At 60.8% G+C, this 104,599-nt stretch carries 102 protein-coding genes and 1 tRNA gene (1 of these 103 only partly in view); 76 read left to right on the top strand and 27 right to left on the bottom strand.

The genetic code is table 11. From position 1 onward, the window contains the following. Both AC07RZ_RS18145 and AC07RZ_RS18140 read left to right on the top strand, forming a co-directional pair. Positions 1-153: ExbD/TolR family protein (locus AC07RZ_RS18145; RefSeq protein WP_494668990.1), on the top strand; the 153-nt coding region annotated here is incomplete at its 5' end. 82 nt (positions 154-235) lie between these two features. Next, complete coding sequence (locus tag AC07RZ_RS18140) at positions 236-1,513, top strand: tetratricopeptide repeat protein (RefSeq protein ID WP_494668985.1); 1,278 nt, start codon at positions 236-238, stop codon at positions 1,511-1,513. Between the two features lie 122 nt (positions 1,514-1,635). On the opposite strand, the gene AC07RZ_RS18135 is transcribed toward AC07RZ_RS18140, so the two are convergent. After that, complete coding sequence (locus tag AC07RZ_RS18135) at positions 1,636-1,854, bottom strand: hypothetical protein (RefSeq protein WP_144741461.1); 219 nt, start codon at positions 1,852-1,854, stop codon at positions 1,636-1,638. Positions 1,855-2,103: 249 nt separating this feature from the next. Between AC07RZ_RS18135 and AC07RZ_RS18130 the strand changes: the two genes are divergently transcribed. Further along, a complete protein-coding gene (locus tag AC07RZ_RS18130) occupies positions 2,104-4,290 on the top strand; it encodes a prolyl oligopeptidase family serine peptidase (protein ID WP_494668984.1) in 2,187 nt (728 codons plus the stop codon). Between the two features lie 66 nt (positions 4,291-4,356). On the opposite strand, the gene AC07RZ_RS18125 is transcribed toward AC07RZ_RS18130, so the two are convergent. After that, entirely contained in the window at positions 4,357-5,223 is an 867-nt protein-coding gene (locus tag AC07RZ_RS18125) for a Crp/Fnr family transcriptional regulator (RefSeq protein WP_494668983.1), read from the bottom strand. A 568-nt stretch (positions 5,224-5,791) separates the two neighbouring features. On the opposite strand from AC07RZ_RS18125, the gene AC07RZ_RS18120 reads away from it, so the two are divergent. Continuing rightward, complete coding sequence (locus AC07RZ_RS18120; protein ID WP_494668982.1) at positions 5,792-6,229, top strand: hypothetical protein; 438 nt, start codon at positions 5,792-5,794, stop codon at positions 6,227-6,229. Between the two features lie 45 nt (positions 6,230-6,274). Here the strand turns inward: AC07RZ_RS18120 and AC07RZ_RS18115 are convergent, their stop codons facing one another. Continuing rightward, positions 6,275-6,973 carry an aspartate/glutamate racemase family protein gene (locus AC07RZ_RS18115; protein WP_494668981.1) on the bottom strand — a complete coding sequence of 233 codons (699 nt, stop codon included), beginning with the start codon at positions 6,971-6,973 and terminating at the stop codon, positions 6,275-6,277. A gap of 115 nt (positions 6,974-7,088) precedes the next feature. Between AC07RZ_RS18115 and AC07RZ_RS18110 the strand changes: the two genes are divergently transcribed. Together AC07RZ_RS18110 and AC07RZ_RS18105 are read left to right on the top strand one after the other, a co-directional pair. Then, positions 7,089-7,814 carry an AzlC family ABC transporter permease gene (locus AC07RZ_RS18110; RefSeq protein ID WP_494668980.1) on the top strand — a complete coding sequence of 242 codons (726 nt, stop codon included), beginning with the start codon at positions 7,089-7,091 and terminating at the stop codon, positions 7,812-7,814. Beyond that, entirely contained in the window at positions 7,814-8,140 is a 327-nt protein-coding gene (locus tag AC07RZ_RS18105; RefSeq protein ID WP_092398295.1) for an AzlD domain-containing protein, read from the top strand. The genes AC07RZ_RS18110 and AC07RZ_RS18105 overlap by 1 nt, the downstream gene beginning before the upstream one ends. Here AC07RZ_RS18105 and AC07RZ_RS18100 read toward each other — a convergent pair. Continuing rightward, positions 8,085-9,080 carry a LysR family transcriptional regulator gene (locus AC07RZ_RS18100; protein WP_494668979.1) on the bottom strand — a complete coding sequence of 332 codons (996 nt, stop codon included), beginning with the start codon at positions 9,078-9,080 and terminating at the stop codon, positions 8,085-8,087. The genes AC07RZ_RS18105 and AC07RZ_RS18100 overlap by 56 nt on opposite strands. Before the next feature lie 144 nt (positions 9,081-9,224). Here AC07RZ_RS18100 and AC07RZ_RS18095 point away from each other — a divergent pair, with 144 nt between their 5' ends. Then, positions 9,225-10,241 (top strand): zinc-dependent alcohol dehydrogenase family protein, encoded by a 1,017-nt coding sequence (locus tag AC07RZ_RS18095; RefSeq protein ID WP_494668978.1) that lies wholly within the window; start codon positions 9,225-9,227, stop codon positions 10,239-10,241. A gap of 7 nt (positions 10,242-10,248) precedes the next feature. Here AC07RZ_RS18095 and AC07RZ_RS18090 read toward each other — a convergent pair whose 3' ends face one another. Next, on the bottom strand, positions 10,249-11,010 hold the full coding sequence (locus AC07RZ_RS18090) for a metallophosphoesterase (RefSeq protein ID WP_494668977.1): 762 nt from the start codon (positions 11,008-11,010) through the stop codon (positions 10,249-10,251). 371 nt (positions 11,011-11,381) lie between these two features. Here AC07RZ_RS18090 and AC07RZ_RS18085 point away from each other — a divergent pair, with 371 nt between their 5' ends. Beyond that, entirely contained in the window at positions 11,382-13,565 is a 2,184-nt protein-coding gene (locus AC07RZ_RS18085) for a phosphocholine-specific phospholipase C (RefSeq protein ID WP_494668976.1), read from the top strand. A gap of 130 nt (positions 13,566-13,695) precedes the next feature. On the opposite strand, the gene AC07RZ_RS18080 is transcribed toward AC07RZ_RS18085, so the two are convergent. From AC07RZ_RS18080 to AC07RZ_RS18070, 3 genes are all read right to left on the bottom strand, one after another. Further along, positions 13,696-13,929: a hypothetical protein gene (locus tag AC07RZ_RS18080; protein ID WP_494668975.1), complete on the bottom strand. Its 234-nt coding sequence runs from the start codon at positions 13,927-13,929 to the stop codon at positions 13,696-13,698. Positions 13,930-14,030: 101 nt separating this feature from the next. Beyond that, a complete protein-coding gene (locus AC07RZ_RS18075) occupies positions 14,031-15,098 on the bottom strand; it encodes an aldose epimerase family protein (protein ID WP_494668974.1) in 1,068 nt (355 codons plus the stop codon). Between the two features lie 15 nt (positions 15,099-15,113). Further along, positions 15,114-16,322, bottom strand: a complete 1,209-nt coding sequence (locus AC07RZ_RS18070; protein WP_144741432.1) for a DNA-binding transcriptional regulator — start codon at positions 16,320-16,322, stop codon at positions 15,114-15,116. A gap of 245 nt (positions 16,323-16,567) precedes the next feature. Between AC07RZ_RS18070 and xylA the strand changes: the two genes are divergently transcribed. The 17 genes from xylA (at position 16,568) to AC07RZ_RS17985 (ending at position 33,456) form a co-directional block, all read left to right on the top strand. Then, positions 16,568-17,884: a xylose isomerase gene (gene xylA, locus AC07RZ_RS18065; RefSeq protein WP_494668973.1), complete on the top strand. Its 1,317-nt coding sequence runs from the start codon at positions 16,568-16,570 to the stop codon at positions 17,882-17,884. A 144-nt stretch (positions 17,885-18,028) separates the two neighbouring features. After that, positions 18,029-19,009 (top strand): D-xylose ABC transporter substrate-binding protein, encoded by a 981-nt coding sequence (gene xylF / locus AC07RZ_RS18060; RefSeq protein ID WP_494668989.1) that lies wholly within the window; start codon positions 18,029-18,031, stop codon positions 19,007-19,009. 81 nt (positions 19,010-19,090) lie between these two features. After that, positions 19,091-20,683, top strand: coding sequence for a D-xylose ABC transporter ATP-binding protein (gene xylG / locus AC07RZ_RS18055; RefSeq protein WP_494668972.1), 1,593 nt, complete (start codon positions 19,091-19,093; stop codon positions 20,681-20,683). Beyond that, positions 20,680-21,819 (top strand): sugar ABC transporter permease, encoded by a 1,140-nt coding sequence (locus tag AC07RZ_RS18050; RefSeq protein ID WP_494668971.1) that lies wholly within the window; start codon positions 20,680-20,682, stop codon positions 21,817-21,819. The genes xylG and AC07RZ_RS18050 overlap by 4 nt, the downstream gene beginning before the upstream one ends. A gap of 783 nt (positions 21,820-22,602) precedes the next feature. Continuing rightward, positions 22,603-23,187, top strand: coding sequence for an A24 family peptidase (locus AC07RZ_RS18045; RefSeq protein ID WP_494668970.1), 585 nt, complete (start codon positions 22,603-22,605; stop codon positions 23,185-23,187). 30 nt (positions 23,188-23,217) lie between these two features. After that, positions 23,218-24,063: a Flp pilus assembly protein CpaB gene (gene cpaB / locus AC07RZ_RS18040; RefSeq protein WP_494668969.1), complete on the top strand. Its 846-nt coding sequence runs from the start codon at positions 23,218-23,220 to the stop codon at positions 24,061-24,063. A 26-nt stretch (positions 24,064-24,089) separates the two neighbouring features. After that, entirely contained in the window at positions 24,090-25,784 is a 1,695-nt protein-coding gene (locus tag AC07RZ_RS18035) for a type II and III secretion system protein family protein (RefSeq protein WP_494668968.1), read from the top strand. 11 nt (positions 25,785-25,795) lie between these two features. Continuing rightward, positions 25,796-26,068 carry a hypothetical protein gene (locus AC07RZ_RS18030; RefSeq protein WP_092398060.1) on the top strand — a complete coding sequence of 91 codons (273 nt, stop codon included), beginning with the start codon at positions 25,796-25,798 and terminating at the stop codon, positions 26,066-26,068. Between the two features lie 161 nt (positions 26,069-26,229). Beyond that, the gene (locus tag AC07RZ_RS18025; RefSeq protein WP_092398062.1) at positions 26,230-26,442 is read left to right on the top strand and encodes a Flp family type IVb pilin; all 213 of its coding nucleotides are present in this window, start codon (positions 26,230-26,232) and stop codon (positions 26,440-26,442) included. A 65-nt stretch (positions 26,443-26,507) separates the two neighbouring features. Next, positions 26,508-26,687 (top strand): Flp family type IVb pilin, encoded by a 180-nt coding sequence (locus AC07RZ_RS18020; protein WP_092398064.1) that lies wholly within the window; start codon positions 26,508-26,510, stop codon positions 26,685-26,687. Further along, positions 26,657-28,033: a pilus assembly protein TadG-related protein gene (locus AC07RZ_RS18015; protein WP_494668967.1), complete on the top strand. Its 1,377-nt coding sequence runs from the start codon at positions 26,657-26,659 to the stop codon at positions 28,031-28,033. Before AC07RZ_RS18020 ends, AC07RZ_RS18015 begins: the two co-directional genes overlap by 31 nt. Before the next feature lie 10 nt (positions 28,034-28,043). Then, complete coding sequence (locus AC07RZ_RS18010; RefSeq protein ID WP_494668966.1) at positions 28,044-28,484, top strand: TadE/TadG family type IV pilus assembly protein; 441 nt, start codon at positions 28,044-28,046, stop codon at positions 28,482-28,484. 2 nt (positions 28,485-28,486) lie between these two features. Then, a complete protein-coding gene (locus tag AC07RZ_RS18005) occupies positions 28,487-28,921 on the top strand; it encodes a TadE/TadG family type IV pilus assembly protein (RefSeq protein ID WP_494668988.1) in 435 nt (144 codons plus the stop codon). 17 nt (positions 28,922-28,938) lie between these two features. Continuing rightward, on the top strand, positions 28,939-30,090 hold the full coding sequence (locus AC07RZ_RS18000) for a CpaE/TadZ family protein (RefSeq protein ID WP_494668965.1): 1,152 nt from the start codon (positions 28,939-28,941) through the stop codon (positions 30,088-30,090). 87 nt (positions 30,091-30,177) lie between these two features. Beyond that, a complete protein-coding gene (locus AC07RZ_RS17995; RefSeq protein ID WP_494668964.1) occupies positions 30,178-31,524 on the top strand; it encodes a TadA family conjugal transfer-associated ATPase in 1,347 nt (448 codons plus the stop codon). A gap of 13 nt (positions 31,525-31,537) precedes the next feature. Continuing rightward, positions 31,538-32,530, top strand: a complete 993-nt coding sequence (locus AC07RZ_RS17990) for a type II secretion system F family protein (protein WP_494668963.1) — start codon at positions 31,538-31,540, stop codon at positions 32,528-32,530. A gap of 11 nt (positions 32,531-32,541) precedes the next feature. After that, on the top strand, positions 32,542-33,456 hold the full coding sequence (locus AC07RZ_RS17985; protein ID WP_494668962.1) for a type II secretion system F family protein: 915 nt from the start codon (positions 32,542-32,544) through the stop codon (positions 33,454-33,456). A gap of 7 nt (positions 33,457-33,463) precedes the next feature. Here the strand turns inward: AC07RZ_RS17985 and AC07RZ_RS17980 are convergent, their stop codons facing one another. Next, positions 33,464-34,150, bottom strand: coding sequence for a response regulator (locus AC07RZ_RS17980; RefSeq protein WP_494668961.1), 687 nt, complete (start codon positions 34,148-34,150; stop codon positions 33,464-33,466). Positions 34,151-34,162: 12 nt separating this feature from the next. Next, on the bottom strand, positions 34,163-35,869 hold the full coding sequence (locus AC07RZ_RS17975; RefSeq protein ID WP_494668960.1) for a sensor histidine kinase: 1,707 nt from the start codon (positions 35,867-35,869) through the stop codon (positions 34,163-34,165). Between the two features lie 452 nt (positions 35,870-36,321). Here AC07RZ_RS17975 and AC07RZ_RS17970 point away from each other — a divergent pair, with 452 nt between their 5' ends. The 4 genes from AC07RZ_RS17970 (at position 36,322) to AC07RZ_RS17955 (ending at position 38,040) form a co-directional block, all read left to right on the top strand. After that, positions 36,322-36,963 carry a LysE family translocator gene (locus tag AC07RZ_RS17970; protein ID WP_494668959.1) on the top strand — a complete coding sequence of 214 codons (642 nt, stop codon included), beginning with the start codon at positions 36,322-36,324 and terminating at the stop codon, positions 36,961-36,963. A 120-nt stretch (positions 36,964-37,083) separates the two neighbouring features. Beyond that, on the top strand, positions 37,084-37,407 hold the full coding sequence (locus AC07RZ_RS17965; RefSeq protein WP_494668958.1) for a hypothetical protein: 324 nt from the start codon (positions 37,084-37,086) through the stop codon (positions 37,405-37,407). 91 nt (positions 37,408-37,498) lie between these two features. Next, a complete protein-coding gene (locus AC07RZ_RS17960) occupies positions 37,499-37,693 on the top strand; it encodes a hypothetical protein (protein WP_144741375.1) in 195 nt (64 codons plus the stop codon). Between the two features lie 134 nt (positions 37,694-37,827). Further along, positions 37,828-38,040 (top strand): hypothetical protein, encoded by a 213-nt coding sequence (locus AC07RZ_RS17955; protein ID WP_092398084.1) that lies wholly within the window; start codon positions 37,828-37,830, stop codon positions 38,038-38,040. A gap of 131 nt (positions 38,041-38,171) precedes the next feature. Here the strand turns inward: AC07RZ_RS17955 and AC07RZ_RS17950 are convergent, their stop codons facing one another. Further along, positions 38,172-38,951, bottom strand: coding sequence for a sulfite exporter TauE/SafE family protein (locus AC07RZ_RS17950; protein ID WP_494668957.1), 780 nt, complete (start codon positions 38,949-38,951; stop codon positions 38,172-38,174). A gap of 284 nt (positions 38,952-39,235) precedes the next feature. On the opposite strand from AC07RZ_RS17950, the gene AC07RZ_RS17945 reads away from it, so the two are divergent. The 7 genes from AC07RZ_RS17945 to AC07RZ_RS17915 all read left to right on the top strand — a co-directional run bounded on the left by AC07RZ_RS17945 (position 39,236) and on the right by AC07RZ_RS17915 (position 42,980). Next, entirely contained in the window at positions 39,236-39,688 is a 453-nt protein-coding gene (locus tag AC07RZ_RS17945) for a MarR family winged helix-turn-helix transcriptional regulator (RefSeq protein ID WP_494668956.1), read from the top strand. Between the two features lie 16 nt (positions 39,689-39,704). Beyond that, complete coding sequence (locus AC07RZ_RS17940; protein WP_494668955.1) at positions 39,705-40,268, top strand: isochorismatase family protein; 564 nt, start codon at positions 39,705-39,707, stop codon at positions 40,266-40,268. Between the two features lie 2 nt (positions 40,269-40,270). After that, a complete protein-coding gene (locus tag AC07RZ_RS17935; RefSeq protein WP_494668954.1) occupies positions 40,271-40,600 on the top strand; it encodes a hypothetical protein in 330 nt (109 codons plus the stop codon). After that, positions 40,597-41,919: an MFS transporter gene (locus AC07RZ_RS17930; RefSeq protein ID WP_494668953.1), complete on the top strand. Its 1,323-nt coding sequence runs from the start codon at positions 40,597-40,599 to the stop codon at positions 41,917-41,919. The genes AC07RZ_RS17935 and AC07RZ_RS17930 overlap by 4 nt, the downstream gene beginning before the upstream one ends. Positions 41,920-42,051: 132 nt before the next feature. Then, positions 42,052-42,390 (top strand): hypothetical protein, encoded by a 339-nt coding sequence (locus tag AC07RZ_RS17925; RefSeq protein ID WP_144741355.1) that lies wholly within the window; start codon positions 42,052-42,054, stop codon positions 42,388-42,390. Between the two features lie 71 nt (positions 42,391-42,461). Next, positions 42,462-42,605 (top strand): hypothetical protein, encoded by a 144-nt coding sequence (locus tag AC07RZ_RS17920; protein WP_494668952.1) that lies wholly within the window; start codon positions 42,462-42,464, stop codon positions 42,603-42,605. A 30-nt stretch (positions 42,606-42,635) separates the two neighbouring features. Then, entirely contained in the window at positions 42,636-42,980 is a 345-nt protein-coding gene (locus AC07RZ_RS17915) for a hypothetical protein (protein WP_144741352.1), read from the top strand. A gap of 386 nt (positions 42,981-43,366) precedes the next feature. Here the strand turns inward: AC07RZ_RS17915 and AC07RZ_RS17910 are convergent, their stop codons facing one another. Continuing rightward, positions 43,367-43,831, bottom strand: a complete 465-nt coding sequence (locus AC07RZ_RS17910; RefSeq protein WP_494668951.1) for an RDD family protein — start codon at positions 43,829-43,831, stop codon at positions 43,367-43,369. Positions 43,832-44,035: 204 nt separating this feature from the next. On the opposite strand from AC07RZ_RS17910, the gene AC07RZ_RS17905 reads away from it, so the two are divergent. From AC07RZ_RS17905 to AC07RZ_RS17895, 3 genes are all read left to right on the top strand, one after another. After that, complete coding sequence (locus AC07RZ_RS17905) at positions 44,036-44,713, top strand: HAD-IA family hydrolase (protein WP_494668950.1); 678 nt, start codon at positions 44,036-44,038, stop codon at positions 44,711-44,713. Positions 44,714-44,878: 165 nt separating this feature from the next. Continuing rightward, positions 44,879-45,457: a nucleotidyltransferase domain-containing protein gene (locus AC07RZ_RS17900; RefSeq protein ID WP_494668949.1), complete on the top strand. Its 579-nt coding sequence runs from the start codon at positions 44,879-44,881 to the stop codon at positions 45,455-45,457. After that, entirely contained in the window at positions 45,447-45,677 is a 231-nt protein-coding gene (locus tag AC07RZ_RS17895) for a hypothetical protein (protein ID WP_494668948.1), read from the top strand. The genes AC07RZ_RS17900 and AC07RZ_RS17895 overlap by 11 nt, the downstream gene beginning before the upstream one ends. A gap of 19 nt (positions 45,678-45,696) precedes the next feature. Here AC07RZ_RS17895 and AC07RZ_RS17890 read toward each other — a convergent pair whose 3' ends face one another. From AC07RZ_RS17890 to AC07RZ_RS17875, 4 genes are all read right to left on the bottom strand, one after another. Further along, positions 45,697-46,056, bottom strand: a complete 360-nt coding sequence (locus AC07RZ_RS17890) for a nuclear transport factor 2 family protein (protein WP_494668947.1) — start codon at positions 46,054-46,056, stop codon at positions 45,697-45,699. Positions 46,057-46,076: 20 nt separating this feature from the next. Then, positions 46,077-46,946, bottom strand: a complete 870-nt coding sequence (locus AC07RZ_RS17885; protein WP_494668946.1) for a helix-turn-helix domain-containing protein — start codon at positions 46,944-46,946, stop codon at positions 46,077-46,079. 155 nt (positions 46,947-47,101) lie between these two features. After that, positions 47,102-47,177 (bottom strand) — tRNA-Asn (locus tag AC07RZ_RS17880). Between the two features lie 106 nt (positions 47,178-47,283). Beyond that, entirely contained in the window at positions 47,284-48,501 is a 1,218-nt protein-coding gene (locus AC07RZ_RS17875) for an amino acid aminotransferase (protein WP_494668945.1), read from the bottom strand. Between the two features lie 127 nt (positions 48,502-48,628). Between AC07RZ_RS17875 and uvrB the strand changes: the two genes are divergently transcribed. Together uvrB and AC07RZ_RS17865 are read left to right on the top strand one after the other, a co-directional pair. Beyond that, the gene (uvrB, locus tag AC07RZ_RS17870) at positions 48,629-50,710 is read left to right on the top strand and encodes an excinuclease ABC subunit UvrB (protein ID WP_144741325.1); all 2,082 of its coding nucleotides are present in this window, start codon (positions 48,629-48,631) and stop codon (positions 50,708-50,710) included. A gap of 78 nt (positions 50,711-50,788) precedes the next feature. Next, a complete protein-coding gene (locus AC07RZ_RS17865; RefSeq protein ID WP_494668944.1) occupies positions 50,789-51,577 on the top strand; it encodes a uracil-DNA glycosylase family protein in 789 nt (262 codons plus the stop codon). Here AC07RZ_RS17865 and AC07RZ_RS17860 read toward each other — a convergent pair. Then, on the bottom strand, positions 51,574-52,350 hold the full coding sequence (locus tag AC07RZ_RS17860) for a TetR/AcrR family transcriptional regulator (protein ID WP_494668943.1): 777 nt from the start codon (positions 52,348-52,350) through the stop codon (positions 51,574-51,576). The genes AC07RZ_RS17865 and AC07RZ_RS17860 overlap by 4 nt on opposite strands. A gap of 332 nt (positions 52,351-52,682) precedes the next feature. Between AC07RZ_RS17860 and iscR the strand changes: the two genes are divergently transcribed. The 9 genes from iscR to iscX all read left to right on the top strand — a co-directional run bounded on the left by iscR (position 52,683) and on the right by iscX (position 59,081). Then, positions 52,683-53,177 carry a Fe-S cluster assembly transcriptional regulator IscR gene (gene iscR, locus AC07RZ_RS17855; protein WP_092398125.1) on the top strand — a complete coding sequence of 165 codons (495 nt, stop codon included), beginning with the start codon at positions 52,683-52,685 and terminating at the stop codon, positions 53,175-53,177. A 17-nt stretch (positions 53,178-53,194) separates the two neighbouring features. After that, complete coding sequence (locus tag AC07RZ_RS17850; protein WP_494668942.1) at positions 53,195-54,448, top strand: IscS subfamily cysteine desulfurase; 1,254 nt, start codon at positions 53,195-53,197, stop codon at positions 54,446-54,448. A 118-nt stretch (positions 54,449-54,566) separates the two neighbouring features. Further along, positions 54,567-54,965 (top strand): Fe-S cluster assembly scaffold IscU, encoded by a 399-nt coding sequence (gene iscU, locus AC07RZ_RS17845; RefSeq protein WP_092357272.1) that lies wholly within the window; start codon positions 54,567-54,569, stop codon positions 54,963-54,965. Positions 54,966-54,997: 32 nt separating this feature from the next. Continuing rightward, complete coding sequence (iscA, locus tag AC07RZ_RS17840; RefSeq protein ID WP_014007106.1) at positions 54,998-55,321, top strand: iron-sulfur cluster assembly protein IscA; 324 nt, start codon at positions 54,998-55,000, stop codon at positions 55,319-55,321. Positions 55,322-55,410: 89 nt separating this feature from the next. Further along, complete coding sequence (hscB, locus tag AC07RZ_RS17835; RefSeq protein ID WP_494668941.1) at positions 55,411-55,926, top strand: Fe-S protein assembly co-chaperone HscB; 516 nt, start codon at positions 55,411-55,413, stop codon at positions 55,924-55,926. A 41-nt stretch (positions 55,927-55,967) separates the two neighbouring features. Next, positions 55,968-56,582 (top strand): LysE family translocator, encoded by a 615-nt coding sequence (locus AC07RZ_RS17830; RefSeq protein ID WP_494668940.1) that lies wholly within the window; start codon positions 55,968-55,970, stop codon positions 56,580-56,582. A 21-nt stretch (positions 56,583-56,603) separates the two neighbouring features. Beyond that, on the top strand, positions 56,604-58,469 hold the full coding sequence (gene hscA / locus AC07RZ_RS17825) for a Fe-S protein assembly chaperone HscA (protein ID WP_144741308.1): 1,866 nt from the start codon (positions 56,604-56,606) through the stop codon (positions 58,467-58,469). Between the two features lie 49 nt (positions 58,470-58,518). Then, positions 58,519-58,857 (top strand): ISC system 2Fe-2S type ferredoxin, encoded by a 339-nt coding sequence (fdx, locus tag AC07RZ_RS17820; protein ID WP_494668939.1) that lies wholly within the window; start codon positions 58,519-58,521, stop codon positions 58,855-58,857. A 29-nt stretch (positions 58,858-58,886) separates the two neighbouring features. After that, on the top strand, positions 58,887-59,081 hold the full coding sequence (gene iscX / locus AC07RZ_RS17815) for a Fe-S cluster assembly protein IscX (RefSeq protein WP_041743587.1): 195 nt from the start codon (positions 58,887-58,889) through the stop codon (positions 59,079-59,081). A gap of 84 nt (positions 59,082-59,165) precedes the next feature. On the opposite strand, the gene AC07RZ_RS17810 is transcribed toward iscX, so the two are convergent. The 3 genes from AC07RZ_RS17810 to prfB all read right to left on the bottom strand — a co-directional run bounded on the left by AC07RZ_RS17810 (position 59,166) and on the right by prfB (position 62,877). Then, the gene (locus tag AC07RZ_RS17810; RefSeq protein WP_494668987.1) at positions 59,166-59,837 is read right to left on the bottom strand and encodes an outer membrane lipoprotein; all 672 of its coding nucleotides are present in this window, start codon (positions 59,835-59,837) and stop codon (positions 59,166-59,168) included. 290 nt (positions 59,838-60,127) lie between these two features. Beyond that, positions 60,128-61,654: a lysine--tRNA ligase gene (lysS, locus tag AC07RZ_RS17805; protein WP_144741296.1), complete on the bottom strand. Its 1,527-nt coding sequence runs from the start codon at positions 61,652-61,654 to the stop codon at positions 60,128-60,130. Positions 61,655-61,772: 118 nt separating this feature from the next. Continuing rightward, a protein-coding gene (prfB, locus tag AC07RZ_RS17800; protein WP_144741293.1) for a peptide chain release factor 2 occupies positions 61,773-62,877 on the bottom strand; the annotation gives its coding sequence in 2 pieces (ribosomal slippage) (positions 61,773-62,795 and positions 62,797-62,877; 1,104 coding nt in all). A gap of 204 nt (positions 62,878-63,081) precedes the next feature. On the opposite strand from prfB, the gene AC07RZ_RS17795 reads away from it, so the two are divergent. The 3 genes from AC07RZ_RS17795 to AC07RZ_RS17785 all read left to right on the top strand — a co-directional run bounded on the left by AC07RZ_RS17795 (position 63,082) and on the right by AC07RZ_RS17785 (position 65,580). After that, on the top strand, positions 63,082-63,846 hold the full coding sequence (locus AC07RZ_RS17795) for a hypothetical protein (protein WP_494668938.1): 765 nt from the start codon (positions 63,082-63,084) through the stop codon (positions 63,844-63,846). Positions 63,847-63,982: 136 nt separating this feature from the next. Next, entirely contained in the window at positions 63,983-64,585 is a 603-nt protein-coding gene (locus tag AC07RZ_RS17790) for a DJ-1/PfpI family protein (protein ID WP_144741287.1), read from the top strand. Further along, entirely contained in the window at positions 64,573-65,580 is a 1,008-nt protein-coding gene (locus AC07RZ_RS17785; RefSeq protein WP_494668937.1) for a GlxA family transcriptional regulator, read from the top strand. The genes AC07RZ_RS17790 and AC07RZ_RS17785 overlap by 13 nt, the downstream gene beginning before the upstream one ends. 120 nt (positions 65,581-65,700) lie before the next feature. Here the strand turns inward: AC07RZ_RS17785 and recJ are convergent, their stop codons facing one another. Together recJ and AC07RZ_RS17775 are read right to left on the bottom strand one after the other, a co-directional pair. Then, complete coding sequence (recJ, locus tag AC07RZ_RS17780; protein ID WP_144741281.1) at positions 65,701-67,395, bottom strand: single-stranded-DNA-specific exonuclease RecJ; 1,695 nt, start codon at positions 67,393-67,395, stop codon at positions 65,701-65,703. Further along, on the bottom strand, positions 67,392-68,471 hold the full coding sequence (locus AC07RZ_RS17775; protein ID WP_494668936.1) for a hypothetical protein: 1,080 nt from the start codon (positions 68,469-68,471) through the stop codon (positions 67,392-67,394). Before AC07RZ_RS17775 ends, recJ begins: the two co-directional genes overlap by 4 nt. Positions 68,472-68,620: 149 nt before the next feature. Here AC07RZ_RS17775 and AC07RZ_RS17770 point away from each other — a divergent pair, with 149 nt between their 5' ends. Beyond that, positions 68,621-69,130 carry a DinB family protein gene (locus AC07RZ_RS17770; protein WP_494668935.1) on the top strand — a complete coding sequence of 170 codons (510 nt, stop codon included), beginning with the start codon at positions 68,621-68,623 and terminating at the stop codon, positions 69,128-69,130. 39 nt (positions 69,131-69,169) lie between these two features. On the opposite strand, the gene AC07RZ_RS17765 is transcribed toward AC07RZ_RS17770, so the two are convergent. After that, on the bottom strand, positions 69,170-71,101 hold the full coding sequence (locus AC07RZ_RS17765; protein WP_494668934.1) for a PstS family phosphate ABC transporter substrate-binding protein: 1,932 nt from the start codon (positions 71,099-71,101) through the stop codon (positions 69,170-69,172). Positions 71,102-71,112: 11 nt separating this feature from the next. Beyond that, a complete protein-coding gene (locus AC07RZ_RS17760; RefSeq protein WP_494668933.1) occupies positions 71,113-73,266 on the bottom strand; it encodes a TonB-dependent siderophore receptor in 2,154 nt (717 codons plus the stop codon). 242 nt (positions 73,267-73,508) lie between these two features. Between AC07RZ_RS17760 and mgrA the strand changes: the two genes are divergently transcribed. Next, positions 73,509-74,552 carry an L-glyceraldehyde 3-phosphate reductase gene (gene mgrA, locus AC07RZ_RS17755; RefSeq protein ID WP_494668932.1) on the top strand — a complete coding sequence of 348 codons (1,044 nt, stop codon included), beginning with the start codon at positions 73,509-73,511 and terminating at the stop codon, positions 74,550-74,552. A gap of 95 nt (positions 74,553-74,647) precedes the next feature. On the opposite strand, the gene AC07RZ_RS17750 is transcribed toward mgrA, so the two are convergent. Further along, positions 74,648-75,661 carry a GlxA family transcriptional regulator gene (locus tag AC07RZ_RS17750; RefSeq protein ID WP_494668931.1) on the bottom strand — a complete coding sequence of 338 codons (1,014 nt, stop codon included), beginning with the start codon at positions 75,659-75,661 and terminating at the stop codon, positions 74,648-74,650. A gap of 452 nt (positions 75,662-76,113) precedes the next feature. On the opposite strand from AC07RZ_RS17750, the gene AC07RZ_RS17745 reads away from it, so the two are divergent. The 11 genes from AC07RZ_RS17745 (at position 76,114) to AC07RZ_RS17695 (ending at position 89,760) form a co-directional block, all read left to right on the top strand. After that, positions 76,114-77,382: a serine hydroxymethyltransferase gene (locus AC07RZ_RS17745; protein ID WP_494668930.1), complete on the top strand. Its 1,269-nt coding sequence runs from the start codon at positions 76,114-76,116 to the stop codon at positions 77,380-77,382. Between the two features lie 10 nt (positions 77,383-77,392). Next, a complete protein-coding gene (locus AC07RZ_RS17740; protein WP_494668929.1) occupies positions 77,393-78,364 on the top strand; it encodes a dipeptidase in 972 nt (323 codons plus the stop codon). 28 nt (positions 78,365-78,392) lie between these two features. After that, positions 78,393-78,923, top strand: coding sequence for a DUF5943 domain-containing protein (locus tag AC07RZ_RS17735; RefSeq protein WP_494668928.1), 531 nt, complete (start codon positions 78,393-78,395; stop codon positions 78,921-78,923). Positions 78,924-78,932: 9 nt separating this feature from the next. Continuing rightward, positions 78,933-80,996 (top strand): oxidoreductase, encoded by a 2,064-nt coding sequence (locus AC07RZ_RS17730; protein WP_494668927.1) that lies wholly within the window; start codon positions 78,933-78,935, stop codon positions 80,994-80,996. A gap of 2 nt (positions 80,997-80,998) precedes the next feature. Next, positions 80,999-82,921, top strand: coding sequence for a (Fe-S)-binding protein (locus tag AC07RZ_RS17725; RefSeq protein WP_494668926.1), 1,923 nt, complete (start codon positions 80,999-81,001; stop codon positions 82,919-82,921). A 2-nt stretch (positions 82,922-82,923) separates the two neighbouring features. After that, entirely contained in the window at positions 82,924-84,090 is a 1,167-nt protein-coding gene (locus AC07RZ_RS17720) for an electron transfer flavoprotein subunit alpha/FixB family protein (protein ID WP_494668925.1), read from the top strand. Then, entirely contained in the window at positions 84,087-84,905 is an 819-nt protein-coding gene (locus AC07RZ_RS17715) for an electron transfer flavoprotein subunit beta/FixA family protein (protein WP_494668924.1), read from the top strand. The genes AC07RZ_RS17720 and AC07RZ_RS17715 overlap by 4 nt, the downstream gene beginning before the upstream one ends. Positions 84,906-84,953: 48 nt before the next feature. Continuing rightward, entirely contained in the window at positions 84,954-86,267 is a 1,314-nt protein-coding gene (locus tag AC07RZ_RS17710) for an aromatic ring-hydroxylating oxygenase subunit alpha (protein WP_494668923.1), read from the top strand. 30 nt (positions 86,268-86,297) lie between these two features. Next, positions 86,298-87,398, top strand: coding sequence for an FAD-binding oxidoreductase (locus tag AC07RZ_RS17705; RefSeq protein WP_494668986.1), 1,101 nt, complete (start codon positions 86,298-86,300; stop codon positions 87,396-87,398). 93 nt (positions 87,399-87,491) lie between these two features. Beyond that, positions 87,492-88,349 carry a glycine betaine ABC transporter substrate-binding protein gene (locus AC07RZ_RS17700; RefSeq protein WP_494668922.1) on the top strand — a complete coding sequence of 286 codons (858 nt, stop codon included), beginning with the start codon at positions 87,492-87,494 and terminating at the stop codon, positions 88,347-88,349. 133 nt (positions 88,350-88,482) lie between these two features. Next, positions 88,483-89,760 carry an amidohydrolase family protein gene (locus AC07RZ_RS17695; RefSeq protein ID WP_494668921.1) on the top strand — a complete coding sequence of 426 codons (1,278 nt, stop codon included), beginning with the start codon at positions 88,483-88,485 and terminating at the stop codon, positions 89,758-89,760. A 127-nt stretch (positions 89,761-89,887) separates the two neighbouring features. On the opposite strand, the gene AC07RZ_RS17690 is transcribed toward AC07RZ_RS17695, so the two are convergent. Further along, positions 89,888-90,751: a TorF family putative porin gene (locus AC07RZ_RS17690; RefSeq protein ID WP_494668920.1), complete on the bottom strand. Its 864-nt coding sequence runs from the start codon at positions 90,749-90,751 to the stop codon at positions 89,888-89,890. A gap of 555 nt (positions 90,752-91,306) precedes the next feature. Here AC07RZ_RS17690 and AC07RZ_RS17685 point away from each other — a divergent pair. The 5 genes from AC07RZ_RS17685 to fdhA all read left to right on the top strand — a co-directional run bounded on the left by AC07RZ_RS17685 (position 91,307) and on the right by fdhA (position 96,979). Further along, positions 91,307-92,497 (top strand): quaternary amine ABC transporter ATP-binding protein, encoded by a 1,191-nt coding sequence (locus tag AC07RZ_RS17685; RefSeq protein ID WP_494668919.1) that lies wholly within the window; start codon positions 91,307-91,309, stop codon positions 92,495-92,497. Further along, the gene (gene choW / locus AC07RZ_RS17680) at positions 92,490-93,386 is read left to right on the top strand and encodes a choline ABC transporter permease subunit (RefSeq protein ID WP_494668918.1); all 897 of its coding nucleotides are present in this window, start codon (positions 92,490-92,492) and stop codon (positions 93,384-93,386) included. Before AC07RZ_RS17685 ends, choW begins: the two co-directional genes overlap by 8 nt. A 173-nt stretch (positions 93,387-93,559) precedes the next feature. Next, positions 93,560-94,615, top strand: a complete 1,056-nt coding sequence (locus tag AC07RZ_RS17675; RefSeq protein ID WP_342830231.1) for a GlxA family transcriptional regulator — start codon at positions 93,560-93,562, stop codon at positions 94,613-94,615. Positions 94,616-94,777: 162 nt separating this feature from the next. Beyond that, the gene (locus AC07RZ_RS17670; protein ID WP_494668917.1) at positions 94,778-95,722 is read left to right on the top strand and encodes a choline ABC transporter substrate-binding protein; all 945 of its coding nucleotides are present in this window, start codon (positions 94,778-94,780) and stop codon (positions 95,720-95,722) included. A gap of 54 nt (positions 95,723-95,776) precedes the next feature. Next, on the top strand, positions 95,777-96,979 hold the full coding sequence (gene fdhA, locus AC07RZ_RS17665) for a formaldehyde dehydrogenase, glutathione-independent (RefSeq protein ID WP_494668916.1): 1,203 nt from the start codon (positions 95,777-95,779) through the stop codon (positions 96,977-96,979). Between the two features lie 55 nt (positions 96,980-97,034). Here fdhA and AC07RZ_RS17660 read toward each other — a convergent pair whose 3' ends face one another. Next, positions 97,035-98,123 (bottom strand): threonine aldolase family protein, encoded by a 1,089-nt coding sequence (locus AC07RZ_RS17660; RefSeq protein ID WP_494668915.1) that lies wholly within the window; start codon positions 98,121-98,123, stop codon positions 97,035-97,037. Between the two features lie 463 nt (positions 98,124-98,586). Here AC07RZ_RS17660 and AC07RZ_RS17655 point away from each other — a divergent pair, with 463 nt between their 5' ends. The 5 genes in view from AC07RZ_RS17655 to AC07RZ_RS17635 are tightly spaced (at most 45 nt apart) and all read left to right on the top strand, a layout consistent with a single transcriptional unit that may run on beyond the window. Continuing rightward, positions 98,587-99,978, top strand: a complete 1,392-nt coding sequence (locus AC07RZ_RS17655; RefSeq protein WP_092398194.1) for an L-serine ammonia-lyase — start codon at positions 98,587-98,589, stop codon at positions 99,976-99,978. Between the two features lie 45 nt (positions 99,979-100,023). Next, positions 100,024-101,268 carry a sarcosine oxidase subunit beta family protein gene (locus AC07RZ_RS17650; RefSeq protein WP_342830215.1) on the top strand — a complete coding sequence of 415 codons (1,245 nt, stop codon included), beginning with the start codon at positions 100,024-100,026 and terminating at the stop codon, positions 101,266-101,268. Between the two features lie 27 nt (positions 101,269-101,295). Then, positions 101,296-101,580: a sarcosine oxidase subunit delta gene (locus tag AC07RZ_RS17645; protein WP_144741201.1), complete on the top strand. Its 285-nt coding sequence runs from the start codon at positions 101,296-101,298 to the stop codon at positions 101,578-101,580. Next, on the top strand, positions 101,577-104,582 hold the full coding sequence (locus AC07RZ_RS17640; protein WP_494668914.1) for a sarcosine oxidase subunit alpha family protein: 3,006 nt from the start codon (positions 101,577-101,579) through the stop codon (positions 104,580-104,582). Before AC07RZ_RS17645 ends, AC07RZ_RS17640 begins: the two co-directional genes overlap by 4 nt. Beyond that, on the top strand, positions 104,572-104,599 hold the 5' end (the start) of the coding sequence (locus AC07RZ_RS17635; protein WP_494668913.1) for a sarcosine oxidase subunit gamma. It continues 581 nt past the right edge of the window; the window shows 28 of its 609 coding nt (coding positions 1-28); its start codon is at positions 104,572-104,574; its stop codon lies beyond the right edge, outside the window. Before AC07RZ_RS17640 ends, AC07RZ_RS17635 begins: the two co-directional genes overlap by 11 nt.

Raw genomic sequence — 104,599 nt, 5'->3', positions numbered from 1 at the left:
AAGACGGTGGTCGCGGGCGGCAATATCGATGAAGTGCACCTGCGGCCGAACAAGCTGGTGGAGTACAAGTCGGTGGCTGCCGTGATGGCGTCGGCGCAGCGGCTGGGCGTCACCAAGATCGGCATCGTCGGCAATGAGCAGTTCATGGAGTAATCAATAGCATTTGTTTTTGCACCGGAAAATAGGCAGGGTCATACCCCTGCCTATTTTCGTTTTTTCGATTGAAAGAATAGCTATGTCCAAATTACCAAAACTACGGTTTGCACCAATTTTCGTGTTGCTGGCAGCCGTGGGCCTGACCGCCGCGCTGCCAATGGCTGGCGTGGCTCCGCTGGCTCATGCCGCGGACGACAGCGCCAAGGCAGAGACGGTGCGCCCGGAAATCGGCACGCCGCTGCAAGCAGCACAGGCACTGCTCAAGGAAGAAAAATTCAAGGAAGCATTGGCCAAGATCGCTGAAACCGATGCTGTCGCCGACAAGACACCGTATGAAATCTACGCCATCGACCGCCTGCGCGGGGCAGCTGCCGCGCGCGCCGGCGATACCGACCTGGCAGGCAAATCGTTCGAAGCGGTGATTGCGTCCGGACGCCTGGCGCCGGCGGAAAAAGCCAAGATCGTGCAGGCGTTGGGCAGTTTGTACTACGACGCGGAAAAATATCCCAAAGCCATCGAATGGCTATCGCGTTCGCTGAAGGAAAACGGCAACGATCCGCAAACCCGCACCTTGCTGATCCAGTCCTATTACCTGAGCAACGACATTCCGCGCGCCACCAGCGAGCTGCAGAAAGATATCGCGGCCGATGAAAGCGCGGGCCGCACGCCGACCGAGACCACCTTGAAACTGCTGGTCAGCTGCGCGCTCAAGAGCAACGACAAGCCGGCATACCTGGGGTCGCTGGAAAAGCTCAACACCTACTATCCGAAGAAAGAATACTGGATCGACATACTCGGCCGTATCCAGGCCAAGCCGGGCTTCTCTGACCACCTGACGCTGGACGTGTACCGTTTGAAAGCCGCGACAGCGCAGCTGCAGACCAGCGCCGAATTCACCGATGTGGCGCAACTGTCGCTGCTGGCGGGATTCCCGGCGGAAGCGAAGAAAACGCTGGACCAGGGTTTCCAGTCCGGCGTATTGGGCAGCGGCCCTGACGCGGCCAAGCAAAAGCGCCTGCGCGACCAGGCCAGCAAAGGCATGGCAGACGACCAGCGGACCATGGCGCAAAGCGAGGCTTCGGTAAACAGCAGCAAGGAAGGCACCGGCCAGCTCAACCTCGGTTATGCGCTGGTTACCGCCGGCCAGTTTGACAAAGGCCTGGCGCTGATGGAAAACGGCTTGAAGAAGGGCGGCCTCAAGCGTCCGGAAGATGCCAAGCTGCACCTGGGTATTGCTTACCAGCTGGCCGGGCAGAAGGACAAGGCGATCCAGGCGTTCAAGTCGGTGCAAGGATCTGACGGCGTAGCCGACCTGGCGCGCTTGTGGATCATGCAAGTGAACCACCCGCTCAATTGATCCCGAGCGGGACCAGGCCATAAAAAAAGAGCCGTCTGCGATCACTCGCAGACGGCTCTTTTTCCTTGAAGGATGCAGCAGCAGCCGGATCCTCCCTTTGCCGGATTTCAGGCCTGGGCCATTTAGCCCTTCGGACCTCTGGGCGCCACGGGCGGGATCATGTCCTTGGCTTGCTCCGGCGAGAGCGTCTGCACATTCGACTTCTTGTTTTGCCTGGAGGGCAGGTTGCTGCCGGTGGTGTAAACGTTTTCCTGGTTGTCGGCGACGTTCTGGTTGCCGGCGTCGACTGCGCATGCAGACAGAACGGGCAAGATAAATGCGCAAGCAAATAGTGTTTTCATGGCGGTTTTCTTTGTCTCTGGATGTTGGAATTGGTAGCCCGTTCAACGCGATGGCTGCGCGCTACATGGTGTTACATTTAAGAAATGCACGATAGCATATTTACTTTCGGAAAAGCAACAAGTGACGTGACAAACAGACATCGTATGCAATCGATGATATGGTGTTTCCCTTGCGCCGCAGCCACCAGCCACCGGCGTATTTTTTCAGCTTTGCTCACCTGATTTCACCCAAATCACAACGGACAAAACATGTACCTCAAACACGCATTGGCCCTATCCGCCATCCTCACCAGCGGCGGCAGCATCGCCCAGCAATGCCCTGCGGGCAAGCAGGCCCTGACTTATCCTGCCAGCAAAAAAATCGACCAGGTAGACGACTATCACGGCGTCAAGGTAGCCGACCCTTACCGTTGGCTGGAAAACGGCAACAGCGACGACACCAAGGCGTGGATAGAAGCGCAAAACACACTGACGCAAGGCTTCCTTGAAAAAATTCCTGCACGCGCGGCGATCCGCGAACGGCTGACCAAGCTGTGGAATTTCGAACGCTTCAGCGTGCCCTTCAAGGAAGGCGGCCGTTATTTCTACAGCCGTAACGACGGCCTGCAAAACCAGGCGGTGTTATACACCGTCAAGCAACTCGACGAAGAGCCGCGCCTGCTGCTCGATCCCAACAAGCTGGCGGCGGACGGCACGGTGGCGCTGGCCGGCATTGCGGTCAGCCCGAACGGCAAATACCTGGCCTACGGCACCGCTGCCTCCGGTTCCGACTGGAACGAATGGAAGGTGCGCGACATCGAAAGCGGCAACGACACCGCCGATCATTTGCAGTGGGTGAAATTTTCGGGCGCATCCTGGGCCCACGACAGCTCGGGCTTTTTCTACAGCCGCTACGATGCGCCGAAAGAAGCGACCAAGCTGGCTGACGTGAACTATTTCCAGAAGCTGTATTTCCATAAAATCGGCACTTCCCAGGACAACGATGTCCTGGTCTACGACCGGCCGGATCAAAAGGAATGGGGTTTCGCCGGCCACGTCACCGATGACGGCAAATACCTGATCGTCAGCATTTCGCAGGGCACGGAACAAAAGAATCGCGTGTACTACAAGGAGCTGGGCAAAAAAGACGCAAAGATGCTGCCGCTGCTTGACGATTTCGATGCTTCTTACGATTTCATCGACAACGATGGCCCGGTGTTCCTGTTCAACTCCAACAAGGACGCGCCAAAGGGCCGCATTATCGCGATCGACACGCGCCGCCCCGAGGTTGAAAAATGGCAGGTGATCGTGCCGGAGGCCGAGCAAACCTTGCAAGGAGCGAACGTGGTCGGCCAGCGCCTGGTGCTGGACTACCTGAAAGATGCGCGCAGCCAGGTCAAGGTATTCACGCTGGACGGCAAGCTGGTGCGGGAAGTGGCTTTGCCAGGAATAGGTTCTGCCAGCGGTTTCGGCGGCAAGCGCCATGACAAGGAAACCTTCTATTCGTTTACCGGCTTTACCACGCCAGCCGCCATTTACCGTTATGACCTGGCGAGCGGCAAGAGCAGCCTGTACCGGCAGCCGAAGGTCGATTTCGATCCGAGCGCGTTCGAGACGCGCCAGGTTTTCTACAGCAGCAAGGATGGCACCCGGGTGCCGATGTTCATCGTATCGAAAAAGGGCCTGAAGCTCGATGGCAGCAACCCGACTTATCTGTACGGTTACGGCGGCTTCAACATTTCACTGACGCCGGCGTTCTCGGTGCCCAACCTGGCCTGGATGGAAATGGGCGGCGTGTACGCCGTGCCGAACCTGCGCGGCGGCGGCGAGTACGGCAAGGCATGGCATGAAGCCGGCACCAAGCTGCAGAAGCAAAACGTGTTCGACGATTTCATCGGCGCGGCGCAGTGGCTGATCGCCAATAAATATACTTCGCCGCGGAAACTGGCGATCGGCGGCGGCAGCAACGGCGGGCTGCTGGTCGGCGCCACCATGGTGCAACGGCCGGAGCTGTTTGCCGCGGCGATCCCCGCAGTCGGCGTGATGGACATGCTGCGCTTCCATAAATTCACCATCGGCTGGGGCTGGACTTCGGATTACGGCTCGTCCGACAACGCCGATGAATTCAAAGCCTTGTATGCCTATTCGCCGCTGCACAACCTGAAGCCAGGCACCTGCTACCCGGCCACGCTGGTGACCACCGCCGACCATGACGACCGCGTGGTGCCGGCGCACAGCTTCAAGTTTGCGGCCACCGAACAGGCTGACCAGGCGGGCGCGGCGCCGGTGCTGATACGCATCGACACCAAGGCCGGGCATGGCGCCGGCAAGCCGACTTCGAAGCAGATTGAAGAGGTGGCCGATCGTTGGGGCTTTTTGACCAAGGTGCTGGACATGCGCCCGGCGCCGGACGCCGGCGCGGTGGCGGGCAATCCGCCAGAGCCGTCGGCCGACTGACGGCATCCCGACAGCAGCGGCTGGCTGTCCACCGCAGCCGCTGCGGACTGAACGCAGGGCGATACCCTATGAGGCTTTTTTCTCGCTGAGCGTATCGTGATAATCGTGCTTCAGGTCCGCGTAGCATTCGCAAGCCCTTGCTTCCAGGCCATCCCGGTCCAGCACTGTCAGGTGCCCACGCGCATATTGGATCAAGCCTTCTTCCTGCAGCTTGCCGGCTGCCTCGGCGATCGATTCGCGCCGCACGCCCAGCATCGCGGCAATCGCGCTTTGCGTGACGCTGATTTCGTTGCCAGGCAAGCGGTCTAGCGTCAGCAGCAGGCAACGGCACAATTGCTGCGGCACACTGTGATGACGGTTGCACACGGCGGTTTGCGATATTTGCGCAAGCAGCGTCTGCGTATAGCGCAGCAACAGTTGCTGCAAGGCGCCGCCGCGGGCGAACTCTTCCGCCAGGATGCTGGCCTTCAGGCGGAATCCATAACCCGCGCTTTTCACGGTGGCCCGGTTCAGGCTCTTGCCGCCGCCCATGAACAGGGTGACTCCCAGCACTCCCTCGTTGCCGATCACCGCAGTCTCGGCCGAACTGCCGTCTTTCATGTCGTGGACCAGGGAAATGATGCTGCTGGTGAGAAAATAAATATGCCGTATCTGGCTGTCCGCTTCGCATACCGTCATGCCGAACGGCATCGCGACAAATTCCAGGTGCGGCAGCAGGCGCCGGAAATCTTCTGGCGGCAAGGCGTCAAGTATGTGGTTCTGCAAAGGATTGTGGCCGTACAGGCCGGCAATGCGGAGCGAGGTGAGGTGTTGCGTGCCGGGCTGGATCAGCTCGGCCATGTTTTCTCTCCGAAGGACCGACAGTACCGCGGCGCTATTTTTTGCACTCGTTTTCAGAGTGCCGCAATTGTTCAATACGTAAGCCATCGCCATCTCCTTTGAGGATGTGGTTTGTACTGCTGTGTATTGATGATTGCATTGGAGCGGAGTTTGCGAAATCAGCGCTTGTCTTCTTCTGCTGTAGGAATGCGCTGACACAGGGATCGGTGCCGGAGAGGCGTCCAGTCACGAAAAAAATGCGGTTGACGCCTGTGGCGCCAACCGCGGTCTGCTAGCTGCCGCTGGAAGAACTGGCGCCCGATGCAGCCGGTGCGGCCGGTGCAGCGTCGGGAGCCGACGTGGCGGGGGCTGCCGGAGCGGCTGGCGGCATTGCCTGCTGCGTTGCCGGTGGAGTGGCCGCTGCAGGAGCATTGGGGTCATCCGTTTTTTTACATCCGCTGACCGCGATCATGGCAATTGCTGTAACGATAAGTGTGTGCTTAAGTAACATATTCTCTCCATCGGACGGGAGCAGCATGTCAAAACCGCCACCGTCAAAAAATGAAAAATGAACTGCTGACGTTTATATCTTTGTGCAAAATTCCGCGAATGTAAAGTTTGAATCGGTGTTTTAGTAAGGGCAGGTATCCGCCAGACAACTGTCAATCGACCGAAAAGCCGCATGCAGCAAGGGATGCCGGCTATTTTCATGGGTGACGCGCTAAGTTGCCTAGCGCACAAAACTGATCCGGATTTGCCATTAACCTTGCTTCACGATCTTTACAAAGGACTCGACATGAAAAACATTCATATCCTCGTGCTGCCTATTGCAGCGCTGCTGTGCGTCAACCTGGTCCAGGCACAAACCACGGCGCCCGCCGAAGGCGCCTCGCCCGCAGCGACCACCAGCGTCGATACCCGCGCCGCCTTGACCGATCCGCTGGTGCAAAAACGGCAAGCCGATAGTGAAGCGAAGGCAGAATACAAGGCCAAGAAAAAAATCGCAAAGGCAAACATGAAAGTAGAAAAAGCGGAGGCGAAAGCGAATCTGAAAGAAGAGAAACAGGAATCGACCGAGGCGCGCGACAAGGCCATGGCAGCCGATCCCATGCCTAAATAAACAGCGCTCTCCGCCATCGCGCCGCGGCCGATGGCGCTGCAGGCATCATGCTGCGGCGAGCGCCCAGTCCGCGGCCTTGCGCGCATGGATGCTGGTGGTGTCGAACAAGGGCACTGCCGAATCCTGGGCGCCGACCAGCAGCGAGATCTCGGTGCAACCCAGGATGACTGCCTGCGCTCCTTGCGCGACCAGGCTCGCAATCACCCTGCGGTATTCCGCGCGCGACGCCTCCTTCACCTGGCCCAGGCAAAGCTCGTCGTAGATGATGCGATGGACCGTATCACGGTCTTCCTGCCCGGGCGTCAATATCTGCAAGCCGTGGCGTTCGCGCAGGCGATCTTTGTAGAACGCCTGCTCCATGGTGAAACGGGTGCCGATCAAACCTATCGTCGACAAGCCTGCCTGCCTGATTTCGTCGGCAGTGGGATCGGCGATATGGAACAAGGGGATGCCGGCCGCAGCTTCGATCGCGGCTGCGACCTTGTGCATGGTGTTAGTGCACAGGACCAGGAAATCGGCGCCGGCCCGTTCCAGCGCCTGCGCCGCTTCAGCCATCCGGGCGCCGGCGGCGTCCCAGTCGCCGGCATGCTGCAGGCGTTCTATCTCGTGGAAATCGACGCTGTAGAGAATGATTTTTGCCGAGTGCAGCCCGCCCAGCCGCTGCTTGACGGTTTCATTGATTTGACGGTAATAGGGCACGGTCGATTCCCAGCTCATGCCGCCGATAAGGCCGATGGTCTTCAAAGAACACTCCTGATGGTGCAGATTGACGTGCGCATGCGCAGAGCGGCAATATGACAGTCCACTAGCGCAAAGCGACGCTTGACATTACTATTCCGGCATCGCAAAGGAATAGATTATGCCGCATCCCACCTCCCTGTCCAGTTTTGCCGCCGGCGCCCGCGACACCATACCGATGATGGTTGGCGCGGCGCCGTTCGGCGTGATTTTCGGCGCGCTGGTCGCCGCCGGGCCGCTGGCGCCCTGGCAAGGCCAGCTGATGTCGCTCGGCGTGTTCGCCGGCTCCAGCCAGTTCATCGCGGTCGGCCTGGCGGCAGGGCAGGTCGGCCTGCTGGTGATCTGGATGGCCACCTTCATCGTCAACCTGCGCCACATGCTGTACGCGGCGACCTTGCTGCCGCATGTCAGCCACTTGCCGGCGCGCTGGCGTTTCCTGCTTGGCTTCCTGCTGACCGATGAAACCTTCGCCGTGATGAATGCCTACTACCTGAAGCACGCCCATACGCCCCGGGGGCACTGGTATTTCCTGGGATCGGGCTTGTCGATGTACGGCAACTGGCAGTTGTGGACACTGCTCGGTTTGCTGTTCGGCACGGCATTCCCGCAGTTGCAGACCCTGGGGCTGGATTTTGCGATGGTGGCGACTTTCATCGCGATCGTGGTGCCGCAGCTGTTTCGCCTGCCGCAGCTGGCTGCCGCGGTGGCCGCAGGCGGATTCGCCTGGTTCCTGCGCGGCCTGCCTTACAAGCTGGGATTGCTGGCGGCGATCCTGGCCGGCGTCGGCGTCGGCCTGGCGCTGTCGCACTGGCAGGCGCTGCGCCGCGCGGCAAGGAGCAAGGCATGATGTACTACACATGGATGATCATCGGCATGGCGCTGATCACGGTATTCATCAAGGCGGCGATCTTCATGCTGGGCGAGCGCGCCGCCTTTCCGATCTGGCTCAAGGAAGCGCTGGCCTTTGTGCCGGTCACCGTGCTGACGGCGATCATCGTGCCGATGGTGCTGGCGCCGCACGGCCAGGGGCTTGAGCTGAGCTGGCGCAATCCGCAGCTGATCGCCGCCATTGCAGCAGTCCTGGTGTGCGCCGGCACACGGCGCCAGCTGCTGACCATCATGGTTGGATTGCTGGTGTTTTTTGCCTGGCAGTTCGGGGTGCTGGGACGCTAGGGCATTTTTCATCCGGCTTTTTTTTCGGTCGTTGCATCTGACCCACCATCGGCGGGATCTCCGCCACCAGGGCGTCGATCGCCAGGCGCGTCTTGGTCGGCAGGTAGCGCGACTGCGGCCACACTACATAAATCTCGGTAGGCAGCACGCTTTCGCTGTCGATCACCAGCTCCAGTTCGCCGGCGGCGGCATGTTTCGACATCAGCCAGCAAGGCAGCCAGGCCAGTCCGGCGCCGGCTACCGCGGCATCGGTGATGGCTTGCAGGTCGTCGAACACCAGGCGGATATTCACTTGCGGCTTGTGCACCTGGCCGGCGCTGTCGCGCACGCGCCAGGGCTCCAGGCGGCCGGCGCGGCCGTAGGCGATCCCCGCATGCCGGCTCATCTCCGCCACGCTGCCCGGCTTGCCGTGCGCCGCCAGGTATGACGGCGCGGCGCAGATCGACATGTCTTGGGTAGCCAGCCGGCGCGCCACCAGGGTAGCGCTGTCGGGCAGGCTGCCGATGCGGATCGCCAGGTCGTATTTTTCTTCCACCAGGTCTTCCACCCGGTCGCTGAACGAGATTTCGATCGCCAGCCGCGGATGGCGCCGCGCCAGGGCCAGCAGCACCGGGGCCACGCAGTGGCGGCCGAACAGCACCGGCACGCTGACGCGCAAGCGCCCGATGGCTTCGCTCTTGCCGCTGTCCAGCGCCGATGCGCCGGCGTCCAGCTCCGCCAGCGCGCGCACGCAGCGTTCGTAATATGCCTGGCCGTCTTCGGTCAGGCTCTGGCTGCGCGTGGTCCGTTGAAACAGGCGCACTCCCAGGCGCTGCTCTAGCCGTGCAATGCTCTTGCCTACCGCCGAGCGGGTCAGGCGCATGCGTTCCGCCGCCAGCGCAAAACTGCCGGCTTCCACCGCCTCGACGAAAGCACTGATGCCATGCAAACGGTCGCTCATTTTATTGTATCCATATGCGCTACATACATAGTAAAAAATGCCGCCACTGAGGAAAAATAAGAACCTATATCATAACAGCCAATCCCGTCGCTGAGATTGCGGCGGCCAGGCACAGATGGTGTGTGAAACGAACAGGAGATTTCCATGCAGGCTTATCAGATTCAGGCAGGACAAAAGATTGCGGGACTGGAACGGGTGCAGCGCGATAGCGCGCCGCTGGCGGCGCATGAGGTGCGGGTGCGCATGCATGCGGTATCGCTCAATTACCGCGACCTGATGATCGCCGACGGCAGCTATCTCAGCACCGGCGACAAGCCCGTGATTCCTGGCTCCGACGGCGCCGGCGAAGTGATCGAAGTGGGGGCGGCGGTGAGCCGCTTCAATATTGGCGACCGTGTCGCCGGGTCTTTTTTCCCAGACTGGATCGGCGGCGCGCCGACTCCGCGCAACACCGCCCGCGCGCTCGGCGCGGTGACGGATGGCGTGCTGGCCGAAGAGGTGGTGCTGCATGAAGAATCCTGGGTAGCGATTCCGCCGCACCTGGACTATATCCAGGCTGCGACCTTGCCCTGTGCCGGCGTCACCGCCTGGAACGCCTTGTTCGTCGAGGGCCGGCTCAGGGCCGGCGACAGCGTGCTGCTGCTGGGCACCGGCGGCGTCTCGGTCTGGGCGCTGCAGCTGGCCAAGGCGGCCGGATTGCGCACCATCATTACCTCGTCCAGCGACGCCAAGCTGGAGCGCGCCCGCGCCTTGGGCGCCAGCGCCGCCATCAATTACCGCAACGCGCCCGAATGGCAAGATGAAGTGCTGCGGCTTACCGGCGGCGCCGGGGTCGACCTGGTGCTGGAAGTTGGCGGCCAGGGCACGCTGGCGCGCTCCATCCGCAGCACCAGGATGGGCGGCACGATTGCCATCATCGGCGGCGTCAGCGGTTTCGGCGGCGAGCTCGATCCGTTCGCCTTGATCGGCGGCGCCAAGCGCTTGTCTGGCATCTTCGTCGGCAGCCGCGCGATGCTGGAGGACCTCAACCGCTTCGTTGAAGTGGCGGCGATGCAGCCGGTGGTAGACAAGGTGTTCCCGTTCCAGCAGGCGCGCGAAGCTTATGCATACCTGGAACAGGCTGGCCACTTCGGCAAAGTCGTGATCGAAGTCGCCAGGTAAGACAGGCTCAAACGGAAAATGTCAGGCAGGGGTCGAAGCTGGCATTTTCCGCATTGCCGCCGCGTGCGTAACCGCGCGGATTGCACAGCACCCGGGTCGCTCCGATCCGGTAGTCCGCGCTGTCATGCATGTGGCCATGCAGCCAGAACGCCGGCTGCCAGGCCAGGATGCGTTGTTCCAGCTCGGAGGTGAAACAGGCGTTCAGCGCCGATCCGGCAAAGCGTTCATGCACGCTTTGCGGGCCCGGGGCGTGATGGCTGACGACGATAGTCGGGCCGTCATGCGGCTGCGCGAACTGCTGCTCCAGCCAGGCGACCGTGTCGTCGAACAGCATTTGCGACAGGGCCGGCGTAAACGTGTCGGGGAAATCCGGCGCCACGCGTATCCGTGAAAAATCCCTGACCAGCTCGGTTGCCTGCTGCAGGCCCAGCCGGCGTTGTTCGGCGCTGCTGAAAAAACGGAAATCCGTCCATAGGGTGCAGCCAAGAAAACGCACGCCATCCAGCAGCAGCGCCTGTTTCTGCAATATGTGCACCCGGCTGCCTTGCGCTGCGCTCCTGAGGTCGCGCATGGCGCTGACCAGGTCGCTCCCGTAAAACTCATGATTGCCAGGCACGAAGATCGTCGGCACGGAAAATTGCCTGGCCCACTGCATGGCTTCCGCCGGACGCCAGATGTCGCCGGCCAGCACCATCACATCGGCATCGGTTTCCGGCGCCGGCATCGGGTGCACGGACAGGTGCAGGTCAGAGATCAATGAAATTTTCATGGCACGGCAAAATGCTCCGGTTATCCACGGGGCGGCTCTGCAAGCCGCTGCCCCGCCGTATTGCCAAGCAGCTTACCGAAAGTGCAGGGAGTAAGCAACGCAGGCCATCGATACAGGCCATCAATAGCCAGGATTACTGGCGTCTCCAATCGTTACAGAACGGTCATCGAACCTTCATACGCCTGAAATATTTCGCCGCAATACTTCGATACATTCAAAAGATGCGTGGTGGTAACTACATGGCCGGAATCAACCAACTGTCGATGGCGTCACCCGCCCCGCGTCCCAGCAATCCGCTCTCGCACCGTCTCCCTGCTGCACATTCCCTTCCCAAGCGACGCCTATCCCAATAAGGAAAGAACAGGACCATCATGACCAAGAAGAACCGCCGCCATTTCCTGCGCACCGCCGGCACCGCGCTCGCCGCCACGGCCTATTCCGCCGGCGCCAATGCCGCTTTCCCGGAAGCCATCCGCAGGGCGCTGGCGATCCCCGCCAACAACAGGACCGGCACCATCCGCGACGTCGAACATGTGGTGATCCTGATGCAGGAAAACCGCTCCTTCGACCACTACTTCGGCACGCTCAACGGCGTGCGCGGTTTCGGCGACCGTTTCCCGATCCCGCTGGCCGGCAAGCGCAATGTGATGCAGCAGACGTACACCGACAAGACCACCAAACAGTCGCGCGTGATCCTGCCTTATCACCTCGACAGCAAGATCGGCAACGCCCAGCGCGTCCACGGCACCAGCCACTTCTACGACAACGCACAGGATGCCTGGGACCTCGGCCGCATGGCCAACTGGCCGACCTACAAGCAGACCCAGTCGATGGGGTATTACACCTCGGCCGAGCTGGATTTCCAGTTTGCGCTGGCGAACGCGTTTACGGTGTGCGACGCCTACCATTGCTCGTTCCACGGCGGCACCAATCCTAACCGGGTATTCCACTGGACCGGCAACATCGATCCCAAAGGCAAGAACGGCGGCCCGGTCATCGATAACAGCCAGGATCACCTGGAAGCCTCTACCAGCGCTGCCAGCTACAGCTGGAAGACCTACCCGGAACGGCTGCAGAAAGAAGGCGTGTCGTGGAAGGTCTACGAGAACATGCCGGACAATTTCACCGACAATCCGCTGGCAGGTTTCGTGGCCTATCGCCAGGCCAACGAAAAGCGCGGCAACGCCGTCGACGGCGCTCCTTATCCGGCCTACCTGCCCAGCGACGACAGCATCGACCCGCTGCTCAAGGGAGTGGCCAACACCATGCCGGACGGCGGCTTCCTGGCTGCCTTGCGCGAAGACATCGGCGCCGGCACGCTGCCGCAGGTATCCTGGATCGTCGCCCCGGCAGACTACAGCGAACATCCGGGACCATCCAGCCCGGTGCAGGGCGCCTGGTATATCCAGGAAGTGCTGAATGCCTTGACCGCCAATCCGGCGGTATGGAGCAAGACCGTGCTGCTGGTCAATTTCGACGAGAACGACGGCTTCTTCGACCACGTGCCGCCGCCATGCGCGCCTGGCTACGAAGGCGGCGAGCTGGCCGGCCATTCGTCGGTCTCTACCGATGGCGAATATTTTTCCGCGGCGGCATCGGCTACCTACCAGAACCGTCCCTACGGCCCCGGCCCGCGCGTGCCGATGTATGTGATCTCGCCATGGAGCCGCGGCGGCTGGGTCAATTCGCAGGTGTTCGACCACACCTCGGTGCTGCGTTTCCTGGAAGCCCGCTTCCACGTCAAGGAAGAGAACATCACGCCATTCCGGCGCGCGGTCTGCGGCGATTTGCTGTCGGCTTTCAATTTCGTCAATCCGAACCATGAAGTCTTGCCGACGCTGCCGAAACGCACCCGGGCGGAAGCCGACGCGGTGCGCGCCCAGCAGGAAAAACTGCAGCAGGTCGCCTTGCCGGCCGAAGGCAGCCAGGTGTTTCCGATGCAGGCAGCCGGCGTCCGGCCTTCGCGCGCATTGCCTTACGAGCTGCATGCCAGCGCCAGGGTCGATGCCAGGCACAACAAGATCAACCTGGCTTTCCGCAATACCGGCCGGGCTGCCGCGGTGTTCCATGTCTACGACCGCCTGCACCTGGACCGGGTGCCGCGCCGCTATGCGCTGGAAGCCGGCAGGGAATGGCAAGACAGCTGGGACCTGGAGGCCGACCGCGGCGCCTACGATCTGTGGGTGCTGGGGCCGAACGGATTCCATCGCGCTTTCCAGGGCAATCTCGCGGTGCTTTCGGTGGATGGTTCGGCCGAACCTGAAGTCAAGCTCAGCTACGATATCTTCACCAAGCGCATCTGCCTGACGATGGCGAACCGGGGAGAAGGGGCCTGCATCGTCACTGTCAAGCCGAATGCCTACCGTCAGGCCGGCCCCTGGACTTTCCATGTGCCGGCCCGCATGCAGCTCGACCAGCATTGGCCGATCGGCGGCCAGGGCAACTGGTATGACCTGACGGCGACGGTGCCGGCCGGCGGTTTCAGCCGGCGCTTCGCCGGCCGCATGGAAACCGGCGCGCATGGCGTGAGCGATCCGGCAATGGCGGCCACCTGATTGGACGGCTTGCCGCTTTCTTGGAACAGGAGCAGGCTGCAGAAGAGGACGAATGAGAGTGCGGCGAAGGTGGCGGCAGGCGCAGGATAGCGGGACATAAAGAAAAAAGCGGGCTACAAAAGAAAAGGGCCTACATTGTTGTAGGCCCTTCTTTATTCCGGCTCTCCAGTCCGGTCCGAACTTGCATTTGCGGCGTGAGGAATGTGTGTCCTGCTTCAAATGCGTCGATCAGCCGGATCATGTGTTCCATTCGCTGCTGTTCTTGCGCGGTGGTATTGCGGTTCCATAACATGTCGAACTCGACAATCATCATGTAATACTCGATCTCGCTGATGAGCGGTTCCGCTCCGTTTTGTTTTGTCATGTGTCTCTCTTTCCAATATATGCATCGCGCCTGATCGCCCGCAGGCCGGCTGGCGGGCCGGTGCGGGCGGGCTTTATTCTACGCTTTTCCGCCGCCGCTTGTCAGCGCACCGAGATTTGGTAAGTCGTGGTCTGGCGATACACCTGGCCGGGCCGCAGAATCACGGCTTCGGCATCGGGGCCGTTGATCTGGTTGGGGTAGGCCTGCGTCTCCAGGCAGAAGCCGTCGTGTATCGCATAAGGCTGGGCGTTGCGGCCCTGTATGCCGGCCAGGAAATTCCCGCTGTAGAACTGCAAACCGTTCTCGGTGGTCGAGACCGAGAGCTGGCGGCCGGAGCCGGGATCGTAGACGGTCGCCACTTCCCGCAGCGGCTGCGCGTGGCGGCCCTGGCCCGGCGCAGGAGCGGCGCCGTCCTGCGATCTCAGGCAGTAGCAATGGTCGAAGCCGCCGGCCAGCTTGAGCTGGGTGTCGGGCCAGGCCAGGCGCGGCCCGATCGGCGCCGGCTGGCGGAAATCGAAGGCGCTGCCGGCGACGTCGGCAGCTTCGGTGGGGATCAACTGGGCGTCGATCTGCAGGTACCGGTCAGCCGCGATCGACAAGATGTGGTCGTAGATATCGCTGCCGCCGCCGTTGAGGTTGAAGTAGCCGTGCGAGGTCAGGTTGAGCGGCGTCGGCGCGTCGCTGGCGGCGCTGTAGTCGATGCTCAGGCGGCCGCTGTCGTCCAGACTGTACAGCACCGAAACCTGCACGTTGCCGGGATAGCCGCCGTCGCCATCCGGCGATTCCAGCGTCAGCCGCAAGCCGTCCGGGCCCGGTTCGGCGCGCCACTGCGCCAGGTGGAAGCCGGTGTCGCCGCCATGCAGGTGGTTGTCGCCGTTGTTGCGGTCGACCAGGTACTCGGCGCCGTCCACGGTGAAGCGGCCCTTGGCGATGCGGTTGCCCCAGCGGCCGACCAGGCTGCCGAAATACGATGGATTTGCCTGGTAGCCGTCTTCATCGGGATAGCCGAGCAGGATGTCGGCCACCCGGCCGTAGCGGTCCGGCGCCCACCAGGAGACCAGGGTCGCGCCGCGGTCGCTGATCAGGACCCGCATGTCGTGCGCGTTGCGCAGCGTGTACAGGGTGACGCCGTGGTCGGCGGCTGTGCTGGTGATGGAGGTCGGTGTCATCGGTGTCGGCTTCGCTCAGTTGATGGTGTTTGCAGTTGGCGGCGATTGCCCGGCCTGCGCCAGCCGGTCTTGGTATTCGCGCGGAGTGCAGCCCAGTTCGCGCTTGAATACCGCGTGCATGTATTGCACCGAGGTGAAGCCGCAGCTGACGGCAATCTCGGCGATGCTGCGGGATTCGTGCTGCAGCATGTCCTTCGCCGCGCCCAGCTTGAAGCGCAGGATCTCGTCGTGCACGCTGCGTCCCAGTTCGCGGCGGAAATACCATTCCAGCGAAGAGCGCGAGACGCCGACATAATCGGCCACCTGTTCGGTCTTGATGCCTTGGCAGGCGTATTGGCGGATGAAGTGCATGGCTTGCATCACATGCGGATGGCTGGGCGCTTCGTGGCGGCTCGAAGCCAGCACGTTGATGCCGGCCGGCGGCACCAGGATGCGGGTGCCGGCCAGGCGTCCGCCATGCAGCATCTGGTGCAGCAGGTGGGCGGCGGTGCGGCCCATTTCGCGCGTGCCCTGGATCACCGAACTGAGCGGCACCCGGGTCAGGATGCGCGCCAGCGGATCGTTGTCGATGCCGATCAGCGCTACCTGTTCCGGCACCGCGATGCCGGCGCACAGGCAAGCCTGCAGCAGCTGGCGCGCGCGGGCGTCGGTGACGGCGATGATGCCGATCGGCTTGGGCAGCGTCTGCAGCCAGGCGATCTGCTGCTCCACCGCGGTGTCCCAGGACGGCGCGCTGGTGCCGACGCCGCGGTAGATTTCGCCTTGCATGCCGTCGCGCTGCATCAGGCTTTCAAACGCCTTCTCGCGTTCCTGCGCCCAGCGGTTCACATCGGCTTGCGGCAGGCTGAAGCAGGCAAAGCGCTGCAGGCCGGCTTCGATCAGGTGATCGTAGGCCAGCTTGACCAGCTTGAAATTGTCGGTGGCGACGTACGGCGTGTCGCCGGGATAGTCGGCCTGGTCGGCATACGAGCCGCCCACGGCGACTACCGGCAGGCTGACCCGCGACAGGGCTTCGCAGGCAGCCGGATCGTCGAAGTCGGCGATGATGCCGTGGCCCTGCCAGCGCTCTATGCCTTGCAGGCGGCAGCGGAAATCCTCCTCCAGGAACAGGTCCCACGAGGCGCGCGTGCTGCTCAGGTATTCGCCGATGCCGGCGATGATGTCGCGGTCGAAGATCTTGTTGCCGTTGAACAGCAGGGCGATGCGGTGCACGGTTCTTGTCATCTTGCTGTCTCCTGGGAGCGCCATGCAACCCGGTTTGTCAATTTGTCATTGCCGCGGACCGGTTCCAGTCCGTTGCTCTCGATTGTAGCGAAGCGCACCGCCAGCGTCAGGCCAAATGCCGTTATGTGCACCTGCAATAGAAAGAATCGCTAGCGCATCTGGTGGATTTCGTAATTGTGGCGCGCCGGGAGCGGTTCTAGTATGAGCCCACATCAACACCGCAGCACCACCCTACAGGAGCAAGCATGAGCTATTTCCCTTCCGTGACACCGATCCGCTTCGAGGGCAAGCAGGCGCAGACGCCGCTGGCTTTCCGCCATTACGACGCCGACAAGCTGGTACTGGGCAAGCCGATGCGCGCCCACCTGCGCATGGCGGCCTGCTACTGGCACACTTTCGTCTGGCCCGGTTCCGACGTGTTCGGCGCCGGCACCTTCCGCCGTCCCTGGCAAGAAGGCGGCGACGCCATGGAAATGGCGCACAAGAAGGCCGATGCCGCTTTTGAATTTTTCAGCAAGCTGGGCGTCGACTACTACACCTTCCACGACACCGACGTCGCGCCGGAAGGGACCAGCCTGGCCGAATACCGCAACAACTTCGCGCAGATGCTGGACGTGCTGGAGCGCAAGCAGGAACAGACCGGGGTGCGCCTGCTGTGGGGCACCGCCAACTGCTTCAGCCATCCGCGCTTTGCCTCCGGCGCCGCCAGCAATCCCGATCCCGAACTGTTTGCCTACGCCGCCGCGCAAGTCTGTACCGCCATGAACGCCACCCAGCGCCTGGGCGGCGCCAACTATGTCTTGTGGGGCGGCCGCGAAGGTTATGAAACCTTGCTCAATACAGACCTCAAGCGCGAACGCGAACAGCTGGGCCGTTTCATGCGCCTGGTGGTAGAGCATAAGCACAAGATCGGTTTCAAGGGCACGCTGCTGATCGAACCGAAACCGCAGGAACCGACCAAGCACCAGTACGACTACGACAGCGCCACGGTGCACGGCTTCCTCAAGCAGTACGGCCTGGAGCAAGAGATCAAGGTGAATATCGAAGCCAACCATGCGACCCTGGCCGGGCACAGCTTCCATCACGAAATCGCCACCGCCGCCGCGCTCGGCATCCTCGGCAGCGTCGACGCCAACCGCGGCGATCCGCAAAACGGCTGGGATACCGACCAGTTTCCCAACAGCGTCGAAGAGATGACGCTGGCCACTTACGAAATCCTGAAAGCCGGCGGCTTCACCACCGGCGGTTTCAACTTCGATTCCAAGGTGAGGCGCCAGAGCCTGGACGAAGTCGATTTGTTCCACGGCCACGTCGGCGCCATGGATGTGCTGGCGCTGGCGCTGGAGCGCGCCGCCGGCATGGTCGAGAACGACCTGCTGGCCAATTTCAAGGCTGAGCGTTATGCCGGATGGGATGGTGCTTTCGGGCAGGACGTGCTGGCCGGCAAGCTCAGCTTGAGCGACATCGCCGAGCATGCGTTCGCCAAGCAGATCAATCCGCAGGCGGTCAGCGGCCGCCAGGAAATGCTGGAGAACCTGGTCAACCGCGCCATATACGGATGATTACGGGTGATCACGGGTGATATCGAGTGTTGCAGAAGTCGAAGTTGGCAGGGCGAGGTTAATGCGTCATCAGCAGTCAAATCAAAACCAATGACAGGAGACACAGCAATGAACAAGATCAAGAGAAAGAGTCTGTTGGCAGTGATGTCGATAGCGGTATTGGCACTGGGCAGCACGGCCGCCATGGCCGATTCCAAGAATCCCAAGATCGGTTTTTCGATCGACGACCTGCGGGTAGAGCGCTGGGCCAGGGACCGCGATTTTTTTGTCACGGCGGCTGACAAGCTGGGCGCCAAGGTGTTCGTGCAATCGGCCGACGCCAGCGAACAGCGGCAGATCGCCCAGATCGAGAACCTGATCTCGCGCGGCGTGGATGTCATCGTCATCGTGCCGTTCAACGCTACCGTACTGACCAATACGGTCAAGGAGGCCAAGAAGGCCGGCATCAAGGTGGTGTCGTATGACCGCCTGATCCTGAACGCCGATATCGATGCCTATATTTCTTTCGACAATGAAAAGGTCGGCGAGATGCAGGCCGAAGGCGTGCTCAAGGCGCAGCCCAAGGGGAATTACTACCTGCTGGGAGGATCGCCCACCGACAACAACGCCAAGATGCTGCGCGAAGGCCAGCTGAAAGTGCTGAAGCCGTCCATCGACAAGGGCGACATCAAGATCGTCGGCCAGCAATGGGTCAAGGACTGGAGCGCCACCGAAGCCCTGTCGATCGTGGAGAACGCCCTGACTGCCAACAATAACAAGATCGACGCCATCGTCGCTTCCAACGACGGCACCGCCGGCGGCGCGATCCAGGCGCTGGCTTCGCAAAAGATGGCGGGTAAGGTGCCGGTCTCGGGACAGGATGCCGACCTGGCCGCAGTCAAGCGCGTGATCGCCGGCACCCAGGCCATGACGGTCTACAAGCCGCTCAAGCTGATCGCCTCCGAAGCGGCCAAGCTCTCGGTGCAGCTGGCGCGCAACGAAAAACCTGCCTACAACGCCCAGTATGAAAACGGCGTCAAGAAAGTCGATACGATCCTGCTGAAACCGACGCCGCTGACCAGCGCCAACGTCAAGCTGCTGGTGGACGACGGCTTCTATACCGAAGCCCAGATCAGCAGCAAGTAAGCTGCCGCATGAACTGAAACGGCCGCGGCGGCTTTGGTCCGCCGCGTCGCCGTTTTCCCTTCAATCAATGCGGGAGCAAGCATGTCCGACTATTTGCTGGAAATGCGCGGCATCGTCAAGGAATTCGGCGCGGTGCGTGCGCTCGATGGCATCGACATCAAGATCAGGGCGGGTGAATGCCTCGGCCTGTGCGGCGAAAACGGCGCCGGCAAATCGACCCTGATGAAAGTGCTGTCCGGCGTTTATCCGCATGGCAGCTGGCAGGGAGAAATCCTGTGGGAGGGCAAGCCGCTGCAATCGCAGTCGATGCGCGATACGGAAGCTGCAGGCATCATCATCATCCACCAGGAGCTGATGCTGGTGCAGGAACTTTCGGTTGCGGAAAACATTTTCATGGGACACGAACTGACCTTGCCGGGCGGGCGCATGAACTATCCCGCAATGTACCGGCGTGCGGCCGAGCTGATGCGTGAACTGAAAATGCCGGATATCAATGTGGCGCTGCCGGTGATGAACTACGGCGGCGGCCACCAGCAGCTGGTGGAAATCGCCAAGGCGCTCAACAAGAAAGCCAGGCTGCTGATCCTGGACGAGCCGTCGTCATCGCTGACGGCGTCCGAGATCGCGGTGCTGCTGGACATCATCCGCGACCTGAAAGCCAAGGGCGTGGCCTGCGTGTATATCTCGCACAAGCTGGACGAAGTGGCCACCGTGTGCGACACCATCGCCGTGATCCGCGACGGCAAGCATATCGCCACCACGCCGATGCAGGACATGAACGTCGACCAGATCATCACGCAGATGGTAGGCCGCGAAATCAGCGCCATGTACCCGGACCAGGAACATGAAATCGGCGAAGTGATATTCGAGGCGCGCAATGTGACCTGCCATGGCGCCGACAATCCGCAGCGCAAGCGGGTCGACGACATTTCCTTCTCGTTGCGGCGCGGCGAGATCCTCGGCATCGCCGGGCTGGTCGGCGCCGGCCGCACCGAGCTGGTGTCGGCCTTGTTCGGCGCCTATCCCGGGCGCAGCCAGGCCGAGGTCTGGCTGGAAGGCGTGAAAGTCGATACCGGCACGCCGCTGAAAGCGATCCGGCTCGGGCTGTGCATGGTGCCGGAAGACCGCAAGCAGCACGGCATCGTGCCCGATCTCGGCGTCGGCCAGAACATCACCTTGGCGGTGCTGAAGGATTTTTCGCGCCACACCCGCATCGACGCCGAAGCCGAACTGAAAACCGTGCAGGCTGAAATCAGCCGCCTCCAGCTCAAGACCTCCAGCCCGTTCTTGCCGATCACCAGCCTGTCCGGCGGCAACCAGCAAAAGGCGGTGCTGGCGAAAATGCTGCTGGCGCGGCCCAAGGTCCTGATCCTGGACGAACCGACGCGCGGCGTCGACGTCGGCGCCAAGGCCGAGATCTACCGGCTGATGGCGGACCTGGCGCGGCAGGGCGTGGCGATCATCATGGTGTCGTCCGAACTGGCGGAAGTGCTGGGCGTCTCGGACCGCGTGCTGGTCATCGGCGAGGGCAAGCTGCGCGGCGACTTCGTCAATCGCGGCCTGAGCCAGGAAACCGTGCTGGCGGCGGCGATCGACCAGTCGTCGCAGTACCTGGCGTCGCGGCAGCCGGGCGCCGCCGCATCTGAAACAGGGAATAACGGGAAACTGACATGAGCACCATCAACATCAAGCAGCTGTTCCGGCAATACAAGATCATGGCCTTGCTGATTGCGATTGCCCTCATCTGGGCATTCTTCAGCTGGAAGACCGAAGGCGGTTTCGTGACGCCGCGCAACCTGTCCAACCTGCTGCGCCAGATGTCGATCACCGGCATCCTGGCTTGCGGCATGGTGCTGGTGATCATCGGCGGCGAAATCGACCTCTCGGTCGGCTCCATGCTCGGCTTGCTGGGCGGCGTCGCCGCCGTGCTCAACGTTACCCACCACTTGCCGCTGCCGCTCAACCTGTGCCTGGTCTTGCTGCTGGGCCTGGCGCTGGGCCTGTTCAACGGCTACCTGACGGCGTACATGCGGATTCCTTCGTTCATCGTCGGCCTCGGCGGCATGCTGGCGTTCCGCGGGATTTTGCTGGGCGTCACCGGCGGCTTGACCATCGCGCCGGTTTCCAGCGACCTGGTCTACCTGGGCCAGGGCTACCTGCCGCCGCAGCTCGGCATCGTGCTCGGCATCGGCCTGTTTGCGCTGGCGCTGGCGCTCACCTGGCGGCAGCGCCGCAACCGCATGCAGCATGCGCTGCCGGTGCCGCCGCTGTGGCGCGACGCGCTGCGCGTGCTGCTGATCGGCCTGGTGCTGCTGGCGTTTGTCTCTACCCTGAATACCTACGACGGGATTCCGGTGCCGGTGCTGCTGTTGCTGGCGTTGCTGGGGCTGTTCAGCTACATCACCACCCAGACCGTGTTCGGCCGCCGCATCTATTCGGTCGGCAGCAACATGGAGGCGACCCGGCTGTCCGGCGTCAATGTGCAGGCGGTGAAGCTGTGGATATTCGGCATCATGGGCGTGATGTGCGCGCTGGCGGGCCTGGTCAATACCGCACGCCTGGCGGCGGGTTCGCCTTCGGCCGGCAACATGGGCGAGCTCGATGCGATTGCCGCCTGCTTCATCGGCGGCACTTCCATGCGCGGCGGTTCCGGCACGGTATACGGCGCGCTGATCGGGGCGCTGGTGATGGCCAGCCTGGACAACGGCATGTCGATGCTGGATGTCGACACCTACTGGCAAATGATCGTCAAGGGCAGCATCCTGATGCTGGCGGTGTGGGTCGATGTCAGCACACGGTCTGGGCGTTAGAGGCATGTCCCGGCGCTCATGCCGACGCCGGATGGCGTGTCGCGGCCCATGCAGCCGAGGCTGGGCCAGCCGGTAAAAATCCTTCCTTTGCAGCGACGCATTCGGCTCGCTTGAAATAGCCGCGGCCAAAGACGGCGGCCGCGAAATGGGCGGGCCATCTTCCCGGCGCTTTCACGAGCCGCTTCTCTCTGGGCCTCCCGCGGAAGACAGGCGTGGTTGCTTCTCCATTCCTTCCCTTGTGGCAATTTTTTTGCTGCGGCCTGAGAGCCTGGCAGCAGCATCCATGAAAAAAAAATGTCTGCTTTCGACAAGCAAAATGGCGGGTTTTGACAAGGTCCGTTTTCTTTTGTCCGTTATCGACAGCAAGTTAGATTTTTCCCCCGCCCCTTCCTAGTTGTTTTGTCCTGCCCATCCCGGATTCAGAGAGACAGTCGGTCCTACTCAAATAGGGACCCATCGGTCATATACGTTTTTTTCTGCCTGCCTATACTCATTGCAAGGACGCGAGCATTGCAGTCCGATCGAAACCGGCAGAGTCGAATCATGAGAAACCACTACGGAGAAGAGTATGCGATTAACCGACGATCCATCGCATGCCCTCATGTGTTTTTTCAAGGAAGAGGACGGTGCGTCGCTCATAGAGTGCGCGCTCATAGGAGCGCTTGTTATCGTGGTCTGCACGCTTGCGTTGCTTGCTCTGGTGAAGAGCACATAAGAAATCGCATTGGACGCATGCTGCAGCTCATTACCGATCACGTTTCATTTGAATGGCAGAGATAGATCATGCAAGCATTTTATTCATTACTCGAACTTCTCGGCATGCTCGTCACCGATCCCCGTACGGGTGTCTTGATTGCATTGCTGATAGTTGCTGCTGCGAGCGATTGGCGAACCTACCGGATTCCGAACTGGCTCACTGCAAGCGGCACGGCGTTCGGCCTGATCTACAACACGGCAGTTCCGATGTCGACGCACGCCGGCCTTCTATGGGCGTTCGACGGCCTGCTGCTTGGCTTGCTCATGATGCTGCCGCTGTACGCGCTCAAGGCCATGGGAGCAGGCGACGTAAAACTGATAGCGATGGTCGGGGCGTTCCTCGGCGTCCCGGGGATATTTTTTGCGGTCATATCCACTTTCATTGTCGGCGGCATCGCTGCCCTGGGGTTTGCCCTGTTTAACAGAGCGCTGGGACGGATGCTAGGCAATGTAAAGAATATGGTGCAGATCATGATGCTGTCGGCAATTGGAGGTTTCAGGCCGGACGCCCACATAGACGCAAGCAAGTCGGTGGGGAAATTGCCGTACGGCGTCAGCATCGGCATAGGCACCACCGGCTATCTGGTGGCACGGCAACTAGGTTATTTGTAGCTTGCAAAACAAACTTGACTGGAATCGAAAATGAAAAACGTCAAAGCAATCGGATTGCTCGTGTTGGCCTCGGCGATCGGTCTGGGAGCCGCTGTATATGCGGCTGGGTGGGTATCGAAGCAAGGCGGCGTCGCCTCCAACAAAGTCGTGGTGGCCGCGTCAGATATCGAACTGGGAAGCAAGATCAATGTGCAAATGCTGTCGACCGTCGACTGGCCCAGCGGCTCGGTGCCGGCAGGCGCGTTCAAGGAAATCAAGGATTTGCAGGACCGGGTGGTGAAAGTCGGCGTGCTGCGGGGCGAAGCAATCCTCGACGGCAAGCTGGCGCCGGCCGGCACGCAAGGGGGGCTCTCCGCCGTGATTGCCGAGGGCAAGCGGGCCATGACGGTCAGAGTCAACGATGTGGTCGGCGTGGCTGGTTTCGCGCTTCCCGGCAACTATGTAGACGTCATGGTGAATGCGCAGCAGGACAAGAACAAGGGCGAAGAGGGCAAGCAGATCAGCAAGACCGTGCTCGAGCATGTACTGGTGCTGGCGGTGGCGCAGGAAGCTGGCCGCGACGATACCAAGCCTCGGGTAGTCAGTGCGGTGACGCTGGAGCTGACGCTGGAGGATTCAGAGAAGCTGGACCTGGCGCGCAGCGTCGGCACGCTATCGCTAGTGCTGCGCAACCAGGTGGACAAGAACACGGTAGCAACCGTAGGCATTACCAAGAACCAGCTGTTTGGAGAGCGTGTAGAACCGGAAGCAGCGCCAGCCAAGGTTGCAGCTGTGAAGCCCAGGGTGATGCGCGGCAAACCGATGGTGGCGTCAGCCTCGCAATCGCAGTGCGTCGAGGTAATTCAAAACGGCAGCCGGACGCTCAACTGTTTTTAATTAAAACAATCTAGGGAGCAGTTCAAGTGAACAACAACTACAGAAATGTGATCTTCTTCGCGGCGCTGGCCTTGTCCGATGGAGCACTCGCGGCCAGCGCACCTTTCGCCAATCAAACTCTGGGCTCTTCCGGCCTGAGGCCTTGCGGATCCGTGACGGTTGACCCTGTTACTTACGTCACGCTTGGCAAGTCAAGCGTCATCCGGCTGAATGTTCCCGCCGCGCGCATGCTGGTCGGCGGTCAATCGTCGAACCGCGCCGGCCGGCCGCCTGCAACGAACGACAAGACCGTGCCGCCGGGGCCTGCGAATGCACCTCCAGCCCCGGCGCAAGCGGCTTCAGACGGCGTGGCAGATGTAGATATCACGCTGCTCAGTCCTACCGAACTGTTTTTCCTGGGACGGAAGTCAGGATCGATGAATGTGGTTTTGCAGAGTTCGGATGGACGCTGCGTCATCAAGGACATCATCGTTACCGTCGATCCGGGCACCTTGCAAGCCAAGCTAGGCGAATTGATGCCTGAAGAAACCGGGATCAGGGTGCGCGGCGCGGAAAATTCGCTGGTGCTGACCGGCCAGGTTACCGACGCCATCAAGCTCGACGAGGCGATAAACCTGGCGAATGCCTACGGCGACGGCAAGAAGGTGGTTAACATGCTGCGCGTCACGGCCCCGCAGCAGGTCATGCTGGAAGTGAAGATCGCCGAAGTCAGCAAGACGCTGCTCGACAGGCTCGGATCGAGCGTCAGCCTGACCCGTCCCAGCAATGGCGGAGGCAACACCTATTCCCTGCTATCCAATTTCCTGAGCGGGGGCAATGCCTTGCTGCAGGCGCTGAGGATCGGCCGCACCGCGGTAAACATCGATGGGCAAAAGAACGACGGCCTGGTGCGGGTGCTGGCTGAACCGAACATCATGGCGATCAGCGGCCAGCAGGCCAGCTTCCTGTCGGGCGGCAAGATCTTCATTCCTGTGTCCCAGACCAATAATGCTGGCCAGGCCACCATCACGCTGGAAGAAAAGGAATTCGGCATCGGCGTGAAGTTCATGCCCACCGTGCTGAACGGCAGCCGCATCAACCTGAAGATGGTTTCGGAAGTATCGGACTTGTCGCAGCTTGGCTCGCCGTTCACCACCGTCGGCGGCGTCACGGCGGTGCTGCCGTCGCTGACGGTGCGCCGGGCGGATACCACCGTCCAGCTTAACGATGGGCAAAGCTTCGCGATTGCCGGGCTGATCAAGAACAATGTCACTGAAACCATGAAGCGTTTCCCTGGCTTGGGCGAGGTGCCGGTGCTTGGAGCGCTGTTCAGGAGTTCCGAGTTCCAGACTGACCAGACTGAGCTGCTGTTCGTGATCACGCCGCACCTGGTGAAGCCGATGGCGGAAGCGCCGACGCTGCCGACGGACAATCATGTCGTGCCTAGCCGTGGCGAGGTTTATTTCAACGGCAGCCTGGAAGGATCGGCTCCGGCTCCGGCCCCGACTCAAGCTCGAGCTCCAGTTCCAGCTCAGGTTCCAGTCGAAGCTAAAGTTCCAGCTCCGGCCCCGACTCAAGCTCCAGTCGAAGCTCCAGCTCCAGCCCCGGCTCAAGCTCCAGTCGAAGCTCAAACTTCAGCTCCAGCTCCAGCTCCAGCTCCAGCTCCAGCTCCAGCTCCAGCTCCAGCCATGGCGCCGACAGCCAGTTCTGAAGATGTCGCTGCAACTCCTGAAATCAAATAAAAGGAAAGTCCATGAACAAGCTCGCAATCGTACTGTTGCTCGTCCTGACGGCGGGCTGCTCGACAGTCACTCCCAACTACGACACCAAATTCGGCGACGCCGTGCGCCAGGCCAAGCTCAAGATGATCATCAATCCTGACGCCGGCAAGAATCCCGACCAGGTGGCAGGCATGGACGGCAAAGCGGCCAAGGAGACCATCAATCTCTATCAAGGCAGCTTTAAGGCGCCGCCGCCTGCAGTCAACGTCATCAATATCGGCGGCAGTCTTGGCGCCACCCAGTAACGCAGGAATGATGCATCAAGGATTTTATTGATCAAGGCAGCAGGATAAGCTGCCGGCGAAAAAGGGAGTCATCCTTTCGCAACGTTGTAAGAAGTAGGTAGCAACAGTGCAGCACCAGGGCAGTAATTTTCAATTCAACATTAACCTCAAGAGGTAAAGAAATGAACGCTAATCTTAAATTGGTCAAACAATCCATCGGTTCTTTCGTGCAAGACGAAGACGGCGCTCAAGTTGTCGAATATGCGCTGATCATCGCTGTCGTCTCGATCGCGCTGGTGGTGGCATTGAATGCGCTGACTGCAGCCGGAGGCGGCTTCTCGCAATTCATTACCCGCGTAACAAACTGCCTGAAGACCGGCGGGACATGCGCTTGATCTCAGTTGGTGCCGGCGAGCCGGCCGCATAGCCGGCTCGCCCATTCAGTTAAAAGGAGATTGTCATGCTGCATCGATTCTTGCAAGAGGAAGACGGCGCCCAAGTCGTCGAGTACGCATTGATCATTGCTGTCGTATCGATAGCGCTGGTCGTCGCGCTTCAAGCCTTGACCACGGGAACCAGCTTCTCTGACTTTATTACCCGTGTATCAAATTGCCTGAAGACAGGCGGCACCTGCGCCTGATTTTGCCGAAAAAAAAACGGAATCTCGAAAAGTCTGTTTGTCATAACTCTAAAAAAGGCGTCATCGTGGACCGTGTTGCTATCCAGCGTCAGTGTCATCGCCAGGACGGGGCAGTGATAGTCACCGTATCGCTCGTCCTGCTATTCTTGATGGGATTCATGGCAATTGCCCTCGACTTTGGCCATCTGTTCGTCGTGAAGACAGAATTGCAGACAGCGATGGACAGTTGCGCGCTGGCGGCTGCGCAAGAGCTCGACGGCGAAAGCAACGCGTTGACGCGCGCCACCAATGCCGGCATTACCGCCGGCAATTTGAATAACGTCAATTTCCAATCTTCCTCATGGAGCAGCCAGGGCAAGATAGTCGCTGCGGATATCACTTTCAAGGATGCCGCCTACGGCGCCACTGCCGCTGCCGCCAACGCCAGATATGCGCAGTGCCAGCACACGCAGTCCGGCTTGAACATGTGGCTGCTGCAATCCATGGGCGCTTTTGCCAATGACGCGACGACCTACACGAATACACAAAATGTCCTGGCAGTCGCGGTGGCGACTCGTGCCAGCGCCCAGACCACCTGTCCGATCCCGATCGGGCTGAAGCCAAAGACGGGCGGGACAGCACCGAATTACGGATTCGCGATCGGCGAGTGGGTCAACATGCTCGGCAACGGCACCCAGGTCAACGGTGAAATGGGCTGGTACAACCTGGATGGCAGCAATAGCGCCAGCGAGACAAAAAATGAACTGGGCGAGCCAGGATATTGCGGCACCAAGCTAGGTGACACACTGGGGACGCCAGGCGCCCAGACTACAGTGGATACTGTCTGGAACTATCGTTTCGGCATTTACAAGAACAGCGATCCCGGTCCTAGCGTCAACCATCCAGATTTCTCAGGTTATGCATATACCTCGGCCAATTGGAAGAACGCATCGCCACAAAATGCGTGGTCTGGAACGCCGGCCGCGGGTTCAGATCCGACTGCAGCCAGCTTCATGGCCAAGCGCGCGGCCTTTGCTTCTTATGACGACACGGGAACCAGCTTGAACGGCGGCGATGGCATCACTGGCTTGAAATTGAACAGCTTCAAGAACTTGGCTACGCCGGGCGCCGGGGGGCAGCACAATTTGTACGGCTTCAGCAGAAGGCTGGTAACTGCGCCAGTTGTCGATGCGTCGAACAAGGTGATCGATTACGCCTGCATGTTCATGCTGCAGCCCTTGAGCGGGCCTACGGTAACCGTGCAATTGGAATTTCGCGGCAATGCCGGCAGCACCAGCAGCCCATGTACGACCAACGGATTGGCGGGCGGCGCGGCCGGTCCGCTGGTGCCGGTTTTAGTGAGATAAGAGGACAACCATGAAAACCAGACAGAAAGGCACCGCGCTCGTTGAATTTGCCTTGATCCTGCCGATGCTGCTGCTGCTCACTTTCATCACGACGGAATTCGGCCGGGCGATATTCCAGTACAACACGATCACCAAGTCGGTGCGGGATGCGGTCCGTTATCTATCGGTGCAGACGCCGGGAACCCATATCACCGAAGCACAGAACCTGGTGGTGTACGGGAACACCGCCGGGACCGGGACGCCCTTGGCGCCAGGGCTTAGCGTGGCCAATGTGCTGACGCCGACCTGGCAGACCGCCGGCTCCAACCCGCTGATCAACACCGTGCAGGTTACCGTGAGCGGCTATAAATTCGTCCCCCTGTATGGCAGCGTGTTTGGCGTTGCATTCGCTGATTCGACAGGAAAAATTACATACAGCAATATCAGCGCCACCATGCGGAGCCCGATATGAACATGAACAAGCAATCGCAATCCGGCGCCACTGTGGTGGAGTTCGCCCTGGTGCTGATCGTTTTCCTGACTTTTCTGCTGGGGATCACCGACTTCAGCCGCATGCTCTATAGCTGGAGCGCGGCGACCGAGGCCACCCGCGCCGGGGCACGCTATGCGGTGGTGTGCGACGACACCACCCAGAAGGCGAAAGTCCTGGCGAAGATGCAGGCGCTGCTGCCGCAGATCGTCGACATCAACCTGGCATGGAGTCCTGCCGCATGCACCGCGGCGACTTGCGCAGGGGTGACGGTAACGATCACCAGCCTCAACTATCAGTGGATCTCGCCCATCGCGGGCAGCGCGGCGCTGGCCGCAATACCGATGCCGGTGTTCTCTACCTATCTGCCGCGGGAAGCCATGCGTCTAGACCCGAACAGCTCCACAATTTGTTCCTAACACTCAGGGAAAACAAAATGAAGATCGCCGTGATTTCTCCCAACGTCAATAACCTGCAAGAGATGGGGCGGGTCCTGGGTACGTATTCGCACTCGGCCACGCTGATTGAAGGCGGCAAAAGCCGGATGCGCATCGTCGCCGAACAGGAGCAGCCTGACCTGATGCTGGTGGAGGGGATGTGCTGCGATCCGGCCGAACTGGCCCAGGTGGAATACGTCACTACCCATCATCCGAGCATCGCGGTGATCCTGCTGTGCGCTACCCACACGCCGGAATTCCTGATCAATTCGATGCGCGCCGGCGTGCGCGAGGTGCTGCCGTCGCCGGTGTCCCCCGCCGCGCTGGAAGCCGCCGTAAACCGCATCGCGGCCAAGCGCATCGGCGGCCCTGCCAGGACACTGGGCATGATACTGGCGTTCATGCCGTGCAAGGGCGGCAGCGGCGCCACTTTCCTGGCGACCAACCTCGGCTGCCAGCTGGCGCAAACCAAGTCTGTGCTGCTGATCGACCTGAACCTGCAATTCGGCGAAGCGCTATCGTTCGTGCATGACGGCGAGCCGGCCTCGACCCTGGCTGATGTGGCGCGCGACATCGGACGGCTGGATGCGACCTTCCTGGCGGCCAGCACGGTCAAGGTGGCGCCGAACTACAGCATACTGGCGGCGCCGGAAGAGCCCTCGCAAGCGATGGAGCTCAAACCGGAACATATCGACGCCATCCTCAACCTGGCGGTAACCCAGTACGACTTCATATTGCTCGATGTCGGCCGCACCTTGGACGCACTTGCGATCAAGGCGCTGGATCGGGCCGACCGGATTTTCCCGGTGTTGCAGGCCGGGCTGCCCTACCTGCGGAACGCCAGCAAGCTGCTGACGATATTCAAATCCTTGGGCTACCCGATGAACAAGGTCGAACTGATCATCAACCGCTTCGAGAAGAGCAATGAAATCGGCATCGATCGGATACAGCGTTCTTTGGGGCCGGTCACGCTGCACACCGTTCCCAATTCGTATAAAGAGGTCAATGCATCGATCAACCACGGCGACCCGATGATCGACATGGCGCGTTCCAATGCGGTGACCAGGAATCTGGCGGCGTTCGCGCTGTCGCTGAGCCCCAGGGAAGATGAAAATCGGGGATTTTTAGGACGCTTGTTCAGGCGGGCATAAATGGAACAAGGGCAGGGTAATAACAGAGCCATCCATTTCCAGCCGGACCCAAGTGCAGGCCAGCAACTCTAACCGGAGCATACGAAAATGTCTTTTCGAGAAAAACTCAACGCCGTCAGGACAGAGCCTGTCGAGCAGCCGCAGGGGCAAGTCGCGAGCGACGCATACAAGATATTGAAGGGGCGGATGCATCTCAAGCTGCTGGACAAGTTTGACCTGGCTGCGCTGGAGACCCTGGCTCCAGAAATGCTGCGCCAGGAAATCACCACGATGATCGAGCGCCTGCTGAAGGAAGAGCAAGCGGTGGTCAATGACATCGAACGGCGCTCGCTGATCCGCGACATCCAGCACGAAATGCTGGGTTTCGGCCCGCTTGAATTGCTGATGGCCGATCCGACCGTGTCCGATATCCTGGTCAATTCCTACGACCAGATATACGTGGAGCGCAGGGGCAAGCTGGAAATTACCAATGTCACTTTTACCGATGAGAAGCACCTGTTGCGCATCATCGACAAAATCGTGTCGCTGGTGGGCCGGCGGATCGATGAATCCAGTCCCATGGTGGACGCCAGGCTGCCGGACGGATCGCGGGTCAACGCGGTGATTCCGCCGGTAGCGCTGGATGGGCCGATGATGTCGATTCGCCGCTTCGCGCATATTCCCCTCAAGATGAGCAATCTGGTCGAGGAGTACAAGAGCTTGACTGCGGACATGGCGTTCATGCTGGAAGGCTTGAGCAAGGCCAAGGTCAACATGATCATCTCCGGCGGCACCGGTTCCGGCAAGACGACATTGCTGAACATCCTGTCCGGCTACATTCCGGTATCGGAGCGTATCGTCACTATCGAAGATGCAGCCGAGTTGCAGATGCAGCAGCCGCATGTCGTGCGGATGGAAACGCGGCCGATGAATATCGAGGGCAAGGGCGAGATTACCCAGCGCGCATTGGTGCGCAACGCGCTGCGCATGCGGCCTGACCGGATCGTGATCGGCGAAGTGCGCGGCGCCGAGGCAGCCGACATGCTGCAGGCGATGAACACCGGCCATGAAGGATCGCTCACGACCATCCACGCCAATACGCCGCGGGATGCGCTGTCCCGGCTCGAAAACATGGTGGGCATGGCAAATCTCAACTTGCCGCACAAGGCTTCCCGGCAGCAAATTGCTTCAGCCATTACGGTCATGATCCAAGCCATCAGGTTGACCGATGGCAAGCGGAAAATCACCAGCATCCAGGAACTGACCGGAATGGAGGGCGACATTATCACCATGCAAGAGATATTCGCCTTCAAGCAAACCGGGATTGGCATCGATGGCGATGTCCAGGGCTATTTCCATGCAACAGGCGTGAGGCCGAAGTTTACTGAACGGCTGCGTTCGTTTGGCGTGGTGCTGCCGGACACAATGTTCGATCCCGCTAAACATTACCACTGAAGGAGCGCAAATCATGCTGCAATCAATTGGTGGCAACACCTTCCTGGTTTTTTCAGTGCTTGTTTTCGTTGCGGTGGTCCTGCTTCTGGAAGGCTTCTTCATGATGTGGAAATCATATAGAGGGCCGGAAGCCAAGAAGATTTCGAAGCGGCTGCAGGCACTCTCCGCTTCTCTTGACAAAACCAAGCAGTCGCAGCTGCTGAAACAACGGATGCTGAGCGAAATACCGTTATTCGAGCGCATCTTGCTGAGCCTTCCCAGGGCTCGCAGATTGGACCGGTTCATCCTCCAGGCGGGGCTCGACTGGACCGTATCCAAGCTGCTGCTGTCGTGCGTGGCGTTGGCGGTGGCGGGTTGCCTGGCGATGACTTTCCTGGTTCATCAATCGCTGCTGTTGGGCGCTGCGTTTGGCATTGCGCTGGCTGCTTTGCCGCTGCTGTATGTGCGTCATAAACGGAACCGGCGCCTGGCCAGGATTGAGCAACAGCTGCCAGACGTGCTTGACCTGATCACCAGGGCCTTGCGTTCCGGGCATGCGTTTTCGTCCGGCCTGCAAATGGTCGGAGACGAAATGGCTGAGCCGATTGCCGGTGAATTCCGCATCGTCCACGATGAAGTCAATTTTGGCGTGTCGCTGCAACAGGCATTGACCAACCTGAGCGAGCGCATACCGATTACCGACCTGCGTTACTTCGTGGTGGCGGTGCTGATCCAGCGCGATTCAGGCGGCAACCTGACCGATGTGCTCGGCAATCTGAGCCGCCTGATTCGTGAGCGCCTGAAACTGCTTTCGAAGGTGAGGGTGCTGTCGTCCGAGGGGCGGCTGTCGGCCTGGATCCTGGGGCTCATGCCATTCGCACTGGGGGCCGCCATGAGTTTCCTGAACCCGGATTTCATGAAACCTTTGTGGCACGATCCTATCGGCATTGCAATCATTAAATACATGCTGGTCTTGATGGTTTTCGGCATTCTGGTCTTAAGAAAAATAATCAGAATCCGGGTATAAGGGAGAACGAAATGCTCATACTTTCCGTACTCGTCTTCTTCGCAGTAACGCTGGGGCTGGCAGGATTGTTCCTGTGGCTGGCGCCAACCAGGGCGGAGCAGCGGCTGCAGGCAATGTCCGATCCGGCCGAGAAGCAGCAATGGACGGAAACCATGGTGAATCTGGTCGGTCCTTTTGCCAATCTGTCTTCGCCAACCGGTAACTGGGAGGAATCGCCGCTGCGGCTCAAGTTTTTCAACGCTGGAATCCGGCATAACGATGCGCGGCTGATTTATTTTGGCATCAAGACCTTGCTGCCGCTGCTCTTTGCGGGATTGGCGTACCTGGCGCTGAGAACAATGACTCACTCTGAGGGACTGACGTTTCTGCTGTACCTGATGCTGGCAGCGATGATCGGCTGTTACCTGCCTAACGCCCTGCTGCATTGGAAAATAAAAATGCGCAGGCGTGAAATTTTCGAAAGCTTTCCCGACGCCACGGACCTGATGCTGGTTTGCATCGAGGCAGGTTTAGGGCTGGACGCCGGCCTCACCAAGGTAGCCGACGAAATCAGGATCAAAAGCGTCGCCCTGGCAGAAGAGCTGCACTTGACCAATCTGGAGATGAGGGCGGGCGGAACACGCGAGAAATCCTTGCGCAACCTGGCGCTGCGCACGGGGGTTGAGGAAATAAGCGTATTCGCCACCATGCTGACGCAAGCAGACAAGTTCGGCACAAGCATCGGGGAATCCCTGCGGGTATTTTCCGACGACCTGCGGCACAAGAGGCAGACGCGCGCAGAGGAAATGGCCGCCAAGGTTCCGACAAAAATGCTGTTCCCTTTGGTGGTCTTCATATTCCCATCGATTATCATGGTCATCATGGGACCGGCCGTGATCCAGATCATCAGAACCATCATGCCAATGCTAAGCGGGGGAATCCATTGAGCCGCAATCAGGAGTGCGGGTTCCCCAGCTGGTGCTTGATTGCATAAACGTACAATTCAAGGCGATTGCTCACGCCCAGCTTGTGGTAGATCGATGTCAGGTGGTTGCACAAGGTGTGCTCGGATATGTATAGCCGTTGCGAAAGCGCTTTGTTCGAAGCGCCGCTTCCCTCGACTATCGTGTGAATGATTTTTTGCTCCTTGGCTGTCAGGGTCGCTTTCTTTTTCGTGTCGATGTCTGGCTTTGGCGTCCCGGCCGGCACCATGAGTTCGCCGAATACCCTGCCCAGCGTTTCACGGTCCAGCCACAATTCGCCTTGATGGGTTTTTTCGATCGCCTTCAGCACTTGTTCCGCCGATGCGTCTTTGCGCAATATCCCGCGGGCGCCGCGCAAAACTGCTATATCCAGCGTCGCCTGTTTGCGTTCGCCGGTCAGGATCAGGACGCGCGACACCAGGTTCGACAGCAGGGCGGGGAGGATATCCAGGCCGTTTTTCCCATCCAGGTCAAGGTCCAGCAAAACGACATCCGGAATCAGCTGGTCGATTTTTGCAAGGGCTTCTTCGCAGGTTCTTGCGGTTCCGACCACTTCCATCTTCGGTTTTTCACCGTCGATCAATTTACCCAATCCCCACAGCATCGTCTGGTGATCGTCGATCAGCATTACGCGAATGGTTTCGTCCGCCGGCTTCATGGTGCCACCTTTTTAAACGGGTATTTCGATCAATACGGCGGTGCCGCCGCCAGGCCCTTGCTTCACCTGGGTCGTCCCCCCCAGCGCGCTAGCCCGCTCTGTAATCGAACGCGGCATGAAATCGACAGGCTGGGTGCCGATGCCTTCATTTTCGATCTGGATCTTGAGCCAGCCGTCTGCGCACTGGAGTTTGACCAGTCCGCGCTGGGCATCGGTGTGTTTGCAGATGTTGCTCAATCCCTCGCGCACCACCTGCAATACCTCTGCAGTCAGGCGGTCGCTGACGTTAAGTTCGCCTTCCATGCTGACTGCGATATCGATTCCGTAGAATTCCCTGACTTGCGCCGCCTGCTGGCGCAGGATGACCATGAATATCGACTCGGTCTTTCCCGATGCGGTTTTAAAGGTGCCGGCATAGCGCCGCAGGTCGCCGATCACCTGTGCCGCCATGCTTATCAATTTATCGAGATCTTCGATCAGAGGATTGTCTGGGGCAGCTTTGTGCCGTAACGCGCTCAATCCCATTTTCAGGCCGATATATGGCTGGATGGCGGTATCGTGGATATCCAGTGCAATTTTTTTCCGTTCTTGCGAAACCGCCTCCGAGGCCATCCGATCGAGAAGTTCGATGTTCTCGAGAACAGGAAATGCCTGTTCAGCGACATGGCTCAAAAACAGGGCGTCCGCTTTGTTGAACCTGTTTCTCCGCGAGATGACATAAATACGGCCGTCGCCTTTTCTCAATGACAAAGGAACACTGATAAAGGAATCTGTCTCCAGCAGCTCGGCCATGTTCTGGCTGGCCTGCTCTTCGCGTTTGGCCCATTTGCCGCTCGCGTTTTCATATACCAGAGATCCCCCCAGGATGAACATGGCCGGCCCAATGGGTCGGGTGTAGACAACGATCTGGTCTTGCGAAAAAACCATGAGCCGGGATGCCGCTTCTGCACGAACTTCCACGGCGTCGATTGATTGCTCTGCATCGCCTTCTTTGATCGTCCGCAATGAATAGGTCGCGGAATCCTTGTCCAGGGTCACCAGGATACAGCTGTTGCCTCTGAAAAAAGCCAATGTCTTTTTCAGGACAGAGGTAATGGTGTGATCGACCCCAAAACGCGGATTTGACAGCCGGCTGACATCGCGCAGCAGTGCTATCCGGCGCTTCAGTTCCAGTTTCGACTCCCCCCAGCGTGCGCTCATGTAGCCGAATGTCAGCAAGAAGGTGGTACGCAACAATAAGCGGGGAAGATCTTGCTGTGCCTCCAGCGCCAAGGCGCATGCGGTAAGCAATACCGCTGAGGCGATGGTGATCCGCGCACCTTCCTCGAACCCCCAGCGGAAGGACGCAGTGAGAATGGCGAAAAAGAAGAACAGGAAAAAAAAGCTGCTGACGCCGCCTGTGAACAGGACGATCAGCGCATACCAGCAGACATCCATCCAGTGAATCAGCTTGCTCTGTGAGAACGACTTGTTAAGCAGGGCAAAAATGTAAAGGACAGTGCAGTGGAAGACATATCCGGAAAAAACGAGCCAGGTAGAACGATCGACGCCGCTTAAGCCTGACGGGTCGATAAAAATCGCCAACAGGCCAGACACAGCCAGGACCAGTCGCATCCGGCTCACCATTTGGGCGTCAGCAGCGTCCGTGGCCAGGCTCGACGCAATTTCGTTTTTCTTGTCTAGCCTGTGGACAGCCATAGTGTTCTCGCGCCAAAACATAGAGCGTGATCCTCCCTTTGTTTCCCAGCGCGTTAATTTTGGTGGGGATACCCCCTTATGTGACACGCTGATGCCTGGAAACCGCTAAACCAAATTGCTGCTTTTTTGATAATTCTTCTAAATTTTTTCGAGAAAATGTTTTTAATTGTTAATTCCATTTGGTTACTGATTGTTAATTTATATATTGCCCCTCGGGTATAGCTATGTCAATGCTGGAGTAGATGCATCTGTGGTAAAGAAATCAGCCGTCAGCCGACGAGTCGCCAAGGCAAGGTCAGTCAAGCCGGCGGTGTGGGGCAATGTCAGGACACGGTCGAGGCGGCAAGGAGCGGCAATGGCGGGCGGTTGGCCCATGGAAACATGCCGGCCGCGATTCCGCGTATACTTGTCCGGCTAAAGCGGTCCCGGCTGGCAGGGCCGTACAACAATCGCTTGAAAGGCTCCGGCGCGCGATGCATACGCAGACTATCCTCACCTATACCGCCTTCGCGGCGCTGTCCATCTTCAGCCCTGGGCCGTCGATCCTGCTGTCCCTGCGCAACGGCGCCACCTATGGCCCGCGTTCGGTGATGTGGTCCGGCCTCGGCAATATTTCCGGCGTGTTCTGCCTGTCTACCGCGGCGATCCTTGGCCTTGGCGTGTTGCTCAAGTCGTCGGCCATGCTGTTTTTGGCAGTCAAGGTTTGCGGCGCGCTCTACCTGTTTTATATCGGTATCCGGCACCTGTTCGCCGGCTCGGGCGGACTCGCTTATGAATCGGGAGCAGGGCAGGCAGGGATTGTCCCGCCTCCCCGCAAGCTGTATGGCGAAGCCTTCCTGACGGCGGCGACCAATCCCAAGGCAGTATTGTTTTTCACGGCGCTGTTCCCGCAGTTCATCGACGCCCAGGCGGCTTTGCTGCCGCAGTTCCTGGTCCTCATGGCGATCTTCATGAGCTTGTCGTATGGCACCCACCTGAGCTACGCCGTGGTGGCATCCCGCGCCAGGCACCTGCTGGTGAGGCCGCAGTTCGCCAAATGGGTGAACCGGGTGGTGGGGACCGCCTTCATTTCGTTCGGCTCGCTGCTGCTGGCGTTGCGTCGCCAGGCCACCTAAGTCCGCATGTCGAATTGTAATCGTTTGTAAGGGTAGTCAACAGCACCTGCATCGCCCTCGTTATCTGCTCAAGCCCTCGGGATTTTCCTGAGGTAACCAAGATAATGTAAAGGTGCACACATGAACAAATTACTCGCAACCCTGGTCGCCGGCTTGTTTGCTACTTCTGTTTTCGCCCAGGCAGCTGCTCCGGCAGCCCCTGCAGCGCCTGCTGCATCGGCAGCCGCAAGCGTCGCCGCACCGGCTGCAAAAGCAGACGTGAAGGCGGATGTGAAGGCCCCTAAGGTTGAAACCAAGGCCGTTGCCAAGACCGAATCCAAGGCAGCCGCCACCGAAAAGACCGCTAAGGCAAAGACCCATCACACGCCTTTCAAAGCCACAGGCAAGGTGAAGGCAGATCCGGCTGCAGCCAAGGCCGATACCGCGGTAGCCGCACCTAAGTAATCCAAGTAGCGCACAATGCAAGAGGCAGGGTCATCCTGTCTCTTGCATTTTCATGCGTCGTTTTTTTTGAACATGTCTTAAGGAATAAATCATGGGTATCCTGGAAGAAGTCATTGGCGCGGTGGTCGCAGTCGAGGGTGTGAAGAAGCTGGATCCGAATGCATCCATACTGACCGAAGGCATAGCCGCCATTGCCGGTTACAAGGGTGTCGAAGCGGTGACCGAACATCTCGAGAACAAGGAAGAGGAAAACAAGGAGGGCGATAACCCTCAGCAGCCTGCTTAAAGTCCTTGATCAATTCAGAAGAGGAATCTTCCCATCCCGGGAGATTCCTCTTTTTCGTTTCAGGGCCCAAGACAAACCGCGAAAAATATGTCACTGTAAGACGCAATCAATCCGCATCGAGGCAGGGAGAAAAGATGAAGCTGACTTACTGGGTAGCAGCAAGCCTGAACGGCGACAAGACCGACGCCGTCATTGCCCGGACCAAGCATGACTGCGAACAGAAAATCCTGACTTACGACAATCCTTCCGAGTACGGCCAGCCGGTAAAAAAGTCCTTCCTTTACGGCGACGTATTCGACCTGTTTGAAATGGCGACCGCCAAGGACGGCGGGCGCGGCATGGGATAAAACTGCGGCGGCCGCCAACTGCGCCATGTCGCAGGAATAGCAGATGCGCGGCGATGCTCGCCAGCATGCCGAGCGTGCCTGCGGTTTCAAGCAGGGCGGCGAGCATGATTTCCCTCCTTTTGAGCAATGGCCTACAAGATCGGGCGCAGCGCCAGCTGCAGCCCGAGCACGGCAAGGCACATGAAAAACCAGCGCCGGAAAGCCGCGGGACTGGCACGCCGGCGGATATGCTGGCCCAGCCACATCCCCAGCAATGCAGGCAGCACCGCAAGGCTGGAGATTCCGATATCGCCCAGCTGGAAGGCGCCTTGCCGCTGCAAGCCGATGGCTAGCGCGATGGTTGACACGGTGAACGACAGGCCCAGCGCCTGCACCAGCTCCTCCTTGTCCAGCCCCAGCGCCTGGATATAGGGCACGGCCGGAATCACGAACACGCCGGTGCCGCCGGTAATCAATCCAGTCACGACGCCGACCAGCGGCGACAGAGGTCGTTCCATTCGCGCAGGAAACGACAGCTGGCGCGCAGCCAGCCCGAACAGCGCGTAGACCACCAGCACGACGCCGAGCGCTATCGCGGTCCAGCCGCCGCTGTCGTTGGTCATCAGCCAGGCGCCGGCAATGGTGCCGGCGGCGATGCCGGCCATCATGCTCCACAGCCGCCTGGCCAGCGCCAGGAATCCGGGGCCGGCCAGCAGCTGCCAGATGTTGGTGACGAAAGACGGCAGGATCAGGAGCGAGGCTGCCGCTACCGGCGGCATGGCGATTCCCAGCAGTCCCATGGCGATGGTCGGCAATCCCATGCCGGTCACGCCCTTGACTGTCCCGGCGACAAAGAAGATGAGGCAAACGGCAGACAATCGTGGCAGGTCAAAGTGGGGCATGGCGAAGATCTCGAAACGCGACAGTGGCATTTTTCTCGATCCGGCGCTGCCGCACAATGCGTAAGAATCGTATCCAGCCGGTGCGGTGACGGACGCCTGGGCAACCCGGCAGCTGGCCGTCTGTGCGCGCGATGCCGATGCCTTGCCGCAGTATGCGCGGGAACTGCTCGAACACCTTTCTGCCGCCAGCGGCTGATTTTCATCCTTGGGCCCCGTCACACATCCCCATCCTTGACTTCGTCCGGGCGCGAGACTATTATCCATATGTGAAGGTAACCTTTGTAGTTTTCCTTCTTATCCATAAAGGCATAAGCATGAGTGAACGAGCAGGCGATCCCGAAGCTGCGCGCGCATTGGCCGTAGCTGGAGAGATCCGTGTATTGATCGGCCAGCTGCGCCAGCGCCTGCGTGAACAGTCGCACCTGGGAGATTTCAGCCTGACCCAGCTGCAAGTCCTGGTCTGGCTGGAAAGCGAAGGCCCAGCGACCGTGACCAGCATCGCGCGCGCCCAGGGCATGCGTCCGCAATCGATGGGCGAGACGCTGGCCGTGCTGAAGACAGCCGGGCTGGTGAGCGGCGTGCCGGATCCGAACGACGGCCGGCAGACCATCCTGTCGCTCACCGCTGACTGCCGGAAAAAGATCAAGGCCGCGCGCGCGGCGAAGGACGACTGGCTGTTCCGGGCGATCCGCAGCAAGCTTACGCAAGCAGAGCAAAAACAGCTCGCAACCGGCGTCGAACTGCTCAAGCGCCTCATCGATTCGTAACCAGAAGGAGAACACCATGGCAGTCACCACGCTTGATCAGAAGACCGCGCTCATCCTTGTCGACCTGCAGAACGGCATCGTCGCTTATCCTACCGTCCATCCAGCCAGCGAAGTAGTACAGCGGGCCGCCGCGCTGGCAGGTGCATTCCGCAGCCACGGTTTGCCAGTGGTGCTGGTCAACGTCACCGGCGGCGCCCCAGGCAGGACGGAGCAGGGCCGCAGCCTGGGCGACCTTCCCGCCGGCTGGGCCGATATCGTCCCTGAGCTGAACCAGCAGCCGCAAGACCATACGGTGACCAAGCGCACCTGGGGCGCCTTCACCGGCAGCGGCCTCGATGCGCACCTGAAGCAGCTGGGCGTGACGCAAGTAGTGATCGCCGGCGTCTCCACCAGCATCGGCGTCGAGTCGACCGCGCGCCAGGCGTATGAACACGGGTTCCACGTCACCCTCGCGGTCGACGCCATGACCGACACCAACCCTGACGCCCACATCAACAGCACCACGCGGATTTTCCCGCGGCTGGGCGAAAGCGGCAGCACCCGGGAGATCATCGATCTCCTTGACAAACGGAGCGCCTGACCATGGAATGGCCGCATGGCGCCGCTTATTTCTTCGGCGGCATTTTCCTCATAAACTGTGTTCCGCACCTGGTGAGCGGGCTGATGGGGCGTCCGTTCCAGAGCCCGTTCGCCAAACCGCCAGGCGAGGGATTTTCTTCTTCCACGGTGAATGTGCTGTGGGGTTTTCTCAACCTGGCGATTGCCTACCTGCTGATCTGCCGCGTCGGCGATTTTGATTTGCGCGCCACGGCGCACGTTGTCGCCATCGGACTGGGCATGCTGCTCGCCGGCGTGATCATGGCGCGCAGGTTCGGACGCTTCAACGGCGGCAATTCGCCCGGAGAAACATGAGCACCCTGGCCCAAGACACCTTTCGTTCGCTGAACAACTTCAACTACCGGATCTGGGCCGGCGGCGCATTGGTATCCAATGTCGGTACCTGGATGCAGCGCACCGCCCAGGACTGGCTGGTGCTGACCCAGCTGACCCACAAGAATGCGACCGCGGTCGGCATCGTCATGGCGCTGCAGTTCGGCCCGCATCTTCTGCTGCTGCCGGTGACCGGTTTTGCCGCCGACCACCTGGACCGGCGCAAACTCCTGATCGCTACCCAGGCGGCGATGGGTGCGCTGGCGCTGGGGCTGGGCATCCTTACCGTCAGCGGCCTGGTCCAGCTGTGGCAGGTCTACCTGTTTGCATTCCTGCTCGGCTGCGTCACCGCATTCGACTCGCCGGCGCGGCAGACGTTTGTCTCGGAACTGGTGGCTGAAACCGAACTGTCGAATGCGGTGGCGCTGAATTCCGCCTCGTTCAATGCCGCACGCATGATAGGACCGGCGGTCGCCGGCCTGCTCATCGCCGGCGTCGGTTCCGGCTGGGTATTCCTGATCAACGCCGCTTCGTTCGCCGCCGTCATCGGCGCGCTGGGCATGCTGCGCGCCGATCAGCTGCATCTGCGGAGCAGGGCGCCGCACACGCGCGGCAGCCTGTTGCAAGGCTTCCGCTACGTCTGGCGCCGGCCCGACATCAAAGCCGTGCTTCTCATGCTGTTCCTGGTCGGCACCTTCGGGCTCAATTTCCCGATCTTCATTTCCACCATGTCGGTCACCGTGTTCCATGCGGGGGCGGACCGCTACGGGCTGCTGACGGCGATCATGGCGATCGGCTCGGTCGCCGGCGCGCTGCTCTCGGCCAGGCGAGCGCAACCGCGCATCGCAATCCTGCTGGCCGGCGCCGCCGTCTTCGGCTTCGGCTGTGCGCTGGCAGCCTTGATGCCCAGCTACTGGCTGTTTGGCCTGGTGCTGATTCTGATCGGCATATCGGCGCAAACTTTCAACACCACGGCGAACAGCATGGTGCAGCTGTCGACCGAACCCGCCATGCGCGGACGCGTGATGGCGATCCTGCTCGCTTTGGCATTGGGCGGCACGGCCGCCGGTGCGCCCATGGTGGGCTGGGTAGCCGATGCCTTCGGCCCGCGCTGGGCGCTCGGCGTCGGCGCCGCTGCGGGGTTTGCCGCGGCAATCGTAGGAATCCATTACCTCGCCAGGCACCGGCATCTCCGAGTGCGCGTCGACGCCGGCCGACTGCGCTTCAGTATCGACGACTGCGATCCCATGAATGTGTTGCACCGGCCCGGCTATACAGTCAGCGAACAGAAGATCCAATAAGCGAGAAGGTGAGTGCGCATATGTCGAATTGTAATGGTATGTAACACTGGTCAACAGCATCCTTGCGGCCCGCGTTTGTAGCTTAAGACCTCAGGAAATATGAGGAAGTCAACGTAACCTAAAGGTGCCCAAATGAATAAATTAATCGCTACTCTGATCGCTGGTTTGTTTGCTACTTCCGTTTTTGCCCAGACCGCCGCGCCAGCCGCACCGGCAGCCCCGGCCGCAGCCGCGACCCAGGCAGCCAAGGCCGATGCCAAGGAAAAGAAAGCTGACGTCAAGGCCACTGCAACGGAAGCGAAAACCGCTGCCAAGGCGGACGCCAAAGCGGATGCCAAAGTGGCAGACGCTAAAGCCGATGCGAAGGAAACCAAGGCAAAGGCACACCACAAGGCTGTAAAAGCGAAAACCAAGGCCAAGGCAAGCGCTACGGAAGCCAAGGCGGATGCGAAAGAAGCCGCGCCTAAGTAATCGATCCACGTTTAGCAAAAGAGACAGGCTGGTCCTGTCTTTTTTGCTTTTCCCGGCGCCAATGCGCGGGTATGACGCTCATCGCGATCACGGTGAGCGCCGCGGCGACGACGAATGGCTGCCTGTGCTTACATCCGGTTACGGAAAAAACATTTCGTATTGTAGGCAGCGTGCTGCGAGCCGGCGTTAATCAAACGCAGCAGCAGTTAATCTGACATCCATATGCCAACTTAGGGAGATACACCATGTTCAAGCTCAATCGCTCAGGAAAAGCAGTCGTTCTCACCGCACTGGTCGCTGTGTTTTCCAGCGCCGCCGGCAGCGCAATGGCCGACACTACCTGGCAAAAGAACCACCCGCGCCGCGAGCAGGTCAACAATCGCCTGCATAACCAGAACCAGCGCATCAAGAACGAAGTCAAAGAAGGCGAAATCAGCAAGGCGCAAGCCAAGAACCTGCACCAGGAAGACCATGCCATCCGCCAGGAAGAACGCGATATGGCCAAGCAAAACGGCGGCCACATCACCAAGCCGGAACAAGCGGTCCTGAACCAGCAGGAAAACGGCGTCAGCAAGCAGATCGGCAAGTAAATGACGTGAGCGGGCAGGGCATTGCTGGCGTCCTGTCCGCCGGTCAACGTCAATGCAGCCAGGTTGGCGCAATGCTTGACCGGAACTGACGGGTTTTTACAACAGAAGATGGATGGCGGTGCGTACTGCGAAGTTGTCATCCTTTTGTCACATGGCTTGTGCAAAATCGTTATTGCAGGGTTTGCCGTGATGAATAAGCGATCGAATCGCAATTTTTTTACAAGAGTGCTGACATGAGAACGTTTTTAAAGCTGTATCGCTACTACCGGAAAGGCGGCTACCGCGTGTTTCCAGCCGTGAAACGAGCTAACCGCGCCTGGAACCACGGGTTCTGAAGCTCCGTTTTCTTGCTTTCCCCGGTCTTGGCTGAGGTGCTGGCGCCAGAATCAACCGCCAAACCTGACCGGCTCCGCGCCGCCATGTTTCCGCCGCACTACAACGGTCCCCGCAAGCTTGTCATGCCACCCCTGCTTGCGCTTGTCGATCCCGACCCAGATCAGCCCGAGGCACAGAGGGAAGGTCGAGACGAAGTAGCCCAGGTAGCGGATCGCTTCCTGCTTGAAGCTCGGTTTGCCTCCTGTCTTGGCGTCGACGATGCGGGCGCCTATCGCCATCTTCCCCGGTGTTGCCTGCCTCGCCTGCCAGAACGCGATGACCACGGCCGCCGGCAGTATGTAGGAAACCAGGATATTCGCCGGCCCGCTCAGCGTCACGCCGGACGCCAGCTGCTCGCGCCCGTAAATGGCGAACAGTATCGGGAAAATCACGACCAGCATCAGGACCGTGTCAATCAGGCTGGCCCAGACCCTCAGCCAGAATCCGACATATTCGTATTCGATCGGTTCATTCATTTTTTATCCTGTCAGCGATGTCTTGTGGCGATGCTTCAACCCGAGTCCAGTGTATCCCAAGCCGCATTCGCATATGCGCAATCGGCGGTGCTATTTTATTGCCCTGAAAGTTCTCTGCAGTTGCAAGTGCCTGGACGCCTGACGCGCTTCGCTTTGATATCGGAGATAATGGATGCCCCAGTTCACGCGTGAAGGAAACAGAAAATGGCAGGTCGTGGCTCATCGTTACCCGAAGGCCGATACAGCGCCTTCCTTTTCGATATGGATGGCACCATCATCAACTCGATAGCCGCGGCGGAACGCATCTGGGGCGCATGGGCCGTGCGCCATGGCCTCGAACTGGCATCCTTCCTGCCGACCATGCACGGCTCGCGCGCCGTCGACACCATAACGCGACTAGGACTTCCTGGAATAGATCCTGAAGCTGAAGCATCGAAGATTACCGATGCTGAAATTACCGACGTCGAGGGCATTGTCGAGATACCCGGCGCTGCGGATTTTTTGAAATCGCTGCCGGCGAATATATGGGCCGTTGTGACCTCCGCTCCCAGGGACCTGGCGCTCCGGCGCATGAAAGCAGCGGGCATTCCTGTTCCGGCTGTGCTTGTGACGGCTGAAGATGTCGCTGTCGGGAAGCCGAGTCCTGATTGCTATCTGCTGGCGGCGCAGAAGCTGGGTGTGGACGCAAGCAGCTGTCTGATATTTGAAGATGCGTCGGTCGGCATTGCTGCTGGCGAAGCGGCTGGTGCGACGGTACTGGTTGTTACCGAAACCCATGATCGACCGATGGATACTCCGCACTCAACGATCAAGAACTACGAAAAGATATTTGCCAAGGTTGACGAGGATGGTTTCATCTCGCTTGAAGAGCGGGCGACCTAGTTAACAAAAAAGCTGGGCTCAGGCTTTGCAATGACCCATGGAGGAATTTTGACAGTTGGGGCTCGTTGGTGGCTTGCACCAACAAGCGGCCCCCGGATTAAGAGTCCACTGCTCTATGAAATGACTTGTGCCATATTTTGGCTCAATTGAGCTAAAATATGGCTCATGAGTAAAATCAGCGAAGCACTTTTCTCGAAGGCAACCAAGGCCATCCTTGTCAGCGTGTTCGCGCGTCCAGACGGAATGCATCTTCGCGCACTCATGAGTCATACCGGACTTGGCTCTGCCTCGGCGCAGCGTGAGCTGGGAAGATTGACTGAGGCGGGGCTCTTAACCAGGCAAGAGCTCGGCAAAGTGATCCTCTACAAGCCCAACACAGACTCTCCGATTTACACGGAATTAAGCGCGATCATCCGCAAGACCGAGGGCGTGGAACAGGTCCTGAAGGAAATGCTGCTGCCGTTTGAGAGCCATATCAAGGCTGCCTTCATCTATGGCTCAGTTGCCAAAAACGAGGACACGGTTTTCAGCGACATCGATTTGTTTGTGCTCGCCGATGGGATTGGCAGTGCGGATCTTTATCCGAAACTGGTCGAGGCAGAAGAAAAATTAAGCCGAAAGATAGGACTCACTGTCTATCGCCCGACCGAGTATCGGAGGAAACTCGAGGAAAAAAATCATTTCCTCGTTTCCGTCATGGACGGACCCAAGATCCAGCTGATAACCAAATCTGATGCGCAATAAGGAACTCGACAATCTTGTAAAAATTGGGCAACTCAAAGCGGAACCATTTTCCCAATCCGAATTTGATGCCTACCTGCGCAGCGGCAAAGAACGAGTGCAGGATGCCGCATCGCCAGGGGTGTCGCAATCAGGAAAATTCCTCCTCGGTTACGCGGCCGCCTATTCGTTTTCTTTGGCCGTAAAATTTCCTTCTGCATTGGCGCGGTCCAACGTCGCCTAACAATCCCGATTTTTAAATTTCAAGAATTATTCTCAAAAAATCCATTCATGCTGGTTAGCCTGCCTTGATCGTCATACTCGCCGTAACTGATCCCGGTTCCCACGGTTATGTTCTCCTGCGTTTTCATTTCCCAGTTGGCGATGCTTTTTTGATGGTGCGACATGAAATAAGTCGTGACGAAATGAGCGCCAGGAATCTGTTGATGCAAGTTCTCCATGTAGCTGATCAGTTCATCCCAGGATGTCGCTCGCACCAGCGGGTCCGTATAAATGGCGTTATCGGCAAGCGCCTCTGAAAATGTCGCCAGCCTTTCCGCCTTGCTTGTCATTTTCCAGACAGAGGTATATTTTTCCCAAGTCTTCTCAAGATCTGCATGCATGTTTGCTGCTCCTGTCGTGATCAATTTATCGGGATGGCGTAGTGCATGACCGATGCGTCGGAGCTGGGGTTGTAGCCCGCGCCATAGAACTCCAGATCGGCCGTATTGGCATGTCTTCTTCCGCTGCGCGGCAGCCAGGTCGAGTAAATATAGTTGATGCTGTTGTCGATCAAATTGACGGCGCCGTTATGCGCAAATCTGGCATAGGCGCATGCCGGGATTTCAATCGCCAGCATTCCGTCCGGGATATCCGTGAGCGCAGTCACTTCAATCGCGCAAAAATATTCCAGCTCATCGCTGTTCTCTGCGATCTGCCTGACGACGCCGTAGCAAGTGCCGCCAACCGTGTGTTTGATTTCAGATAGCCGTGCAATGAATTGCTGCCAGAGAGGCGGGAGCTTTTCACCGATATTATTTTTCTCTGAATCGGTGCCAAAGAAGCTGGTCCTTAACCCGACAAGGTGCATTTCCTTTTGCGTGTAAATCTCGGGAACGGTATTCATTCTCTTGTTGATATGTTCCAGGTAGTCTTGATCGAACTTTACCTTTTGTGGGAATGGGCGTCGCTTTCCCGCTTTGCGATACTCTGCCGGAGTAGTATCAAACGCGGACTTGAATGCCCGCGTAAAGCTTTCCTGGCTTTCAAAATCCGCTTCCAAAGCGGTGTCGATGATTTTTTTGTCGCTGTTCAGCAGCTGCTCAAGTGCTTTCCCGAGCCTTCTCGAGCGGATGTAGTCCTTGACGGTGTCGCCCGTCAGTCCTTTAAAGATGCGTTGAAAATGCCATTGACTCAGCCCGGCTTCGCGCGCCACGGCATTGATGGAAATCGGCTGCTCAAGATTGGCTTCGATATGGTCGACGCCGCGTTGGATTTGATCGAGATAATTCATCACTCCTCCTTAATGGACGAATGATAAAAGGATTTAAATCCGGGGTTTTGATATTTTGTGCTTGATTTCGATCGGCATGACAGCCGATGCGCAGTCTTGGATATCGAGGGGCAATAGAAAAGGGGCTACGTTTGCACGTAGCCCCTTTAGAATCTTGGCTCCCCGACCTGGACTCGAACCAGGGACCTGCGGATTAACAGTCCGTCGCTCTACCAACTGAGCTATCAGGGAATTGAAGAAGCAGAATTATAGTCTCGAATTCGCTGAATTGTCAAAGCTTTTTCTGAACTTTTCTACATCCCGGAGCAGTCGCTACAACTTCTCCGGGAGCCGAATATTACAGGACTTTTGCGATTGCGGCGACAACATTATCAATATTTTTTGTATTGAGCGCGGCAACGCAGATGCGGCCGGTGTCGACGGCGTAGATCGAGAACTCGTCGCGCAGGCGTTCGACCTGGGCCTTGGTCAGGCCGGAGTAGGAGAACATGCCGCGTTGCTTGGTGACGAAATCGAAGTCGTGGCCCGGAGCCTGTTCCTTCAGTTTTTTCACCAGCAGGTGGCGCATTTCGCGGATGCGCAGGCGCATGCCGGCCAGTTCTTCTTCCCACAGCTTGCGCAGTTCTGGCGAGGCCAGGGCGGTGGCGACTACCTGGCCGCCGTGGATCGGCGGGTTGGAGTAGTTGGTGCGCACCACGCGCTTGAGTTGCGACAGCACGCGGCCGGCTTCTTCCTTGCTGGCGGCGACGATGCTCAGTGCGCCCACGCGTTCGCCGTACAGCGAGAACGATTTCGAGAACGAGTTGGAGACGAACAGCGGGCCGCCGGCTTCGGTGAAGCGGCGCACTACCTGGCCGTCGGCTTCGATGCCGTCGCCAAAGCCCTGGTAGGCCATGTCGAGGAATGGGATCAGGCCGCGCTGGGTGACGACGTCGATGACCTGGGTCCATTCGTCGTCGCTGAGGTCGGCGCCGGTCGGGTTGTGGCAGCAGGCGTGCAGCAGGACTATCGAGCCGCTCGGCATGGCTTGCAGCGCGTTCAGCATGCCGCTGAAGTTGACGCCGCGGGTGGCCGGGTCGTAGTAAGGATAGTTGTTGACGGTGAAGCCGGCCGATTCGAACAGCGCGCGGTGGTTTTCCCAGCTTGGATCGCTGATCCAGACTTGCGCGCTGTCGGCGCTGAAGCGCTTGAGGAAATCGGCGCCCAGTTTCAGCGCGCCGGTGCCGCCGATGGCTTGCACGGTGATCGCGCGCTTCTCTTGGACTACGGCGCTGTCGGCGCCAAATACCAGTTCTTGCACAGCCTTGTCGTAAGCCGCCAGGCCTTCGATCGGCAGGTAGGTGCGCGGCGCCAGTTTTTCAATCAGCAGCGCTTCAGCCTTTTGCACGCATTCCAGCAGCGGCACCTTGCCGTTGTCATCGTAATAGACGCCGACGCCGAGGTTGGTCTTGCCTGGGTTCTGGTCCGCATTGAAACCTTCGGTGATGCCGAGGATAGGATCGCGTGGCGCCATTTCGATGGCGGTAAAGAGGGAGGCTGAAAGAGGTGCGTTCATCGTGATAACATAAAAAGTTGGCTGCAAAAGAGATTTTGTAGCCGGGTTGAATGCTGTGCCGGGTCACGAGACAGATCGCTGATCGGCGCGGATTTACTACCGTCTATTTTACCAAAGGTCGAGGCCCATGGCTGACATATCACAGGTTGCAAGCACCGTCGACGAGTCCAAAATCGTCACTTTTCCCAATTCGCCGTACAAGCTGTTCCAGCCGTTCCAGCCGGCCGGCGACCAGCCTGCGGCCATCGACAAGCTCTCCGAGGGCGTGGAAGACGGCCTGTTTTACCAGACCCTGCTGGGGGTGACCGGCTCCGGCAAGACCTACACGATGGCCAACGTGATCGCCCGCATGGGGCGGCCGGCCATCGTTTTCGCTCCCAACAAAACGCTGGCGGCCCAGCTGTACAGCGAGTTCCGCGAGTTTTTTCCGCACAACGCCGTCGAGTATTTCGTCAGCTACTACGATTATTACCAGCCGGAAGCCTACGTGCCGCAGCGCGACTTGTTCATCGAGAAAGATTCCTCGATCAATGAGCATATAGAACAGATGCGCCTGTCCTGCACCAAATCGCTGATGGAACGGCGCGATGTGGTCATTGTGGCAACAGTGTCGGCGATCTACGGTATCGGTAATCCCAACGAATACCACCAGATGATCCTGACCTTGCGCGCCAAGGACAAGGTCAGCCAGCGCGACGTCATCGCGCGCCTGATCCAGATGCAGTACACCCGCAACGAAATCGATTTCGGCCGCGGCACCTTCCGCGTGCGCGGCGATACCATCGACGTGTTTCCCGCCGAGCATGCCGAACTGGCCTTGCGCATCGAGATGTTCGATGATGAAATCGACAGCCTGCAGCTGTTCGATCCGCTCACCGGCCGCGTGCGGCAAAAGATCCCGCGCTTCACCGTCTATCCCGGTTCGCACTACGTGACGCCGCGCGCCACCGTGCTGCGCGCCATCGAAACCATCAAGGATGAACTGCGCGACCGGCTCGAATTTTTCCGTAAGGAAAATAAATTGATCGAGGAGCAGCGCATAGAACAGCGCACCCGTTTCGACCTGGAGATGATGCAGGAAATCGGTTTCACCAAAGGTATCGAAAACTATTCGCGCCACCTGAGCGGCGCCTTGCCGGGCGAACCGCCGCCGACCCTGGTCGATTACCTGCCGCCGGATGCGCTGATGTTCCTGGACGAATCGCACGTGCTGATCGGCCAGTTGAACGCCATGTACAACGGCGACCGCTCGCGCAAGACCAACCTGGTGGACTACGGCTTCCGGCTGCCGTCGGCGCTGGACAACCGGCCGCTGCGCTTCGACGAGTTCGAAGGCAAGATGCGGCAGACGATTTTTGTCTCGGCGACGCCGGCCGACTATGAAAACCAGCATGCCGACCAGGTGGTGGAGCAGGTAGTGCGGCCGACCGGCCTGATCGATCCCGCGATCGAAGTGCGGCCGGCCCTGAGCCAGGTCGACGACCTGATGAACGAGGCCAATGCCCGCATCAAGAAAAACGAACGGGTGCTGGTCACGACGCTGACCAAGCGCATGGCCGAGCAGCTGACTGAGTTCCTGAGCGATAACGGCATCAAGGTGCGCTACCTGCATAGCGATATCGAAACCGTCGAGCGCGTGGAAATCATCCGCGACCTGCGCCTGGGCACGTTCGACGTGCTGGTCGGCATCAACCTGCTGCGCGAAGGCCTGGATATCCCGGAGGTGTCGCTGGTGGCGATCCTCGATGCGGACAAGGAAGGCTTCCTGCGTTCCGAGCGCAGCCTGATCCAGACCATAGGACGCGCCGCGCGTAACCTGAACGGCACCGCGATCCTGTATGCGGACCGCATGACCGATTCGATGCGCCGCGCGATCGATGAAACCGAGCGCCGCCGCAACAAGCAGATCTCCTTCAACACCGCCAACGGCATCACGCCGATCGGCATCAGCAAGCAGATCAAGGAATTGATCGACGGCGTCTACAGCCCGCAGGAAGCGCGCGAAGAGCTGCATGCGGCGCAGGACCAGGCCAAGTACGAGGCGATGAGCGAGAAGCAGGTGAGCAAGGAAATCAAGCGCCTGGAGAAGCAGATGGTCGACCACGCCAAGAACCTGGAGTTCGAGAAAGCCGCGCAGGTGCGCGACCAGCTGCATGTGCTGAAGCAGCAGCTGTTCGGCGCGCCGGGGGCAGACAATATCGTTTTGTAGCTGCGGGATTTTTTACAGCCTGTGTTTGATCCATCCTGTTTTTGATGCTGTTTTTTTGATGCCGTTTTTTGATCATATATGACTGATTTTCTCCCCGCTTCAATCCGTTCCGCCTTGAGCGGCGTGCATGCTTCCTGGCTCGCCATCCTGGAACACGGCTTGCGTGCCGTGGCCCAGGCCAATCCGGCCTACCTGAAGGACCTGGCCGAAGCCGACTACCTTCCTACCGAGGGCCGCATGTTCGCGGCCTTCACCCAGCCGCTGGAAGCGGTGCGTTATGTGCTGGTGGGCGAGGGGCCTTATCCGCGCGCGGCGAGCGCCACCGGGGTGTGTTTCATGGACGGCGCGGTTGGTTCCCTGTGGTCGGAGAAGGGCTTGTCGAAGCAGGTCAATCGCGCGACTTCCTTGCGCAATTTCATGAAGATGCTGCTGGTGGCCGACGGCCAGCTGGCGCTGGAAAACACAACCGGCGATGCGATGTCTGGCGTGGCGTTGCGGGCCCGGCAGGACGGTTCGCAAGCGATACAGCTGCTGGCTGACCTGCAGGCGAACATGGTGCAGCATGGCTTCCTGCTGCTGAACGCTTCGCTGGTGTTCCGTCCGGATGTGCCGCCGGTCAAGGATGCCAAGGCCTGGCAACCGTTCATGCAGGCAGTGTTGCAGGGGCTGGCGGATGCCGCGGAACAGCGCGGCGCGGGCCTGCCGACGCTGGTGCTGTGGGGGAAGATTGCGGAGCAGCTGAATGCTTATCCGGTGACTGCGCGGTTTCCGAAAGCAGTCGCCGAGCATCCTTACAACCTGAGTTTTATCGGCAACGCCGGCATGCAGGCCCTGTTTGGGCCGATGCAGCTGTTGCGGCGCGCTTAGATCAGGCTCATTTGCCGCAGGTCGATTTCGGCCTGGGTCAGCGGTTTTTCGGCGGCAGGGGCCGGGCTCAGATCCAGCTGCGGTTCGGCGGCAGGCGCCGCGGCTTTCGGCGCCGGCGCCGGTTTGGTCCGTTTGCCGCCGGCCGGCGCGGCGCTGACGCTGGCGCTTGCCAGCCAGCGCTTGAGCATGTCGTCAAACAGCGCCAGCATCGCCTCCGGCAATTCCGGCGTGTAAGCCTGGCGGATCACGATGCCGTCCCACATGGCGGTCAGCAGCAGCGCCGCTGCATGGGCATCCAGCGCCTGGTCGACCTGGCCGCGTTCCTGGGCGGTGCGCAGCATGTCGGCCAGGCCGTCCACCCATTCCGTTTCCGCGGTCTTGATCACCGCACCCACGCGCTTGTTGCGCAAGCCTTCGGCATAAATTTCAGTCATCAGGCCGGCGTCGCTGATTGCGGCGTAGCGGCGGGCAAAGGCGCGGGTGATGGCGGACAGCGCTTGCGGCAGGTCTTCGGTATCGTAAAATTCCGACAACATGGTGCGCGCCTGGCGCCTTTCGTCCTCAGCCATGGCCGCAATGATCGCATCCTTGCTGGTGAAATAGCGGTACACCGCGCCCGGGCCGAGGCCGACTTCGGTGCAGATTTCCTGCATCGAGGTCTGGTGGAAGCCGGTCTTGCGGAAGCACTTTCCTGCGGATTTCAGGATGTCGACGCGTTTCTGGTCAGCTCTCTGCGTCGGGGATTGCGGTGTCTTGGATTTGCGGATGGCCATACTGAGTGCTGCTCAAAAAGAGGACTGTGCGGGAGGGTCGGTATTATAGGTTTAAGCGCCGCTTCCTTGAATATATTTTTGCATTTGACACTATTCCAGCCGCTGTCTACTGTGTTTATATGGCAACTTTCCGCAGCAAATCGAACCCTCCCAAGATGCCCTTATCCGTTGTAATTGTATATATGACAATCGGCTTCAACGCCATGTCCGGCGCGGGATTCCGGGAATCGGGCAATACCTGACGGATTCACTCAAGTTTGGTATACTGTCACAACACTTCGTAATCCAGCATTTGGGATACACGGATAGATAGGTTCAAGAGCGGAGATTACATGCGTCTGACTACAAAAGGCCGGTTTGCGGTAACTGCGATGATCGATTTGGCATTGCGCCAAGGCAAAGGTCCGGTAACTTTGTCCGCAATTAGCGAGCGTCAAGAGATTTCCCTGTCATATCTGGAACAATTGTTCGGTAAATTGCGTCGTCACCAGATTGTTGAATCCGTGCGCGGGCCAGGCGGCGGATACAACCTGGCGCGCAAGGCCGAAGACGTCACGGTGGCGGACATCATCATCGCGGTCGACGAACCGCTGGATGCGACCCAGTGCGGCGGCAAGGAAAACTGCCACAGCCCGGACCACGAGGGCGGCAGCCGTTGCATGACACACGACCTGTGGTCGACCTTGAACGCCAAGATGGTCGAATACCTGGATTCGGTGTCGCTGAAGGATTTGGTGGATCAGCAACATGCGCAGCAGCAGGCGCAGCAGAGGAAGACCCTGGAACAAAATGTGGTGGTGATGCATAGGTCCCACCTGGTCGCTTGATTGGAGCTAGAAAAAGTATGAACGCACCCTTGGAAAAAAGCCTGATAGACACATTGAAGGCGCCTCACTTCCCGATTTACATGGACTATTCGGCAACCACGCCTATCGATCCGCGCGTGGCCGACAAGATGATTCCGTATTTGCGCGAACAATTCGGCAATCCGGCTTCGCGCAGCCACATGTACGGCTGGTCCGCTGAAAAAGCCGTGGAGGATGCGCGCGAGCAGGTCGCCAAGCTGGTCAACGCCGATTCGCGCGAGATCATCTGGACGTCCGGCGCCACCGAAGGCAACAACCTGGCGATCAAGGGCGCCGCCAATTTCTACAAGACCAAGGGCAAGCACATCATCACCGTCAAGACCGAGCACAAGGCCGTGCTGGACGTGGTGCGCGAACTGGAGCGCCAAGGTTTCGAAGCGACTTACCTGCAGCCGCAAGACAATGGCTTGATCACGCTGGAACAGCTGGAAGCGGCGATCCGTCCGGACACCATCCTGGTCTCGGTGATGCTGGTCAACAATGAAATCGGCGTGATCCAGCCTGTAGAGGAAATCGGCGAGCTGTGCCGCCAGAAGGGCATCATTTTCCATTGCGACGCGGCGCAAGCCACCGGCAAGGTCGCCATCGACCTGGAAAAATGGAAAGTCGACCTGATGACTTTCACTGCCCACAAGACTTACGGCCCGAAGGGCATCGGCGCCCTGTACGTGCGGCGCAAACCGCGCGTGCGGCTGGAAGCGCAGATGCACGGCGGCGGCCATGAGCGCGGCCTGCGTTCGGGCACCTTGCCTACCCACCAGATCGTCGGCATGGGCGCGGCTTTTGAAATCGCCCGTGAAGAAATGGATGAAGAGATCGTCCGCATCAAGGCGCTGCGCGACCGCCTGGCGGCCGGCCTGCAAACGATTGAAGAAGTGTACGTCAACGGCGACATGGCGCACCGCGTGCCGCATAACCTCAACGTCAGCTTCAATTACGTTGAAGGCGAATCGCTGATCATGGCGATCAAGGACATCGCGGTATCGTCCGGCTCGGCCTGTACTTCGGCCAGCCTGGAGCCTTCGTATGTGCTGCGTGCGCTGGGCCGCAGCGACGAGCTGGCGCACAGCTCGATCCGTTTCACCATCGGCCGCTTCACGACCGAAGAAGACATCGATTTCACGATTGAACTGATCAAGGCCAAGGTTGCGAAACTGCGCGAGCTGTCGCCGCTGTGGGATATGTATAAGGACGGGATCGATATCAGTACGATCCAATGGGCGGCGCATTAGTAGCTAATTGGGGACAGAGTTTAAGAGCCACCGTAGCGTGGCGAATTACTCTGTCCTCAACTGATTCCCCTGCGGCCGGTGAGAGGTCACTGCCGCGGCTCAAACAAGGAGTAGCAAAATGTCTTATTCAGCAAAAGTTTTGGACCATTACGAAAACCCACGCAACGTCGGCGCTTTTGAAAAGGGCGACGAAACCGTGGGCACCGGCATGGTCGGCGCGCCTGCATGCGGCGACGTCATGAAGTTGCAGATCAAGGTCGGCGCCGACGGCATCATCCAGGACGCCAAGTTCAAGACCTACGGTTGCGGTTCGGCGATCGCTTCGTCGTCGCTGGTGACCGAATGGGTCAAGGGCAAGACGCTGGACCAGGCAATGTCGATCAAGAACACCCAGATCGCCGAAGAACTGGCGCTGCCGCCGGTCAAGATCCACTGCTCGATCTTGGCTGAAGATGCGATCAAGGCTGCGGTTGAGGATTACAAAGCCAAGCACGGCGAGCAAAAGCAGGCAGCGTAAAAGCCAATCTAGCGAAAAGAGATCGACGGCATATGGCAATCACACTTACGGAAAAAGCGGCCAAGCACATCAACCGCTATATCGAACGGCGCGGCAAAGGCATCGGCCTGCGCTTCGGCGTGCGCACTACCGGTTGCTCGGGGCTGGCTTACAAGCTGGAATACGTGGATGAGAAGACTGACGAAGATGCAGTGTTCGAGTCGCACGGGATCCAGGTGTTCGTCGATCCCAAGAGCTTGCCGTATATCGACGGCACCGAGCTCGATTTTGCGCGCGAGGGTTTGAACGAAGGCTTCAAGTTCTACAACCCGAACGTCAAGGATGAGTGCGGCTGCGGCGAAAGTTTCCGGATCTGACGCTGGACCTGCCTGCTTGATCCGCATCACATTGGACCAGATGGATGACCAAGCCTGTTGCACTCCAACAGGCTTTTGTTTTAAGAGCCATGCAAAATCACTTTGAACTATTCCATTTGCCGCAACGCTTCGCGCTGGATAACGCGGCGCTGGACCGCGCCTATCACGAGGTGCAGAACCAGACGCATCCTGATCGTTTCGCCAGCGCCAGCGGCGCCGAGAAGCGGGTGGCGATGCAATGGACGACGCGCGCCAACGAGGCTTACCAGACCCTGAAAAGCCCGTTCAAGCGCGCCGCCTACCTGTGCGAACTGAACGGCGTCGAACTGCAGGCCGAGTCGAACACGGCGATGCCGGCGGCGTTCCTGATGCAGCAGATGGAATGGCGCGAAACGCTGGACGATGCCCGCGCCGGCAAGGACCTGGCGGCGCTGGAGCAGCTGGACCTTGAACTGCGCGCGGCGCGCAAGGCCGACCTGCAGCGCATAGGCGCTTTGCTGGATGCGCAGGATTTCCAGCAGGCTGCGCAACATGTGCGGCAGCTGATGTTCCTGGAAAAATTTGGGGAAGAGATCGGCAATGCGTTCGCCGTTCTCGAATCGTAAGATCAACGCTGTAAGTTCAATATCATCAGTCGAGTACGAGCATGCCTGAAATCTGGTTATTCCTGATCGCCGCAATGACGCTGACCCTGGCGCCGGGGCCGGACAATATCTACGTGCTGACGCGCGGCATCACCCAGGGCCGCAAGGCCGGCCTGGTCGCCGCGGCGGGTTTCAGTTCCGGCCTGATTTTCCATACCATGCTGGCGGTGCTGGGTTTCGCCGCGCTGATCAAGGCGTCGCCGCTGGCGTATTCCTTGCTGCGTTATGCCGGCGCGGCCTATCTGGTCTACATCGGCGTGCGCACCTTGCGTTCGCATTCGGCGATCCAGCTGCAAGGAGCTGCCGAGCCGATGAAGCTGTCGCGCATCTACTGGCAAAGCGTGATCGCCAATATATTGAATCCGAAGGTGACGCTGTTTTTCATCGCCTTCCTGCCGCAGTTCGTCAACGCGGGCGCGGGCCATATCCCGGCGCAGATGCTGCTGCTGGCGGCTATCTTCATCTTGCAGGCGCTGGCCATCTTTAGCGTGGTTGCCCTGTTTTCCGGCATGGTCGGCGCATTCTTCCAGCGCAAGAAATCGGCCGCCGCCACCATGAACCGGCTGGCGGGTTCTGCGTTTATCGCGCTCGGCATCCGCATCGCTTTGCCACAATAAAGTAATAGACGAAAACACCCTATGGCACTTTTACAAATTTCCGAACCAGGCATGTCCACCGCACCGCACCAGCATCGGCTGGCGGTAGGGATAGACCTGGGCACCACCAATTCACTGGTCGCCACGGTGCGCAACAGCATTCCCGAGGTGCTCAACGATGAAGCGGGGCGGCCTTTGCTGCCGTCCATCGTGCGTTACCTGCCGAACGGCAATGCGCATATCGGCTACAAGGCGCAGGCTGCGCAGACCACCGATCCGAAGAACACCATCCTGTCGGTCAAGCGCTTCATGGGGCGCGGCCTGAAAGATATCGCCTACGCCGAAAACCTGCCTTACGATTTCCTCGATGTGCCTGGCATGGTGCAGTTGAAGACGGCGGCCGGGGTCAAGAGCCCGGTCGAAATTTCCGCCGAAATCCTGGCGACTCTGCGCCAGCAGGCGGAAGACGCCTTGGGCGACGACCTGGTCGGCGCCGTGATTACCGTGCCTGCCTATTTCGACGACGCCCAGCGCCAGGCCACCAAGGACGCGGCCAAGCTGGCCGGCCTGAATGTACTGCGCCTGCTCAACGAACCTACCGCGGCAGCGATCGCCTACGGCCTGGATAACGCCTCGGAAGGCGTGTACGTAGTCTACGACCTGGGCGGCGGCACCTTCGACATCTCCATCCTGAAGCTGACCAAGGGCGTGTTTGAAGTGCTGGCGACCGGCGGCGATTCGGCGCTGGGCGGCGACGATTTCGACCACAGGATATTTTGCTGGATCAGCCAGCAGGCAGGACTGGCGCCGTTGTCCGATGAAGACACGCGAGTGCTGATGGTCAAGGCGCGTGAAGCCAAGGAACTGCTTTCCGCCAAAACCGAAGTCAGCATCGACGCCGCCCTGAACTCTGGCGAGCAAGTGCATCTGCAACTGACGTCGGCGATCTTTGACGAGATCACCCAGCACCTGGTGGCGAAGACCCTGACCCCGACACGCAAGGCGCTGCGCGATGCCGAACTGACCGTGGATGATGTCGACGGCGTGGTGCTGGTCGGCGGCGCCACCCGCATGCCGAGCATCCGCAAGGCGGTCGGCGCCTACTTTGAAACCACGCCGCTGGCAAATATCGATCCCGACAAGGTAGTGGCGCTGGGCGCCGCGATCCAGGCTAACCTGCTGGCCGGCAACCGCGCCCCGGGCGACGACTGGCTGCTGCTGGACGTGATTCCGCTGTCGCTGGGCATAGAAACCATGGGCGGCCTGGTGGAGAAGGTGATCCCACGCAATTCGACCATCCCTTGCGCGCGCGCGCAGGAATTCACCACCTTCAAGGATGGCCAGACCGCGATGGCGATCCAGGTCCTGCAAGGCGAGCGTGAATTGGTCAGCGATTGCCGTTCGCTGGCGAAGTTCGAGCTGCGCGGCATTCCGCCGATGGCGGCCGGCGCTGCGCGGATACGGGTGACTTACCAGGTCGATGCCGACGGTTTGCTGTCGGTTTCGGCGCGCGAGCTGCGCTCCGGCGTGGAAGCATCGATCAGCGTCAAGCCGTCTTACGGCCTGGCGGATGACGACATTGCCAGGATGCTGCAGGAATCGTTCGCTTCGGCCGATGTCGACATGCAGGCGCGCGCACTGAAAGAAGAGCAGGTGGAAGCCGAGCGCATCGTGCTGGCTACCGAATCGGCCTTGGCAGCCGACGCTGCCTTGCTGTCGGAGCAGGAACGGACCGACATAGCCGCCTTGATCGACGCCGTGCGCGGGCAGGCGCAGGGCACGGACCACCTGGCGATCAAGGCCGCGGTCGATGCGCTGGCGCACGGCACCGAAGAATTCGCTGCACGCCGCATGGACCGCAGCGTGCATGATGCGCTGACCGGCAAGACGCTGGACCAAGTGTCATAGAAAACCGTACACATTCATAAAGACTCAACCTATTCCCGAGGTAAACCAAGTGCCCCAAATCGTCGTATTGCCCCATCCTACTTACTGTCCCGAAGGCGTCGTGATCGAAGCCCCGCGCGGCCAATCCGTGTGCGACGCCTTGCTCGCGAACGATATCGAGATCGAACACGCTTGCGAGAAATCCTGCGCCTGCACCACCTGCCACGTAGTGGTGCGTGAAGGTTATGCGTCGCTGGGCGAGCTGGACGACAAGGAAGAGGATTTGCTGGATATGGCCTGGGGCCTGGAAGCGACCTCGCGCCTGTCGTGCCAGGCTATCCTCGGCGAGGAAGACCTGGTGGTCGAAATTCCGAAGTACACGATCAACCACGCCAGCGAAAACCACTAAGCCAGAGGACCAGCACCATGACCGACACCATGAAATGGACTGACACATTGCGCGTTGCCGAAGCCTTGTACGATAAATTCCCGGACACCGATCCCGAAAAGATCCGCTTTACCGACCTGCACAAATGGGTGCTGGAGCTGGACGGTTTCGACGACGAGCCAAACCGCTCCGGTGAAAAAATCCTGGAAGCGATACAGGCAGCCTGGATAGAAGAAGCTCGCTAAGAAACTTAAGAAGCGCCGGCGCAAAGAAAAACCCGCTGTGGCTACATCGTAGCGACAGCGGGTTTTTTGTTGACCGAACCGGTATCAGCCGCGGCCTTCCAGGTGGCCGTTGACGACCTGCACCGGATCGCCGACACGCCATCCCTGGCTGGATTGCGGGAAGGTGCGTACCTTGCCGTCATCCATGCGCACCACGACCTGGTAGGTGGTGTTGGTGCGGGTGCGTTTTTCCACTTCATTGCCGGCAAAACCGCCGCCGACAGCGCCTGCTACAGTCGCCAGGGTATTACCGTTGCCATGGCCGACCTGGTGGCCGAGCACGCCGCCCAGCACTGCGCCGGCGGCGATCCCCAGGCCGCTAGGCGGGACTGCGTGCTGGATCGCTTGTATCGATTCAACCCGGCCGCAGCTGTGGCAGACGGATGGTTGCGGCGCCGGTTCCGATTGACGCGGAGCCTGTGCATATTCTGGGCGCGGCGCCGAGCGTGGCTGTTGCTGAGCCTGGACCGGCTGCTGCTGCTGGTAATAGCCGTTCTGGCCCGCCGGCGCACCGTTTGCCTGCGGCAGGGCGCCAGGCTGCTGGCTGTTATAGTCCCCAGGCGCCGCCGACATGGCCGCTACCGGCGCCGGCGTCGAGTTCGAGCTAGGAAACAGGCCGGTCATGGCGGCTACGCCTACCAGGCTGGCCAAGGTAACTGCCACCGCTGCAGCAGCAACCAAAGGGTGAATGCGGTTGTTTGGTTTCGGGCTATCCATCATTACCTCCAGGAATTTTTGTTTGTTGGCTAATGTAATTATCAAAGGTTCAGATAACGAACGCTATGTTGATAATGTGTCAGATGTATCCTTATGTAACGAGTTTAAGCGCTACCGGGAAAAACTGCAAAACAGGCCAATAATTAGAATAATTAGGGTCAGAGTCGAATTAATTCTGGCGACTGCGTAGATTTGTACTCGGTGGTACGTCAAATGGGGCCAGAGTAATTTACGACGATGAAACTGTCGTAAAAAAACTCTGACCCCATTTGACTGCGCAGGTTGACGATTTAGTCTTCGCGGCGCAGGTGCGGGAACAGGAGCACGTCGCGGATGTTGGGCGAGTCGGTGATCAGCATCATCAGGCGGTCGATGCCGATGCCGCAGCCTCCGGTCGGGGGCATGCCGTATTCCAGCGCGCGGATGTAGTCGGCGTCGAAGTACATGGCTTCTTCGTCGCCGGCGTCCTTGGCTGCAACCTGCGCCTGGAAGCGCGCGGCCTGGTCTTCCGAGTCGTTCAGCTCGGAGAAGCCGTTGGCGATTTCGCGGCCGGTGACGAACAGTTCGAAACGTTCGGTGATGCCGGGCACGGTATCGGACGCGCGCGCCAGCGGCGACACTTCGACCGGATAGTCGACGATATAGGTCGGATCCCACAGCTGCGCTTCGGCGGTTTCTTCAAACAGCGCCAGCTGCAGCGCGCCGAGGCCGGCGTGGGCGTGCGGCTTGACGCCGAATTTCTTCAGCTCGGCCTTGATGAACTCGGCATCCTGCAGCTGCGCGTCCTGGTATTGCGGCGCGTATTTGTTGATGGCGCCGACGATGGTCAGGCGCTGGAACGGCTTGCTCAGGTCCAGCTCGCGGCCCTGGTAGGTCAGGGTAGCGGTGCCGTGGGCGTCGATCGCTGCCTGGCGGATCACCTGCTCGGTGAAGTTCATCAGCCATTGGTAATCGACATAAGCCGCATAGAATTCCATCATCGTGAATTCCGGATTGTGGCGCGGCGACACGCCTTCATTGCGGAAGTTGCGGTTGACTTCGAACACGCGTTCGAAACCGCCGACCACCAGGCGCTTCAGGTACAGCTCCGGCGCGATGCGCAGGAACATCTGCATGTCCAGCGCATTGTGGTGGGTGATGAAAGGCTTGGCCGCGGCGCCGCCGGGAATGGCGTGCAGCATCGGCGTTTCGACTTCCATGAAGTCGTTCTTTTCCATGAAGCGGCGGATCGACGACATCGCCGCGGTGCGCACCTTGAACGTGCGGCGCGTGTCTTCGTTGATGATCAGGTCGACGTAGCGCTGGCGATACTTGGTTTCCTGGTCGGCCAGGCCGTGGAACTTGTCCGGCAGCGGACGCAGCGACTTGGTCAGCAGGCGCAGGGTAGTGACCTTGATCGACAGCTCGCCGGTCTTGGTCTTGAACAGCGTGCCTTCGGCGCCGAGGATGTCGCCCAGGTCGTAGTGCTTGAAGCTGTCGTATTCCGCTTCGCCGATGTTTTCCTTGGTGATGAACAGCTGGATGCGGCCGTCGGCCTTGCTGCCGGAAGCGTCCTGCAGGGTAGCGAAGGACGCCTTGCCCATCACGCGTTTCAGCATCATGCGGCCGGCGACCACGACCTTGACTGCGGCAGCGTCCAGCGTTTCGTTTTCCTGCGCCGCGTATTCGGCCTGGATCGCGGCTGCCTTGTGCGTCGGCCGGAAGTCGTTAGGGAAGGCCACGCCTTGCGCGCGCAGGGCGCCGAGCTTGCTGCGGCGTTCCGCAATGATCTTGTTTTCGTCTTGCGGGACAGGTTGCTGCTGATTGTCTGTCGTCATGTCAGTGTCTTTTCAAATGATGCGGTGAAACGTCTGTCTGTGTAGCGGCGGGGAAGGCAATGCCGCGGACACTGCCCGCGGCATGGTTTGCAGCCGGATTGGCAACCGAATTGGCAACTTACACGCCTTGCTTGAGCGAAGCTGCGATGAAATCGTCAAGGTCGCCGTCGAGGATGGCCTTGGTGTTGCCGCTCTCGAAGTTGGTGCGCAAATCCTTGATGCGCGACTGGTCCAGCACGTAAGAGCGGATCTGGTGGCCCCAGCCGACGTCGGTCTTGGAGTCTTCCAGCTTCTGCTGTTCGCTCATGCGCTTGCGCAGTTCCAGTTCATACAGCTTGGCTTTCAGCATGTCCCACGCTTCGGCGCGGTTACGGTGCTGGCTGCGGTCGTTCTGGCACTGCACCACAATGCCGGACGGCATATGCGTCAGGCGCACCGCGGAGTCGGTCTTGTTGATGTGCTGGCCGCCGGCGCCGGAGGCGCGGTAGGTGTCGACGCGGACGTCCGCCGGGTTGACGTCGATATCGATCGAGTCATCCACTTCCGGATACACGAACAAGCTGGAGAATGAGGTGTGGCGGCCGTTGGCGGAGTCGAAAGGCGACTTGCGCACCAGGCGGTGCACGCCGGTTTCAGTGCGCAGGAAGCCGTAGGCGTATTCGCCTTCGACTTTCAGCGTGGCGGTCTTGATGCCGGCGATTTCACCGTCGGACTGTTCCAGTATCTCGACCTTGAAGCCCTTGCGTTCGCAATAGCGCAGGTACTGCCGCAGCAGCATCGATGCCCAGTCTTGCGCCTCGGTGCCGCCGGCGCCGGCCTGGATGTCGATGAAGCAGTTGTTGGGATCCATCGGGTTGCTGAACATGCGGCGGAATTCCATGCCTTCGACCAGCTTGCGCAGGCCTTCCGTATCGGCTTCGACTGCCTCGATGGTTTCTTCGTCCTGCTCTTCGCGCGCCATCTGGAACAGGTCGGTGGTGTCGCGCAGGTCGGCTTCGATCTTGGCCAGCGTCAGCACGATGGCTTCCAGCGATTTCTTTTCCTTGCCCAGGTCCTGGGCGCGCTTCTGGTCGTTCCAGACTTCCGGATCTTCCAGTTCGCCGTTGACCTGGTCGAGTTTCTCTAACTTCGTATCGAAGTCAAAGATACCTCCGTAGTTCGGCTTCGCGGCTGGTCAGGTCCGCAAGCAGGTTTTGTAGGGAATTTAAGCGTTCGGCTTCCATTTTCGGCTCTTTTGCAATCAAACCCTAAATTATACGCCAGCAGCATGGCAGATGGCGCTGCAGTTTGCGTTTGGCCCCTGTTTGACGGCTGTTTTGCGTCAAATATGCACAAATGTGAACCATTGCAACAAGCCGGATATCGAAGCTGCAACCGCTTAGAATGGATTGCACGCTTGATAGTTTACCAGCCCGACCCAGCCGCCCATGTCGATTAAGGCACGAATCCATCGCTGCGATGTTGTTTTGCCATCGTATCTGCCGATGGCCTTGCTGTGCCTGGCGCTCAGCGCTTGCGGCCTGCTGGCGCCGACTCCGGCTCCGCATGGCGAAGTGCAGGGTTCCTCTACCAGCGGCAGCGAACTGGCGCAGTCCGATGTCAACCGTTTCGCTACCCTCGGCATGCGCGACAACCTCGATAGCCTGTACCGGCTGCTGGATAAATTGTACCGGCGCAATCCGGCCGAATGGAAAAAGACTGCCGCCAGCCGCGAGCTGGCGCTCAAGCGCGTGCGCGATGCTATCGAAGCACGCCAGCCATGGCCCGAGCTGCAAGGCAAGCATGACGTCCAGGCGCTGTCGCTGGCGCTGGCCCCGGAGTTCAGCGGCGACCGGGCTGCCGCCTTTATCTACGGCGCGGCCGACATGATCATCGTGGCCCATGGCGGCAAAACCAGGTTCTACCTGATCGACGGCTTCGACGCCCAATACCTGTACAACGCCGCCCGCAACATGGAAATCGCATCGTGGATACTCAACAGCCGGAAAAATGCCGCCGGCCAGCCTTTGCTGCTGTCCAACGATATCAGCGACAGCGAGCGCAACATCAGTTTTGAACGGGAGTTCGGCAAGATCATCGGCCGCATCGATTTGCTGGCCGAGATGACGACCGAGAAATACAAGCGCGCCGGCATCAGCTACATGCAGAACCTGGTGGGCGGCAGTTTCCTGCAGTTTTTACCGGTGCGCTGAGATATTCCCGGCATGTCCTTTTTTGTCCGCTATATGTCTACCCGCAGCATTTCGCAATACCTGGCCGACGCTTAACATGATCCTCAACGATGGCGCTCCGATCCCGGACTGCCAGGATGTCAGATGAGGCTGCAGCATGCTGAGCGTAGGAATACTGGTGTTTGACGATGTGGAAATCCTGGATTTTTCCGGCCCTTATGAAGTATTTTCGACCGCCGCGCGGGTCCACGGGCGAACCGCCCGCAATGGCGCGGCGGCAAACCTGTTTCAATGTTTCCTGGTAGCGCCGGCGATGCGGCCGGTGCGGGCAAGAGGCGGCATAAAGGTGTTGCCGGATTGCGTGCTGACGCCATCGGCGGACCTCGACGTGCTGATCGTGCCGGGCGGCGACGTTTCGGCGATCCTCAATGACGGCGCGGTAATCCGCTGGATTGCAGCCCAGCATCCCGGCACCGTGATTACGGCATCGGTCTGCACCGGCGCTTTCCTGCTGGCCAAGGCCGGTTTGCTGGACGGCCTGGATGTGACCACGCACTGGGAAGACCAGGATGACTTGCAGGCAAGTTTCCCTGCGCTTACGGTCAAGCGCAACGTAGCCTGGGTCGATTGCGGTAAAGTGGTGACTTCCGGCGGCATTTCGGCAGGCATCGACATGAGCCTGCACTTGGTCGAGCGACTGGCAGGACCTGAACTGGCCGCCGCCACCGCCAAACAGATGGAGTATCGATGGCTGCAATAGCCGACCACGCACGCGCTGGAGAAACCACCGTCCCGGTCTATTTCCTGCTGCGCGACGCCACCATGACGCTTGACCTGATGGGTCCGGCGGAGGTGCTGCGTTATGCCAACCGGATTGCGGAACGGGAAGGCCGCGCGGATTTTTTCGACCTGCGTTACGTCAGCGCGGCCAGCACTATCAACATTTCGCTCGGCCTTGGCCTGACCGGCTTCAGCGACCTGCCGGACAGCCTGCCGGCCAACGCCATGCTGATGCTGCACGGCTGCGTCGGCAGCGACGACGATTTCACCAGCGTCAACGACCAGCGCGCCGTGGCCTGGTTGCGCACGCACTGGCAGGAAACCCATCGCCTGCTGTGCAGCTGCACCGGCGCCTTGCTGGCGGGTTATGCCGGCTTGCTCGACGGCCGCCAGTGCACCACGCACCACAGCCATTGCGACGACTTGCGGCGTATTGCGCCGCGAGCGCACGTATTGGAAAACCGCATCTTTGTCGAAGACCGCAATGTCTACACCAGCGCCGGCGTCACCACCGGCATCGACCTGGCCCTGCACGTGGTGGCGCAAATCGCCGGCCATGCCCGCAGCGCTTCGATTGCCCGCTCGCTGGTGATCTACATGCGGCGCGCCGGCAGCGATCCGCAGCTGTCGCCATGGCAGGCTTGCCGCAACCACTTGCATCCGGCGATACACCGGGTGCAAGACGCTGTGATCGGCAATCCGGCCCATGACTGGGACCTGGAGCAGCTGGCGGCAATCGCCTGCACCAGCGAACGCCATCTGACGCGCCTGTTCAGGGAGCACACCGGCAGCAGCCTGGTCGACTACATCCAGCGCATCCGGGTAGCCCTGGTGCGCGAGCTGCTCACGCAATCCAAGCTGGACATGGAACAGGTAGCGCAGCAAGCAGGTTTCAATTCCACCCGCCAGCTGCGCCGAGTGTGGAGCAAATTCGAAAACTTCCCCCCAAGCCAGCAACGCCAGCCCAGCAATTAATTAGGGTCAGAGTCGAATTATTGTTTGCCCGATTAATTCGACTCTGACCCTAATTAGCGAAACAATTCGACTCTGACCCTAATTGATGGGCTGCGGGGCATTGCATTCGGCGTTCGGGAATTACATCGGTTCCGCGTGTTCGACCATCAGCTGCACCTTGGTCACGCCGTTGTATTCATTGGCGTCCAGCCGGAACGCCACCTTGGCCTTGCTTCCCAGTTCATCGGTATGCCCGAACCAGATTGCGTCGTAGCGTGTGCCGTTGCGCTCTAGCAGCAGCTTCAGGTGTTTCTCTTTCAGGATGCGCTGGCTGACCACCCTGAACTCGTCGCAAAACAGCGGCGGCGCGAAACCCTGGCCCCACACCTGGCCGTCCATCAGCTCAATGAACTGGGTGGTGTAGTAGGCATCTTCCAGCGGCCCGTCGGTTTCAACCACGCGCTCCAGCTGGCTTTGTCCCAGCCATTCGCGTCCGACTTTTTCAAAGGCCGCGGCGAAAGCGTCGAAGGCGTCGGCGCGGATGGTCAGCCCGGCTGCCATCGCGTGTCCGCCGAATTTCTGGATCAGGCTGGGGGCGTGCTTGGAAACCAGGTCCAGCGCGTCGCGCAAATGGAAACCGGGAATCGAACGGCCTGATCCTTTGATCAAGCCTTCGCCGCCCGGCGCGAAAGTAATGGTCGGGCGATAAAACTTGTCCTTCAGGCGCGAGGCGACAATGCCGATCACGCCTTGGTGCCATGAAGCGTCGAACACGCTGATGGTGGTGCTGTCCTGCGGCTTGAAATCGTCCAGCAGCGCCAGCGCGGTGTCTTGCATGCCAGCTTCGATATCGCGCCGTTCGCGGTTGATGGCGTCGAGCTGCTGGGCGATGGCCCAGGCGCGGCCTTCGTCGTCGGTGGTCAGGCATTCGATGCCGAGCGCCATGTCGGCCAGGCGGCCGGCGGCGTTCAGGCGCGGGCCCAGCGCAAAACCGAGGTCGAACGGCGTGGCGCGGCGCGCTTCGCGGCCGGCGGCGCGGAACAGGGCGGCGATGCCGGCATGCATGCGGCCGGCGCGCATGCGCTTGAGGCCTTGCGCCACCAGGATGCGGTTGTTGGCGTCCAGCTTGACCACGTCGGCCACGGTGCCGAGCGCCACCAGGTCGAGCAGCACGTCCAGTTTCGGCTGGCTCTGGGCGTCGAACACGCCGCGCCGGCGCAATTCCGCGCGCAAGGCCAGCAAGACATAGAACATGACGCCGACCCCGGCCAGGTTCTTGCTGGGAAATCCGCATTCGGGCTGGTTCGGGTTGACGATGACGCGCGCCGCCGGCAGCGTATCCGCAGGCAAGTGATGGTCGGTCACCACGACTTCGATGCCGCGCCGGTTGGCTTCGGCCACGCCGTCGATGCTGGCGATGCCGTTGTCGACCGTGACGATGATGTCAGGCGATTTTTCACGCGCGGTCAGTTCGACGATTTCCGGCGTCAGGCCGTAGCCGTACTCAAACCGGTTCGGCACGATGAAGTCGATGTTGGCGCCCAGCAGGCGCAAGCCGCGCAAGCCGACGGCGCAGGCGGTGGCGCCGTCGCAATCGTAGTCGGCGACGATCACCATTTTTTTCCTGGCGGCGATGGCGTCGGCCAGGAAGCTGGCGGCGGCGTCGATGTGCAGCAAGCCCGATGGCGGGATGAGGGCGTTCAGTTCGCTTTCAAGCTCCTTGGCGTCGAGCAGGCCGCGCGCTGTATACACGCGGGCCAGGACCGGATGGACGCCGCTCTGGCGCAGGCGCTCGGAGTCGCGGAAGGAGTAGGGACGGGTAGTGATGCGAGTCATGGTGAATGCGATGGCAATAGGCCGGTAAGGGTTGGCTTCAGCCAGAATTTCTTGAGAGAGAGCCTGGTGGCGCTCATTTCAAGCGTATGTCCGCTGTCCGTGACGACCAGGGACAGGCTGTCGAGCCGGCGCTGCTGCATGGCTTGCAGCAAAGGTGCGAAGCATGTGCTTTCCAGGGTTTGCAACTGCTGCAGCCAGTCCGACCATTCGCCGGTCAAGGCCGGCTGGATCAGCTGGCTCAAAGTCAGCAGGCCGTGCTCGGGCCTGGCGGCGATCACCTCGCTCACGCCGACGCCGGCATGCGCCGCCTTGGCATATTGGCCGAGGCCAGCGAAGCCGTCCGGCAGGTTGAATACTTCGCGCTGGCCGGGCGCCGGCGGCTGCGCGACCGCGCCGCCCCACAGCCACAAGGAATTGACGGTTTGCCGTCCCTGCATTTCGCGGCCCTCGTTCAAGGGATGGGCAAACCACAACATCTGCACTTCATTCTGCAATTTGCGCCAAGCCTGGTCGCCGCTGCCTTTCGGCATCCAGATATCGATGTTGTGGCCGCAAGTGGCGTCCGGCGTGGAAGACAGCAAGCCTTGCCAGTCGTCGGCGCGCAGGAACCAGGTGCCGGCATCGCCGTAGACCAGCTCGCGGCCGGCTTCGCCGAACAGCGGCAGCGCAGCGTCGAACAGTTCGCGCGATTCTGCATCGCTCAAGCCGATCTGGCGGATGTCGGTCAGCACCAGGTGGTCGCGGGCGATATGGATATGGGCTGGATGCAGCATGAACCAGGCGCCTTCCGCAACGCCCAGCCCCATGGCGCGCATGGCGGCGCAAGCGAGGGCCGGGCTGTTCTGGCGGTCGGCGGCGGTTGCTGCCGGGCCGAAGCCGGGCAAGGAGAATTGCGACGCCAGCCACATCTCATGCGGCAAGGCTCTTGCAAAATCGTCAAACAGCTGGCGCCGCGGAGCGGTTTTGGCGCGCGTCATCAGGGTGGCGAGGGCAGGCAGTTTCAAATCGCGCAATAAATCGCGCGCCAGTTCCGGCGGCGGCAGGCCGAAGGGCAATAGGATATCTAAATGACTCATGGCGCGATTGTAGGGCATCCCGGGGTCTTGAGTCGATTTGCCTTCACCTGCGCGGATTCCGTACATGGCTAGAGCTAAATCCGCGCTTGGCATAAAATGAACGGATTGCAGCGAATCCCTGCCAGCCTGCCGATGCAAGACCAGACGCCATGAATGCACAAAAACTGCTGACCACCCTGTTTGAATACAAAGCCTGGGCCAACGACACCCTGTTTTCGGCGCTGGCCGCGCTGCCGCCGGAATCCCACGAGCGGGAAAAACACGATGCCGCGCGCATCTTGAACCATGTCTACGTCGTGGACCGGATTTTCGAAGCAAACCTACAGCGCAAGCCGCACGATTACAAGGCGTTGAACACGCCGGCGACGCCGGAGCTTGCCGACTTGCGCGCGGCGGTCCGCGAAACCGACCGCTGGCTGCTGTCGTATGCCGATACCGTATCGGAAGCCGAGCTTGCAGAGGTGGTCGAGTTCACCTTCGTCGATGGTTCGGCCGGCCGCATGTCCCGCGGCGAGATGCTGGCCCATGTGGTCACGCACGGCAACTACCACCGCGGCGCCGTTGGCCGCATCCTGTCGCAGATCGGCGTGCCGCCGCAGCGGGATACGCTTACCGTCTTCCTGCACCGGCCCGAACACCTCCGGGCAGATCCGATCTAAGGGACAGGCCGGCAGCGCTTTCTTGCCCGTTGCGTTGTCCTAGTCGAGTTTTTTCTTTTCCTTGGCCAAATCGTCGGCCGACAGCGGCAGGTAACCGCCTGCGCCGCCTGCCGCACCGGCCAGCAGGCTCTGCCCCGCCGGCGACAATATCATCTTCAGGTAATCCGCCAGCTGGCCGTCGAGGGCCTTGCCGGGCGGCCGGTTCAGGTACAGCTGCAGGTACACGGAGAGCGGATATTTTCCCGCCGCGACGTTTTCAGGAGAAGGCATGACCGCGGCGGTTCCATCGGCCGGCGACAGCGGCAAGATGCGCAGCGATGCGGGTATCGGAGCGTTGCCTGCCGGCGCGAGCAAGGCAATCCCGTAAGGATCGTCGGCGACTGCGGTCAAGACGGCTTGCGCGGTGTCCAGCGCTTCGTAGTGCGCGGCAAAGGGATATTTTCCCAAGTGTGCGGTACGCAAGACAGTAGCGCTGCCGCCATCGTCGCGCAGCCCGTACAAATGGATGCGGCGTTGCTGCCAGCCATCCTCGAGCCCCAGCTGTGACCAGAAATTCAGGTTGCCTGCTGCCGAACCCGCGGTAAACACCCGGGCCAGCTGCTGCATGCTCAGGCCGGGCAGGGGATTGCGCCGGTTGACATAAACGGCGGGCGCTTCCTGCCCGGAACCGGCGTAGCCGATGCGGACCAGGAACGGCGCATAACCCCACGCTTGCCGGAACGCGGCGATTTCGGCGGCGCTTGTTTCATGCGTGACGATGGCCATGGAAGCGGCGCCGGCAGTCAGTGCCGGCAAGCCGGTCGACGAGCCCTTGAGCGCCGTGCCAATGCTTGCTTCGGGCTGCGTGCGGACAAACATGGCGTTGAAACGCTTGAACAGATCGGCCGCGCCATCCGCGCCGGCCAGGAGCAGCCCGGGCGCGGCCGGGACCGATGCGCTGGCGCCGCCTGCCGCCAGTTCGATTTTTTGCAATTCGGCGCGGACTTCTGCCGCCGACAGTGGAATATAGCCGCCGGCCTGGCTGGCGATGATTTCCTGGCCCTGGCGCGACAGCACCAGGCGCAGGTATTCCTTGGCGACCGGGTCAAGCGCTTGTCCCGGTTCGCGCCGCAAATAGAAATACACATAACGGCCGTAGGGGTAGGCGCCGGCAGCCACGTCCTGGCGGCTGCCGCGGGTTTCGCTGCGGCCGTCGCCGGATACGATGGCGAGCTGCCTGAGCGCCGCGTTTTCGTGGCCGATGGCGGCAAACGCGATGCCGGCCGGATCCTGTTCCAGCCGTTTCAGGATGGTTTCAGTGCTGCCCCATTGTTCGTAGGCCGGCGTGAAGGTCCGTCCTTGCAACGGTCCCGACTGCATGTAGGTGCCCATGCCGGTATATTCAGGCGTGCCGAAAGGATGGATGGCGCGTTCTTTCCAGGCGCCGCCGGCGCCCAGCTGGCCCCAGTGGGAGAGGTCGCCGTCCGGGTTGCCGTTGGTGAAGATGCGCGCCACCTGGCTTGCGCTCAGGCGTTCGACCGGATTGGCGCGGTTGACGTAGATGCCGATCGAATACGACATTTCCTGCTGCGCATCGTCGGAAGTATGGGCGATGCGGATTTCCAGCGGCGCCGCGCCGACCGCTTTTTCATAGGCTTCCAGCTCGGCCGCATTGGCGCTGCGTCCCATCGGGCCGTACAGCATCCGTCCGTAGGTCAGCAGCGGCATGGTGGCGGTGGTGCCTTTGACATGGCCGGAAAAACGCAGGCCAGGATGGCTGCCGGCGAACAGGGCATTGAAACGGTCGATCACGAATTGCGCGTGCTCGGCGCCGCCGATGCGGATCGCGCCTTGCTCATCGAGATAGCTGGCGTGGGGTGGCAAGCTCACGCTCTGCGCTTGATACTCTGGCATTTCCTGGTTCGGCGCCGGCGCTGCAAGCGCAGCCCCGGCCAGGAGCGGCAGCGTGCAAGCCAGCAATGCTTTCCTCATCCCGGCCATCCTCAGAAATTCAGCTTGGCGTTGAGCGTAAACTCGCGGCCGGCGCCGATATTGACGAACGGCGTGCCGGTGCAGCAGCTGGCAGTGTAATAAGTCGAATCGAAGATGTTCTTGATGTTGAACTGCCAGTCGACCGACTGGCCGCCGACCAGCGTGTTCCAGGATACGAACGCATCCATCACGCGGCCGTAGGGCAGGTGGTAGACCTTGCCGGTGCCGTCGCCCACCGGCAGGCTGCTGAACACGCGGGCGCCGGCGCCGGCCCTGACGCGGCCTTCGACCGGGCCGAGGCGCGAGACGCCGAAATCGCGCGTCAGGTATAGCGACGCCGAATGCTTCGGCGTATTCGGCAGGGGATTGCCCGCCAGCTTGGGATCGTCAGCGTAGCGCGCTTCGGTGTAGGCGTAGCTGCCGACCAGGCTCAGGTCCTGGCTGATGCGGCCGCTGGCGTCGAACTCCAGGCCGCGCGACCTGGCTTTGCCGGCGTTGCGGGTGTAGTTGATGCCGCCGATGGTTTCCGTGGTCTGGATGTTGCGCTTCTGGATATCGAACAGGGCCACCGTGGCGGTCAGGTTTTCGGTTTCCAGTTTCGAACCGATCTCGTAGCCCTTGGCCAGTTCCGGCGGCAACTCGCCGATCGGCGTCGCAATCGAGGTATTCGGCTTGAACGATTCGCTGTAGCTGGCATACATCGACCAGTCGGGCGCCAGCTTGTAGACCACGCCGGCGCGCGGCGTGGCGCGTCCAGCGGCGACCTTGCTGCCGACGACGAAGGGGCGGCCCTTGCCGGTCAGTTCATTGAAATATTCATAGCGCGCGCCAGCCAGCAGGATCCAGCGTTCATCCAGGTGCATCGAATCCTGCACGAACACGCCGCGCGAGATCAGCTTGTCGGTCTGGTCGCTGTCGGCTGGGCTGATCTTGCTGCCGGCAGGCGTCAGCTGGCCGTAGACCGGATTGTAGATGTTGAACTGGGTGTTGCTCGGGCCGCGGTAGAGGTCGGCCAGCACTCGGTAGTTGCGCATGTAGTCGACGCCGCCGACGATGTCGTGGCGCACTTCGCCCCAGTTGAATTTGCCTTCCAGGTTCAAGGTCAGCGTATGCGCCGACTGCACGCCGTTCTGGGTGGAGTCGACGCGCCGCGTGGCGATGCCGGTGGCGTAGTTGACCGACAGCACGCGCGCCTGCCAGTCGTTGTAGTAGCTGCGGCTGAAGCCGTAGCCGCCGTGAAGGGTCCAGTCGTCGTTGAGCTTGTGGTCGAAGCGCAGGTTGACGGCGTCGGAACGGCCGGCCGACGCATTGTAGGCTTCGTCGAAGCGGCGCTCCTTGGACACGGCCACCGGGTTGCCGGTGCGCGTATCGATGACGGTGCCGCGGTCGATAGGCACCGAATAGTTCATGTGTTCGTAGGCGAACGACAGCGTCGTATCGCGGCCATACCAGGCCAGCGACGGCGCCACCACCGATTGCGTGGTTTCGCCGAAGTTGCGCCAGTAGTTGCTGCGCTCATGGTCGGCGATCAGCCGGTACGCCAGCCCCGAATCGCCGATCGGTCCGGTCAGGTCGACCTGTTCGCTGACGCCGCCGTAGCTGGTGGCGCCGAGCGTGACCGAGCGCTGGCTTTCCAGCAGCGGTTTCTTGCTGACGACGTTGATGACGCCGCCCGGGTCCATGCTGCCGTAGAGCATTGACGAAGGACCTTTCAGCACTTCGATACGTTCCGTGGTCGGCGTGAAATTGCGCGGCTGGACCGACAGCATGCCGTCGCGCAGCATGGAATTGTCGCGGTTGTCGCCGAAGCCGCGCTTGATGATCGCATCCAGCGTGCCGCCCAGCGTATTGCCCATGTGGACGCCGGACACCGTATCCAGCGATTCCGCCAGGCTGCTCGGCTGGCGGTCTTGCAGGAACTGGGAAGTGACGACGCTGACTGCCTGCGGCACGTCGATCAGGGCGGCGTCGCTGCGGCTGCCGACGGCGGCGCGTTTTGGCTGGTAGCCTTTTTCCGCAGTGTCTTCCCGGCTGGCTTTGACGGACACTGTAGGCAGCGTGTTTTCACTGGCTGCCGCACTGGTGTTTGCCTGCGCTTGCGCATTGGCCGCAATGGCGCCGTGCGCCAGCATGGCGGTGCATATTCCTGCTAATTGCTTTCTCAAAACTTTATCCTCGCCTGGTTATTTATTTTTAGTAATAGGCGTCATTATATATAAATGAGAATCATTCGTAATTAAATGAGGTGGATTTTTTTCAAAATACAACGCAATTTGCCAAAATATCAAATCGGCCGCTCTCAGCGAGACGCAAGAGAGCTCTGTAGAATTGCTGGATGCAAGTCCCGCCGGTAAAACAGAATTCTCAAAGAGACCACCAGACCATCGTCAAAAGGAATATTCCAGTCATGAGTTATCACGCATCAAGCAAGCGCTACGACGAAATGCAGTACCGTTTCTGCGGCCGCAGCGGCCTCAAGCTGCCATTGTTGTCCATGGGGCTCTGGCACAATTTCGGCGACACTACCTCGCTGGCGCGCCAGCGGGAAATGGTGCACACCGCGTTCGACCTCGGCATCACCCATTTCGACCTGGCCAACAATTACGGGCCGCCGTACGGCAGCGCCGAAACCAATTTCGGCCGCATCCTGAAGGAAGACCTGCGGCCTTACCGCGACGAGCTGATCATCTCGTCCAAGGCCGGCTGGGACATGTGGCCGGGGCCGTACGGCCAGGGCGGCGGTTCGCGCAAGTACGTGCTGGCCAGCCTCGACCAGAGCCTGCAGCGCCTGGGCCTGGATTACGTCGATATTTTTTATTCGCACCGCTTCGATCCGGAAACCCCGCTGGAAGAAACCATGAGCGCGCTGGCGACCGCGGTACAGCAGGGCAAGGCGCTGTATGTCGGCGTCTCGTCGTATTCGCCGGCCAAGACCGCGGAAGCCGCCAAGCTGCTGCGCGACTGGAAAGTGCCTTGCCTGATCCACCAGCCGTCCTACAACATGTTCAACCGCTGGATTGAAGATGGCTTGCTGGATACCCTGGAGCAGGAAGGCATGGGCTGCATTACCTTTACCGCCCTGGCGCAAGGACTGCTGAGCGACAAATACCTGAACGGCGTGCCGCAGGATTCGCGCATCAATCGCGAAGGCGGCGGTTCGTTGCAGCAGGCTCACCTGAGCCCGGAAAACCTGGCGCGGGTGCGGGCGCTCAACGAGATCGCCAAGACCCGTGGCCAGAGCCTGGCGCAGATGGCGCTGGCCTGGGTATTGCGCGATCCGCGCGTGACCACCACCTTGATCGGCGCCAGCAGCCCGGCCCAGATCCGGGAAAATGTGGCTGCCTTGCAGCGCCTGGATTTTACCAAGGAAGAACTGGCGGCCATCGACGAGCAGGCCAAGGAAGGCGGCATCAACCTGTGGGAGCGTTCGATAAAAGAGCTGGCGCCATAAGCCATAAGGCTGGGCGATGGAGAACTGCTGTTTTGCAGATATAAAAACGGGCGCCAGAGGCGCCCGTTTTTTCTTCTCTCCCTGATGCTGCCCCGCTAAATGAAAACTGCCGCCTGCTGCGTTGACGCCGCCAGCAAGGCCGCCGGAACCTGGCTCGGCTGCCGGCGCTCGGTGCTGGGCGCAACGCTGAATACTTCGCGATAGGTCTTGCTGAAATGGCAGGCCGACTGGAAGCCGCAGGCCATCGTGATGCTGAGTATCGACATGTCGGTCTGGCGCAGCAGTTCGCGCGCCTTGCGCAGGCGCAGCGTCAGGTAATAATGGGTAGGCGACATGCCCATGTGTTCCTTGAACATGCGCTGCAGCTGGCGCGGCGACGAGTTCGACAACTGCGCCAGCTCGTCCAGCGACAAGGGCTCCTCTATGTTCGCTTCCATCAGCGACACCACTTCCACCATGGCCGGGCGGGCAGAGGTCATGCGCACCGTCAGCGGCACCCGCTGCTGGTCCTTGTGGTCGCGCACGTGCTCCAGGATGAATTGATCGGCGATCGCCGCAATCGTGGTTTTGCCGACCTGGCTCGAAATCAGGTTCAGCATCATGTCCAGCGGCGCAATGCCGCCGGTGCAGGTGATGCGGTCGCGATCGACGACAAACAGGTCCGGCGCGAAAGAAATCGCGGGGTAAGCCTGTTTCAGGCTCGACAGGTTTTCCCAGTGGGTAGCGCAAGTGTAGCCGTCCAGCAGGCCGGCCTTGGCCAGGGCGAAGGCGCCGGTGCACAGGCTGCCCAGGGTCACGTCCTGGGTCGCCAGGTATTGCAGCAGTTCCAGCGTGGCAGGGTTGACCGCGGCGTCGATGTCGGTGCCGCCGCAGACGAACACGACATCGGCGGCAGGGCATTGGTCGGCGCGGATGGTGGTCACGGAAAGGCCGTTGCTGGCTGTCACGGGGCCGCCTTCAGGGCTGACCACCGACCAGCGGTACAGGATCGTTCCTTCCAGGTAGTTGGCCATCCTCAGTACTTCGATGGCATTTGAAAATGCCAGCATCGTGAAGTTATTGAGCGGCATGAAAGCAAAATGGGTGAAAGAAGAACTGCTTTTAGACATGACCTGCTCCGTTGGCAAACATCAGCGATGGACAATGTAACGTTGAAACGACTGAACAACAAATGCTTTCGGTTGTGCGTCGCAATAAGCATGCCAAGCCGACCAGATGATTTATTTTCAACGCTTGCGGCCGCCGGAAAAGAGGAAAAAGGCGCTGGCCGCAGACGCAGGATTCGATTTCCCGTGCGTTGCCCGGACCCGTCTTCCCAGGCTGTGCAGGCGCAAAAAAATATTGCCGGCGATCCCGCTTTTTGTGCACGTGATCCATTTCGGCGCAAGCGGCGCGCCGGCCGTCGGACCGGCTCGCAAACAGCGCTTGGCTAAAAGTGACGGCAATGTCGCAAATTGAAAGGTTCCCGTCAGATCAAGTCAATAGCGGGGAAGGGGCTGGGACAAAATGGTGCCAACCAACGGACCACTCACGACACCTTCTTTTTCCCAGGCATATACAAATGACACTTCCTGCATTTTCCCAGTCGCTGGCCGAACGCGACGCCGCGGTCAAGCAAGCCATCGACCTTGAGCTGGAACGCCAGCAAAACCAGATCGAGATGATCGCTTCCGAAAACATCGTTTCGCGTGCGGTGCTGGAAGCGCAGGGCTCGGTGCTGACTAACAAGTATGCGGAAGGTTATCCCGGCAAGCGCTATTACGGCGGCTGCGAATTCGCCGACCGGGTGGAAACCCTGGCGCTGGAACGGGTCAAGCAGCTGTTCGGGGCCAGGTACGCCAATGTGCAGCCGCATTCCGGCGCTCAGGCTAACGGCGCCGTCATGCTGGCGCTGGTGAAGCCGGGAGATACCGTGCTTGGCATGTCGCTCGACGCCGGCGGCCATTTGACGCACGGCGCGCGGCCGGCGATGTCGGGCAAATGGTTCAACGCCGTGCAATACGGCGTCAACCGCGATACTTACCTGATCGACTACGACGAAGTGGAAGCGTTGGCGAAACAGCACAAGCCGCGCCTGATCATCGCCGGTTATTCCGCCTATCCGCGCCAGCTCGATTTCGCCCGTTTCCGCGCCATCGCCGACAGCGTCGATGCGCTGCTGATGGTCGACATGGCGCACATCGCCGGACTGGTTGCGACCGGCCATCATCCAAGCCCGGTGCCGCATGCGCATGTGGTTACCTCGACCACCCACAAGACGTTGCGCGGCCCGCGCGGCGGCTTCGTGCTGACCAATGACGAGGATATCGCCAAGAAAATCAATTCCGCGGTGTTCCCCGGCTTGCAGGGCGGCCCCCTGATGCATGTCATCGCCGGCAAGGCAGTCGCCTTCGGCGAAGCGCTGGAGCCGGAATTCAAGCAATACATCGCCAGCGTGGTGGCCAACGCCAAAGCCTTGGGCGAGGTGCTGCTGGCCGGCGGCGTCGACCTGGTGACCGGCGGCACCGAAAACCACCTGCTGCTGGTCGACCTGCGGCCGAAGGGTTTGAAGGGCACGCAGGTGGAGCATGCGCTGGAACGCGCCGGCATTACCTGCAACAAGAACGGCATCCCGTTCGATACCGAAAAGCCGACAGTCACCTCCGGCATCCGGCTCGGCACGCCGGCCGGCACCGCGCGCGGTTTCGGCGTCGACGAATTCCGCACCATCGGCCGCCTGACCGTCGAAATATTCGATGCCCTGGCGCGCAAGCCGGAGGGCGATGCCGCAGTCGAGCAGCGCGTGCTGGCTGAAGTGCGCGCGCTGTGCAAGAGTTTCCCAATCTATTGAGGAGTCCGGCATGAGCAACCTGCACCAGCAAAGCCTGGTCATCGACGGCCTGAACATTTCCAAATGGGAGCGGCCGGTATTCGAAGACATGAAGAAGGGCGGCCTGAGCGCCGTCAACTGCACCATCTCGGTCTGGGAAAGTTTCCAGGGCACGGTCGGCAACGTGGTCGACATGAAGAACCTGATCCGCGACAACGCCGACCTGCTGACCCTGGTGCGCGGCGTCGACGATATCAGGCGCGCGAAAAAGGAAGGGCGCACCGGGGTCATCCTGGGTTTCCAGAACGCCCACGCGTTTGAAGACAATCTTGGCTATATCGAAGTGTTCGCCGAGCTGGGCGTGCGGGTGGTGCAGCTTTGCTACAACACCCAGAACCTGATCGGCACCGGCTGCTACGAACGCGACGGCGGCTTGTCCGGTTTTGGCCGCGAAGTGATCGAAGAGATGAACCGGGTCGGCATCATGGTCGACTTGTCGCATGTCGGCGGCAATACCTCGACCGAGGCGATCCAGGCCTCGAAGAAGCCGGTCTGTTATTCGCACTGCCTGCCGTCCGGCCTGAAACAGCATCCGCGCAACAAGAGCGACGAGCAGCTGAAATTCATCGCCGACCATGGCGGCTTCATCGGCGTCACCATGTTCCCGCCGTTCCTCAAGCGCGGCAGCAGCGCCAATGTCGACGATTACGTGGAAGCCTTCGATTACATCATCAACCTGGTCGGCGACGATTGCGTCGGCATCGGCACCGATTTCACGCAAGGCTACGGCAAGCCGTTCTTTGAATGGCTGACGCACGACAAGGGCCGCCATCGCCGCCTGACCGACTTCGGCACGGTGATCAATCCCGAAGGTTTCCGCACCATAGGCGATTTTCCCAACCTGACCGGCGCGATGGAACGCGCCGGCTGGAAAGAAAGCCGCATACGCAAGGTGCTGGGCGAAAACTGGCTGCGGGTTTTCGGCGAAGTCTGGAACGATTGAACGTCAAGCAAGATACCGAGGAGTAGCGATGCAACCCCAATTGCCGATTGAAGTCGACGCCAGCACCGGCGTCTGGACCACCGACAAACTGCCGATGCTGTATGTCCCGCGCCATTTTTTCACCAACAACCATACCGCGGTGGAAGCGGCGCTGGGACGCGAAGAATATGCCGAGATCCTGTACCAGGCCGGCCACAAGTCCGCCTATTTCTGGTGCGAAAAGGAAGCCAGGCAGCATGGCATGTCCGGCCTCGACGTCTACAAACATTACCTGAAGCGCCTGTCGCAGCGCGGCTGGGGCCTGTTCTCTTTCACCGAGGTAGATGCGGCCAGCGCCAGCGCCAGCATCAAGCTGCTCAATTCATCGTTCGTGCTGCAGCAGCCGGAAGCCCGCGGCAAGCTCTGCTACATGTTCGCCGGCTGGTTTGCCGGCGCCATGGACTGGGTCTCCGACACCACCGGCAATCCGCTGCGTTCGACCTGCAGCGAAACCCAGTGCGGCGGCGAAGGCCACGACCATTGCGTGTTCACAGTCGCGGCAGTCGCCGCTCAGGGATAGATACAGACCATGCGTTATCCGACTTTGTTTTCGCCGTTGACCCTGAACCAGGTGACCTTGCGCAACCGGGTGGTCAGCACCGCCCATGCTGAGGTGTACGCGGAAGCCGGCGGCTTGCCGGGCGAACGCTATATACGGTATTACGAAGAAAAGGCCAAGGGCGGCCTGGGGCTGGCGATCTGCGGCGGCTCCAGCACGGTTTCCATCGACAGCCCGCAAGGCTGGTGGAAATCGGTCAACCTGACCACCGACAAGGTGATCGAGCCTTTGTCGCGGCTGGCGGAGGCCATGCACCGGCACGGCGCCAAGATCATGATCCAGGCTACCCACATGGGGCGCCGCACGGCATGGCATGGCGAGAACTGGCCGCACCTGGTCAGCCCGTCGGGGATCCGCGAACCGGTCCATCGCGGCAACGCCAAGATCATCGAGATTGAAGAAATCCGCCGCATCGTCGCCGATTTTGCCGCCGCCGCCAAACGCGTCAAGCAGGCCGGCATGGACGGCATCGAGATTTCCGCCGCTCACCAGCAGCTGATCGACCAGTTCTGGAGTCCGCGCGTCAACCAGCGCAGCGACGAATACGGCGGCAGCCTGGAAAACCGGATGCGCTTCGGCATTGAAGTGCTGACCGCGGTGCGGGAAGCGGTCGGCAGCGATTTCTGCGTCGGCCTGCGCATGTGCGGCGACGAGTTCCATGAAGACGGCGTCGATCACGAAACCGCCAAGGAAATCGCGCAAGCGATGTCGGCTAGCGGCCTGATCGATTTCCTGAGCGTGGTCGGCTCCGGCGCCGATACCCACAATACCCTGGCCAACTGCATGCCGCCGATGGCGCTGCCGCCGGAACCGTTCGTCCACCTGGCGGCCGGCATCAAGGCGGTGTCCAAGGTGCCGGTGATGCACGCGCAAAGCATACGCGACGCCGGCCAGGCGGAACGCATACTGTCTTCCGGCATGGTTGACCTGGTGGGCATGACGCGCGCGCAGATCGCCGATCCGCACATGGTGATCAAGATCCGCGACGGCCGCGAGGACGAAATCAAGCAATGCGTGGGCGCCAACTATTGCATCGACCGCCAGTACAACGGGCTCGACGTACTGTGCGTACAGAACGCAGCGACCTCGCGCGAACAAAGCATGCCGCACCAGATCGCCAGGAGCCGCGGCCCGAAACGCAAGGTGGTGGTGGTGGGAGCCGGTCCCGCAGGACTGGAAGCAGCGCGGGTGGCGCGCGAACGCGGCCACGATGTGGTGCTGTTCGAGCGCAGCGATGTCGTCGGCGGCCAGATCAACCTGGCGGCCAAGGCGCCGCAGCGCGAGCAGATGGCCGGCATCGTGCGCTGGTTCGACATGGAAACCAGGCGCCTCGGCGTCGACCGCCGGCTGGGCGTGAATGCCGATGAAGCGATGATCATGGCCGAACAGCCGGATATCGTGGTGCTGGCGACCGGCGGCAGCAATTACACCGGCCAGGTTGCGGCCTGGGGCATTGCCGAGGGCCTGTCGGTCAGCTCCTGGGATATCCTGCAAGGCCGCGTCGCGCCCGGCAAGAACGTGCTGGTGTACGACGGCATCAGCACCCACGCCGGTTTCGGCGTCGCCGATTTCCTGGCCAGCCGCGGCAGCCTGGTGGAAATCGTCACGCCCGACGTCAAGATCGCCGACGATACCGGCGGCACCACTTTCCCGATTTTCTATCGCCGCCTGTATGCGCAAGGCGTGATCCCGACGCCGAACTACTGGCTGGACCGGGTCTACGCCGAGGGCGACAAGAAGGTTGCGGTGCTGCGCAATGAATACACCGAAATACAGGAAGAACGGGTAGTCGACCAGGTGGTGATTGAAAACGGCATCTTGCCCAACGATCGTCTGTACTGGTCGCTCAAGCCGCAATCGCTCAACCGCGGCCAGATCGACGTCAACAAGCTGTTCGCCGCCGAGCCGCAGCCGGCCTTGGCGGAAACCCTGGGCGACGGCCGCTTCCTGCTGTTCCGGGTCGGCGACTGCATCTCCATGCATAACATCCACGCGGCGATCTACGATGCGCTGCGCCTGTGCAAGGATTTCTGAGCATGGACGCCCTGGCTTCTTCCCTCAACCATGCCATCACCGTGCTGTTCTGGCTGTCGGCGGCGGGATTGTCTGCCGGCCTGGCGCGGCGGGCCGCCTTGTGGCGCGCCGGCCGCGACGCTTCGGTATCCTGGCTGGGCCTGCTGGCGATTCCAAAGCGCTATTTTGTTGACCTGCATCATGTGGTGGCGCGCGATCCCTATATCGCCCGCACCCACGTGGCGACCGCCGGCGGCGCGATTGCGGCGATGGCGCTGGTGGCGGTCAATTACGGCCTGATGCTGTATGCCTCGTCCCTGGACACGGCGATCGGCCTGTTTGCGCTGGTCATGCTGGCCGGCGTGCTGTTCGTCTGGCACCGGCGCCGCACGCCGCCGGCACGTTTGTCGCGCGGTGCCTGGATGCGATTGCCCTGGATGCTGGCGGCGTTTGCGCTGGGTTTGCTGGCGCTGGGCCTGTTTCCCTTGCAATTGATGTCAGGCTTGAGCGCGCTGGCGACCGTGCTGCTGCTGGGGGTGGGGGCCTGGACCCTGACCGTGGGCGCGGCCCGCGGCGGGCCGATGAAACACGCGCTGGCGGGCCTGCTGCACCTGGCGTTCCATCCGCGCCAGGAACGCTTCAAGCAAGATTTTACACATGACGGCAAACGCACGCCGGCCACCGCGCTCAAACCGCTCAAGCTGGAGCAGGGCGAGCTGGGCGTCGGCAAGCCGGTCGAGTTCCGCTGGAACCAGCTGCTGGGTTTCGATGCCTGCGTCCAGTGCGGCAAGTGCGAAGCGGCGTGTCCGGCCTTTGCCGCCGGCCAGCCCTTGAACCCAAAGAAACTGATACAAGACATGGTGACCGGCATGGCCGGCGGCAGCGACGCCGATTTTGCCGGCAGCCCGTATCCCGGCATTCCGCTCGGCAGGCATCAAGGCCGGCCGCTGGATGCGATCGTGCCGGGCCTGGTCTCTACCGATACCCTGTGGTCCTGCACTACTTGCCGCGCCTGCGTGCAGGAATGCCCGATGCTGATCGAGCATGTCGACGCCATTGTCGACATGCGGCGCCACCAGACCTTGCAGTTCGGCGCAGTGCCTGGCAAGGGCCCGGAAGTGCTGGCGAACCTGCGCGAGACCGGCAGCGCCGGCGGTTTCGACCTGGGCGTGCGCTACAACTGGGCGATCGACCTCGGCGTGCGGCAGATCGTTCCCGGCCAGGCGGTCGACGTGCTGCTGATGGTGGGCGAGGGCGGTTTCGACATGCGCTACCAGCGCAGCTTGCGCGCGCTGGTCAAGGTGCTGCAGGCCGCGGACGTCGATTTCGCCGTGCTGGGCTCGCTGGAAACCGATACCGGCGACGTAGCCCGCCGCCTGGGCGACGAAGCGACATTCCAGGGCATGGCGCAGCACATGATTGCCCAGCTGTCTGCGTTCACCTTCAAGCGGATTGTCACCGCCGATCCGCATGTGATGCACTGCCTGCGCAACGAATATCCGGCGTTCGGCGGCCGCTACGAGGTTTTTCATCACGCCACCTTCATGGCGGCGCTGGTGAATTCCGGAAAAATCAAGCCGAGGGTTGACTCGGCCGCCGGCAGCGACCAGCGTTTCACCTATCACGATCCGTGCTACCTGGGACGCTACAACGGCGAGATCGAAGCGCCGCGCGAACTGCTCAAGATGCTGGGCCTGCCGCTGCACGAGATGGAGCGCCACGGCATGCGCGGGCGCTGCTGCGGCGGCGGCGGCGGCGCGCCCCTGACCGATATCCCCGGCAAGCAGCGCATTCCCGACATCCGCATCCATGACGCCCGCGCGGTGCGCGCCGATACGGTGGTGGTGGCTTGTCCGAATTGCACCGCGATGCTGGAAGGCGTGGTAGGGCCGCGCCCGGAAGTGCGCGATATCGCCGAACTGCTGGCGGCGGCACTGGAGAATTGACGATGGACATGGCGATACCAAACAGCGTCAGGCGCATCAACCCGCGCCGTCCATTCAGCATCAATGCCGACGGCGTCAAGCGTATCGTGCTGGGTCAGCTTGGCGAAGGTAGCGGCGACGGCAGCCAGGCGCTGCAGCAAAGCCAGCCGCACCAGGCGGCCAAGCTGGTACGCCTGGCCGCCGATGCCGTGACCACAGCTTGCCTGCTGGCGGTGGCGCACAGCGATCGCGGCGCGCTGGATGAACACGCGCGCCAGGCGGTGGCTGCCGCGGCATTGCTGGCTGACGGCGCGACCGAAGTGGTGCTGCTGGTGTTCGGCGACCTGAATGACGATGCCGCCGCGCTGGGTGCTGACCGCTGCGTCGTGCTGCCGCAATACGGCAACCATGTGTTTGCGCCGGAAGCGGAACTTGCGGCGCTGCAGGCTGTGATGGAAACATTGCTGCCGGCCCACGTGTTCATTCCCGATGACGGCGTCGCCGGCAGCGACCTCGGCCGGCGCCTAGGCGCCGCCGGGACTGCCGCCAGCATCGCCACCCATGTGGTCGAAATCAGCAAATGCAGCCTGGCGGCATACCGCCAGCAAGGCAGTGTGCTGGCTCGGCGCAGCCTGGCGCAGGTGGTCCTGCTGGAAACCGAGGTCGTGGACGCGCGTTTGCCTTTCCTCGGGCGCGGCCAGGTAGCTGGCGAGCTGAGCGCGGCCATCGGCATCAAGGCGGAGGCAGCTACATCATCCAGTCCATTCCTGGATCTCGGCGGCAAGACCATGGCGGCATCGCAGATGGAGCTGGATGAGGCCGATTTCATCGTTTCGGCGGGCAACGGCGTTGACGATGTCGCGCTGTTCAATTCGCTGGCAAATGCGCTGGATGCGGCGGTAGGCGCAAGCCGGGTCGCGGTCGACGACGGCAAATTCCAGCGCGACAAGCAGATCGGCGCCACCGGCAAGACCGTCAGCGCCAGCGCCTACCTGGCGTTCGGCATTTCCGGCGCGGTCCAGCACCTGCAGGGCATCAAGGATTGCCGCCATGTGATCGCGGTCAACTTGGACGCCAGTGCGCCGATGATCAAGCGCGCCGACCTCAGCATCATCGGCGACGCCCAGGAATTGATGACAGCGCTGCTGGACCAGGTGCGGCAAGCCCGCAGCATGGGGGACGCACCATGAGCCAGGCTGTCATCAAGCGGATTGCCGTGCTGGTGTCGATAGGCCGCCATCCGGTCAGCGGCGTGCCGCGCTACAGCCGTAACGACGCCGCCGCGCTGGACATGGCCGGCAAGCTGGCGCAGCACGCTGCCGGAACCAGCATCGATGTGATCCATGCCGGCGACGCCGGCAATCCGGCCCTGCCTGACTACCTGGCGTTGGGCGCGGCCAGCGTCACCCTGGTTGAAGCCATGGCGTCGCGGGACGTATTGCCGGCATTGCAATCGCAGCTGCAGGCGCAGTTGCAACCATACGACCTGGTGCTGTGCGGCAGCCGTGCCGAAGGCGGGGCGGCCAGCGGCATGCTGCCTTACCTGCTGGCGGCGCGCCTGGGCCTGCCGTTGCTGGCCGGCGTGATTGCCGTGACGCCGGGCCAGGACCGGGACCGGGACAGCGTCGTCGCCCAACAATACCTGCCCAAGGGCCGGCGCCGCGACGTAGCGCTCAAGCTGCCGGCCCTGATGACAGTCCATCCGCTGGCGCCAAACGGTTTGCGTTATGCCTACGCCAGGTTGCGTAGCGGTGAAATCAGGAAGCAGGCGTTTTCTGCTGCCGTGGCGGCGGCCGGCGACAGTGCCGGGGAATGGACGGTTGAACCTGCCAAAGCCGTGCCGCGCAAGCTGGCCGCGCCTGAAAAGCGCTCCGGCCATGCCCGCATGCAGGCCGCCACCGTGAGCGAGAGCCGCGGCGGCAAGGTGGTCCAGGACGGCAGCGCGGCCGATAAGGCCCAGGTGGTGCTGGCTTATCTGCGCGAACATCGCCTGGTCGATTATTGATTTTATAAATGCGTTTGCAACCGGATTTGCAAAGCGGCGGTTCTATCAATGCAATGCATGGAGAAACAATTGAAAGTATCCAAAGAGATTCAATCACTGGTCGCCGAGCGTCTGCCTGGCCATAGCCTGGACGCACCGTTTTACCTGAGCCCGGAAATCTTCGACCTGGATATCCGGGAGATTTTCAGCAAGCACTGGATCCATGTGGCGGTCGAGCCGGATATTCCCGAGCCCGGCGATTACGTCACGGTCGAGATCGGCCTCAATTCCATCGTGGTGGTGCGCGACGACGATATGTCGGTGCGTGCTTATCACAATGTATGCCGGCACCGGGGCGCACGTTTGTGTTCTGAACATAAAGGTTCTGTGGGCAACCTGGTCTGCCCTTATCACCAGTGGACTTACAACCTGGCAGGAGAATTGATCCACGCCGACCACATGGGCGAGAAATTCGACCGCAGCAAGCACGGCTTGAAGCCGGTGCACGTTGAGAACCTGGCGGGCCTGATATTCATTTGCCTGGCGGAACAGCCGCCGCGGGATTTTGCGGTCATGCGCGACGCCATGGCGCCCTATCTGCTGCCGCACGGGCTGCAGGATTGCAAGATCGCCAAACAGGTCGACCTGATCGAGGACGGCAACTGGAAGCTGACCATGGAAAACAATCGCGAATGCTATCACTGCGCGAGCAATCATCCTGAGCTGACCGCCTCGCTGTTCGAGTTCGGTTTCGGCTACCAGTCGGCACCGGGCAATGCGGAACAGATCGCCGAATTCGATCGCCTGGCCGCGCAGCGCTGCGCCGAATGGGAGCAGGGCGGCTTGCCGTCGGCGGAGATAGAGCGGCTGGACGAACTGGTGACCGGCTTCCGCACCCAGCGCCTGCCGCTGGACCGCGCCGGCGAATCGCAGACGCTGGACGGCAAGGTCGCTTCCGGGAAGCTGCTGGGACAGTTCGAACGCGCCGACCTGGGCGGCCTGTCATTCTGGACCCAGCCGAATTCCTGGCACCATTTCATGAGCGACCATATCGTCAGTTTTTCGGTCTTGCCCTTGTCGGCGGAACGCACCTTGGTGCGTACCAAATGGCTGGTGCACAAGGATGCGCGTGAAGGCATCGACTACCAGCTCGACAACCTGACCGCGGTGTGGAACGCCACCAACGACCAGGACAAGCGGCTGGTCGAACTGTCACAGCAAGGGGCGCGCAGCACGGCTTATCAGCCGGGTCCTTATTCGCCGTTTACCGAAGGCCTGGTTGAGAAATTCTGCAGCTGGTACATCGGCCGCTTGTCGGCCGGCCTGGCTGCCGGTTCAGGCGCGGGCTCGGCAACCGTCATAGCGATCGCCGTGGAGAATTGATTGAAAGCCGAAATATTGCCAGGGCCGGTCATGGATACCTATAAACTGAATCGCCAGGATTTCTGGGACAGCATGCCGCCGCTGTGGAACAGCGATAGCGAAGAGATGCTGGTGTGCTGCCAGGTGCGGGCAGAGACGCACGATGTAAAGAGTTTTTTCTTTGCCGCGCCCGGCGGCGGCGCATTTGCGTTCCAGCCCGGCCAGTTCATCACGCTGGAGCTGGAAATCAACGGCGAAGCGATCAACCGCTGCTACACCATTTCATCCTCGCCGGCGCGGCCTCACACGATTTCGATCACGGTCAAGCGTGTTCCTGGCGGACCGGTCTCGAACTGGCTGCACGACAATCTCAAGGCCGGCGACAAGCTCAAGGTGCTGCGCGCAGCCGGCGAATTTACCTGCGCCGTCCATCCGGCGGAAAAATACCTGTTCCTCTCGGCCGGTTCGGGCATCACGCCGCTGATGTCGATGTCGCGCGCGCATCATGACTTGTGCGACGACCGGGACATCGTTTTCATCCACAGCGCGCGCACGCCGGACGACATCATCTTCGAACGCGAGCTGAGCCTGATCGCCGCCAGCCAGCAGAATTTCCGCACGCGCTTCATCTGCGAGCGGCTCGGCCAGCGGCGCGACTGGTCGGGTCCGACCGGCATGCTGTCGCTGGCGGCGCTGAAGCTGATGGCGCCCGATTTCATGGAGCGGGAAATCTTTGTCTGCGGCCCCGCGCCATACATGAAAGCGGTCCGCAGCATGCTCGACGAAGCAGGTTTCGACCGTGCCCGCTACCACGAAGAAAGTTTTTCCTTCGAGGCGCTGCAACAGGAGAGCGAGCCGCAGGCAACGCCCGAAAACGCACCGGCAGCAACCGGCTTCGCAGTCAATTTCCAGAAAAGCATGCGCCAGATCACCTGCGGTCCGCAGCAGCACGTGCTGGACGCCGCCCGCAACGCAGGCGTCCGCCTGGCATCCTCATGCGCCCAGGGCATGTGCGGCACCTGCAAGGTCAAGCTGGTGTCAGGAACCGTAGACATGCAGCACAAAGGCGGCATCCGCCAACGCGAAATCGACCAAGGCATGGTGCTCCTCTGCTGCAGCAAACCGCTAAGCAACCTGGTCGTAGACAAATAATTAGGGTCAGAGTCGAATTGTTTTTAAAATTAATTCGACTCTGACCCTAATTAAAGCAGCAAAACCGATTGGAATATATTGAAGGGGTTTAGCATGAATCCGATACGAAAATTATGTTGGCTGATCGTCGCGCTGGCGTGCGTGGCTGGTGCGGGAGGGGCGACGGCGGATGGCAAGCCGGGGATCAAGATCGGTTATGTGGAAGGATGGTCGGACAGTGTGGCGACTACTTATGTCGCGGCGCAGATCATCCGGCAGCACTTGGGGTATGAGGTCAAGCTGGTGCCGGTTTCCGCCGGACTGATGTGGCAGGGCGTGGCGCGTGGCGACCTGGACGCTACCATGTCGGCCTGGCTGCCGGTGACGCAGGGTGCGTATTACGAGAAGCTGAAGGACAAGGTGGTGAACCTGGGGGTGAATTATCCCGGCGCCAGGATCGGGCTGATCGTGCCTGCTTACGTGAATGCCGGCAGCATTGCCGACCTGCCTGCGCAGAAGGCAGCGTTCGAGGGGCGCATCGTCGGCATCGATGCCGGCGCCGGGGTCATGACCAAGACGGAACTGGCGATCAAGGATTACGGGCTGGATTACAAGCTGATGCCTAGTTCAGGCAGCGGCATGGTGGCCGAGCTGGAGCGTTCGATCCGCAACAACAAGGCCATTGCGGTGACCGGCTGGGTGCCGCACTGGATGTTCGCCAAGTGGAAACTCAAGTTCCTGGACGATCCGAAAAAGGTCTACGGCGAAGCCGAGCATGTCGACAGCATCGCCAATCCTGGCCTGGAAGCGAAGGCCAGGCCGGTCAACGATCTGCTGAAGCGTTTCTCATGGCAGCCGGGCGAAATCGACAGCGTCATGCTGGCCATCGAAAACGGCGCCAAGCCGGAAGCCGCGGCCAGGCAATGGGTCGATGCGCATCCGCAGCGCGTCAGCCAGTGGCTGCAGAAGTAGGGCATCCAGGCTTTAAAGCAGGGTGACGCGGCGCCAGCGTTGTCATCGGATTTCCTTTGGCGTTACTATGGTTCATCGCCGTGCCGGCATCTTGTCCGGCGGTCGGCCTTGTAGCGCAGTTAAAAGGATGCCCATGGACCTGCTTATTCGTAATGCCACGCTGCCGGACGGCAGGAGCGGAATTGATATCGCCATGGCCGACGGCCGCATCCAGGCAGTCGGCGCGGCGCTCGCGGTCAGCGCCGCCGAGGAGATCGATGCCGGCGGCGACCTGGTGACGCCGCCGTTTGTCGATGCGCATTTCCATATGGATGCCACCCTCAGCTATGGGCTGCCGCGCGTCAACAGCTCCGGTACGCTGCTGGAAGGAATCGCGCTGTGGGGCGAGCTGAAACCGGCGCTGACGCAGGAAGCGCTGGTCGCCAGGGCAATGCAATATTGCGACTGGGCCGTGGCGCGCGGCTTGCTGGCGATCCGCTCGCATGTCGATATCTGCGACGACCGCTTGCTTGCGGTGGAAGCGCTGCTGCACGTCAAGCGCCAGGCGGCGCCTTATCTTGACCTGCAGCTGGTGGCGTTTCCGCAGGATGGACTGTTGCGCAGCCCGAGTGCGTTTGCCAACCTGAAGCGGGCGATTGCCATGGGAGTCGATGTGGTCGGCGGCATCCCGCATTTTGAACGCACCATGGCCGACGGCGCCGAGTCGGTCCGCCTGTTGTGCGAGTTTGCCGCGGAAAAGGGCTTGCGCATCGACATGCATTGCGATGAATCGGACGACCCCATGTCGCGCCATATCGAAACCCTGGCATTTCATGCGCAGCGGCTGGGATTGCAAGGCCGGGTGACCGGATCGCACCTGACTTCAATGCATTCCATGGACAACTACTACGTCAGCAAGCTGTTGCCGCTGATCCGCGAAGCGGGGGTGGCGGCGATCGCCAATCCTCTGATCAACATCACCTTGCAAGGCCGGCATGACAGCTATCCGAAACGCCGCGGCATGACCCGCGTGCCGGAAATGCTGGCGGCCGGCATCGATGTCGCTTTCGGCCACGATTGCGTGATGGATCCCTGGTACAGCCTGGGCTCCGGCGACATGCTGGAGGTGGCGCACATGGGCCTGCACGTGGCGCAGATGACCGGGCAGGACGCGATGCACGCCTGTTTCCTGGCCGTGACGGAAACGCCGGCGCGGATACTCGGCCTGAACGGCTACGGTTTGACGCCTGGCTGCTACGCCGACCTGGTGGTGCTCGATGCGCGCAGTACGATCGAGGCGATCAGGCTGCGTGCCGGCAGAAGATATGTGATCCGGCGCGGCAAGGTGATCAGCCGGTCGCCGGCGGTACAAGCGACGCTGGCGCTGCCAGGCCGGCCGGCAACGGTCGATTTCCGCTTGCATCCCGGCTGAGCGAAGACATGCCTGGAGCAGACTGTTGAAAAGAACCGAAATCATGCGCATCCGATGATTTCGGCAATGCGCTTCGCGTTTGCCGGAGCAGCATTTTTCTCGCGAAGCGACCGGGGACCCTGGACGGTCAGAAAGTCTTGGTCAGCGACAGCACCAGCGTCGTGGCCAGCGGGTTGGATACCTCGGCCTGGCCCGCCGAATTCAGCACGCCGGTGGTGTAGTGGTCATAGACGCCATTCTTGCCCCAGCCTTTGGTGACTGCGCCGGCGACAGTCCAGCCGCCGTCAAACGCCTTGGACAGGGCGATTTTTCCATCCTGGAAACTGTAGGCGGAAAAATTCCTCACCCGCTCGTTACCATAATGCAGCAGCAGGCTGTAGCCGCTGCCGAGGTCGAACGTGCCGTTCAGGTCCAGGTAGCCCGAGCCGCGGCTGTGCTGGCCGCTGCCTATGCCTAGCGTTGCGCTGTTGTAGCCGAAATAGTCAGGCGTGTAAGTCAGCCAGTATTTGACGTTGAACCACTTGTAGGTCAGCGAGGCGACCGCTTCGCCGTAGTTGTATTTGGTTTTTGCAAACGACGCCTCGGCGCCGGGGTAGAGGTAATAGTAGATCTGCCCGGTGTAGGTGAAATCGCCGGCGGTGCCGGTGTAACCGCCGTACAGGTCCCACTCGACCGAACCGCCTTCGATGAAATGATCGCTGACGGTCGACATCCAGGTGCCGGCAAACAGGCCGCTCGGATGCGCGTAGTCGAAGCCGCCCTGGATCGCCGGCTTGCCCCAGGTCTGGCGGAAGCCGCGCGACACGTATTGCGAGGCGATGGTGACGTTGGCGGTGAATGGCGATGCAGGTGCGGCAGCCGGTGCTGCGGCAGCCGGCGCTGTAGCACCGGCGCTGTCGGCGCTCTGGGCCGAAGCGGGCAACTGGAAACCGAATGCGACGGCTGCGGCAAGCCACGGGTAACTGCGGGTCCTGCTGGATTTCTGAAGCATGCTGACAACTCCCCTTTGAGGTATTTTCATTTTGATATCAATCGCCTGTCTTGCCGATTGCGCCTTCGCGATATCGTGATAGCAAGCGATTGCAGCAAACAGGAAACGAGGCTGTGCGGCTCGCTCGGTTTTATTGCTCGCTTCGATACCTGCAGATAATTATTGTCCTGGCAGGAAAACCTAACTCCCTGCAATTGCGACTAAAAATGATGGAATTGCGACATAAAAAAATCGACAGGCGATGGCTAGTCATGGCACGACAAGTGCTTCGTCGTTTTTGATTAAGTGCTTGTCGTAAATCGTCATCCGGCAAAAAACCTTTGTCGCGACTATGTGAATAACGTAAGACGAATTTTTCTCATGGATTTCCCGCCGCCGTAAGGGCGCCGGACAACACGTTGCCGCTTGTCTTCCCAGCCGTGCTGCACATACACTCTGCTGCAGTGGATTTGAAACAAGCGGGCAAGGACGGCCAGACCCGCACGCTAGCGATTTGTTGCAGTGAGGAATGATCCCGGCTGCAATAGCGTCGAATGCACAATCAGGAGACAGGTAATGAAGTCTGCAAAAGTAGTAGTCGACCGTTTGTACAAGGTCTTCGGCAATAACCCGCAGCCAGCCCTGGACATGCTGGAGAGAGGGCAGTCGAAAGACCAGATATTTGCCGAGACCGGGCAGGTGGTCGGCGTGCAAAACGTGTCGTTCGAGGTGCAGGAGGGCGAGATATTCGTGCTGATGGGTTTGTCCGGCTCGGGCAAGTCGACTCTGATCCGGCTGATCAACCGCCTGGTCGATCCCAGCGCCGGCAATGTCCTGGTGGATGGCCAGAACGTGGCGCAGATGACGAATTCGCAATTGATCAAGCTGCGCCGGCGCGACATGAGCATGGTGTTCCAGTCGTTTGCGCTGATGCCGCACCGGACTGTATTGTCGAATGCATGCTTCGGCCTGGAAGTGGCCGGGGTCGGCAAGAAAGAGCGCGAGCGCCGCACCATGGCGGTGCTGGAGCAGGTCGGCCTGGCCTCGTTCGCCAACAAGCTGCCGTGCGAACTGTCGGGCGGCATGCAGCAGCGGGTCGGCCTGGCGCGCGCGCTGGCGGTCAACCCGTCGCTGATGATCATGGATGAAGCGTTCTCCGCGCTCGATCCGCTCAAGCGCAAGGAAATGCAGGACGTGCTGCTGGATTTGCAAAAGGAACAACAGCGCACCATCATTTTCGTCTCGCACGACCTGGAAGAAGCGCTGCGCATCGGCAGCCGCATCGCCATCATGGAAGGCGGCCGGCTGGTGCAGGTCGGCACCGCCCAGGAAATCATCGACCATCCTGCCGAAGAATATGTGCGCGCCTTTTTCGACGGCGTCGACACCAACCGCTATCTCACTGCCGGCGACCTGATGCAGACCGACGCCGTGCCCCTGGTGGCTTCCGCCGGCGAGGTGCAGGCCAACGGCGACCTGTACCGCAGCAGCCGCTCCGACTTTGCCTTCGTGGTGGACGCCGCGCGCAAGGTGCAAGGCATCGTTGCCACGCGCCGCCATGCCGACGCCAGCGGCAACCTGCAGCTGAACGGGCTGGACCGGATCGACGTGATCCACCACCGCAGCAACCTGGAAGATGTGATGGACCGGCTGATCAGCAGCCGCAGTCCATTGCCGGTGGTGGACGGCGACGGCTGCTATTGCGGCGCGATCAGCCAGTCCATGGTGCTCCAAGCTTTGTCAAAATCCCGAGGTTCGCATGTCTGAACATCTTCCGCTGGGACGCTGGGTCGACCAGTTCGTCCACTACATACTCGATAAGCACGGCAACAGTTTCGACAGCTTCGGCAACGCCATCAGCTGGTTTGCCGAATCGATAGAACACGGTTTGCAAGTGCTGCCCTTGTGGCTGCTGATGGGGTTTTTCATCGTGCTGGGCGTCTGGCGCGTCGGCTTCAAGTTCGCGCTGTTCACCGTGGTGTCTTTTTTCGTCATCTATAACACCGGGTTCTGGGACCAGACCATCGTCACCCTGGGGCTGACCATTTCATCGACCCTGATCAGCCTGGCGCTCGGCATCCCGGTCGGGGTCTGGGCCGCCAAGAGCAAGCGGGTGGCGATGGTGGTGCGTCCCATCCTGGACCTGATGCAAACCATGCCGGCCTTCGTCTACCTGATCCCGGCCGCCATGATGTTCGGCCTGGGCCGGGTGCCGGGCATATTGTCCACCGTGATTTTTGCGATGCCGCCGGCGGTGCGCCTGACCGCGCTCGGCATCCGCCAGGTCAACAGCGAGATCGTCGAAGCCGGCCAGGCTTTCGGCTGCACCGGCTGGCAGCTGCTGTACAAGGTGCAGTTCCCGAACGCCTTGCCGTCGATCATGGCCGGCATCAACCAGACCATCATGATGGCGCTGTCGATGGTGATCATCGCTTCCATGGTGGGCGCCGGCGGCCTCGGCAACGATGTGCTGGCCAGCATCCAGCGGCTCGACATCGGCCTCGGCTTCGAGAGCGGCCTGAGCGTGGTGCTGCTGGCGATCATCCTCGACCGCATCACCGAAAGTTTCGGCCGCACGCCGGAAGCCGGCAAGGTGCAGCGCTTTTTCCGGCTGCGCAAATGGTTTCGCAAGAGCCCTGCGCTGGCCGCCGGCTAAGGGCAGGGGAAAAGGGCGGCAACAGATAGCAGCAACAGATAGCAGCAACAGATAGCAGCAACAGATAGCAGCAACGTGATCCGCGCGCCGGAGGTCCGGCGCCGGTAGCCATAGATGGAGGCAGGATGTCTTCGTACCAAGCCGCTTCGAAACCGGGAACGCCGTCAACGCCCATGCTGCCGCCAGGCGCCGCGCCGGCGCCGGTGCTGCACTTCGGTTTCCTGACCTTGCCGAATTTCTCGATGATTGCTTTCGCCAGTGCGATCGAAGTTTTGCGCATGGCCAACTACATCAGCCGCCAGACCCTGTACCGCTGGTCGGTGATCAGCGTCGACGGCGCGCCGGCGCAGGCCAGCAACGGCTTGCCGATTACGCCGACGCTGACCCTGGAGCAGGCCGGCACGCCGGATATCCTGTTTGTCTGCGGCGGCGTCAAGATCCACGAGGCGGTCAACGACAAGCTGAACGCCATGCTGGCCCAGCTGGCGCGGCGCAACGTCAAGCTGGGCGGCATCTGCACCGGCAGCTACGCGCTGGTCAAGGCCGGCCTGATGAACGGCTACCAGTGCGCCATCCACTGGGAAAACATTTCCGCCCTGCGCGAAGAATTTCCGCGCGTGCTGTTTACCGAGGGACTGTTTGCGGTAGACCGCGACCGCCTTACCTGTTCCGGCGGCACCGCGCCCATCGACCTGATGCTGAACCTGACCGCCAACCGCTACGGCAAGACGCTGGCGGCCGAGATTTCCGAGCAGTTCATCCTGGAGCGCATACGCGACGGCGCCTACCAGCAGCATATCCCGATTGCCGCCCGGCTCGGCTTCAGCCGCAAGGAGCTGATCGAAGTCGCCAGGCTGATGGAAACCCACATCGAAGAAACCCTGTCCTTTGAAGAAATCGCCAGGCTGGTGGGCTTGTCGCAACGCCAGCTGCAGCGCATGTTCAAGTATTACCTGGACGTCACGCCTACCCACTATTACCTGCAGCTGCGCTTGCGGCGCGCGCGCGAGCTGCTGCTGCAGACCACCATGTCGATCATGAGCGTGACGGTGGCTTGCGGGTTCCAGTCGTCCTGCCATTTCAGCAAGGCGTACCGCAACCAGTTCGGCCGGTCCCCCAGCAGCGAACGGCACCTGCGCCATCCCTACCTGTCCGCGGTCGACGAACTGCCGCCTTTGCCGGCCTTGCCGCTGGCGGTGGACGAGCTGTTTGACGCCGGCAGGCAATAGCATGTCGCAATCGGTCTAAAGCCCAGCCCGGATGCGATGTAATTTCTTACCTGTACCGGTACGCATGATTTATTCCTGTTGCGTCTGCGTGCATGCCCTTTCCATTCATCTTGTGCCGATGCCTGCATCGGACTGCCGTCTTTGTTTCAGGAGAAAAAAGCAATGAAATCATTCAGATTGATGGTCGCCGGCGCCGGCGTGGCGTGCAGCCTGCTGGCGCCGGTGCAGGCGCAGGAACCGAAATCGTGCCAGACCGTGCGTTTCGCCGATGTCGGCTGGACCGACATCGCCGCCACCACCGGGCTGGCTTCCGCCGTGTACGAGGGCCTGGGTTACCACACCAGCAAGACCATCGCCTCGGTGCCGATCACGTTTGCCGGCGTAAAGAACAAGCAGATCGACCTGTTCCTCGGTTACTGGGCGCCCACCATGGATCCCATCATTGCCCCCTTCGTCAAGGAAAAATCGCTCAAGGTATTGCCTACACCGAACCTGACCGGCGCCAAATACACGCTGGCGGTGCCGACCTATGCTTACGATGCCGGCCTCAAGACGTTCGCCGATATCGCCAGGTACTCGAAAGAGCTGGACGGCAAGATCTACGGCATCGAGCCCGGCAACGACGGCAATGCGCTGATCCAGGGCATGATCAGCAAGAACCAGTTCAACCTGAAGAATTTCAAGATGGTGGAATCGAGCGAGGCCGGCATGCTGATCGAGCTGGGGCGGGCGGTCAAGCAAAAGAAATGGATCGTGATCCTGGGCTGGGAACCGCATCCGATGAATGTACAGCAAAAGATCAGCTACCTGAGCGGCGGCGACGATGTGTTCGGTCCCAATTACGGCGAGGCCAAGGTGTACACCGTGGCGGCCAACGACTATGCGGCGCGCTGTCCGAACGCGGACAAGCTGGCCGGCAACCTGCAGTTTTCCACCGGCATCGAAAACCAGCTGATGGGACGCATCATGGACAAATCCGATCCCAAGGCCGCGGCCAAGGAATGGCTGAAAAAGAATCCCGAGATCCTGGACAAGCTGCTGGCCGGGGTCAAGACCTTCGACGGCAAGGACGGCCTGCCGGCGGTCAAGACCTCGCTGGGGCTGTAACGGCGTAACGTTTTCCGGCTTCCATCTTCATAATCAATAACTGGAGGAGACACAATGTCTGAAAATCGTGGCGTGGTTTATATCGAGCAGGGCAAGGTCGAAATACAGTCGATCCCTTTTCCCAAGCTCGACAATCCGCAAGGCAGGAAAATCGAGCATGGCGTGATCCTGAAAGTGGTTTCCACCAACATCTGCGGCTCCGACCAGCACATGGTGCGCGGCCGCACTACCGCCCAGGCCGGGCTGGTGCTGGGCCATGAAATTACCGGCGAAGTGATCGAGGTCGGTTCCGATGTCGAAACCATCAGGAAAGGCGACCTCGTTTCAGTACCCTTCAACGTCGCCTGCGGCCGCTGCCGCACTTGCAAGGAACAGCACACCGGCGTCTGCGAAACCGTCAATCCGGCGCGCGCCGGCGGCGCTTACGGTTACGTCGACATGGGCGGCTGGATAGGCGGCCAGGCCGAGTATGTGATGGTGCCTTACGCCGACTTCAATTTGCTGCGTTTTCCCGACAAAGAACAAGCGATGGGCAAGATCCGCGACCTGACCTGCCTGTCGGATATCCTGCCCACCGGCTACCACGGCGCGGTGACGGCCGGGGTCGGCCCCGGCGCCACGGTGTATGTCGCCGGCGCCGGTCCGGTCGGCCTGGCTGCGGCAGCCTCGGCGCGCTTGCTGGGAGCGGCGGTGGTGATCGTCGGCGACGTCAATCCGCTGCGGCTGGTGCATGCGCGCAGCGTCGGTTTTGAAACGGTCGACCTGTCCCTCGATGCGTCGCTGGGCGACCAGATCACGCAGATCCTGGGCGTGCCGGAAGTGGATTGCGCGATCGACTGCGTCGGTTTCGAGGCGCGCGGCCACGGCCACGCCGGGGCGCAGTCGGAAGCGCCGGCGACCGTGCTCAATTCGCTGATGGAGGTGACCCGCGTGGCCGGCAAGATCGGCATTCCGGGACTGTACGTGACCGACGATCCGGGCGCCGTCGACAGCGCCGCCAAGCGCGGCAGCCTGAGCATCCGCCTTGGACTGGGCTGGGCCAAGTCGCACAGCTTCCATACCGGGCAGACGCCGGTGATGAAATACAACCGGCAGCTGATGCAGGCGATCCTGTGGGACCGCATCAAGATCGCCGAGATCGTCGGCGTTGAAGTCATCACCTTGGACCAGGCGCCGGCCGGTTACCAGCAGTTCGATGCCGGCGCGCCGAAGAAATTTGTCATCGATCCGCATCGCTTGCTGCAAAAAGCCGCCTGAGCAATATCGGCTTGATGGCCTGCTGACGGCTGTTTTTTACGCCGTCAGGGGCCGCTCACGCAGGCGCCAGCAGCGCCTGGAACTGGTCCAGGATCGCGGCAATCCTGTCGTCGGACAAAGACAGCAGCGCCTCTCCCACATACCACTCGACATGGCTCTGCTGCGGCAAGGCCGCATGCCTGGCTTCGCCGAACAGCCAGACGCCGTGCTCCCTGGCCAGCTGGTCACGCGCGGCATTCGCTGCCTCGCGGCCGACAGGCAGGTAGAGATGCAGCATGTTGCAATGCGGCTGCCGCGGATTGACCTGCCACAGCGGGTAGCGCGCCAGCAGCTGGTACAGCTCCCGGGTGCGCTGCAGGTAGGCCGGCATGCGCGCCAGTTTTTCATCGAAGCGCATTGCCGCCGCCACTACATAGGGTGAGCGCTGGTAGACGTTGCCGCCCAGCCGTTTCATCCATGCCGAGGTGCGGCCGATGAAATCGCGGCTGCCCAGCAGCATGGCGCCGCCCAGGCCGCCGATGCCCTTGTAGAACGAAACGTAAGCGCTGTCGAAGCCGGCCGCCACGCTGTCCAGCGGTTTGCCGTAGCCGGCAGCTGCTTCCCACAGGCGGGCGCCGTCCAGGTGCAGGTGAATGTGTTGTTCGCGGCAATATCGCTTGACCGCCTCCAGTTCTTCCCATGCCGGCAGCTGGCCGCCGATTTCACGCATGGGCAGCTCGTACAGCGCAGCTCCCAGGCGGTCAGGGATGGCTTTCAGGTCATCGACCGTCCATGGCCGGTGCGGATTGCCGACATTGAGCGCGGTGAAATGGTCGAGCAGCTGGTAATTGCTGCTTTCGTGCAGCAAGACATGCGCGGTGGGATGCAGCGCCACCAGCGGATTGTTCCTGTCCTGGCCGGCGATGCGAAGCGCGACGGCCTGGGCAAGCGTCCCGGTAATCACGAAGCGGGCCGCCTCGAAACCAAGCAGCGCGGCAACCTTGTTTTCGAAATCCTGGAGCAGGGCGCCTTCGCCGTAGCTGTCGTGCTGGATGCCGTGCGCCTGGCACCAGGCGGCCATCTCGGCAAAATCCTGGGCGGCAGGACGCGGTGCGGCGCCGGAAAAGAAGGTATGGCATTGATTGCGCAGATCGGCGTTTGACATGGTGTGCGGCTCAGGCCCGTGGGCCAGGGTTAGGAAGGGGATTGCCATCTTACCCGGATTCGGCATGCCGGCTGAACATGTCTAATTGGTAATATTCCGGGATTCGGCTTATGCCCTACAAGAAAATGTCATCGCGCCGCACCCGTGACTTGGCCGTAAAATTAAATATTGTCGTGCTTGTCGGAAAAGGACAAACACTTGTCAGCTACGGAAAATAGGCCGGCCTGTGCAAGGACAAAATGATGCAAAGGAATAGCACTGCAACCGATTGCCGATTGAGGCTTGAATTGTGGCTTGAATTGTGGCTTGAAGCGAAGCCCGGATCGGGGCTGTTGCGCTGTACCCTGGCGTTGTCGTGTCTCGTGCGCTGCTTGCCGTTGGCCGGGAAAAATACTTCAACCCACCCAGGAGTTGTCATGAACGTTAGCACCATGTTTTGCCAGTGTATCCAATCGGGTTTCCTATGAACATCAGCACATTCGATTTATTCAAGGTCGGCATCGGCCCCTCCAGTTCGCATACGGTGGGACCGATGATTGCCGCCAATCGGTTTGCTGCGCATTTGCACGATAGCGGCCTGCTCGATGCGGTGCATGCGGTCAGGGTCGAGCTATACGGTTCGCTCGGCGCGACCGGCAAGGGCCACGGCAGCGACAAGGCAGTGCTGCTTGGACTGGAAGGCAACCTGCCGGACAACATCGACCCGGACCACGTCGAGCCGCGCCTGGCGGAAATCCGCAGCACCAGGAAACTGCTGTTGAACGGCAGCCATCCGATTGGCTGCGTGGAGAAAGAGCATGTGCTGTTTTTCCGCCGCGAAGCCTTGCCGCAACATCCGAACGGCATGCGTTTTGTCGCCCTGGATGCTGCCGGCAGCGTGATCGCGGAAAAGGAATACTACTCGGTCGGCGGCGGTTTCGTGGTCAGCAAGGAAGGCCAGCGCGTCAACCTGGTGCAGGCGGGCAGCGTGCAAAGCGAAGGCGAGCTGCCGTATCCGTTCCATTCCGGCGACGAGCTGTTGCGCATGTGCGCTGAAAGCGGCCTGACGATTGCCGCGCTGATGATGGAAAACGAAAAGCATTGGCGTTCGGCGGAAGAAGTGCGGACCAAGCTGCTCGGCATCTGGGACGTGATGGCGGCGGCGGTCAAGCGCGGCTGTTCGATAGACGGTGAATTGCCGGGCCCGATGCGGGTCAAGCGCCGCGCTTCCGAACTGTACCGGCAACTGAAGGAGCGTTCCGAGGAATCGTTCACGGATCCTTTGTCCATGCTGGACTGGGTCAACCTGTATGCGATGGCGGTGAATGAAGAAAACGCCGCGGGCGGGCGGATCGTCACCGCGCCCACCAACGGCGCGGCGGGCGTATTACCGGCGGTGCTGCATTACTACACCAAGTTCATTCCCGGTTCGAATAAAGACGGGATCATGACCTTCATGCTGACGGCTGCAGCGATCGGCCTGATCTACAAGGAAAACGCTTCCATCTCGGGCGCTGAAGTCGGTTGCCAGGGCGAGGTCGGCGTCGCCTGTTCGATGGCAGCGGGAGCATTGGCGGCGGTCCAGGGCGGCACGCCAGAGCAGATCGAGAACGCTGCCGAAATCGGCATGGAACACAACCTCGGCATGACCTGCGACCCGGTCGGCGGTCTGGTGCAGATTCCCTGCATAGAACGCAATGCAATGGGCGCGGTGAAGGCAATCAACGCCGCCCGCATGGCCTTGCGCGGCAACGGCAAGCATTATGTGTCGCTGGACAATGTGATCAAGACCATGATGCAGACCGGCGCCGACATGAAGACCAAATACAAAGAAACATCACGTGGCGGTTTGGCGGTAAATGTCATCGAGTGCTGAGTAGTCGGCGGCAATAAACAGCGGTTCCGGAACTTTGAGGAGTGTATGAGCAATTATTCGATATTCAGCCTGATCCGCAACGGGCTCTCCTACCATGAGAACTGGCAGCGGGCCTGGAAAAGTCCGGAACCGAAAAAGGAATACGACATTGTCATCGTCGGCGGCGGCGGCCATGGCTTGGCTACTGCCTATTACCTGGCCAAGGTGCACGGCTTGCGCAATATCGCGGTGATCGAAAAAGGCTGGATAGGCGGCGGCAACACTGCCCGCAACACCACCATCGTGCGCTCGAACTACCTGTGGGACGAGTCGGCCATGCTGTATGAAAAAGCCATGCAGCTGTGGGAAGGCTTGTCGCAGGACCTGAACTACAACGTCATGTTCAGCCAGCGCGGCGTGATGAACCTGGCGCATACCCTGCAGGACGTGCGCGATACCGACCGCCGCATCAACGCCAACCGCCTCAACGGCGTCGACGCCGAATGGCTGACGCCGGCGCAGGTCAAGGAAATCGTGCCGATCATTAACCTGAACAGCCACTATCCGGTGCTGGGCGCTTCGTTCCAGCGGCGCGGCGGGGTGGCGCGGCACGATGCGGTGGCATGGGGCTTTGCGCGCGGCGCCGATGAGCGCGGCGTGGATATCTTGCAGAATTGCGGCGTCACCGGGATCCGGCGCGAGAATGGCGCGGTGACCGGGGTGGATACCGTCAAGGGTTTCATCAAGGCGAAGAAAGTAGCGGTAGTCGCCGCCGGCCATTCCAGCGTGCTGGCGGCGATGGCGGGCATCCGCCTGCCGCTGGAAAGCCATCCCTTGCAGGCGCTGGTGTCGGAACCGATCAAGCCGATCATCGATACGGTGGTGATGTCGAATGCGGTGCATGCCTACATCAGCCAGTCCGACAAGGGCGACCTGGTGATCGGCGCCGGCGTCGACCAGTACACCGGCTACGGCCAGCGCGGCAGCTACCACGTGATCGAAGGCACGCTGCAGGCGATAGTCGAAATGTTCCCGGTGCTGAGCCGGGTCCGCATGAACCGGCAGTGGGGCGGCATCGTCGACGTTTCGCCGGATGCCTGCCCGATCATTTCCAAGACCCCGGTCAAGGGTTTGTACTTCAACTGCGGCTGGGGCACCGGCGGCTTCAAGGCGACGCCGGGTTCGGGCTGGGTGTTCGCCCACACGATTGCCAACGATAATCCGCACCCCCTGAACGCACCGTTTGCGCTGGACCGTTTCTACAGCGGCCACCTGATCGACGAACACGGCGCCGCCGCCGTCGCCCACTAATTTCCGCCATCTGCCTGGAGATCCATCATGTTATTGATTACCTGCCCTTGGTGCGGGCCGCGCGCCGAGAGTGAATTCCATTGCGGCGGCGAAGCCGACATCGCGCGTCCGCTGGACACCGAAAACATCAGCGACGAAGCCTGGGGCGACTATCTGTTCATGCGCAAGAATCCGCGCGGCGTGCACCGCGAGCAGTGGCTGCACAGCCATGGCTGCCGGCGCTGGTTCATGGCCGAGCGCGACACCGTCACTTACGAGTTCCTCGGTTACAGCAAGTTCGGCGAAAAGACTGAAGCAGGGAGCGCAACATGAGCAACCGCCAAACGCATCGACTGCAGGGCGGCGGCCGCATAGACCGCGGCGCGCCGCTCAGCTTTACCTTCAACGGCAAGAGTTACCAGGGTTTCCAGGGCGATACGCTGGCCTCGGCGCTGCTGGCGAACGGCGTGCATTTTGTGGCGCGCAGCTGGAAATACCATCGTCCGCGCGGCATCGTCACCGCCGGCGTGGAAGAACCGAATGCGCTGGTGCAGCTGGAAACCGGCGCTTACACGGTGCCCAACGCCCGCGCCACCGAAATCGAGCTGTACCAGGGCTTGAGCGCGGCCAGCGTCAACGCCAGCCCCAGCATCGAGAACGACCGGATGGCGGTGAACCAGCTGTTTGCCCGCTTCATCCCTGCCGGTTTCTATTACAAGACATTCAAGTGGCCGCGCAGCTGGTGGGGCAAGTACGAAGAAGTAATACGGGAAGCGGCCGGCTTCGGCAAGGCGCCGACCGAACTCGATCCCGACCGCTACGAAAAGACCTACGCGCATTGCGATGTGCTGGTTGCAGGCGCCGGTCCGGCCGGCCTGGCGGCGGCCTGGGTGGCTGCCAGCTCCGGCGCGCGGGTGGTGCTGGTCGACGACCAGTCGGAACTGGGCGGCAGCCTGTTGTCCGGGCCGGCGGTGATCGACGGCTTGCCAGCCGCCGAGTGGGTGGCAAGGATCAGCGCCGACCTGAGGCGTTTGCCGGAAGTGACGATCTTGTCGCGCAGCACGGTATTCGGCTACCAGGACCATAACCTGCTGACCGTGACCCAGCGCCTGAGCGAGCATTTGCCGCTGGCGGCGCGCGGCCTGGTGCGCGAGCGCCTGTGGAAGGTACGCGCCAAGCACGTGATACTGGCTACCGGCGCCCATGAGCGGCCGATCGTGTTCGGCAACAACGACCTGCCCGGCATCATGCTGGCGTCGGCGGTGTCGACCTATATCCACCGCTACGGCGTGCTGCCGGGGCGCAAGGCGGTGATCTTCACCAATAATGACGATGCTTACCAGGCTGCGCTGGACCTGAAGGCCAATGGCGCTGAAGTGACCGTGGTCGACCCGCGCCCGGCCGGCAACAGCAGCTTGCCGGCTGCCGCCAGGCGGCATGGCGTCAACATCATCAACGGCGCCGTGGTAGTGACCGCCAGCGGCCGCCGCCATGTCAAGATGGTGGAGGTGGCGCGTCACCGGGAAGGCGTGCCGGGACAGTTCATCACCTCGGTTTCCTGCGACCTGCTGGGCGTGTCGGGCGGCTGGAATCCGGTGATCCACCTGTTTGCCCAGTCCGGCGGCAAGGCCCACTGGAGCAACGAAAAGGCCTGTTTTGTGCCGGGCTCGGCGATGCAAAAGGAAACCAGCGCGGGCGCCGCCAACGGCGATTTCAGCCTGGGCGGCGCCTTGCGCGACGGCGCTTTGGCGGCCCGGCAAGCGATCCTTGCAGCCGGGCTGAAGCCGGTAGCGCTGCCCAGCTGGAAAGTGGCGGAGCTGTCCGAAGCCGCCATCATGCCTTTGTGGCTGGTGGGCGACCGCAAGCAGGTGGGGCGCGGTCCCAAGCAGTTCGTCGATTACCAGAACGACGTTTCGGCGGCGGACATCTACCTGGCGGCGCGCGAGGGTTACCACTCGGTGGAGCACGTCAAGCGGTATACCGCGCTTGGCTTCGGCACCGATCAGGGCAAGCTCGGCAATATCAACGGCATGGCGATCCTGGCTGAAGTGCTGGGCAAGACCATCCCGGAAACCGGCACCACCACCTTCCGCCCGAACTACACGCCGGTGACCTTCGGCACCGTGGCCGGGCGCGAGCTGGGCGAGTTCCTGACGCCGATCCGCAAGACCTGCATCCATCCTTGGCACCAGGAGCAGGGCGCCTTGTTTGAAGATGTAGGCAACTGGAAACGGCCTTGGTATTACCCGCGCGGCAAGGAAGACCTGCACGCCGCGGTGGCGCGCGAATGCCTGGCGGCGCGCAACAGCGTCGGCATCCTGGATGCCTCGACCCTGGGCAAGATCGATGTGCAGGGGCCGGATGCGGTGACCTTGCTGAACTGGATCTACACCAATCCGTGGAACAAGCTGGAAGTCGGCAAATGCCGCTACGGCCTGATGCTGGATGAAAACGGCATGGTGTTCGACGACGGCGTCACGGTGCGCCTGGGCGAACAGCATTTCCTGATGAGCACCACCACCGGCGGCGCGGCGCGCGTGCTGGACTGGATGGAGCGCTGGCTGCAGACCGAATGGCCGCACCTGAAGGTCAGCCTGACTTCCGTGACCGACCACTTCGCGACGTTTGCAGTGGTGGGGCCGAATGCCCGGCGCGTGCTGCAGAAAGTGTGCAAGGACATCGATTTCTCGAATGAGAAATTCCCGTTCATGTCGTTCCGCGAAGGCAGCATCAACAGCGTGTTCACCCGCATCATGCGCATCAGCTTTTCCGGCGAACTGTCGTATGAGGTCAACGTGCCGGCCAACATGGGACGCGCCATCTGGGATGCGATCATCGAAGCCGGCCGGGAATTCGACATCACGCCATACGGCACCGAGACCATGCATGTGCTGCGGGCAGAGAAGGGCTACATCATTGTCGGCCAGGATACCGATGGCTCGGTGACGCCATTCGACCTCGGCATGGGCGGCCTGGTCGCCAAGTCCAAGGATTTCCTCGGCAAGCGTTCGCTGATCCGTTCCGACACTGCGCGCAGCGACCGCAAGCAGCTGGTCGGACTGCTGAGCGAGGACAAGGATTTCGTCTTGCCGGAAGGCAGCCAGATCCTGGCGGAGCCGAGCAATGAACCGGTCGCCGCCATGATAGGCCACGTGACGTCCAGCTATTTCAGCCCGATCCTGCAGCGCTCGATTGCATTCGCGCTGATCAAGGGCGGCCTCGGCAAGATGGGGCAGGAAGTCAGCATTCCGCTGGCGAACGGACGCAATCTCGCGGCCAAGATCAGCAGCCTGGTGTTTTACGATGCAGAAGGAGTCCGTCAACATGTTGAATGAAACCCAGCTTTTCCAGG

Source organism: Collimonas sp. GW821-FHT07E08 (genome assembly GCF_059418905.1).
The sequence above is the reverse complement of the archived record's forward strand: the minus strand, read 5'-3'. Positions and strand labels throughout refer to the sequence as shown.

Bases quoted from the DNA above. Each gene is read 5' to 3' on its own strand.
- AC07RZ_RS17910 (WP_494668951.1), bottom strand. From the start codon at position 43,831: ATGAATGAACCGATCGAATACGAATATGTCGGATTCTGGCTGAGGGTC.
- AC07RZ_RS17695 (WP_494668921.1), top strand. From the start codon at position 88,483: ATGGACCTGCTTATTCGTAATGCCACGCTGCCGGACGGCAGGAGCGGA.
- AC07RZ_RS18010 (WP_494668966.1), top strand. From the start codon at position 28,044: ATGAAAACCAGACAGAAAGGCACCGCGCTCGTTGAATTTGCCTTGATC.
- AC07RZ_RS18025 (WP_092398062.1), top strand. From the start codon at position 26,230: ATGAACGCTAATCTTAAATTGGTCAAACAATCCATCGGTTCTTTCGTG.
- AC07RZ_RS17705 (WP_494668986.1), top strand. From the start codon at position 86,298: ATGGATACCTATAAACTGAATCGCCAGGATTTCTGGGACAGCATGCCG.
- recJ (WP_144741281.1), bottom strand. From the start codon at position 67,395: ATGACTCGCATCACTACCCGTCCCTACTCCTTCCGCGACTCCGAGCGC.
- AC07RZ_RS18140 (WP_494668985.1), top strand. From the start codon at position 236: ATGTCCAAATTACCAAAACTACGGTTTGCACCAATTTTCGTGTTGCTG.
- AC07RZ_RS17750 (WP_494668931.1), bottom strand. From the start codon at position 75,661: ATGTCTAAAAGCAGTTCTTCTTTCACCCATTTTGCTTTCATGCCGCTC.
- AC07RZ_RS17795 (WP_494668938.1), top strand. From the start codon at position 63,082: ATGTCGATTAAGGCACGAATCCATCGCTGCGATGTTGTTTTGCCATCG.
- iscX (WP_041743587.1), top strand. From the start codon at position 58,887: ATGAAATGGACTGACACATTGCGCGTTGCCGAAGCCTTGTACGATAAA.
- AC07RZ_RS17985 (WP_494668962.1), top strand. From the start codon at position 32,542: ATGCTCATACTTTCCGTACTCGTCTTCTTCGCAGTAACGCTGGGGCTG.
- AC07RZ_RS17650 (WP_342830215.1), top strand. From the start codon at position 100,024: ATGAGCAATTATTCGATATTCAGCCTGATCCGCAACGGGCTCTCCTAC.
- AC07RZ_RS17925 (WP_144741355.1), top strand. From the start codon at position 42,052: ATGAATAAATTAATCGCTACTCTGATCGCTGGTTTGTTTGCTACTTCC.
- AC07RZ_RS18080 (WP_494668975.1), bottom strand. From the start codon at position 13,929: ATGACAAAACAAAACGGAGCGGAACCGCTCATCAGCGAGATCGAGTAT.
- AC07RZ_RS18095 (WP_494668978.1), top strand. From the start codon at position 9,225: ATGCAGGCTTATCAGATTCAGGCAGGACAAAAGATTGCGGGACTGGAA.
- AC07RZ_RS18120 (WP_494668982.1), top strand. From the start codon at position 5,792: ATGCAGCAAGGGATGCCGGCTATTTTCATGGGTGACGCGCTAAGTTGC.
- AC07RZ_RS17850 (WP_494668942.1), top strand. From the start codon at position 53,195: ATGAACGCACCCTTGGAAAAAAGCCTGATAGACACATTGAAGGCGCCT.
- AC07RZ_RS17865 (WP_494668944.1), top strand. From the start codon at position 50,789: ATGACTGATTTTCTCCCCGCTTCAATCCGTTCCGCCTTGAGCGGCGTG.
- xylG (WP_494668972.1), top strand. From the start codon at position 19,091: ATGTCCGACTATTTGCTGGAAATGCGCGGCATCGTCAAGGAATTCGGC.
- AC07RZ_RS18110 (WP_494668980.1), top strand. From the start codon at position 7,089: ATGCCGCATCCCACCTCCCTGTCCAGTTTTGCCGCCGGCGCCCGCGAC.
- hscA (WP_144741308.1), top strand. From the start codon at position 56,604: ATGGCACTTTTACAAATTTCCGAACCAGGCATGTCCACCGCACCGCAC.
- AC07RZ_RS17785 (WP_494668937.1), top strand. From the start codon at position 64,573: ATGGCTGCAATAGCCGACCACGCACGCGCTGGAGAAACCACCGTCCCG.
- mgrA (WP_494668932.1), top strand. From the start codon at position 73,509: ATGAGTTATCACGCATCAAGCAAGCGCTACGACGAAATGCAGTACCGT.
- AC07RZ_RS18085 (WP_494668976.1), top strand. From the start codon at position 11,382: ATGACCAAGAAGAACCGCCGCCATTTCCTGCGCACCGCCGGCACCGCG.
- AC07RZ_RS17940 (WP_494668955.1), top strand. From the start codon at position 39,705: ATGGCAGTCACCACGCTTGATCAGAAGACCGCGCTCATCCTTGTCGAC.
- hscB (WP_494668941.1), top strand. From the start codon at position 55,411: ATGCAAAATCACTTTGAACTATTCCATTTGCCGCAACGCTTCGCGCTG.
- AC07RZ_RS17790 (WP_144741287.1), top strand. From the start codon at position 63,983: ATGCTGAGCGTAGGAATACTGGTGTTTGACGATGTGGAAATCCTGGAT.
- AC07RZ_RS18075 (WP_494668974.1), bottom strand. From the start codon at position 15,098: ATGACACCGACCTCCATCACCAGCACAGCCGCCGACCACGGCGTCACC.
- AC07RZ_RS17710 (WP_494668923.1), top strand. From the start codon at position 84,954: ATGCAATGCATGGAGAAACAATTGAAAGTATCCAAAGAGATTCAATCA.
- AC07RZ_RS17765 (WP_494668934.1), bottom strand. From the start codon at position 71,101: ATGAGGAAAGCATTGCTGGCTTGCACGCTGCCGCTCCTGGCCGGGGCT.
- AC07RZ_RS17900 (WP_494668949.1), top strand. From the start codon at position 44,879: ATGAGTAAAATCAGCGAAGCACTTTTCTCGAAGGCAACCAAGGCCATC.
- AC07RZ_RS17675 (WP_342830231.1), top strand. From the start codon at position 93,560: ATGCTGCCGCCAGGCGCCGCGCCGGCGCCGGTGCTGCACTTCGGTTTC.
- AC07RZ_RS17690 (WP_494668920.1), bottom strand. From the start codon at position 90,751: ATGCTTCAGAAATCCAGCAGGACCCGCAGTTACCCGTGGCTTGCCGCA.
- AC07RZ_RS18135 (WP_144741461.1), bottom strand. From the start codon at position 1,854: ATGAAAACACTATTTGCTTGCGCATTTATCTTGCCCGTTCTGTCTGCA.
- AC07RZ_RS17965 (WP_494668958.1), top strand. From the start codon at position 37,084: ATGAACAAATTACTCGCAACCCTGGTCGCCGGCTTGTTTGCTACTTCT.
- AC07RZ_RS17670 (WP_494668917.1), top strand. From the start codon at position 94,778: ATGAAATCATTCAGATTGATGGTCGCCGGCGCCGGCGTGGCGTGCAGC.
- AC07RZ_RS17980 (WP_494668961.1), bottom strand. From the start codon at position 34,150: ATGAAGCCGGCGGACGAAACCATTCGCGTAATGCTGATCGACGATCAC.
- AC07RZ_RS17640 (WP_494668914.1), top strand. From the start codon at position 101,577: ATGAGCAACCGCCAAACGCATCGACTGCAGGGCGGCGGCCGCATAGAC.
- AC07RZ_RS17995 (WP_494668964.1), top strand. From the start codon at position 30,178: ATGTCTTTTCGAGAAAAACTCAACGCCGTCAGGACAGAGCCTGTCGAG.
- AC07RZ_RS17700 (WP_494668922.1), top strand. From the start codon at position 87,492: ATGAATCCGATACGAAAATTATGTTGGCTGATCGTCGCGCTGGCGTGC.
- AC07RZ_RS17945 (WP_494668956.1), top strand. From the start codon at position 39,236: ATGAGTGAACGAGCAGGCGATCCCGAAGCTGCGCGCGCATTGGCCGTA.
- AC07RZ_RS17735 (WP_494668928.1), top strand. From the start codon at position 78,393: ATGCAACCCCAATTGCCGATTGAAGTCGACGCCAGCACCGGCGTCTGG.
- AC07RZ_RS17915 (WP_144741352.1), top strand. From the start codon at position 42,636: ATGTTCAAGCTCAATCGCTCAGGAAAAGCAGTCGTTCTCACCGCACTG.
- AC07RZ_RS17645 (WP_144741201.1), top strand. From the start codon at position 101,296: ATGTTATTGATTACCTGCCCTTGGTGCGGGCCGCGCGCCGAGAGTGAA.
- AC07RZ_RS17975 (WP_494668960.1), bottom strand. From the start codon at position 35,869: ATGTTTTGGCGCGAGAACACTATGGCTGTCCACAGGCTAGACAAGAAA.
- AC07RZ_RS17660 (WP_494668915.1), bottom strand. From the start codon at position 98,123: ATGTCAAACGCCGATCTGCGCAATCAATGCCATACCTTCTTTTCCGGC.
- AC07RZ_RS17655 (WP_092398194.1), top strand. From the start codon at position 98,587: ATGAACATCAGCACATTCGATTTATTCAAGGTCGGCATCGGCCCCTCC.
- AC07RZ_RS17890 (WP_494668947.1), bottom strand. From the start codon at position 46,056: ATGCATGCAGATCTTGAGAAGACTTGGGAAAAATATACCTCTGTCTGG.
- AC07RZ_RS17930 (WP_494668953.1), top strand. From the start codon at position 40,597: ATGAGCACCCTGGCCCAAGACACCTTTCGTTCGCTGAACAACTTCAAC.
- iscU (WP_092357272.1), top strand. From the start codon at position 54,567: ATGTCTTATTCAGCAAAAGTTTTGGACCATTACGAAAACCCACGCAAC.
- AC07RZ_RS17685 (WP_494668919.1), top strand. From the start codon at position 91,307: ATGAAGTCTGCAAAAGTAGTAGTCGACCGTTTGTACAAGGTCTTCGGC.
- xylF (WP_494668989.1), top strand. From the start codon at position 18,029: ATGTCGATAGCGGTATTGGCACTGGGCAGCACGGCCGCCATGGCCGAT.
- AC07RZ_RS17715 (WP_494668924.1), top strand. From the start codon at position 84,087: ATGAGCCAGGCTGTCATCAAGCGGATTGCCGTGCTGGTGTCGATAGGC.
- AC07RZ_RS17990 (WP_494668963.1), top strand. From the start codon at position 31,538: ATGCTGCAATCAATTGGTGGCAACACCTTCCTGGTTTTTTCAGTGCTT.
- AC07RZ_RS17895 (WP_494668948.1), top strand. From the start codon at position 45,447: ATGCGCAATAAGGAACTCGACAATCTTGTAAAAATTGGGCAACTCAAA.
- AC07RZ_RS18000 (WP_494668965.1), top strand. From the start codon at position 28,939: ATGAAGATCGCCGTGATTTCTCCCAACGTCAATAACCTGCAAGAGATG.
- cpaB (WP_494668969.1), top strand. From the start codon at position 23,218: ATGAAAAACGTCAAAGCAATCGGATTGCTCGTGTTGGCCTCGGCGATC.
- xylA (WP_494668973.1), top strand. From the start codon at position 16,568: ATGAGCTATTTCCCTTCCGTGACACCGATCCGCTTCGAGGGCAAGCAG.
- AC07RZ_RS18050 (WP_494668971.1), top strand. From the start codon at position 20,680: ATGAGCACCATCAACATCAAGCAGCTGTTCCGGCAATACAAGATCATG.
- AC07RZ_RS17860 (WP_494668943.1), bottom strand. From the start codon at position 52,350: ATGGCCATCCGCAAATCCAAGACACCGCAATCCCCGACGCAGAGAGCT.
- fdhA (WP_494668916.1), top strand. From the start codon at position 95,777: ATGTCTGAAAATCGTGGCGTGGTTTATATCGAGCAGGGCAAGGTCGAA.
- AC07RZ_RS18100 (WP_494668979.1), bottom strand. From the start codon at position 9,080: ATGAGCGACCGTTTGCATGGCATCAGTGCTTTCGTCGAGGCGGTGGAA.
- AC07RZ_RS17920 (WP_494668952.1), top strand. From the start codon at position 42,462: ATGACGCTCATCGCGATCACGGTGAGCGCCGCGGCGACGACGAATGGC.
- AC07RZ_RS17830 (WP_494668940.1), top strand. From the start codon at position 55,968: ATGCCTGAAATCTGGTTATTCCTGATCGCCGCAATGACGCTGACCCTG.
- AC07RZ_RS18125 (WP_494668983.1), bottom strand. From the start codon at position 5,223: ATGGCGATGGCTTACGTATTGAACAATTGCGGCACTCTGAAAACGAGT.
- AC07RZ_RS17875 (WP_494668945.1), bottom strand. From the start codon at position 48,501: ATGAACGCACCTCTTTCAGCCTCCCTCTTTACCGCCATCGAAATGGCG.
- AC07RZ_RS17770 (WP_494668935.1), top strand. From the start codon at position 68,621: ATGAATGCACAAAAACTGCTGACCACCCTGTTTGAATACAAAGCCTGG.
- AC07RZ_RS17725 (WP_494668926.1), top strand. From the start codon at position 80,999: ATGGACGCCCTGGCTTCTTCCCTCAACCATGCCATCACCGTGCTGTTC.
- AC07RZ_RS17720 (WP_494668925.1), top strand. From the start codon at position 82,924: ATGGACATGGCGATACCAAACAGCGTCAGGCGCATCAACCCGCGCCGT.
- AC07RZ_RS17905 (WP_494668950.1), top strand. From the start codon at position 44,036: ATGGCAGGTCGTGGCTCATCGTTACCCGAAGGCCGATACAGCGCCTTC.
- iscR (WP_092398125.1), top strand. From the start codon at position 52,683: ATGCGTCTGACTACAAAAGGCCGGTTTGCGGTAACTGCGATGATCGAT.
- AC07RZ_RS17775 (WP_494668936.1), bottom strand. From the start codon at position 68,471: ATGAGTCATTTAGATATCCTATTGCCCTTCGGCCTGCCGCCGCCGGAA.
- lysS (WP_144741296.1), bottom strand. From the start codon at position 61,654: ATGACGACAGACAATCAGCAGCAACCTGTCCCGCAAGACGAAAACAAG.
- AC07RZ_RS17955 (WP_092398084.1), top strand. From the start codon at position 37,828: ATGAAGCTGACTTACTGGGTAGCAGCAAGCCTGAACGGCGACAAGACC.
- AC07RZ_RS17810 (WP_494668987.1), bottom strand. From the start codon at position 59,837: ATGGATAGCCCGAAACCAAACAACCGCATTCACCCTTTGGTTGCTGCT.
- AC07RZ_RS17970 (WP_494668959.1), top strand. From the start codon at position 36,322: ATGCATACGCAGACTATCCTCACCTATACCGCCTTCGCGGCGCTGTCC.
- AC07RZ_RS18030 (WP_092398060.1), top strand. From the start codon at position 25,796: ATGAACAAGCTCGCAATCGTACTGTTGCTCGTCCTGACGGCGGGCTGC.
- AC07RZ_RS18005 (WP_494668988.1), top strand. From the start codon at position 28,487: ATGAACAAGCAATCGCAATCCGGCGCCACTGTGGTGGAGTTCGCCCTG.
- AC07RZ_RS18090 (WP_494668977.1), bottom strand. From the start codon at position 11,010: ATGAAAATTTCATTGATCTCTGACCTGCACCTGTCCGTGCACCCGATG.
- AC07RZ_RS17730 (WP_494668927.1), top strand. From the start codon at position 78,933: ATGCGTTATCCGACTTTGTTTTCGCCGTTGACCCTGAACCAGGTGACC.
- AC07RZ_RS17960 (WP_144741375.1), top strand. From the start codon at position 37,499: ATGGGTATCCTGGAAGAAGTCATTGGCGCGGTGGTCGCAGTCGAGGGT.
- choW (WP_494668918.1), top strand. From the start codon at position 92,490: ATGTCTGAACATCTTCCGCTGGGACGCTGGGTCGACCAGTTCGTCCAC.
- AC07RZ_RS18020 (WP_092398064.1), top strand. From the start codon at position 26,508: ATGCTGCATCGATTCTTGCAAGAGGAAGACGGCGCCCAAGTCGTCGAG.
- AC07RZ_RS17885 (WP_494668946.1), bottom strand. From the start codon at position 46,946: ATGAATTATCTCGATCAAATCCAACGCGGCGTCGACCATATCGAAGCC.
- iscA (WP_014007106.1), top strand. From the start codon at position 54,998: ATGGCAATCACACTTACGGAAAAAGCGGCCAAGCACATCAACCGCTAT.
- uvrB (WP_144741325.1), top strand. From the start codon at position 48,629: ATGGCTGACATATCACAGGTTGCAAGCACCGTCGACGAGTCCAAAATC.
- AC07RZ_RS17740 (WP_494668929.1), top strand. From the start codon at position 77,393: ATGAGCAACCTGCACCAGCAAAGCCTGGTCATCGACGGCCTGAACATT.
- AC07RZ_RS17745 (WP_494668930.1), top strand. From the start codon at position 76,114: ATGACACTTCCTGCATTTTCCCAGTCGCTGGCCGAACGCGACGCCGCG.
- AC07RZ_RS18070 (WP_144741432.1), bottom strand. From the start codon at position 16,322: ATGACAAGAACCGTGCACCGCATCGCCCTGCTGTTCAACGGCAACAAG.
- AC07RZ_RS18045 (WP_494668970.1), top strand. From the start codon at position 22,603: ATGCAAGCATTTTATTCATTACTCGAACTTCTCGGCATGCTCGTCACC.
- AC07RZ_RS18105 (WP_092398295.1), top strand. From the start codon at position 7,814: ATGTACTACACATGGATGATCATCGGCATGGCGCTGATCACGGTATTC.
- AC07RZ_RS17950 (WP_494668957.1), bottom strand. From the start codon at position 38,951: ATGCCACTGTCGCGTTTCGAGATCTTCGCCATGCCCCACTTTGACCTG.
- AC07RZ_RS17935 (WP_494668954.1), top strand. From the start codon at position 40,271: ATGGAATGGCCGCATGGCGCCGCTTATTTCTTCGGCGGCATTTTCCTC.
- AC07RZ_RS18130 (WP_494668984.1), top strand. From the start codon at position 2,104: ATGTACCTCAAACACGCATTGGCCCTATCCGCCATCCTCACCAGCGGC.